A 111237-nucleotide genomic window follows, 5' to 3' on the forward strand; every position below is an offset into this window, starting at 1 on the left:
CGGCGAGCATGTTGCGATCTTCCTGCAGCGCGTTCTTGAGCTGAATGATCGCACCGGCGAGATCCTGCTGCCCAAAGCGCTGCAGTCCATCTTCATAGTAACGGCTGGCGGCAGCCGGATCGGCCTGCGCCGACGCGCTCGAGAGCAGGTAGACAAACCCAAGGGCGAAGCTGCGGACAAGCGGACGGAGAGCGCGTTTCATGGCGGACTGAACCTGTTCTGGCGAGCTGAAAGTGTAGCCAGGAGCGCGCAAGCGACTTGTGAAATACGTCATTATCAACACGAACAACACCAATGACATAAAGACCTTCGCAAGCTCATTGCTGTCCGGCGGTGGTGAGCTGCGCCTGCCATCCCGTAGAATCAAAGCCCGCTCACCGTTTCCTTTTTTCCTTGCTGATGGATGCTCACAGTCCCGTCCCGCTTCTGAGGGAGATCATCCTTTTCCTCGCGCTCGCAGGGCTGCTCATCCCCCTGCTCGCACGCCTGCGCATCAATCCGGTGCTCGGCTTTCTGGCCTTCGGCACGCTGATTGGCCCCTACGGGCTGGCCTCGTTTGCAGCGCAGTGGCCGTGGCTGTCGTGGCTGACTTTCGCCCGCCCTGAGGACGTGGAGTTTCTCGCCGAACTGGGCGTGATCTTCCTCATGTTCATGATCGGGCTGGACATGTCGATGCAGCGCCTGTGGTCCATGCGCCGTCTGGTATTCGGTCTGGGCGGCTTGCAGGTGGTGCTGACGGCAGCGGCGATCGGCCTGCTGGCGGCACGCTTTGGCAACGGCGTCGAAGCCTCCGTCATCCTCGGCGTGGTGCTGGCCTTCTCATCGACGGCGATCATCATGCAGCTGCTGATCCAGCGCCGCGAACTCGGCACGCCATTGGGGCAGTCGGCGTTTGCAATCCTGTTGTGCCAGGACCTGGCCGTGGTGCCCTTGCTGGTGCTGATCAGCATCCTCGGTTCAAGCACCGCCGAGGGCAGCTTTGCCTTCCTGCTGGCGAGCGCGACGCTCAAGGGCGTGCTCACCGTGGTCGCGCTCTACCTCATCGGCCGGCGTGTGGTGCGCCCGCTGTTCCACCAGATCGCCGCCGACCGCCAAGCCGACACCTTCACCGCGCTCACCCTGCTCACCACCCTGGGCGTGGCCGCGCTGACCTACTCGGCCGGCCTGTCGATGGCGCTGGGCGCGCTGCTGGCCGGTCTCATCATTGCGGAAACCGAATTTCGCCATGAAGTCGAGATCACCATCGAGCCTTTCAAGGGCCTGCTCATGGGGCTGTTCTTCCTGTCCGTGGGCATGGGCATCGATCTGCGCGCGCTGCTCGCGCAGCCGGTGTGGATTCCGCTCTCGGTCGTCGGCCTGTTTGCGCTCAAGGGGCTGATCGTCACCGTGCTGCTGCGCGTGTTCGGTCTGTCCTGGGGGCGGGCGACCGAAGGCGGCCTGCTGCTGGGCCAGGGCGGCGAATTCGCCTTCATCGTGATCGGCCTGGCGCTCAGCTTCGAGCTCATCGCACGCCCGGTCGGGCAGTTCATGCTCATCGTGGTCGGCGTGTCCATGCTGATAGCACCGCTTGTGGCCCGCCTGGGCCAGGGGCTGGGCGACGCCATCGATCGCCGCATGCCGCCAACCCGGCTACCGGAGGACGTGGCACTGGGTGCGCTCGACGGCCACGTCATCATCGCCGGCTACGGCCGGGTGGGGCAGATGGTGGGCCAGATGCTGGCCGAACAAGGGGTGCGCTTTGTCGCCATCGAGCATGACGCCAAGACCGTGGCGCTGCACCGCAAGGCCGGTGTAGCCTTGATTTTCGGCGACGCCAGCCGCCCCGAGCTGCTGCGCAAGCTGCACATCGAGCGCGCCCGCGCCGTGGTGTTGACGATGGATCACACCGCCGCGGCCACGCATGCGGTACAAGGTATCCGCCGTATCGAACCACGCATGTACATCATCGCGCGCTCGCGGGACGAGAAGCATGCCTTGTTGCTGCGCGAAGCCGGGGCGTCCATCGTCGTGCCGGAAACGCTTGAATCGAGCCTGAAGCTGGCCGGCTCGGTGCTGGAGACCCTCGGCGTACCACCCGACGCGACCGCACGCCTGCTCGAACAGGAGCGCGAGCGCCGCATCATGGCCTTGCGCGATTAGACATCCCGCAGCGATCAACCCAGCCCCCCTCATGGACGATACCTTGAGCACGCGCCCTCCCCGCATCGCCCTCATCACCACCGGCGGCACGATCGCCGGCAGCGCGAACTCGGCCACCGAGCTCAGCAACTACAGCGCTGGCCGGCTGGCCGCCGCAGACCTGCTGGGCGCGGTGCCGCAGCTCGCCGCTCTGGCCGACATTCGCAGCGAACAGCTGTTCAGCCTGGACAGCAAGGACATCGGCCCCGCGCACTGGCTCATCCTGTTGCGCCGCGTGCAGGCCCTGGTGGACGACGACGGGGTGGACGGCGTGGTCATCACCCATGGCACCGACACCCTGGAAGAAACCGCCTACTTCCTCCACATCACCCTCACCACCGCCAAACCGGTGGTAATGACCGCCGCCATGCGACCGGCCAGCGCGCTGTCGGCGGACGGCCCGCTCAACCTGTACCAGGCCGTACAGCTCGCCAGCAGGCCCGCCGCTGGCCGTGCCGGCGTGCTCGCCGTGCTTGGCGACCGTATTCTTCCCGCCACCCAGCTCAGCAAACGCCACCCATCGGCGGTCGACGCCTTCAGCTCCAGCGCCACCCTCACCATCGACGCCAGCGACATCCAGCTGCACGCGCTCGCGCCCTACCGCTATAGCCGCATCCACCTGGCCGCCAGCGTGCACAGCCTGCCGCCGGTGGAATTGCTGACCGTGGGCGCAGGCAGCTCCACCGCGCTGGTGTCGGCCGTGGTGCGCGCGCTCGCGCGCGCCAGCCTGCTCACGGGCGCAGCCGGGCTCGTGCTCGGCCTGCCCGGCAATGCCAGCCTGCCGGCAAGCTGGGAAGCCGCCATCGAGGCCGATCTGCCGCCTTCGGTGCCGCTGGTGCTGGCCAGCCGCTGCGGTGCGGGCGTTCGCCCGGTACATGGCGAGCGCGCCAACAACTGGCTGCAATCCACCACCCTCGACCCGCTCAAGGCACGGGTGCGCCTGATCGCAGGCCTGGGCGCGGGACTGCGCGGTGTGCGCCTGAAGCGCTGGTTCGAGCGCGGCTGAAGCCGCGAGCTGTGCAGGTCGTGCAAGCCTACAGCCCGGGGTCGCTGCCGCCGCCAGCCAGGGCCATCTCCACCATCGGCCGCGACAGATGCGGTGCAAAACCCTCGATGAAGGCGTACACATAGGCGCGCAACCACGACCGCTTGCGCAGGCCGATACGCGTCGTGCTCGACTCGAACAGATGTGAGGCATCCACCATGCCCAGCCGCCGATCCTCGGCCGGATCGTAGGCCATGCGCGCGAGGATGCCGATGCCCAGGTCCATCTCCACGTACTTCTTGATCACGTCCGAGTCGATCGCCGAGAGCACGACATTGGGTTTCAGCCCACGACCGAGAAAGGCCTTGTTGATCAAGCCGCGGCCGGTGAACGCGTCGTCATAGGTGATGAGCGGATAGCGCGCGATCGCCTCCAGGGTGAGCGGTGATGCGCGCAGGATGGGGTGGCGCGGAGTGGCGACCACGCAGCGATTCCACTGGTAGCAGGGCAGCATCAGGAGCTCGTCGTAATCGGCGATGGCCTCGGTGGCAATGGCGATGTCAGCCGTGCCATCGAGCACCATCTCGCACACCTGGCGCGGATTGCCCTGGTGCAGTGACAGCCTGACCTGGGGATAGCGCCGCATGAAGTCGCGTATCACCTGCGGCAGCACATAGCGCGCCTGGGTGTGGGTGGTCGCGATCGACAGTTCGCCAACGCTCTCGTTGGCGAACTCGTCACCCACTTGCTGCAGGTTGTCGACATCGCGCAGCACGCGCTCGGCAATGCTCAGCACCGCGCGCCCGGGCTCGGTCACGGCGACCAGGCGCTTGCCATGGCGCTCGAAGATCTCGATCCCGAGCTCGGTTTCAAGCTGGCGGATCTGCTTCGACACACCCGGCTGTGAGGTGAACAAGGCTAGCGCTGCTTCAGAGACATTCAATCCGCAGCGGGCAACTTCATGGATATAGCGCAACTGCTGAAGGTTCATGCTCAATTCCATATAACAACAAGTTATTAAGCTCTAACCATAAACGACTTCTTGCGCCTAAACGAGCTATTTATGATGCGCCGCACTACTCAGGAACATTGCAAATGGACTTCGCCTACATCATCGCCGGATTTTTCGTTGGCGCCATCGTCGGTCTGACCGGCGTGGGGGGCGGCTCCTTGATGACGCCGCTGCTGGTGCTGATGTTCGGCATCCACCCGTCAGTGGCGGTCGGCACCGACCTGCTCTACGCCGCGATCACCAAGGCAGGCGGCACGCTCGCGCACGGACTGAAGGGCTCGGTGGACTGGAAGATCACGCGCTTGCTCGCCACCGGCAGCCTGCCCGCGGCGGTCATCACCCTGGTGCTGGTGGGTCGTTACGCGCCTGGCGGGATAGACGGCGCTGCCAGCCTGATCAAGGTCGCGCTCGGTGTCGCGCTCGTCCTCACTGCAGTGGCGCTGATCTTTCGCAAGCGCATCCAGGCCTTTGCCCTCGCCCGCTTCGGCGGCCAGCCCGACCCGGTGCGCACCGCCCGCCTCACCATCATCACTGGTGCGGTACTCGGCGTGCTGGTGTCGATTTCCTCGGTGGGTGCAGGCGCCCTGGGTGTCACCGCCCTGTTCTTCCTCTACCCGGCGATGCCGGCGCTGCGCATCGTGGGCTCGGATATCGCCCATGCCGTACCGCTCACCGCGGTTGCCGGCATCGGTCACTGGATGCTCGGCAGCATCGACTGGTTCTTGCTCGGCAGCCTGCTCGTTGGCTCGCTGCCCGGGATCTGGCTTGGCAGCCACATCTCGGCCAAGGTCTCCGATCGCGTCCTGCGCCCCATCCTGGCGACGATGCTGATGCTGGTCGGCGCCAAGCTGATATCGCACTGAAAACACGGGCCCACATCCGAGGCACCGGAGCGCTCCTCACGAAGCGCTCGCTACTGACCGAATACAAAACAGAGAGAACCCACATGTACCAATACGACGACTACGACCAGCATCTGCTCGACGAACGTGTTGCACAGTTCCGCGACCAGATGGGGCGCTTCCTCGCCGGGGAGCTCTCGGAGGATGAGTTCCGTCCGCTGCGCCTGCAGAACGGCGTCTACATCCAGCGTCACGCGCCGATGTTCCGCATCTCCGTGCCCTACGGCCATCTCGCCAGCCGCCAGCTGCGCAAACTCGCCGAGCTGGCGCGCAACCATGACCGCGGCTACGCCCACTTCACCACCCGCACCAATGTCCAGTTCAACTGGCCGGCGCTGGAGGCCATTCCCGAGATGCTCGCCGAATTGGCCAGCGTGCAGATGCATGCCAACCAGACCTCGGGCAACTGCATCCGCAACATCACCGCCGACCCCTTCGCCGGCGTGGCGGTCGACGAGGTGGCCGATCCGCGGCCTTTCGCCGAGATCCTGCGCCAGTGGGCGACCTACAACCCCGAGTTCGCCTTTCTGCCGCGCAAGTTCAAGATCGCCTTCAACAGTGCCGCTGAAGACCGCGTCGTGCTGCGGGTGTACGACATCGGCCTCAGCCTGGTGCGCAACGACGCCGGCGAACTGGGCTTTCGTGTGCTCGTCGGCGGTGGTCTGGGCCGCACGCCCATCCTGGCCGAAGAGATCGCGGCCTTCGTGCCCTGGCAGCACCTGATCAGCTACTGCGAGGCCATCCTGCGCGTCTACAACCGCTGGGGCCGGCGTGACAACGCATGGAAGGCGCGCATCAAGATCCTGGTCAAGGCCCTCGGCGTCGACGCCTTCCGGCGCGAGGTCGAGGACGAATGGGCGCTCGCCAAGGACGGCCCGAGCACCATCACCGAGGCTGAGTTCGCCCGCGTCGCCGCGCACTTCAGCCCGCCCGCCTACGACAAGCTGCCCGCGCATGATGCGGAATTTGACGCCCTGCTCGCCACCAACAAGGCCTTCGCCAACTGGGTGAAGCGCAACGTGCGTACGCATCGCCAGCCCGGCTACGCCTCGGTGATCCTGTCGCTGAAGAAGACCGGCACCGCGCCGGGCGACGTCAGCGCCACGCAGATGGACCACATCGCCGCACTGGCCGACCGCTTCAGCTTTGGCGAGGCGCGCATGCTGCACGAGCAGAACGTGGCCCTCGCCGACGTGCGTCGCCAGGACTTGTTCGCACTCTGGCAGGAGGCGCGCACGGCCGGGCTGGCGACGCCCAACATCGGCCTGCTGACCGACATCATCTGCTGCCCCGGCGGCGACTTCTGCAGCCTCGCCAACGCGCGCTCGATCCCGGTGGCCGACGCCCTCCAGCACCGCTTTGACGATCTCGACTACCAGCACGACATCGGTGAGCTCGACCTCAACATCTCCGGCTGCATGAACTCCTGCGGTCACCACCACGTCGGCCACATCGGCATCCTCGGCGTCGATAAGAACAACGAGGAGTGGTACCAGATCTCGATCGGCGGCACCCAGGGCAATGGCACCACCCTGGGCAAGGTGATCGGCCCCTCGTTCGCGCTCAATGAAGTGGTGGGCGTGGTCGAGCAGCTGCTCGAGACCTATGTAGACCTGCGCCATGAAGACGAGCGCTTCATCGACACCGTACAACGCCTCGGCATCGCCCCCTTCAAGGAGCGCGTGTATGCCGAGCGCCAGCCGCAAAGGAAACCCGCCCATGTCTGAGCAGCTCATCAAGAACGGCCGCGTCGTCACCGACCCGCGCCTTATCGTCACCCTCGCCGAGGGCGAGGCCCCCACCGACATTGCAGTCCCTGCCGGCCCCGTGCTGGTGCCGCTCGCCGTATGGCAGGCGCGGCGCGAGGAGTTGCTGGCGCGCGCGCGCAGCGGCGAACTCGGCGTGTGGCTGGCTGCGGGTGAGGACGTCGCCGCGCTCGCCGACGATGTCTCACTGTTGAGCGTGATCGGCCTGCAGTTCCCGAAATTCACCGATGGCCGCAGCTACTCGGCCGCCACCCTGCTGCGCACGCGCTACGCCTACCGCGGCGAGCTGCGTGCCATCGGCGAGGTGTTGCGCGACCAGTTCAATTACATGACGCGCTGCGGCTTCGACGCCCTGCAGCCACGCGCCGGGCGCTACAGCGACGCACAGCTCGAGGCTGCGCTCACCAGCATCGCCGACTTCACCCAACCCTATCAGCACTCGGTGAAAGACCCGCTCCCGCTCTTTCGCCGCGTCAGTCGTGAAAACAGCCAGGAGGTACAGGCATGAACGCGAGCATCTCCATCCTTCGTCCTGGCAGCAACAACCCGGCCACTCACCCCGAGCTCACCGACACCCTGCGCGCCAGCGTCGCCGCCAAGGCCAGCGCGGCCCTCGCCGTGCTGCGCGCAGCGCTTGAGGAATTCGGCAGCGCGGGCGAGCTCACCTTCGCCAACAGCTTCGGCGCCGAGGACATGGTGCTGACCGATCTGATCCTGTCACAGGCGCTGCCGATCGAGATCTTCTCGCTCGATACCGGTCGCCTCCCGGCCGAGACCTACAGCCTGATGGGCAAGGTCGAGCAGCGCTATGACGCGAAGCTGAAGGTCTTCTTTCCCGACGCCACGGCGGTCGAGACCCTGGTGCGCAGCCACGGCATCAACGCCTTCTACGACTCGGTCGAGCTGCGCAAGGCCTGCTGCGGTGTGCGCAAGATGGAGCCGCTGCGCCGTGCTCTGGCCGGCAAGAAGGCCTGGGTCACCGGCCTGCGTGCCGCGCAGTCGGTGACGCGCAGCGCGCTGCCGCTGCGCGAAATGGACCTCGCCAACGGCCTGGCAAAGCTCAATCCGCTCTCGGACTGGAGCGAGACCGAAGTGTGGGCCTACATCCGCATCAACGAAGTGCCCTACAACGCGCTCCATGACCAGTTCTACCCCAGCATCGGCTGCGCCCCGTGCACCCGTGCCGTCGCACTCGGCGAGGACGTGCGCGCCGGGCGCTGGTGGTGGGAAGACCCCGCCTCCAAGGAGTGCGGCCTTCACGTCAAGGCGAGCTGAAGCATGAACACCAGACACTCCGTGCAGCGCGTGCACAGCGCTGATGTGGGCGCACTGCGCCACCTGCAGCATCGCCTGCTTGCGCTCCGGGCCGGTCTGAAGGCCGCGCTGCGTGCCTTCCGCAAGCACTCGACCAAGCATCCGCAACGGTAAACCCATCATGTCGACCCTGATCAAACAGACCTTGTCCCACCTTGACTGGCTGGAAGCTGAAGCCATCCACATCCTGCGCGAAGTCGCCGGCCAGTGCGCCAACCCTGTGCTGCTGTTCTCTGGTGGCAAGGATTCGCTGTGCCTGCTGCGCCTGGCTGAGAAGGCTTTCCGCCCCGGCCGCTTCCCCTTCCCGCTGCTGCACATCGACACCGGCCACAACTACAAGGAAGTGACTGACTTCCGCGACCAGCGTGCAGCCGAGCTCGGCGAGCGCCTGATCGTGCGCTCGCTGGAAGATTCGATGGCGCGCGGCACCGTGGTGCTGAAGCATGCGGGTGAGTCGCGCAACAAGCATCAGTCGGTGACGCTGCTCGAGGCGATCGAGGAGTTCGGTTTCGACGCCTGCATCGGCGGCGCCCGCCGCGACGAAGAGAAGGCACGCGCGAAGGAGCGCATCATGAGCTTCCGCGATGAGTTCGGCCAGTGGGACCCGAAGAACCAGCGCCCCGAGCTGTGGAACCTGTATAACGCGCGCCGCCACCAGGGCGAGAACATCCGCGCCTTCCCGATCAGCAACTGGACCGAGCTCGACGTGTGGCAGTACATCGCCCGCGAGCAGCTGGAGTTGCCGTCGATCTACTTCGCCCACACCCGCCCGGTGGTGCGCAGGAACGGCTTGCTGCAGCCGGTCACCGAGCTCACGCCGGCAAAGGATGGCGATGTGGTCGAGGACGTGCAGGTGCGTTTTCGCACCGTCGGTGATATCAGCTGCACCGCGCCGGTGGAGTCCGACGCCGACACCGTGGAGAAGATCCTTGCCGAGACCGCAACGACGACCATCACCGAGCGCGGCGCAACGCGGATGGACGACCAGACCTCGGAAGCCTCGATGGAGCAGCGCAAGAAGGAAGGGTACTTCTGAGAGCTGTTTTTGGCTGTTTGTGCTCGACGGTTCGGCGGCGGGACGCATGCAGGGTGTTCCTTCCGGGGCTGTTGAAAGCGGCAGGCTGGAAGTCACCGGCTCCAGGAGGGATGCGTACGGGGCATTCCTTCCGAGGCTGCGGAACTCGCCCTTCGGGCTCAGACAGTCCTCGCCTCTTCACGAATGCCCCGCACGCATCCTGGAACCTTGGTCAAGACACTGAGAAAAAACAGGACCTGGCCTGGCCGGAAGAACGAACTCGGCGAGCCGGGGATGTGTCGGGTGTTCCTGAAGAAGGCGAGGACTGTCTGAGCCGAGCGCAGCGATGGCGAGTTCCGCAGCCTTCCGAAGGAACACCCGGCGCATCGCAGGCACGAAGCACATCAAACAATCAGCAAGCGAATTTGAAGAAAGTCTGAAGGAATAAAAACCATGTCCGCCCTCGAACACCTCCCCGAAATCGACAATGGCCTGCTGCGCTTCCTGACCTGCGGCAGCGTAGACGACGGCAAAAGCACCTTGATTGGCCGCCTGCTCTTCGACAGCAAGACCATCCTTGCCGACACCCTCAACGCCATGGAAAAAACCTCGGCCCGGCGCGGCATGGCGGAGGTCGACCTGTCGCTGCTCACCGACGGCCTGCAGGCCGAGCGCGAACAAGGCATCACCATCGACGTCGCCTACCGCTACTTCACCACCGGCCGGCGCAAGTACATCATCGCCGACGCCCCCGGCCACGAGCAGTACACCCGCAACATGGTCACCGCGGCCTCCACCGCCAACCTCGCCATCATCCTCGTCGACGCGCGCAAGGGCATCCTCACCCAGACCCGCCGCCACTCCTACCTCGCCAGCCTGGTCGGCATTCCCCACCTTCTGGTCGCAGTCAACAAGATGGACCTGGTCGGCTATGACCAGGCGGTGTTCGAGCGCATCAAGGCCGAATACCTCACCTTCGCCACCCAGCTTGGCATCAAGGACGTGCGCTTCATCCCCATCTCCGCATTGGCCGGCGACATGATCGTCGACCGCGGCGAGCACCTGCCCTGGTACGAGGGCCCGACCCTGCTCGACATCCTCGAGAACGCCCCCGCCGCCCACACCGAGCAGGCCGAAGACTTCCGCTTTCCGGTGCAATACGTCTGCCGCCCGCAGGACTCGGCCAACCCCGAGTTGCACGACTACCGCGGTTTCATGGGGCGGGTGGAGTCGGGCGCAATCGCCGTCGGCGACGCCATCACCGTACTGCCCTCAGGTGCGCGCAGCCGCATCAAGAAAATCGAACTGGGCAGCCAGTCGCTGCCGCGCGCCATCCACGAGCAGTCGGTGACCCTGCTGCTGGAAGACGAAATCGACATCTCGCGCGGCGACCTCATCGTCAAGTCGGCCGAAGCGCCCGTGCCCGTCAAGCACATCGACGCCACCCTGTGCTGGCTGTCCGAGACCCCCTTGAGCCCGGCGCGCACCTACCTGGTCCGCCACACCACCCGTGAGGTCAAGGCCAAGCTCGCGAAGATCGACTACCGCCTCGACGTAAACACGCTGGAGCGGGAAGCTGCCGATGGCCTGGCCATGAACGACATCGCCCGCGTCACGCTGAAGCTCGCACAACCGATCGTCGCCGACTCGTATCGTAGCAATCGCGCTACCGGCGCCTTCATCATCATTGACGAGAGCAGCAACAACACCGTGGGCGCGGGCATGATCGCCTGAGTTCCCGCCGCGGGCGAGACAGCGCGATCGAGAACTACATCACGCGGGCAGCAAAGGCGCCCATCAGGGACCTTTACTACTGCTTACAATTGTCGGATGATGCGAAACGCAACTATGTTTTTGTCATTTTTAGCGCCACTGACCGCCGCTCACCGACAGCCCTGACAACAGGCCAGGAGGTCGATGAAGCGCAAGGTCACGGCCTCAAGCCTGAAGGAAGGGAACAATGTACAAGCGAATGATCGTGGTCGCCCTTGCGGCCACCCTGCTGTCCGGATGTGCAGCCACCCAGGTCGCCATCAGCAAGCGCGATCTGGACGTGCAGACCAAGATGTCGGATACGGTGTTTCTCGACCCGGTAGGCGCGGACAAGAAAACCATCTTCGTCCAGATCCGCAACACCTCCGACAAGCCTGAACTCTCGGTCCACGATGAAATCGTCGCTGCGCTGGGGGCCAAGGGTTATCAGGTGCTGCAAGACCCGGACGCCGCGCATTACATCCTGCAGGCCAACATCCTTCAGGTCGGCAAGGCCGCGCCGAGCGCCATCGAGGCCGCCATGCAGCAGGGCTACGGTGTATCCGCGGTCGGCGGACTCGTCCTCGGTTCTGGTGTTGCCTATGCCACAGGCAGCGGCGGACGTGGAATTGCAGCCGCAGGCCTGATCGGCGCCATCGCCGAAACCGTCGCCGGAGCGGCGGTGAAAGACGTCTATTTTTCCATGATCACCGACCTGCAACTCAAGGAACGCATGCGCGGCAAGGGCAAGGCCAGCGTCAGCAGCAGACACAACCTGCGCCAGGGCAACAGTGGCAGCACCCAGGTTGCGTACGACGAAGAGTCCGAATACAAGTCCTATCAGACGCGTATCGGCTCCACCGCCAACAAGGTCAACCTCGAGTTTGAAGAGGCGCTCCCGGAACTGAAGAAAGGCCTCATCACCTCGATTTCCGGCCTGTTCTGACCCGCTGCGCGCGTACCAGCGCGCGCTTTGCCATTTGCAGCGGCGCTGCCGATAATGTCGGTCGCGCCGCTCTTACGTCCACGCCATGTCAGTCCGCACCCCCTCCCCCAAGGATTCTGTCCCTCGCACCCGCGTCGACAAATGGTTGTGGGCAGCGCGTTTCTTCAAACATCGCAGCGCCGCCACCGAGGCGATAGACGGCGGCAAGGTCAAGCTCAACGGCCTTGCGACCAAACCTTCACGCGAGATCAAACCTGGTGACCGCGTCGACATCACCATTGGCGAAGACACGCGCACGGTGATGGTATGCGCCATCGCCGACAAGCGGGGCACAGCGACCGTGGCGCAAACACTCTACGAAGAGACCGCGGAGAGCATGGAGGCACGCGAGCGCGCCCGTGAGTTGCGCAAGTTTGCCGCCACCCCGGGCGCTGATCTGCATGGCCGCCCCACCAAGCGCGACCGCCGCCGCATCGACCGCTTCGGCGGGTTCTGAGCACTACCGTGCCTGCGCAAAGCGGGCCAGATCCAGACCCTTGCGTGGGCGCGGGCAAGGGCTCAAGGGTCATGTCACGGCTTGCGTGCTGACGCTGCGCAGGGCGAGGATTGCGCTGTACGGCTCGGGCAATACGCAGACGCGGCGAACTTGCGGCCTTGTTGGGCACTCCGACTCACAGGTGCCGCTGCCATTTGCCAGCACACCGTCGCGGAGGGCTTCACATGTGGGCTCCCAAACCGGCCATGATGCAGAAGTTGATCAGCCTGCTGGTGCTGAGCCTGGCGCTGTCTTTCGGGGTGCTCGGCGCAGCCCCGCCAGGCCGTGATGGGGTGCTTGTGCTGCATGTGGACGGCGTGATCGGGCCGGCAACCGCCGACTACCTGCACAAGGGTCTGCTCCGCGCCGCCGAGCGCGGCGCGCAACTGGTGGTTATCGAGATCGACACCCCGGGCGGGCTCGACAGCTCGATGCGAGCCATCATCAAGGACATCCTCGCTTCGCCCGTACCCGTTGCCACCTTCGTCGCGCCCGCGGGCGCACGCGCCGCCAGCGCCGGCACCTACATTCTTTACGCCAGCCACATCGCGGCGATGGCCCCGGCGACCAACCTTGGCGCGGCCACGCCGGTGGCGATCGGTATTGGCGGCGCGCAACCCGGCACGGACATACCTCGCGAGGACGACAATCGACAAGCCTCCCCGTCCGGGCAAGGCAGCGCGCCTGGCGAAGAGCCCGCTGCGGACGCGACAGAGCGCGCCAGGGCGCAGGGCGCCGGGCCCACCGACGCGATGACGGCAAAGTCCATCTCCGACGCCACCGCCTACATCCGCAGCCTGGCCCAGTTACGCGGCCGCGACGTGGACTTTGCCGAACGCGCCGTGCGCGAGGCCGCCAGCCTGTCGGCCGAAGAGGCGCTGGCCCAGGGGGTGATCGATCTCACCGCGCTCGATGTCGCCGATCTGGTGCTCAAGCTCGATGGCCGCGAAGTCCCCGTGCTCGACGGCCGACGCACACTGGCCACCGCCGATCTGAGCATCGAGCGCCTGGAGCCGGACTGGCGCAACCGCGTGCTTGCCGCAGTCGCCAACCCACAGTTGGCCCTGATCCTGATGATGATCGGCATCTACGGCCTGTTCTTCGAATTCACCTCGCCCGGCTTCGGGGTGCCCGGCGTAGCAGGCGCCATCGCGCTGCTGGTCGCGCTCTACGCCTTCCAGCTCCTGCCGGTGAACTGGGCCGGTGTGCTGCTGGTGGCGGTCGGCGCCGCGCTCATGCTGGCCGAGGCCTTCCTGCCCAGCTTCGGCGTGCTCGGCGTCGGTGGCATCGTCGCCTTCGTCGTCGGCGGCCTGTTCCTGATGAACACCGACGCCCCCGGCTTCGGCGTGCCGCCGGCGCTGATCATCGGCTTTGCCCTTGCCAGCGCAGTCATTCTCCTCGGCATCGGCAAACTCGCGCTGCGCAGCCTGCGCCGCCCGGTGGTGAGCGGACGCGAGGGCTTGATCGGCGCGCATGGCACCGTCACTCAGGCCAGCGCGGATGGCCACTGGTGGATAAGCGTGCACGGCGAAACCTGGCGCGCCCGCAGTCCAGCGCCGCTCAGCCCCGGAGCGCGCGTACAGGTCGAGCATATCGACGGTCTCGTGCTCGAGGTTTCACCCTCGGTTTCCATCACCAAAACAGGGAGTACATCGTGATGATCGATCTTCAATTCGGGCTCGCACCACTGATCCTGCTGCTGCTCTTCCTTGTCGCCGCCTCGATCAAGATCCTGCGCGAATACGAGCGTGGCGTCATTTTCCTGCTCGGTCGCTTCTGGCGCGTCAAGGGCCCTGGCCTGGTGATCGTGATTCCGGGCATCCAGCAAATGGTGAAGGTGGACCTGCGCGTGGTGACCATGGACGTGCCTGCGCAAGACGTGATCTCGCGCGACAACGTCTCGGTGAAGGTCAATGCGATCGTGTTCTTCCGCGTCCTCGATCCGGAAAAAGCCATCATCCAGGTGGAAAACTTCCTCGTCGCCACCAGCCAGCTCGCACAGACCACCTTGCGCGCGGTGCTGGGCAAACACGAACTCGACGAGATGCTGTCCGAGCGCGAGCGCCTCAACCTGGACGTGCAGAACATCCTCGACGCGCAGACCGACTCCTGGGGCATCAAGGTCACCAACGTCGAGATCAAGCACATCGACCTCAATGAAAACATGGTGCGTGCGATTGCCCGCCAGGCCGAGGCCGAGCGCGAGCGTCGCGCCAAGGTGATTCACGCCGAGGGCGAAAAGCAGGCGGCCCAGGCCTTGCTGGAGGCGGCACAGACGCTCGCGCTCGAGCCGGCTGCCATGCAACTGCGCTATCTGCAGACGCTGACCCAGGTCGCCGGCGACAAAAGCTCGACCCTGGTGTTTCCGGTGCCGGTGGACATCCTCGGTCAACTCATGGGGCAAGCCCGCAGCGCGCAGGCGCTGACAGCCCCGGTGGCGTCCCCGGCAGCGCCCTCAGCACAGCCTCCAGCGCAAGCCTGAACACTGTCGGACGCGGTTCAATCCGGGTCGCGCGCGCAGTGCACCGCCAGCCACACCGTGCCGACGGCCGTTGCCTCCACCCGATGGGGGCAGCCGGCGGGCAGTTCGACCCAGTCACCCGGCTCCAGCGCGAGGCGGGCGCCATCGGCAAAACCGAGTTCGGCGCTGCCCTGCAGCAGCACCACCCATTCGTCTTCCGGCTGTTCGTACCAGAAGCCGGGCGGGCTGGCCTGGCCGTGCGAAACGATGCGCTCGACGCGGCAAGCGCCGCCTGCAAACAGGAGCTCAAAGTGCTCTTCCAGGCCGGCAGGTGGGAGCGGCGAAAAAAGATTGCCGCGGCGCAGCGCCTTTGCGCCCGCAGGGTGCGGCGGTGAGGGCTCTTGCTCGGCCATTTCAGTCCAGCACCAAGGCCAGCGCCAGCGGCAGGAACACGACCGCCGCCAGATTGCCGATCAACACCATCGACGCCACCTTGCCCGGCTCCTGCTGATAGCGTTCGGCAAACATGAAGTTGAGCACCGCGGGCGGCAGCGCGCCGAACACCAGTAGCAGCGCCTGCTCGCGCGCCGGCAGCTCGATCAGCTGCAGCACCGCCCACGCCAGCGCCAAGCCTATCAGTGGGCGCGCGAGGGCACCAAACACGCCGATGCCGACCGCGCTGATGCGGGAGTCCGCCAGACGCACACCGAGACCGAACAACATCAACGGAATCGATATTTCGCCGAGCATGCGGATCGCGATCAAGAGCGGCGGCCACACCTCGAAGTGGCTCAGGCTCACGCTCAGCCCCAGGAAGGTGGCCAGCACCGACGGCACCTTCCATACCGTGAGCAGGCGCACGCGATGGTCAAGCAACCAGGCGCCGAAGGAAAAATGCACCAGGTTGGACACCATGAACATCACCACCATCGGCGCCAGCGCCGTCTCGCCAAAAGTCAGCACCGCCAACGGCAGACCGAGGTTGCCGCAGTTGTTGAACATGATGGGTGGCACCAGCGTCTTCGGCTGCATGCCGAGCGCACGCGCCAGCGCCCACGCCACCAGCCCCGAACCGAGCACAATCAGGCTCACCGCCACCACCAGCGGCAGGAAGGCGCTGATGTCGAACGCCTTGTTCGCCAGCGCGGCAAACACCAGCGCCGGCACGAACACGTCCATGTTGAGCTTGTTGGCCTGCGACAGGTCGGGCTTCATGCGCCGGCCAACGAGGTAGCCAAGCGCAGTGATCGCGAACAGCGGGAAGAGGATTTCGACGATTCGGATCAGCATCGGAGTCGATCAGGAGAGGGGATGCGCCTGGAAATGACGCCGCCCCGTTGGCGCACTGGGTACGCCGTCGGGGCGGAACGGGTGAAGCCTGGGGAGCGCGTCGCTCAGAGCACGTAGCGCGCCAGATCCTCGCGCTGCGCCAGCATGTCCAGCCGACCATCGACATAGGCGGCATCGACATGCACGTTCGCGACTGCGGCCTTGCCGGCCTCGAAGGACACTTCTTCGAGCAGCTTTTCCATCACTGTGTACAGGCGGCGTGCGCCGATGTTCTCGGTCTTCTCATTGACCTGGAAGGCGATCTCGGCCAGGCGCCGCACCCCCTCGGGGGTGAACTCGACCTTGACGCCGTCAGTGGCCAGCAAGGCCTCGTACTGGCGGGTGAGGCAGGCGTCGGTGCTGGTGAGGATGCGTTCGAAGTCCTCCACCGACAGCGACTCGAGCTCGACCCGGATCGGGAAGCGGCCCTGCAGCTCAGGGATCAGGTCGCTGGGTTTGGCCAGATGGAAGGCGCCACTGGCGATGAACAGGATGTGATCGGTCTTGATCATGCCGTACTTGGTCGACACCGTCGTGCCTTCGACCAAGGGCAGCAGGTCGCGCTGCACGCCCTGGCGCGACACATCAGCGCCTTGCATGTCACTGCGCGCGGCGATCTTGTCTATTTCATCCAGGAACACGATGCCGTTCTGCTCCACCGCACGCACCGCCTCGAGCTTCACTTCCTCGTCATTGATCATGCGCGCGGCTTCTTCGTCGGCGAGCAGCTTGAGGGCTTCACGGATCTGCAGCTTGCGCTGCTTCTTCTTGCCACCACCCATGTTCTGGAACATGCCCTGAATCTGCTGGGTCAGCTCCTCCATGCCTGGCGGCGCGAAGATCTCGGCCTGCATCGACGGTGTCGCCACTTCGATGTCGATCTGCTTGTCGTCGAGTTCGCCCTCACGCAGCTTCTTGCGAAATTTCTGCCGCGTGGCCGAGTCCGGCGCCGGCTGCTGCTCGACATCGAGGCCGACAGCGCGCGCCGGCGGCAACAAGGCATCGAGTACGCGGTCCTCGGCGGCGTCAAGCGCACGGTCGCGCACCGACTTCATCGCCCGGTCGCGCCCATCCTTGATCGCGATCTCCATCAGGTCGCGAATGATGGTCTCGACATCACGACCGACGTAGCCGACTTCGGTGAACTTGGTCGCCTCGATCTTGATGAAGGGCGCATGAGCCAGGCGTGCAAGGCGGCGGGCAATCTCGGTCTTGCCCACGCCGGTGGGGCCTATCATCAGGATGTTCTTGGGCGTGATCTCGCTGCGCAGCGGCTCCTCGACCTGCGCCCGCCGCCAGCGGTTGCGCAAGGCGATGGCAACGGCCTTCTTGGCCTTGTCCTGGCCGACGATGTACTTGTCGAGTTCGGAGACGATCTCCGGCGGGGTCATCTGGGTCATGCGTTCGCTCTCAATCCAGCACTTCGATGGTGTGATGGTGATTGGTGTAAATGCACAGGTCGGCGGCGATGCCAAGTGCCTTGGACACCACCTCTTTCGGCTCGAGTTCGGTGTTTTCGATCAGCGCGCGTGCCGCCGACTGCGCGAAGGCGCCGCCACTGCCGATGGCGACGATGCCCTGCTCGGGCTCGAGCACATCACCGTTACCGGTAATCACCAGCGAGTGCTCGCGGTCGGCGACCGCCAGCATCGCCTCGAGCCGGCGCAGCATGCGGTCGGTGCGCCAATCCTTGGCCAGCTCGACTGCGCTGCGCAGCAGATTGCCCTGGTACTTGTCGAGCTTGGCCTCGAAACGCTCGAACAGGGTGAAGGCGTCGGCCGTGCCACCGGCAAAACCGGCGAGGATGTTGCCGTTGTAGAGCGTGCGCACCTTGCGCGCCGAAGCCTTGATGACGATGTTGCCCAGCGTGACCTGACCATCCCCGCCCAGGGCGATGCGATTGCCACGCCGCACGGACAGGATGGTGGTGCCGCGGTATTGTTCCATGATGATTCCTCGTCGGCTCGGAGCCGGCGCTGGTGGGTTGTTCAGTGACGCAGGGTGACGTGCGCAACCTGATCTACGCTCATGACGCGCAACAAGGCGGCCACCATGGCGTTGACGTTGAAAAGGGTCACGAGTTTACCCTGAGCCTTGATAGTGGCGAGAATGTTGAACAGCAAGCCCGCGCAGACAAAGTCGATGCGACGGAGCTGGGCGCAGTCCACTTTCATGTCCTGGGTTTCAGCCGCATGGCTGGCGAGGCGCTTGAGTCCCTCGTTCGATGCACCACACAGCTCGCCGCTCAACTGGAAGCCCCCGCCGCTCACTGCGCTCGCCGGCGCCTGTGCGGCCTCTGGCTTTGGCAGTGCAATCCCTCTCCACGAGGGTGGCGACTCCTCGAAGGTGATCGCGTAATCCACAGCCAGGTTTTCGAAACGGGCCTGGTCGCCGGTGAACTGGAGCAATTCGAGCAGCAGCAGCCAGGTGTCTCGCCCTTCAGCCTGCCCTACCTGCGCGCGCCGTGCGAGTTCCTCGACAAAGAGGTCGACGCTAGCCAGACTGACCGTGATGCGCTCCGCAGCCAGTTCATTGAGCAGGCTCAGCAACAAGGCGCAGCCGGCGTCAGCCACACTGCGCAGGCGGCCGACATCGATGCGCACTGCGCCGCTGCGGCGTGCCAGCGCGGAGATCTGGCGCAACTGGGTTTCAGCCTGGGCGGCGAGACTGCCGGACAGATTGACGGTGGGCGCACGATCGCCCGCGGGGCGACTCGCCGCTGCGGAAAGATCCACCCACGATGGCGGCGAGCGCTCGAAGCGCGTCGCGTAGTCAAGCACACGGGATTCAAAGCGCTGACGCTGCCCGGTGAGGCGATAGAGGTCGAGCAACATCATCCACAAGCCTTCACCGGATGTCGCCTCCGCGTCGTCCAAGGTCGCGGCGAGCACTTTCTCGGCCTCGCCAACATTGCCATTGGCATAGAGCACGGCCGCTTCCTCGAACACCGCGCCGATGCCCGACACTGCCTCCCGCACCTCGACCTCGCCCGCCGCTGTCGCCAGGCCTCGCCCTGCATCGCTGCTGCTGAAGTCGAGCTCGGAGAGTTCCGTCGGCGGCGGGAGCAGCGCACCTTCACCCACTTCAGCAGACGGACCATGCTGTACCGATTTGACGCTGCCTGGTGATTTGCGACCGAAAAAGGAAAGTGCCACGCTGTGCGTTGTCCCAAGGTTTCGACAGGGGCTGGAAAGCCCGTCCACAAGGATAGCATTTCCCGCAATGTGCCTGCGAACACTGGCAATGGCGGGGATTACCTTTTGTAAATATCTGCATCAACACTTGTCAGTGGACGGCGGCATGGGCTCGGATAGAATGCTGCGATGCAACCGAAATCAGCTGCAATATTGCCCCCCGCGCAGACCGCACCGCCTGGGTCATCTTCATCCATTCTGGCGCTCCGGGTCTACTACGAAGACACCGATGCGGCGGGCGTGGTCTATTACGCCAACTACCTGCGCTTTTGCGAGCGCGCACGCACCGAGTGGCTGCGCGAACTCGGTATCGGACAGCAGGCCTTGATGGCATCGGACGGCATCGCCTTCGTGGTGCGCTCGGTCAAGGCCGACTATCTGCGTGCAGCCCGGCTGGACGATGCGCTCGAAGTCATCACCCGCATCTCCGCCCTGCGCGGTGCCAGCCTGCTGTTCGAGCAGGATGTCCAGCGCGAAGGGCAACTTCTCTTCAGCGCACAAGTCCTAGTCGCCTGCATAGACCAGCGCCGACAAAAACCGACCCCCATCCCGACCCAGCTGTACTCACTCTTTGAAAGCCTCGCATGACCGTCACTCACGACCTTTCCATCCTCAGCCTGATCAGCCAGGCCAGCGTACTCGTCCAACTGGTGATGGCGCTGCTTGCCACCTTGTCGCTGATGTCCTGGTACTGGATCTTTCGCAAGTGGTTCCAGCTGCGCGCGGCGCGCACTCAGACCGACGTCTTCGAGCGCGACTTCTGGAGCGGGGGCGACCTCAACACCTTGTATGAAGCCGCCAACCGTCACGAAACCGGCGGCATGGAACGTATCTTCGAATCCGGCTACCGTGAATACACCAAGCTGCGTGCCAAGAACCATGATCACAGTGCGATCCTCGATGGCTCGCGCCGTGCAATGCGCGCCACCTTCCAGCGCGAGGGCGACGATCTTGAAGCCCACCTCGCCTTTCTCGCCTCGGTGGGCTCAGTGTCGCCCTACATCGGCCTGCTCGGCACTGTGTGGGGCATCATGAACTCCTTCCGCGGGCTGTCCAACGTGGGCTCAGCGACCCTGGCACAGGTCGCCCCCGGCATCGCCGAAGCCCTGGTCGCCACTGCCATCGGCCTGTTTGCAGCCATCCCGGCCGTCGTCGCCTACAACCGCTTCGCCCACGACATCGACCGCATCAGCATCCGCTTCGAGAGCTTCATGGAAGAGTTCTCCAACATCTTGCAGCGCAACCTGCGCTGACGGACACGGAGTCCAGCAATGCGCCAACGCCGCCTCATGAACCAGATCAACGTCGTGCCCTATATCGACGTGATGCTGGTGTTACTGGTGATCTTCATGGTCACCGCGCCAATGATCCAGCACGGCACCATCAACGTTCCCTCCGCCGGCCCGGGCACACCGCCGCCGCAGGCCGACGCGATCACCATCGAAGTGAAAGCCGACGGCGCACTGGCACTGCGTTCCAGCAACAGCCCCTCACGCCCGATCCGCAAGGACCAGCTTGAGCTCAGCCTCAAGGAGGCGCTGACGAAGGGCCCGGAGCAGCCCTTCCTCGTCGACGCCGACAGCAAGCTCGACTACCAGAAGGTCATCGACGTCCTGGAGACCGCACGCAGCGCGGGAGTACGCAAGATCAGCCTCGTCACCCAAAGCAGCGCCGCACGTAAATGAGGGACCGCGCAGCATCGCCCCGGAAGCCGCTACCGGGTAAATGGCAATCACTCGGGCTGACCGTCGCGGTCCACCTGGGCTTATTCCTGTTCCTTTTTTTCGGTGTCCGCTGGCAGAGCCCGCCGCCTGCGGGGATTGAGGTCGCGCTCACCAGCGCACCGCTCACGTCCTCCGCTCCAGCCCCCAGACCCGAGCCCAAGCCTGAACCCAAACCCGAACCAAAGCCCGAACCAAAGCCCGAGCCCAAGCCCGAGCCCAAGCCGACCCCGAAGCCCGAGCCAGAACCCCCCAAGCCTGCACCCACGCCCAAGCCCACACCGGTTCCAAAACCCGAGATCGCGACCAAGGCCCCGGAGAAAAAACCCGAACCGCCCAAACCGGCCCCCAAGCCCGAGCCCAAGGTTGAACCCAAGCCCGCTCCAAAGCCCGAGCCCAAGCCAGTCCCGAAGCCCGAACCCAAACCCGAACCCAAACCGGAGCCCAAGCCACAGCCGAAGCCCGAGCCCAAGCCACAGCCGAAGCCCGAGCCCCAACCGAAGCCCGAACCGCAGGCCAGGCCGGTGCAGGACGATTACATGAAGAAGCTCCTGGCGCAGGAAGCACAGGCGGCGCAAGACGCGCGTCTGGAGGGCATGCTGCGTCAGGACGCCGCCCGTGCCGGCGCCCAGGGCGACATGGACAAGTACAAGCTTGCGATCGCGACCAAGGTGCGAGGCAATCTGCTGCGCCCGCCAGGGCTGAGCGGAAACCCGGAAGCCACTTTCGAGGTGGATCAACTGCCCTCGGGCGAGGTGCTCAATCTCCGGCTCAAACGTTCATCAGGGGTCGCGGCACTGGACGAAGCCATCGAGCGCGCCATCCGGCGCTCAAGCCCCTTACCCCTGCCGCCCAACCCCAGTCTTTTTCAGCGCACTCTGGAATTCAAGTTCCGTCCGCTGACCGAAGACTGATCATGGCTTATCTGCTTAATTAATCTATATAATCCTCGGTTGGAGTGCCCTCTATGACCCGAATTCTTATCGCTTTCCGCCTCCTGCTGGCCATTGCGCTGGCAGGCTTCGCCCATGGCGCCCTCGCCCAGCTCTCGATCGAGATCACGGGCGCGGGCGCTTCGCGCTTCCCGGTGATCATCCCGATCTTCGAAAATGAAGGCCAGCTGCCCAACAGCGTCACCGACGTCGTGCGCGCCGACCTCGACCGCAGCGGGCTGTTCAGCCTCGTCGATCTCGGCCCCCTTGCGCTGCCCGAGGCGGTACTCCCCGACCTGCCGGCAATGCGCGGGCGCGGCGCAGATGCGGTACTCACCGGCAGCGTGCTGCCACAGGGCAATGGACGCTACGAAGTTCGCTTTCGCCTCTTCGACACCCAGACACAGCTCGAACTCGGCGCCATGGCGCTGCCGATGATGGCCGCGCAGAATCGCATGATCGGCCATCGCATCGCCGACTTCGTGTACGAAAAACTCACCGGCCAGCCCGGTTACTTCTCCACCCGCATCGCCTACGTGATCAAGAGCGGCCCCAACTTCGAGCTGCAAGTGGCCGACGCCGACGGCATGAATGCCGCAGCGGCGCTGCGTTCGCGCGAACCGATCATCTCGCCCACCTGGTCGCCTGACGGCCAGCGCCTGGCCTACGTGTCGTTCGAGCAGAAAAAGCCCATCATCTACGTGCATACGCTCGCCACCGGCCAGCGTCGCATCGTCGCCAACTTCAAGGGCTCCAACTCCGCCCCGGCATGGTCGCCCGACGGCAGCCAGCTCGCCGTGGTGCTGACCAAGGACGGCCAGTCACAGCTTTACGTGCTCAATGCCGACGGCTCCGGCGTACGCCGCCTGGCCAGCTCGGCGGGCATCGACACCGAGCCCTACTGGGGCAACGACAGCAACATCTATTTCACTTCCGATCGCGGCGGCAGCCCGCAGATCTATCGTATTTCCGCTGGCGGTGGCAGTGCCCAGCGGGTGACCTTCGACGGCAACTACAACGTGACTCCGCGCCTTTCGGCGGACGGCACCTTGCTCGCCTTCATCACCCGCAATGCAGGCCGCTTTCAGGTGGCGGTGCAGGACCTCGCCACTCGCCAGACAACGATCCTCACCGATTCGGCACGCGACGAATCCCCCAGCTTCGCCCCCAACGGCCGCATGATCCTCTACGCCACCGAAAGCGGTGGACGGGGCGTGCTGTCGGCGGTGTCGTCTGATGGGCGGATCAAGCAACGCCTGACGGTGCAGGCCGCCGATGTACGCGAACCCGCCTGGGGTCCGCAGCCACGGTGATAATAAAGCTGTAAATAAATCTGTAACCACTGCTGTCTTAAAACGAAAGAATCAGGAGCATCACTCATGAAGAAACTTGTACTCCCCGCCTTGTTGTCGCTGGTCCTCGCTGCGTGCTCAAGCACCGGCACCGACACAGCATCCCAGGTCGAAGACCGCTCCGCAGGCGCCGGTGTGACCACCGTGACCGCCGGCGGCACCTCCGGCTCGGGCATCGCCGCGCTGACCGATCCGAACAACATCCTGTCCAAGCGCAGCGTGTTCTTCGACTTCGACAGCTACATCATCAAATCCGAAGCCAAGCCGCTGGTCGAAGCCCACGCCCGCTTCCTGGTGCAGAACCCGCAGATGAAGATGCTCATCCAGGGCAACACCGACGAGCGCGGCAGCCGCGAATACAACCTGGCGCTGGGTCAGAAGCGTGCCGACGTGGTCAAGCAGGCGCTGCTGCTGCTGGGCGCCAAGGAAGCGCAGATCGAATCCGTCAGCCTGGGCGAAGAAAAGCCGCGTTGCGACGACGCCTCTGAAGCCTGCTACGCCGAGAACCGTCGTGGCGACATGCTGTACTCGGGCGAATTCTGAGATGAAGCGCCTGCTGCCGCTGGCGGCGATTCTCATCTTGTCATCGGCCGGACCCGCGCAAGCGGGTCTGTTCGATGATGCCGAGGCCCGTCGTCAGATCACCAACATCCGCCAGGACCTCGAAGGTCGGCTCGAAACCACCAGCCGTGGCCAACTCGAGCTCGCCAATCAAAACGAACAGCTGCGTGCCGAAGTGGCCCGCCTGCGCGGCCAGATCGAGCTGCTGGTCAATGAGGTGGAAACGCTCAAACAGCGGCAGCGGGACTTCTACGTCGACCTCGACACCCGCCTGCGCCAGATGGAATCCGGCGCGCCGCCAGCTGCGGCTGGCGCCAGCGCTGATCCCGCTGCAGAGTCAGCGGAGTACGAAGCGGCACTCAACCTGCTCAAGGACGGCAAGCATCGTGAAGCGCTCACCGCCTTCGATGCCTTTCTGGCGCGCTTCCCCGCAGGCAACTTCAGCGCCGGCGCCCATTTCTGGGCCGGCAATGCCGCGCTCCAAGCCAAGGACATCAACGCCGCCACCAAGCACTTCGAGACCGTGCTCAACAAGTGGCCCAACGAGAACGTCGCCCCTGACGCCATGCTCGGCCTCGCCAACAGCCAGCAGTCCATCGGTGACGCCGCAACCTCGCGCCGCACCCTGCAAGCGCTGACCGAACGCTATCCGCAGAGCAACGCCGCGCAGGTCGCCAAGCAGCGCCTCGGCAAGCGTTGAGACGGAGGTGGTGAGCATCGACACTCCGGTGGCTGAGACGGCGACCGTCAAGCTGCGCATCACCGAGATCTTCGCCTCGGTGCAGGGCGAATCGACGCGTGTGGGTTTGCCCACCGTGTTCGTGCGCCTCACCGGCTGCCCGCTGCGCTGCAGCTGGTGCGACACCGCCTACGCCTTCACCGGTGGCGAATCACGCACGCTGGACGCCGTGCTGCAGGACATCGCCAGCCACGGCCTCAAGCACGTCTGCGTCACCGGCGGCGAACCTCTGTCGCAGAAGGCCTCACTGGCGCTGATGAGCGCGCTGTGCGACGCCGGCTACTCGGTATCGCTCGAAACCAGTGGCGCGCTCGACATCAGCGCGGTTGATGCGCGGGTGGCTCGCATCGTCGACCTGAAAGCGCCCGGCTCGGGCGAGCTTGAACGCAACCTCCCCGCCAATATTCCCCTGCTGCGCGCTCAGGACGAAGTGAAAATGGTCCTCGCCGACGAGGCCGACTACGACTGGGCCAAGGCGCAGATTCTCGAACACGATCTCGCCGCGCGCTGCACCGTCTTGCTGTCGCCGGTGGCGGGTGATCTTGATCCCGCGCAGCTCGCGGAGTGGATCGTGCGTGACCGCCTGCCGGTCCGCTTCCAGCTGCAGCTGCACAAGGTGCTGTGGAACGACGCGCGCGGCCGCTGAAACAGCGCCTGCGCCTGAGCGGTTTCACGCCTCACCTGGAATGACTAACCGATGACCCCAGCCAAACGTGCCGTCGTCCTGCTCTCGGGCGGCCTCGACTCCGCCACCTGTCTCGCCATCGCACGTGAGATGGGCTTCGAAACCTACGCGCTCTCCATCGCCTACGGGCAGCGTCATGCCGCCGAGCTCACCGCCTCCTTGCGCGTGGCGCAGGCCTTGGGTGCGCGCGAGCATCGCCTGGCCCGCGTCAATCTGGGCGAGTTTGGTGGCTCGGCACTGACTGACGCGGCCATTGCCGTACCGGAAAACGAGGGCAACACCGGCATTCCGGTCACTTACGTGCCGGCCCGCAATACGGTGATGCTCTCCATTGCGCTGGCCTGGGCTGAGGTTCTGGGCGCCAACGACATCTTCGTCGGCGTCAATGCGGTGGACTATTCAGGCTATCCGGACTGCCGTCCCGAGTTCATCCAGGCCTTCGAGACCATGGCCAATCTGGCGACCAAGGTGGGGGTCGAGGGCGCGCGCCTGCGCATCCACGCGCCGCTGATCAAGCTCAGCAAGGGCGAGATCATTCGCCGCGGCATCGAACTCGGCGTCGACTACGGCCTCACCGTCACCTGCTACCAGGCCGATGACGCCGGTCGTGCCTGCGGCTGCTGCGAAGCCTGTCGCCTGCGCGTAGCGGGCTTTACCGCGGCGGCTGTGCCTGACCCCACGCCCTACGTGCAGCGCAGCGTCTGACGCGCCCCCGCAGCCTGCGAGCACGGCTGGTGCAGTCCCCATGACTCAACCCCGCCGGTCTTTTGCCCTAGAATGGCCGACCCCCTGGACGCTGAACGCATCATGGAAGAAACCCTCGTCTCCGCCTCCACCATCGCCTGGCTTGCGTTTGCAGTCGGCGCGGTGTTTGGACTCGTCGCCAATCGCACCAGCTTCTGCACCATGGGTGCAGTGTCCGACATCGTCGCCATGGGCGACTGGAACCGCATGCGCATGTGGGCGATGGCCATTGCGGTGGCCATTCTGGGCACAAGCGCGCTTCAACTGCTCGGGCTGCTTGAGGTCTCCAAATCGATCTACACCAGCAGCAAGCTGCTGTGGCTGTCGCACCTCGTTGGCGGGCTCAGCTTCGGCATCGGCATGACGCTCGCGTCCGGTTGCGGCAGCAAGACCCTGATCCGCATCGGCGGTGGCAACCTCAAGTCGCTGGTGGTGTTCGCCTTCCTCGGCATCAGCGCCTACATGACGCTGCGCGGCCTGTTTGCGGTCTGGCGCGTGCGCTTCCTCGACAGCGTTGCGACCGACCTGCCCCACAGCCAGGACCTTCCCGCCTTCCTCACGGCCAGCGGCCTCCCGCCCAGCACCGCGCTCATGCTGGGCGCCGCCATCATCGGTGGTGGCCTGCTGCTGTGGGTACTCTTGAAGCGCGACGCATGGCGAGCCGACGTGCTGCTTGGCGGAGCCCTCATCGGTGCCACGGTCGCCGCCGCCTGGTATGTATCGGGTCATGTCGGCTACGTGGCCGAGCATCCCGAAACCCTTGAGGAAGCCTTCATCGCCACCAACAGCGGGCGGGCTGAGTCACTCACCTTCGTCGCACCTTTCGCGTACACACTGGAGTTGCTCATGCTGTGGAGCGACACGAGCCGCATCGTCACCTTCGGCATCGCCAGCGCCTTGGGCGTGATCGCAGGCGCCGCAGTCCATGCCGTGCTCTCGCGGAGCTTTCGCATCGAAGGCTTTCGCGACTCAGGCGATCTCGTTCGCCATATGGCGGGCGGCATCCTGATGGGTTTCGGCGGTGTCACCGCACTCGGCTGCTCGATCGGCCAGGGCATTACCGGCTTGTCCACGCTGGCCCTCGGATCGATCATCACCACAGCGGCCATCATCGTCGGCGCCGCGCTCACGCTGAAGCTTCAGTTCTGGCTGATGATGCGCGAAGCCTGAGACGGACCAGGCTGGAGCAAGCACGCGGACTGACCTCAGCCGAATTTATCCTGCCGAATTTATCCTGTCGAATTTATCCTTGACGTGCGTGCCCACATCTCCTAGAATTTGCCCTCGCTTTTGGGTCGTTAGCTCAGCTGGTAGAGCAGCGGACTTTTAATCCGTTGGTCGCAGGTTCGAATCCCGCACGGCCTACCAAAATCAAGAAAATGCCTCAGCTTCGGCTGAGGCATTTTCTTTTTGCGCATGCGTCACGACGGACTGATGATCAGTATCGAAGTACGCTCACCACGCCTGCAATCCACGCCGCGCTCATGAGTTCCGGCGGGCGGCACTGTCGACGTCACATTGGACAGGCACGCGCTGCAGAAGGTATGATGCCGAGTTCTGAAGATTGGCAAAAACAGCTTTCGCCCGGCTCAACCGGGTCTGAGACGTCATGCCGATGATCGTTTTGCCTGCCCCTGGCCTGGATGACGCCGTGGCGCCAGTGAAATGATTTCACCTTCGCCGAAACAACTTGCCGTGTCGTCCAGCGTCCCTTTTGCAGGCACGCCCGGTTTTGTCCGAGACACCCTCCTGTGGCGCCATGGCGCTGCAGGCTGACGCGATCCTTTGCGCTTTGCAGGCGTCTTGGACCGCAACGACGCAGCGCGCCCAAGGTGCATCCAACGCGCCGCACACGCCCGTGCCCTGGTGCCCGGACGTGCAATCTTTCCAATTTCCGCGCGGTCTGCGAGCTTATCGCCGACCGGGCCGGGTAGCTTGCTGCGCCCAAGGCGCAGCGACCCGACCTGATGCTCGCCCAGGCGGATGCGTACAAAACGCTGCCGCACCCCACGGGCCTGCGCTGGCACAATGACAAGGAGCCTGAACATGGCCAAAGAAGAACTCATCGAAATGCATGGATCGGTTACCGAGGTCCTGCCCGACGGCCGTTATCGCGTCACGCTTGATAACGGTCACAACCTCATCGCCTACTCCGGCGGCAAGATGCGCAAGCACCACATCCGCATCATCGCCGGTGACAACGTCTCACTCGAGATGTCACCTTACGACCTGAGCAAGGGCCGCATCACCTTCCGCCACCTGCCCGGCCGCCCCGCTGGCTCGCCGCCGCCACCGCGCCGGCGCTGAACCCTGCCGCGCCTGCATCATTGCACGCGGGCACCGCAGCTGAGCACCCGAATCCCCGCAGGCCATGTGGCCGTGCGGGGATTTTTCATTGTGCGCAACAGTGGCCTTCTGCCGACACCTCAGTCACGCTTGCAGCGCGCCCCCTTGCAGCACACCCCATTGCGCGTCTTCACTTCGCGCCCATTTTTGTCACAATGGGCCTGTCGAAAGACTTCATCACACTGAGCTCCGCCCGGAATGTCGCTGCCAAGCCAGGCTCTACCGCGCGACACACCGTGCCCACGATCGCGACCAACAGCGAAACCCAACGGAGAAAGACATGAGCGCACCTGACAGCAAAACCTCCACCGCCGAATTTGACAGCCTGCTACCGGGCACAGGAATGGATCGCCGCGGCTTTGTGACCACCCTCGCCGCCGCGGGCTTCGCCCTTGCGGTCCAACCCGTACACGCCAGCACCGTCATCACCACCGACGGCACCGGACTCGAGCTTGGCAATGCCACGGTGAGCGTGGGAGGCGACGTGCTACCGGTGTACTTCGCCCGCCCGGCGAAGGGCGACAAGTTACCCATCGTGCTGGTGGTGCAGGAGATCTTCGGTGTCCATGAGCACATCCGCGATGTCTGCCGGCGGCTGGCCAAACAGGGCTATCTGGCGATCGCGCCCGAGCTGTTCTTCCGCCAGGGCGACCCGACCAAGCTCGAAAACGTGGCCGACATCCTGACCGCCATCGTCTCGAAGGTAACGGACGCGCAAGTGATGACTGACCTCGACGCCTGTGTGGACTGGGCCGCGACGCGTGGCGGCGATGCTGCGCGCCTGGCCATCACCGGCTTTTGCTGGGGTGGGCGCATCACCTGGCTGTATGCGGCGCACCGACCGGAGCTGAAGGCCGGAGTCGCCTGGTACGGCCGCCTCGACGGTGCCCCTTCCGAACAGCAGCCCACGCAGCCGCTCGACATCGCCGCCGAGCTCACTGCGCCCGTGCTTGGCCTTTACGGCGGACAGGACCAGGGCATTCCGCTCGACGACGTCGAGGCCATGCGTGAGGCCTTGAAAGCGGCCAACAAGCCGAGCCAGATCATCGTCTACCCCGACGCCCCACACGCCTTCCACGCTGACTATCGTCCGAGCTTCCGCAAGGACGCCGCCGAAGATGGCTGGAAGCGTCTGCTGGAATGGTTCTCCACCCACGTCTGAGCAAGCGCGCAAGCGGTGATCGCACAGTCGGCGCTGGCTGGGGTCGCGCCGTGGTCCGCCGCGGCGCGCGCCACACCGGCGCCAGCCACCCAGCCGAAGGCGAGGCCACACAGGGCCGCGAACACCGCGGACAAGAACCTCCACCATCCCGTCCTCTTCATGCGCGCCTCCGTCCCTGCCCTGACTCTCGAGGTGCGAGCTTGGACGCGCGCCAGCGCTCAGCGTTCCGGGAGCGGAGCAGCCGGCGGCACCGCAGCCCCGCCCGGCGCATGCAATTCCTGTAATAAACGTGCCGCGACCAGACCATTGACGATGCCGAACACCACCGCCGCCAGCGCAAACACCGGCAGCAGATAGAACACACCGTCATGCGGCACCAGCCACAACCGCGCCACCACCAACTGGGCGCCGATGTGGGCGAAGGCGGCCAGGATGCTGTGACTGACGGGCCCGAACCAGCGCCGCGGCAAATGCATCGCCAGGCCCAGCACCAACAGGCTGGCGAGCGCGCCAGACAGGCTCAGGAAGAAACCGGGCGCCAGGAACTGCCCCAGCAACAGGCTGGCGGCCAACACTCGCAACAAGGCCACCCACACCGCTTCACGCCAGCCCCAACGCGCCAGCACGATCAAGGTGACGATATTTGCCAGCCCCGGCTTCAAGCCCGGCAGAGGGAGGGGAATCGCCGCCTCGGCAACCGTGAGCACGATCGCCGCCGCCGCGTGACGCGCGATGCGGCGGTCCTTGGCGGTGGGAACCAGCTCAATAGTTGAGCGAGTCATAATCCGCCCCGCGCCCGCTCAGGCTCAGGCTGACCTGATTGGGCGCGCAGATGGCAACCGCACCGGCCTGGGTCAGCCAGCCCTGGCGTACGCAATACTGGCGCGGCCCAGGGTCGGTCGCCACGCGCGCGCGCCCGGGCTGGATCTCGATGCGCGTCATGCCCAGCGGTCCGCGCACATCAAACTCCTGAGGCAGCGCCAGATCCAGCTCCGCGACAAGCTTGCCGCCGGCGCGCACAAGCGCGGTCTCGGGCCGGCCACCTTGCCACAGGCTGACGAACGCATGAACACATAGCGCGAGGCCGGCAAGCGCCACCAGCACGTCACCCGGCCGTATCAGGGCACGCCAGGCGGCGAGCGGAAAGCTCACTGCGTCTGCTCAGGCGCTGCCACATGCGCCAGCGCCGCTTCGCGGTCGGCAGCGCGCCGCGCCGCCGAGCGGTGGCGAACGATGACGCTGACCTGATCACGGAAACGCCCGGCCAGCCACTCCGCCAGATACACGGAACGGTGCTGGCCACCGGTACAGCCGATGGCCACGGTAAGATAGCTGCGATTGTCGCGCACGTAGGCGGGCAGCCAGTTGGCGATGAACTTGCGGATATCTTCGGCCATGCGCGTCACCTCGGGGGTCTTGCGCAAGAACTCGATCACCGGTTCGTCACGCCCCGTCAGCGACCGCAAGCGCGGATCGTAGTAGGGGTTGGGCAGACAGCGCACATCAAACACCAGGTCAGCGTCGAGCGGGATTCCGTACTTGAAGCCAAAGGACTGGAACATCAGGGTCAAGCCCGCGCTCGCTTCGACCTGAATGAAATCCTTCACCCAGGTTCGCAGCGTGTTCGGATGCAGATCACTGGTGTCGATGCGATGCCCCAGTTCGGCGATGCCGGCCAGAGCCTCGCGCTCGCGCTGGATCGCCTCCTCGAGCGACACGCCGGCCGAGGCCAGTGGATGTCGGCGACGCGTTTCCGAGAAGCGCGCAATCAAGGCATCGTCACGCGCATCGAGAAAGATGACACGCAGGTCACGCGCCATGTCACGCAGCAGGTTCACCTGACTGGGCAGGGCCGCAATGCTGGCGCCCGACCTCATGTCCACCGCCACCGCCACCCGCATCCAGCCCGCGCCACGCAGGTGAGTCACCAACTGCGGCAACAGGGCGGCTGGCAGGTTATCGACCACGTAATAGCCGGAATCCTCCAGCACGTTGAGTGCGATGCTCTTGCCCGAGCCAGACAGGCCGCTGATAAGTACGATCTGCATCATTCCCCTGCAATGAAAAGCGGCACGCACTCAAGCGCGTACCGGTTGAACGCTGGCCGATATCAAGCCATTCCTAAGCGCGTCGTTTGCGACCTTGTGCGCGTTCGACCCACCAGGCGGCGTTTTCTATCCCCAAGGGGCGCGGATCGAAGTCCGGCTGCAGCCGCCCCTTCGCCTGCTGGGCTTCGTAGTCCCGCAGTGCCAGCAGCGCGGGTCTGCGCAGTGCCAGAACGGCGAAGATGTTCAGCCAGGCCATGACGCCGACACCAATATCGCCCAGTCCCCAGGCCAGATCGCTGGTCCGTATGCAGCCATAGAGCGCGGAGCCGATCAAGGCGATGCGCAAGCCGAACATGAGACCATCGGCGCGGATATTACGCGTCAGGTAGGCGAGGTTGGTCTCGGCGATGTAGTAATAGGCCAGCACCGTGGTGAAGGCGAAGAAAAACAGCGCCACGGCGACGAACATGGCGCCAAAGCCCGGCAGCACCGACTCCATCGCCGCCTGAGTGAAGCCGGTGCCTGCCGAAATATTCGCCAGCCCGGTGAACACCGGCGCACCGTCGGCGCCGGTGACGTTGTAGGTGCCGGCGATGAGGATCATCAAGGCCGTCGCGGTGCACACGAACAGGGTGTCGATATACACCGAGAAGGCCTGCACCAGACCTTGCGCGGCCGGATGGCTGACCTCGGCTGCGGCCGCGGCATGCGGACCGGTGCCCTGCCCGGCCTCGTTGGAATACACCCCGCGCTTCACCCCCCACTGGATGGCCAGCCCCATCATCGCGCCAAAGCCGGCCTCGGCACCAAACGCGGACGAAACGATGAGCACGATCACGCCCGGCAGCTGCTCGATATTGAGCACCACCACCACAGCGGCCGCCAGCATGTAGCCCAGCGCCATGAAGGGCACGACGATCTGCGTCACCTGCGCGATGCGGCGTACCCCACCGAAGATGATCAGGCCCAGCAGGATGACGATGATCGTGCCACTGACCGCGGGCGCAATATGAAAAGCGTTCTCCATCGCCGCAGCGATACTGTTCGTTTGCACGCCCGGCAGCAGCACACCGCAGGCGACCAGGGTTGCCAGCGCAAAAACCAGCGCATAGCGGCGCCAGCCCAGGCCCTTCTCTATGTAATAGGCCGGCCCGCCACGATAGAGGCCGTGATGCTCGGTCTTGTAGATCTGGCCCAGCGTGGACTCGACGTAGGCGGTGGCCGCGCCCAGAAAGGCCACCATCCACATCCAGAACACCGCCCCCGGACCGCCGAAGCCGATCGCCGTCGCCACGCCGGCGATGTTGCCGGTGCCCACACGACCGGAAAGCGCGATCGTCAGCGCCTGAAAGGATGACACCCCCGCGGCCGAGCTTTTGCCGCGGAACATCTGCCCCAGCATCCCACCCATATGCCTGAGCTGCATGAAGCGGGTGCGGATGGAAAAGTACAGGCCTACGGCCAGGCACAGATAAACCAGCGCCGGGCTCCACACCCAGCCGTTGACCCAATCCACTGCTGCTTGCATGCGCGTGCGCTCGAAACCCTGGAAAGCAGGATTGTATCCGCTTGTTGCGGGCCGATCGAAAAGCGGGCTTGTTATGCCAGGCCCGAAGCCCGGTTCAGCAGATATCGAGCCAGCGCTCGGCGCGTCGCGCCACACCCGCACGCTCGAGCTCAGTCACCAGCCAGCTGGCGAGGGCGTTCGGCTCCATGCCCAGAAAGCGCCGGTTGGCTTCACGATAGAGCGGGGTTTCATCGAGGTAGCGCGGCAACTCGTCGAGCGCCAGGCGACGCACCTCGAGCAGCTTGAACGTGACGCAGGCGCGAATGGCGTTGCGGGCCATGCGCGCACCGTCGGCCTCGAAGGCGCGCAAGCGCGCGAAAGCCCGTTCGAGCGCATCGTCAAATTCGGCAAACGGTGCACCGTGACCGGGAATGACCGCGTCCACCGCCAGCCGACCGATGGCTTCGAGCGTGCGCCTGGCCTCGCCTATGCCATCGCCGGTGCCGAGCACGTCGGCAAAGAGGATGCCGAAACCGTCACGCCACAGCGCATCGCCCGAGATCAGGATGCGGCGCTCGGTGTTGTAGTAGGTCAGTGCGTCCATGTCGTGACCGGGCGCGGCAATCGCCTGCCATTCGAGCTCACCGGCGACGAAACGGTCCCCGGGCGCGAGCGTGGCATCGACCGCGAAACGCTCACCCGCCTGGGCGGCGGTGGACAGCAACAGGGCAGCCTCGTCCCAGTCCGTCACCGCGCGCTCCATGCCGGCCGGGACCGTGATGCTGCAGCCAAACGCACGCTGCACGCTGGCGTTGCCGCCGATGTGGTCGGAATGGGAATGGGTATTGATGAGGCGACCAAGCTGACGACCGTCGAGCGCGGCACGCAGCAGCGCCACGGTCTGCGCCGCGTGCGAGACGTAGCCCGAATCGACGAGCACGGCCTCGGCACCATCGAACAGCAGCACATTGTTGGCCGACAGCCAGCCACGCTCCAACACCTGCACGCTGTCGGGCAGGCGCAGCCGGGCATTCAATTGCCACACCCCCCGTCACCTCCGCCCAGGGCTGGGCGCTTGGGCGGCATGCTTGCAGGCTGATCCTTGGCCGGCATGGTCACGCCCTGTTCGTCGGCCGCGGTCGGCACCGGGGACGATGGCTCCGCCGTCACGGCGTGGATCTCGTCGGTGCTGCGGCCACAACCCAGGCACACGCCCGCCTCCCAGTCGATCATGCACACGCCGACGCACAGTGCATCGGCGCTCACGCACGCACCTCGAAGGCCTGGCCGGACTCACCCAGGAACTCGCGGCGCTCGCTGACAGCGGCGAGAATGGCCTGACGGTCGCCATCCGTGGTCGTGCTCCAGCGCGTGATCTCCGCGATCGTGCGCTGGCAGCCTTCACACCAGCCGGTGTCCGCACTCATGTGGCAAATGTTGATACAGGGCGAAGGAATGCTCATGGTGACAGTCTCTGCGGGTTGCGGAGAGCGCGACCATGCGCGCCCTCTCCATCGGTAGATGGCCCGATTATGGACGAATCGGCGCCGACTTCATTGCTGCGCAGGCGTCGTGGCCCTCTGTGCGCGCTTGGCCAGCACGGCCCGTGCCACCCGCGACGCCGGGTCGCGCCCCAATTCGGCGCTGATCCAGGCTGCCACATCGACCAGCGCATCGAGCTCGACGCCGGTGGCCATGCCCAGCCCATCGAGCATCCAGACCAGGTCTTCGGTGGCAAGGTTCCCGGAGGCACCGGCGGCATAGGGACAGCCGCCCAGCCCGCCGACCGCAGCGTCGAACACCGCCACCCCCATCTGCAGCGAGGCGAAGACGTTGGCCACCGCCATGCCATAGGTGTCGTGATAATGGCCGGCGACTCTGGCGACTGGCACACGCTTCATCACCGCCTCGAGCATGCGACTGATGCTGGCCGGATTACCAACGCCTATCGTGTCGCCCAGCGAAACCTCGTAGCAGCCCATCTCGAGCAGCGTCGCCGCGACCTCGGCCACCTTCTGCGGTGCGACCGCGCCCTCGTAGGGACAGCCGACCACGCACGAGACGTAGCCGCGCACCTTGACCCCGGCCGCCTGCGCCGCTTCGGTGAGCGGACGAAAGCGCTCGAGCGACTCCGCGATCGAGCAGTTGATGTTCTTCTGGCTGAAGGACTCGGAGGCGGCGCCGAACACCGCCACCTCGGTCGCACCCGCCGCCAGTGCGGCTTCGAAACCCTTCAGGTTGGGCGTGAGCACCGGATAGGCCACGCCGGCAGCCGCTTGTGCCAGCACGCGGCTCAACACCTCGCTGTTGTCGCCCATCTGCGGCACCCACTTCGGCGACACGAAGGAGGTGGTCTCGATCGCCTTCAGGCCGGCACCCTCGAGGCGACGCACGAGCTCGACCTTGGTGTCGGTCGGCACCAACCGCTTCTCATTCTGCAGCCCGTCGCGCGGCCCCATCTCGACGATACGCACGGATGCAGGCAGGCTCATTGACGTCATGGATAGGACTTCCCTAGCAAATGGAGAGCGCGACTGCGGGCCGGCATCGACCTCTGCAGCCGCGCTCAAGGATTACCCAAAGCACCTGAAAACCTCAGGCCGTTCACACCTCATCAAGACCGAGTTCTTCCTTCATCTTCTTGCGGATGAGGAATTTCTGGATCTTGCCCGTCACCGTCATCGGAAAACTATCGACGAAACGAATGTGGCGCGGAATCTTGTAGTGCGCGATCTGACCCTGGCAGAACGCGCGCACGTCCGCCTCATTGAGCGCGCCTTCCTCGCGCAGGATGATCCAGGCGCACAGCTCTTCGCCGTACTTTTCGTCCGGGATGCCGATCACCTGCACGTCCAGCACCTTGGGGTGCGAATAGAGGAATTCCTCGATTTCGCGTGGATAGATGTTCTCTCCACCGCGGATCACCATGTCCTTGATGCGGCCGACGATGGTGCAGAAACCCTCCTCGTCGATCACGGCGAGGTCGCCGGTATGCATCCAGCGTCCGCCATCGATCGCTTCCTTCGTCCGTGCCTCGTCACCCCAGTAGCCGAGCATCACCGAATAGCCGCGGGTGCACAGCTCGCCGGTCTGGCCACGCGGCAGGATACGGCCTTCGGTGTCGACGATCTTCACTTCCAGATGAGGCTGGATGCGACCGACGGTGGACACGCGGCGGTCGATGGGGTCATCAGTGCCACTCTGGAAGCTGACCGGCGAAGTCTCGGTCATGCCGTAGGCGATCGTCACTTCGGCCATGTTCATCGTGTCGATGACACGCTTCATGACCTCGATCGGGCATGGGCTGCCGGCCATGATGCCGGTGCGCAGGCTGGCGAGGTCGAATTCAGCGAAGCGCGGGTGATCGAGCGCGGCGATGAACATGGTCGGCACCCCATACAGCGCGGTGCACTTCTCCTCAGCCACGGCTTCCAGCACCGCCAGCGGCTCGAAGGCTTCTGAGGGATACACCATGGTGGCGCCGTGGGTCAGGCAACCCAGGTTGCCCATCACCATGCCGAAGCAGTGGTACAGCGGCACCGGAATGCAGAGGCGGTCGCCGGGCACGAGCTTGATCGCTTCGGCGACGAAGTAGCCGTTGTTGAGAATGTTGTGGTGCGACAGTGTCGCGCCCTTGGGGTGGCCGGTGGTGCCGGAGGTGAACTGGATGTTGATCGGATCGTCGAACTGCAGCCGCGTCGACAGCAGCGCCAGCGCAGTGAGCTCATCACGCGTCGGCGCGACGCACAGATCGTCGAAATTGAGCATGCCTGGCGAAGCCTCGCTGCCCATGCGGATCACGAACTCCAGCGTCGGCAGCGCATGGCTGCGCAGCAGACCGGGTTCGCAATGGCTCAGCTCCGGCGCCAGTTCGGCAAGCATTTCCAGGTAGTTGCTGCTCTTGAAGGCCGGCGACAGGATCAGCGCGCGGCACCCCACCTTGTTGAGCGCGTATTCGAGCTCGGAGCGACGGTAAGCCGGGTTGATGTTCACCAGCGTCAGCCCGGCCTTGGCGGTGGCAAACTGGGTCAGCGCCCATTCGGCGTTGTTCTGCGACCAGATGCCGACGCGATCACCAGGCGCAAGACCCAGTCGCATCAAGCCGCAGGCCAGCGCATCAACGCGCTGGCGTAATTCGGCGTAGCTCAGGCGCAGCCCCTGGTGACGCACCACCAGAGCCTCACGCCCGGCATGACGCGCGCAGGCCTCATCAAAAAAGCGGCCTATGGTCAGGCCAATCAAGGCCTTGTCAGAGGCCCCGTGCACATAGCTCGGCATGCTGCTCATCGTGTGCGTCTCCTCTCCACGCGGGGCTGCGCCGATTGGCGTGACCGGCTTGCAGCCCTCATCCATCCTTTCTGAAGCTGCGCCCAGCTCAGGCTGCGGCGCCGGTTTCAGCCTCGAACTCGACCAGCTCGGCGCCATCACCGACCTGATCTCCCACCGCATAGCAGAACGCCTTGAGCCTGCCTGCGGCGGGCGCAGTGATGGTGTGTTCCATCTTCATCGCCTCCAGGATCAGCAGCGCCGCACCCTTCTCCACGCGCACACCGACGGTAGCAACCAGGGCGATGACCTTGCCCGGCATCGGCGCCAGCAGGCCGCCTTCTGCACCGCCGCCCGCACCGCTGTGGTGCAGCGGGTCGACGGCAGCGAGCTGCCAGGCGCGACCACGGGCAAAGACATGACGGCGACCGGCCGCGGCAATCACACTGGCGTCCATGCGCGTGCCGTCGAGTTCGACCCGCAGCAGGCCGCGCGCGTTGAGCTCGCCGCGTGCCTCGACGCTGCGCCCGTCCATGCTCAGCCGATAAGCGCCAGGCAGATACGCGACCTCGACCACGTGCTCGCTTTCGCCATGGCGGAACAACAGGCTGCGACGCGCGGTGGCGTTCATGCGCCAGCCGTCGCGCGCATGCCAGGGTGAGCGCGCATCGCTGCCACCCGCCGCACGCTTGTCGGCGAGCGCCGTCTCGCGCAGCACTTCGGCGAGCGCGGCGATGTGCAGGACTTCATCGGGCACGCCGACATCGTCAGGGAAGAGGTAGGCTTTTTCGCGCTCGATCAGGCCGGTGTCGAGATCCGCGCTGGAAAAGGCCGGACACGCTGCCAGACGCGAGAGGAAATCGATGTTGTTCGACACCCCCACCACGCGGTAATCCGCCAGCGCCTGCAACAGGCGCGCCAGAGCGCGCTCGCGGTTGATGTCCCACACGATGAGCTTGGCGATCATGGGGTCGTAGTGCGGACTGATCTCGTCGCCCTCCTCGACCCCGGTGTCGACGCGCACATGCAGGTTCTCCACCGGCGGCGCGAGGTGAATCAGTTTTCCAGTGGAAGGCAGGAAGCCCTTGGCCGGGTCTTCAGCGTAGATGCGTGCTTCCAGCGCGTGGCCGCGGATCTGCAATTGCTCCTGCGCCAGCGGCAGCTTGTCGCCCGCGGCGACGCGCAGTTGCCATTCGACCAGATCGAGGCCGGTGATCATTTCGGTCACCGGGTGCTCGACCTGCAAGCGGGTGTTCATCTCCATGAAGTAGAAGGAGCCATCCTGATTGGCGATGAACTCCACCGTACCCGCACCGACGTAACCCACCGCCTGCGCCGCGTCCACCGCCGCCTTGCCCATGGCCGCGCGGCGCTCGGGGGTCATGCCGGGAGCCGGCGCTTCTTCCAGCACTTTCTGGTGGCGGCGCTGCACCGAGCAGTCGCGCTCGAACAGGTACACCACCTTGCCATGGGTGTCGCCGAACACCTGGATCTCGATGTGACGGGGCTTGGTGATGTACTTCTCGACCAGCACGTGATCGTTGCCAAAGCTGGAGCTCGCCTCGCGCTTGCAGGAAGCGAGCAGGTCGATGAAATCCGCCGACTTCTCGACCAGGCGCATGCCCTTGCCGCCGCCACCGGCTGCGGCCTTGATCAGCACCGGGTAGCCGATCGCATCGGCCTGCTGGTGCAGAAAGCTCGGCTCCTGATTGTCGCCGTGATAGCCGGGGGTGAGCGGCACGCCGGCCGCCTCCATCAGCTTCTTGGCCTCGGACTTCGAGCCCATGGCACGGATCGCTGCCACCGGCGGGCCGATGAAGACGATGCCTGCGCGCGCGCAGGCGTGGCAGAAATCCTCGTTCTCGGACAGAAAGCCGTAGCCAGGATGGATCGCCTGCGCGCCGGTCTGTTTGGCTGCGGCGATGATCCTGTCGATGACGAGATAGCTCTCGCGCGCCGCCGCGGGGCCGATCAGCACCGCCTCGTCGGCGAGGCGTACATGGCGGGCGCCGGCGTCGGCCTCGGAATACACCGCCACGGTCCTGATGCCCATGCGACGGGCAGTCTTGATCACGCGGCAGGCGATTTCACCGCGATTGGCAATGAGAATTTTTTCAAACATGGTCACTCTCCGCGGTGAAATCGCCTGAGCATGCTGCGCATGCCACGCGATGTGACTTCGTCGCTGCGGCGCGAGGCGCCTGGTCACCGCGATTGGCAATGAGGATCTTTTCAAACATGAAGCGTCTCCGCGGAATTCAGTTATCGACCCATGCTGCCGGGCGCTTGGAGAGGAAGGCGTCCAGGCCTTCCCTGGCTTCGGGCGTGACACGCAGGCTGGCGATGCGGCGGGCAGTGTCTTCCACCACGGCGTCGCTCAGCGGGCGATTGGCCACGGCACGGATGAGCTCCTTGGCCGCGGACTGGGACTTCGGGCCGCCTAGCAGCAAGGCGTCGACGACTTCCTTCACCTTGGCATCGAGCGCGTCGCTGGCCACCGCCTCGTGTGCCAGCCCGAGTTCGGCCGCGCGCCTGGCATCGATGCGCTCGGCGGTCTGGAAATAACGATAGGCCTGGCGTTCGCCGATGGCGCGAATGACGTAAGGGCTGATCGCCGACGGGATGATGCCGAACTTGACTTCGGAGGTCGCGAACAGCGCGCGCTCACCGGCGATGCAGATGTCGCAGGCTGAAGCCAGGCCCATGCCGCCACCCAGGGCCGCGCCGTGCACACGGGCGATGGTGGGCTTGCTCATCTCGGCCAGGGTGCGCAGCATACCGGCGAGTTTCATCGCGTCGGCAAAATTCTCGGCCTCGCCCGCCTCACCGGCGGCTTTCATCCAGTTGAGGTCGGCACCGGCGGAAAAGCTCTTGCCGCGCCCGGCCAGCACCACCACGCGCACGCTGGCGTCGGCATCGAGCGCGCGGCAGGCCGCGCTGAGGTCGGCGATCAGCTGCGCATTGAAGGCGTTATGCACCTCGGGACGATTCATCCACAGCGTCGCCACGCCGCCATCGCGCAGCACTTCCACGGTTTCATAGCTCATGTCCTGTCCTCCTCCGATCACATGCGGAACACGCCGAACTTGGTCGGCTGGATGGCGGCGTTCAATGCCGCGGACAGGCTCAGGCCGAGAATGCGGCGCGTCTGCGCCGGATCGACCACGCCGTCGTCCCACATGCGCGCGGTGGCGTAATAGGGATGACCCTGGAGTTCGTAGCGGTCGCGGATCGGCGCCTTGAAGGCCTCCTCCTCTTCCGCGCTCCAGCTCCCCCCCCTGGATTCGATGCCGTCACGACGAACGGTGGACAGCACGCTCGCGGCCTGTTCGCCGCCCATCACGCTGATGCGCGAGTTGGGCCACATCCACAGGAAGCGCGGCGAGTAGGCGCGGCCGCACATGCCATAGTTGCCGGCGCCGAAGGAACCACCGATGAGGGTGGTGATCTTGGGCACCTGCACGGTGGCGACCGCGGTCACCATCTTGGCGCCGTCCTTGGCAATGCCGGCGTTCTCGTACTTGCGCCCGACCATGAAACCGGTGATGTTCTGCAGGAAGAGCAGCGGAATGCCGCGCTGGCCACACAGCTCGATGAAGTGCGCGCCCTTCTGCGCCGACTCGCCGAACAGGATGCCGTTGTTGGCAACGATGCCCACCGGGTAGCCGTAGAGCTGGGCGAAGCCGCACACCAGGGTGGCGCCGTAGCGCGCCTTGAACTCGTCGAAGCGCGAACCGTCGACCACGCGCGCGATCACTTCGCGCACATCGAAGGGTTTGCGTGTGTCTGAGGGGATGATGCCGTAGATCTCTTCCGGGTCGTAGGCCGGCTCTTCACCCTGGCCCAACGCGAGCGCGATCGGCTTGGTGTGGTTGAGGTTGGCGACGATGCGGCGTGCGATGTAGAGCGCGTGGGCGTCATTCTCTGCCAGATGATCGGCCACGCCCGACAGGCGCGTATGCACGTCGCCACCGCCCAGGTCCTCGGCAGTGACCACCTCACCGGTGGCCGCCTTCACCAGCGGCGGGCCACCGAGGAAGATCGTGCCCTGGTTCTTGACGATCACCGTCTCGTCCGACATCGCCGGCACATAGGCGCCGCCCGCGGTGCACGAACCCATCACCACCGCGACCTGCGGGATGCCCTTGGCGGACATGTTGGCCTGGTTGTAGAAGATGCGGCCGAAGTGGTCACGGTCGGGGAAGACCTCCTCCTGCTTGGGCAGGAAGGCGCCACCCGAATCGACCAGATAGATGCAGGGCAGGTTGTTCTGCTCGGCGATCTCCTGCGCACGCAGGTGCTTCTTGACCGTCATCGGGTAGTAGGTGCCGCCCTTCACCGTGGCGTCGTTGGCCACGATCATGCACTCGACACCCTGCACCCGGCCGATGCCGGTGATGATGCCGGCTGCGGGCGCGTCATCGTCGTACATGCCATAGGCCGCCATCTGCCCCACTTCGAGAAAAGCGGTGCCGGGATCGAGCAGGTGGCCGACGCGGTCGCGCGGCAGCAGCTTGCCGCGCGCGCTGTGCTTGGCGCGTGCCTCCTCGCCACCGCCCAGGCTGATCTGAGCTGCCTTGGCGCGCAGGTCATCGACCAGGCCGCGCATGGTCGCGGCGTTGGACTGGAAGTCCTCGCTACGGGTGTTGATGCTGGATTTGATCACGCTCATGTCGGGGCGCTCCGCTTAACGGGTTTCGCTGAACAGCTCGCGGCCGACCAGCATGCGACGAATCTCGCTGGTGCCGGCGCCGATCTCGTACAACTTGGCGTCACGCCACAAACGGCCAGCTGCATAGTCATTGGTATAGCCCACGCCGCCCAGGGTCTGGATGGCTTCACCCGCCATCCAGGTGGCCTTTTCGGCTGTGTAGAGGATGACGCCGGCCGCGTCCTTGCGCAGCGAGCGCGCATGATCGGCACGATCGCAAGCCTGGCCCACGGCGTAGGCATAGGCACGGCAGGCCGACCAGGTGGAGTAGAGGTCGGCGACCTTGCCCTGCATGAGCTGGAATTCGCCGATCGGGGTGTCGAACTGCTTGCGCTCGTGCAGATAGGGCACGACCACATCCATGCACGCGGCCATGATGCCCAGCGGGCCGCCCGACAGCACAGCACGCTCGTAGTCCAGGCCCGACATCAGCACCTGCACGCCGCGGCCGATGTTGGCTTCACCGCCGAGCACGTTCTCGACCGGCACTTCGACGTCGTCGAAGTAGAGCGGGAAGGTGTTGGAGCCGCGCATGCCCAGCTTGTCCAGATGGGGGCCGTGGGAAAAGCCCTTCATGCCCTTCTCGATGATGAAGGCGGTGATGCCCTTGGCGCCGGCGTTGATGTCGGTCTTGGCATACACCACCAGAGTGTCGGCGTCGCCGCCGTTGGTGATCCACATCTTGGCGCCGTTGAGCACGAAGTGCCCACCCTTGCGGTCGGCACGCAGCTTCATCGACACCACGTCAGAGCCGGCATTGGGTTCCGACATTGCCAGCGCGCCGACCTGATCGCCCGAGATCAACCCGGGCAGATACTTCTGCTTCTGCGCCTCGGTGCCGTTGCGACGGATCTGGTTGATGCACAGATTGGAGTGCGCGCCGTAGGACAGACCCACCGAAGCAGAGGCGCGCGAGATCTCTTCCATCGCCACGATGTGGGCGAGGTAGCCCATGTCGGTGCCGCCGTACTCCTCACCCACCGTCATCCCGTGCACGCCAAGATCGCCAAGCTTCTTCCACAGGTCCGCGGGGAATTCGTTGCTGCGGTCGATCTCCGCCGCGCGCGGCGCGATCTCCGCGGCACAGAAGGCCTGCAGCGTGTCGCGCAGGGCGTCGATGGTCTCGCCGAGGTTGAAGTTCAGGCTGGGCACGTTCATGGGTGTCTCCTTCTTGAGGTTGTGCTGGCGCAGAGGGCTCGCAACGCAGATCCATTATGGACGGCGCATGCCCGACGATGAATGCAGATTAAGCGTAGAGCGTGATCGGTGCGTGCCATCAGGGTTGCAATTCGTGCCACGCGGACTAGGATTGCGGCACATGAAAATCCTCGCCCCCTCTGCCGCCGAACTCAGCCGTGGCCGCGCCGCCACGCCGATCGCCTTCATCCGCGCGATCGTCCTTGGCTACCGCCTGCGCGGGATGGATCCGGCGAGCGCGCTGGCGCAGGCGCAGATCCCGCCAGCGCTGCTGGACGATCCGCAAGCGTGCGTGACCGCGGCGCAGATGGAGTTGTTGTCGGGCCTGGCGATGCAGGCACTCGACGACGAGGCGCTGGGCTGGTTCTCTCGCCGCCTGCCGTGGGGCAGCTACGGCATGCTGTGCCGGGCCTCGCTCAGCGCACCGACGCTGGAGGTCGCGCTCAAGCGCTGGTGTCGCCACCACCGCCTGCTCACCGAGGACATCGTGTTCGAGCTCGTCCCGCCGCGTCTTCAACAGCGCGCCAGCGCCACGATTCGCGTCATCGAACACCGCGCACTGGGCGAGCTGCGCGAGTTCTGCCTGGTCAGCACCCTGCGCTACCTGCTGGGCTACGCCTGCTGGCTGGTCGATTCGCGCATCGCGCTCACCGAGGCCGCCTTCCCCTTCCCTGCGCCGGCGCACGCCGAGGCCTACGCCTACCTGTTCGCCGGCCCGGCGCGCTTTTCCGCCCAGGCAGCGGCGATCAGCTTCGACGCGCGCTACCTGGCGCTGCCGGTGCGCCGCGACGAGAAGGCGCTGCAGACCATGTTGCAGCACGCGCTGCCACTCACCGTATTGCAATACCGCCGCGACCGCCTGCTCGTGCACAGCGTCAGCCAGCTCCTCGCCGCTGACCCTGCCGCCGCTCACACCGCAGACGACATCGCCGCCCAACTCAACACCTCGGTACGCACGCTGCACCGGCAGTTGAAGGAGGAAGGTGTATCGCTGCAGCGCTTGAAGAACGAGGTGCGACGTGAGCGGGCAGTCGGGCTGCTACTGCAGACCGACAAGCCGGTGAAACAGGTGGCCGCAGCAGTCGGCTTTGACAGTGAGAAGAGCTTTGCGCGGGCGTTTCGGGAATGGACAGGGATGGCGCCAAGTGCTCTCAGGGCGGGCAAGCCCGAGCCGCCCGCACACCAACTGACGCCTGGACTCAGGCCGTGACCGGCGTGACCGTCACCTTCGAAGTGATCGAATGGGCGATGAAGCAGTTGCGGTGAGCGCTGGCGTGAAGTTTATCCAGCGCCTCGGCGTCAGGCTGATTGTCACCAGAGAAGCTCACCTGCGGTGACAAATCAATGCGGGTGACCGCCATGCGGCCTTCGGCGTTCTTTTCGAGATGGGCGACCGGATTGTCGACATAGCGCTCGACGCGAAGACCCTTGACTTCGGCAACGGCGAGAAACGTCAGCATGTGGCAGCTTGCGAGCGCAGTCAGCAACATCTGTTCGGGATCGGCCGCGTCGGGGTCACCCTTGTAGTCCACAGCCGAGGACAGCTTCACCGTCTGCCCACCGTTGAGTGTCGCCGCATGATTACGTGAAAAGGTGTCGGCTTCGGTCGGATGCGCCGCGCGCTGCCATTCGATCCTGCTGAGGTGCTGGGACATGAGAGCTCCTTGCTGATGTTGAACCGGCGCGCCGAAGATGGCGGCGCGCCATGGGAGAAGCGTCCTATCTTAGGCGCAAAGCGGCAGTGGGCAAAACGCCTCATGCGCGAGCGCATTCGCCCAAGCTCAGGCACGCGTTCAACACCGCGGGCTCAGCCAGATACAAGCGCCGCGCCTGGCCCTGCGAGGCCATCCGACGCTTACTTCACAGCACCTGCCGCAGAGGGCACCACGGGCTCCAGCAACTGCACCTCGATACGCCCGGAGCGCATGTGCAGATCACGCTGCGGGAAGGGAATCTCGATGCCGGCCTTGCGCAGTTCGGTCTCCAACGCCCACAGGTAGGTGGCGGTGACGCGCCCGGGCGAGCGCAGGCCAACGATCCCGACCCAGACAACCAGCTGGAAGTCGAGGCTGCTTTGGCCCAGCGACACCAGCCACACTTCGGCGCTGCGAGTGCCCCCCTCGACCGTGAACTCGACGCTGCGGGCCGCAGCCAGGCCGGCCTCGCGCACCCTGTCCTTGTCGCTGCCGTAGGCGACGCCAAAGGGGATATGCATGCGGCGGTACTGCTCACCATAGGTCCAGTTCACCACACGGCCGTTGATGAACTCGGAGTTGGGCACGATGACGTCGACGGCATCGTTGGTGGTGATGCGGGTGTAGCGCATGTTGATCTCGGACACGCGCCCCATCACCCCCGACTGCAGGTCGACGAAATCACCGATCTTGAGTGTCTTCTCGAGCAGGATGACCAAGCCCGAAATCAGATTGCTGAAGATGCTCTGCATGCCGAAGCCGATACCGACGCCAATCGCGCCGCCCATCAAGGCCAGGCTGCCGAGGTCGAAGCCGATGAAGTTCAGACCGATGATCGAGCCCAGGATCCAGATCAGGTAGCGCACGATGCGCCCGAGCGCGTATACGCCGGGCTCGCTCATCGATTTTCCGGCGCGGCTGCGGGAGATGTGCTGGATGCCGCGCTCGACGGCGAGCGCGCCCCACCAGGACAGGAGCAGCAAGACAACGAGGGCGACGATGCGCTCCGGCGTCACCTCGGTCTGACCGATGGTGAACCAACTCTGCGTGAGGAAGGCCCTGATTACCCCCCAGTAGCGATCGAGCGTTTCCATGCCTGAAGCTCAGTCGCCCACGGCACCAGCGGTACGCGACTTCCGATCATGCCCTTGGGGTAGAGCTGCGACTTGCGCCCCCGCATTGCCTTCGAGCTCGGAAATCCGCTGATTTGCGCTGCGGGCTTCGCGCGTCGCGCGCATGCGCGCGGGCAGCATCAGCGCGGTGCCGAGCAGCAGGCCGAGGACGAGGGCGCCGAGCAGGGCCCAGGCGAGCGCGATGTCGAGGGTCCACACGACGAAGGTGAGCGACACCGGGTGGATGTTCTGCAGACCGAATACCACCGCCAGCACGGCAAGAATCGCAAGAAGTACGTTACGCATGTTGATTGTCTCCGTATCGTCATTTTTTGGCCCACTCGCCCGCCAAAGACCGGCAGACCTCTCGCCGCCACGATCGCGTCCTTGCGCAACGACGGCCAGGCGCGGCGCGCGCATCACACATTTACGCAGAAGCTCACATGCCACGAGATGAGCGGCAACAAACTTTACACTTCGACGTCTGAAAGGGGGTAGTGGGTCGAGCCCGGGAAATACTCGCCCACACAGGATGCGCGTACCCAGGGGCGTCCGCCGCATGAGAACAATCACCGCAGGGGAAGCGTTCGCGTCAGGACTCGCCGCGGCACACGCACGGTGCAGATGCCTGACAGCATTCAGAGCGCGTGCTCAGCCTTCAGATGGCCTGAAGGCCCTGGCTACGCTCAGGTGCGCAGCACGCCGGGCTCACGTTGCCCCGGCGCGGTGGGTGCTTCCGCTTGACTTGGGCGCGCGCCGGCATTGGCGCCGACCTGAGCCATGGCTTCGTACGACGCCAGTGCGCGTTGCGCGGAATAGCTGTTGCGCACGTCGCCGTTGGCAGCTGCGGCGCGCGCCTGCTCGATCGCACGCGCCTCCACCGTACCCTTGTCAGCGCTGGGCGTCGCTTGCGCGACAGATTCACCACGCGCACTTGCACTCAGGGTGACGACTGCACTGGGCTGCGTGCTCGCGCTGATGGTCGACTCAGGGGCTGTCGGGCCAGCCGCGGGCGCAGCCTGCGCCTCTTGCTGTGCGGCCTGGGACTGGCGCACGTCTGCTGGTCGCGTGAGCTCGCGAGCGACGGGGTTCATTCCAAGGGAAATTGCATCCATGACACAGGCCTCACTGACTGTTGCTGCAATCATTCGGGCGCATTTCGCCGGACCTTCATCAGCTACAGGAGAGCTTGTTCAAGCTCGTGCGGCTGATGATCGCACACCGGCCGACCTGCCGTCCGAGAACACCATCACGGCGGGCCAGATGTGCTTGCTGCCGGCACGCCCGTCGAGGACGATGCCGGCAGCCCCGCTGCGCAAGGAGCACCTGCGGGAAGCTCGGTATCAACCCGCCAGCGCGCGTCCGATCACCAGTTTCTGGATGTCGCTGGCACCTTCGTAGATCTGGCACACGCGCACATCACGATAGATGCGCTCGACCGGGAAGTCGGTGACATAGCCGTAGCCGCCATGCACCTGGATGGCGTCCGAGCACACACGCTCGGCCATTTCCGAGGCGAACAGCTTGGCCATCGAGGCTTCCTTCAGACAGGGGCGACCGGCATCCTTCAGGCTGGCGGCGTGCCATACGAGCTGACGCGCAGCTTCGAGCTGGGTCGCCATGTCGGCGAGGCGGAAGTTGACCGCCTGGTGCTCGAAGATCGGCTTGCCGAAGCTCTCGCGCTCCAGTGCGTACTTGACCGCGGCCTCCAGCGCGGCACGCGCCATGCCCAGGCACTGCGCGGCGATGCCGATACGACCGGCTTCGAGATTGGCGAGCGCGATCTTGTAGCCCTGGCCTTCGTCGCCGATCATCGAGTCGGCCGGGATGCGGCAGTTCTCGAGCAGGATCTGCGTGGTGTCGGAGGCCTTCTGCCCCATCTTCTCTTCAATGCGGCCAACCTGGTAGCCGGGCGCATCCGCCGGCACCAGGAAGCAGCTGATGCCCTTCTTGCCCGCCGCCTTGTCGGTGACCGCAAACACGATCGCCATGTCGGCGTGCTTGCCCGAGGTGATGAACTGCTTCACCCCGTTGAGCACCCACTCGTCGCCCTCGCGCACCGCCGAGGTCCGGATGGCGGCAGCGTCCGAACCCACGTGCGGCTCGGTGAGGCAGAAGCAGCCGAGCTTTTCACCACGCGCCAGGGGCTTGAGCCAGGCTTCCTTTTGCGCGTCATTGCCGAAGCGGTTGAGGATGCCGCAGGGCAGCGAGTTCTGCACGCTGACGATGGTCGAGGTGGCACCGTCACCGGCGGCGATCTCTTCCAGCGTCAGCACCAGGCTCATGTAGTCCATGCCGGCGCCGTCCCATTCCTCGGGCACCACCATGCCGAGCGCGCCGAGCGCGGCGAGTTCATTGAGCGCTTCGCGCGGGAAAGTGTGGTTGCGGTCCCATTCGGCAGCAAAGGGGGCCAGGCGCTCCTGCGCGAAAGCGCGCATCGAGTCGCGAATGAGTTCCTGCTCGTCAGTCAGAATCATGTGTTTACCTTTAGCGAAGCGACTCGCGCCGCTTCAATATTCATCAATTGGGAACACCACACGGCTGGCGGCGTCAGGGAGCATGGCGCCTGACAGCGCTGCCCGCGTCCCTTGGACCCGGTGCAGCGTCATCCGGCTCCGCACGATCAGCCGCCGCAGCCCACCGCGGCTTCGACCTCGATCGCCATTGCGGTTGCCTCGCCACCACCGATGCACAGGCTGGCCACACCACGCTTCAGACCACGCTTGCGCAGCGCGCCGATCAGCGTCACCAGGATGCGCGCGCCCGAAGCGCCGATCGGATGGCCCAACGCGCAGGCGCCACCATTGACGTTAACCTTGTCGTGCGGCAACTTCATCTCGTGCATCGCCGCCATGGTGACGACCGCGAACGCCTCGTTGATCTCCCACAGATCGACCTCATCCGTGCTCCAGCCGGCCTTGGCCAGCACCTTCTGCATGGCACCCACCGGGGCGGTGGTAAACAGCGCCGGCTCTTGTGCGTGGTTGGCGTGGCCGACGATGGTGGCAAGCGGCTTGAGGCCGAGCTTTTCGGCTGTCGATTTGCGCATCAGCACCAGCGCTGCCGCGCCGTCCGAGATCGAGCTGGAGTTCGCCGGCGTCACCGTGCCGTCCTTCTTGAAGGCCGGCTTCAGGCTGCCGATCTTCTCGATCTGGGCCTTGAGCGGCTGCTCATCGTGGTCGATGACAACATCGCCCTTGCGCCCCGACACGGTCACCGGCACCACTTCCCAGGCGAAGTCACCGCCCTTGATCGCCGCCTGCGCGCGCGTGGTCGAGGCAACGGCGAACTCATCCTGCGCCTCGCGCGTGAAGTTGAAGCTGGTCGCGCAATCCTCGGCAAAAGTGCCCATCAGGCGGCCCTTGCTCTCCTTGGAATAGCTGTCCTCAAGCCCGTCGAGGAACATGTGATCCATCATCTGGCCATGGCCCAGGCGGTAGCCGCCGCGCGCCTTGGGCAGCAGATAGGGCGCATTGGACATCGACTCCATGCCGCCCGCGACCACGACCTCGCTGCTGCCGGCCAGGATCAGGTCATGCGCCAGCATCGCGGCTTTCATGCCGGAACCGCACACCTTGCTCACCGTGCTGCAGGCCACCGACAGCGGCAGGCCGGCGCCGATCGCAGCCTGGCGAGCGGGCGCCTGGCCCAGTCCGGCGGGTAGCACGCAGCCCATCATGACCTCCTGCACCTGCTCGGGCTGGAGACCGGCGCGCTCGACCGCGGCCTTGATGGCGATGGCGCCCAGCTGCGGCGCGGACACGCTGGACAGATCACCCTGGAAGCCACCCAGCGGGGTGCGGGCGACGGAAACGATGACGACGGGATCGGACATGCAGTTCTCCTGTTGAATCCATTCTTTCAGATTGTGCTCAGCCTTCGAGCGCTTCGAGGGCCGCGGCATAGCGCGGCAAGAGATCTTCACTGCGGCTGAGATTCAGCCCCAGGTCGCGGATGACGCCGTCCTTCAGACCATAGATCCAGCCGTGCACGGTGAGGCACTGCCCGCGCTGCCAGGCGTCCTGCACGACAATCGTCTGCGCCACATTGGCGACCTGCTCGATGACGTTGAGCTCGCACAAACGGTCGTGGCGCAGCTCGAGCGGCAAAGCGTCGACCTTACTGACATGGCGCAGATGCACGTCCTGCACGTGGCGCAACCACAGATCGACCAGACCGACGCGATCGCGGTCGAGCGCAGCCTTGACGCCGCCACAGCCGTAATGCCCCACCACCATGATGTGCTTCACCTTCAACACGTCCACCGCATACTGGATCACCGAGAGGCAGTTCAGGTCGGTATGCACCACCACATTGGCGATGTTGCGATGGACAAAGACCTCGCCCGGCAGCAGGCCAACGATCTGGTTGGCGGGGACGCGCGAATCGGAGCAGCCGATCCAGAGATACTCGGGGTTCTGCAACTGCGCCAGCTTGCCGAAGAAACCGCCGTCGATCTGCTGCATCTGCCGCGACCAGGCTTGGTTGTAGTCAAACAGATGGAACAGGTTCTCGTTACACACCGCACCCTCGCACCACTGCGACAGGTCCAGTGTGAGGAAGATCGTGCCCTCGATCGGTGTCGGGTAGTAGGCCGGCGCCTCGGTAAAGCCCAGCTCGCGGTAAAGCTTCACCGCAATCCGCATCATCGGCAGGGTGTCGAGCAGGATGCGCCGATAACCCAGCGCCTGCGCCGCCTTGATGGCTTGCAAGGCGAGCTGCCGTCCCAGACCGCGGCCACGCGCATCGGGGTCGACGTAGAGGCGCTTCATCTCGCAGACACCTTCGGAGAAGCGGCGGATCCCCACACAGCCTGCGGGCCGGCCATCGATCTCGGCGAAGAACAGGCGCCCATCGGCTTCGCCGTAGGCCCCTGGCAGATTCGCCAGTTCGTCGGCAAAACCCTGAAAGCTCAGGTCCACCCCCAGCCATGCGGCATAGTTGCGAAAGAATTGGCGCACGTGCTCCAACTCGGTGGTGTCAGATGCGCTCAGAGCGCGCAGACTCATACTCATCCCCTTGCCTCCTCACCGTTGGAACAATCAGCGCTGGCACGCCCTGGCACGCACTTGATCAGGCTGTGCGCTCCTTCTTGCCGTGCATGACCATGATGGTTTGCTGCATGATGGCGCACAAGGTCGATCGCTCGTCGCGGATCGCGAACACCTCGGCGCGGGTGATGATGAGCGTGCGGCCTGGCTTGATCACTTCACCGCGCGCGACCAGGTGCTGGCCGTCGGCGGGCGCGACCAGGTTCAACTTGTACTCCACCGTCAGCACGCTGGCATCGGCCGCGGTCAGTGTGTTGGCGGCATAGCCGGCAGCCGAGTCGGCGATCATGCCGACCACACCGCCATGAATATAACCGTGCTGCTGGGTGATCTCCGGCTTGAGAGGCAGGTGGATCTCGGTGAAACCGGGTTCGACCACCATGAGGCGGGCACCGATCAGCTCCATGGCGTGCTGCAGCGCAAAGCTGGCATGCACGCGCGCGGCGTATTCAGGGTCACGGGGCTGGAACTGCGCCATATCAATTCGCATCGCTTTCATCTCAGTGGTGGATATTCTCTCTGTTTTACGTTAACGTCAACGTAAAGTTGGTGGTACAACAAGGCCAGCGTCACGCCCCTCAGTCGACACCGGCCCGGTCGATGCGTCGCACCAGCTCCGCCCTGGCCGCTGCTGCGCCCTCGGCGTTATGTCCGAGCAAGGCATGACACTGCTGCTCGAGCATGTCGATCTCGAGCAGCACGGCTTCGATGTCCAGACGCTGTTGTTCCATCGCAGCACGCCGGGCAGCAAGCACGCTGAGAAAGCGCTCGAGCTGCGGCGCAGTGTTACGAACCCCGCCGTACATGTCGAGCAGCTCACCAACTTCGGCAAGAGAAAGCCCCAGGCGTTTGCCGCGCAAAGTGAGCTTGAGCCGGGTGCGATCGGCCTTGGTGTACACCCGGGCTCGACCGGAACGAGCCGGGGTGAGCAGGCCCTGATCCTCGTAGAAGCGGATCGCGCGCGGGGTGATGTCGAACTCGCGCGCAAGCTCGGTAATGGTGTAGGTTTGTTCTTCGCCCATGGTCTTCCGTGATTGCCAATGACGCTGCGCAGCACCCAGCAGCGTCAGCAAGATATTGTTTTATAAAATATAAATATGTATATGTCGGCAAAAGTTAAGCAGATTTCAGGCACCTGAGCAACCTCAGGCCTGCGCAGCCGGCAAGCTACCCGAGCGAGACCCGCCCATGTCCGATCTACACTACCCCTTTCCCGAACTCCCCACCGCAGCCACAAGCCTGGAAGTCGCCCCCGGCGTGCACTGGGTGCGCATGGCCCTGCCCTTTGCCCTCGACCACATCAACCTGTGGCTGCTCGATGACGGCGATGAGCGCGTCATCGTCGACGCCGGTTACGGCAGCGACGCGACGCGCTCAGCATGGTCAGGCCTGCTCGATGCTGACCCCCGGCCCATAAGCCGCGTCGTCGTCACCCACCACCACCCCGACCACCTTGGATTGGCGACCTGGCTGGCTGCGCGCAACAAGGCCAGCCTGCACATGGCACTGGGCGAATATCTCGCCGGCCATGCCATGTGGCACCAGTTGCCCGGCTATTGCGTGCCGGACATGGTCGAGCAGTTCCGCACCCATGGTCTTGACGAGCCGCGCGCGACGGCACTCGCCGAGCGCGGCAACGCCTACCGCCGCGGCATTCCCGAGATGCCGTCACGCTTCGAGCGCCTGCGTCAGGGCAGTGAACTGTCGATCAACGGCAAGATCTGGCGCGTCCTCATCGGCTACGGCCACTCTCCCGAGCACGCCAGTCTGTATTGCGCCGAACTGGGTGTGCTCATCTCGGGCGACATGTTGCTGCCGCGCATCTCGACCAATGTCAGCGTTTATGCTGCAACGCCACATGACGACGCCCTGGGCTATTTTCTTGACTCGATTCGGGAACTCTGCAACATGCCCGATGACACGCTCGTGCTACCATCTCACGGCAAACCTTTCAAGGGTATCAGAGCAAGAGTGGCTCAACTGGTCGAGCATCACCGCGAGCGTTGCGACGCACTGCTCTCCGAGTGCAGCGCAGCAAAAACCGCCGGAGAACTGCTCTCGAGCATGTTTCCACGCGAACTCGATACCCATCAGGTCATGTTCGCCATGGGGGAGGCAATTGCTCACCTCAACCACCTGGAGAAGCGCGGCGCGCTTCTGCGGGAGGTCGGTGCGGATGGTCTGGTCCGCTTTATGGCAAGAAATCAACGATAGACCCTGCCTGGTCACCAACATGGAGTTAAAACAACATGGCTGCACCCTCAAAAGAGACCCCGCATCCCGAACTGCCTGACCCGCAGGAGGTCGCCAAGACCTACGCTGAGGTCGCACAGCGTGCTTCGCACCTGATCAGCGATCACATCCAGCGCCAGCTCAAGAAAGGGGTCGCCACCCCCGCGGACGAACTCGGCATCGCCCAGGCCTTCATGGACATGATGGCCAAGCTCTTGTCGAACCCCTACAAGCTGGCCCAGTCGCAGATGAATCTGGTGTGGGACTACTTCTCGCTGTGGCAGCATTCGATGATGCGCTTCGCAGGCGTCAACGGCTTGCCGGTCGCTGCTCCCGAAAAGTCCGACAAGCGCTTCAAGGATGAGGAATGGGAGGAGCACTTCCTGTTCGACTTCATCAAGCAGTCCTATCTGATCACCGCGCGCCATATCCATGACACCGTGTCCAGTGTCGATGGCCTCGACGATCAGACCCAGAAGAAAGTCAACTTCTACACCCGCCAGTACGTCGACGCGCTGTCGCCGTCGAACTTTGCCATCACCAACCCGGAAGTGTTCCGTGAGACGCTCAAGAGCAATGGTCAGAACCTGTTGAAGGGCCTGAACAACCTGCTGCGCGACGTCGAGGACGGCGGCGGCAACCTGCGTGTGAAGATGACCGACACCACCGCCTTCGAGCTGGGCAAGAACGTCGCCACCACGCCGGGCAAGGTCGTGTTCCAGACCGACATGATGCAGCTGCTGCAGTACAGCCCGAGCACCGACACGGTCCTGAAGAAGCCGCTGCTGATCGTTCCGCCCTGGATCAACAAGTTCTACATCCTCGACCTGCGCGAGAAGAACTCCTACATCAAGTGGTGTGTTGACCAAGGCCACACCGTGTTCGTGATCTCCTGGGTGAACCCGGACGAGCGCCAGGCGGAGAAGACCTTCGAGTCCTACGTGCTGGAAGGAACAATCGCCGCACTCGAGGCGATCGAGAAGCAGACCGGCGAGAAGTCGGTCAACGCCGTGGGCTATTGCCTCGGTGGCACGCTGCTGGCCACGACGCTGGCCTATCTTGCCGGCAAGAAGCAGTCGAGTCGTATTGCAGCGGCGACCTTCTTCACCACGATGACGGACTTCGCCGATCCGGGCGAACTGGGCGTGTTCATCGACGAGATCCAGGTCTCCAGCCTCGAAAAGAAGATGTTCGAGCGCGGCTACCTGGAAGGTTCGGAAATGGCTGGCACCTTCAACATGCTGCGCGCCAACGACCTGATCTGGTCCTTCGTGGTCAACAACTACCTGCTGGGCAAGGACCCGTTCCCCTTTGACCTGCTGTACTGGAACTCGGACTCCACCCGCATGCCGGCCAAGATGCACAGCTTCTATCTGCGCAAGCTGTACATGGAAAATCGTCTGGTGGAGCCGGGTGGCGTCGTCATCGACGGCGTGGCCATCGACCTCGGCAAGATCAAGACGCCGTCCTACTTCATCTCCACGATCGAAGACCACATCGCGCCCTGGAAGAGCACCTATGCGGGCGCTCGCAACTTCGGCGGTCCGGTACGTTTCGTGCTGGGCGGGTCGGGCCACATCGCCGGTATCGTCAATCCGCCGGCAGCCAACAAATATGGCTACTGGATCAACTCCGCCGCCAAGCTGCCGGGCAGCACGGACGACTGGTTTGCCGGCGCTCAGCAGCACCAGGGCTCATGGTGGACCGACTGGCAGGCCTGGCTGACCACCATTGATGGCGAGCAGACCGAGCCGCGTGATCCGGCGAAGGGCAAACTGAAGGCGATTGAGGACGCGCCGGGCTCCTTCGTCAAGAGCCGCGCCGACGCCAAGGAACTGGCCGCCTGATTGCGCTGATTCGACTCGAACGGGGAGCGGAAGCTCCCCGTTTTCATTTGTGCGCCCAGCTGCCACCCAAGCTCTCGAACATGCCCTGAAATGCGCCCCCGGCTCGTCCTCGACACCAACACCGTTCTCGCCCTGTGGATGTTCCACGACCCACGCTTGTGCATCTTGCGCGACTGGATCGAGGCCGGCGCGTGCACGCTGAGCACACGCGCAGACGCACTCCACGAGCTGCAGCTCGTGCTCGCCTATCGGCAATTTGCGCTCGACACGCTCACCCAGCAAAGGGTGTTGCAGGACTATCGGGCCCGCGTCGAGATTTCAGCGGCCGACGTGGTCCCGGACACGCGGGCGCTGCCCGTGTGTCGAGATGCGGATGACCAGAAATTTCTCGAGATCGCTTTTGATACCGGCGCGTCGTCGCTGCTCACCCGCGACAAGGCGCTGCTTCGGCTCGGCCGCCACCGCCTGCTACGCGAGCGTTTTGCCATCCTGTCGCCTGAACACTTCATCAACCAGCTGCCGACGCTCTGAGCTCAACCAGGCCGCGACGCAGGCTGGCGAGATAGCGCAAGCCGGCAATCACGCGGCTGCCGTACCACGACGCCATCTCGCCGTCGATCAGCGTAGCCGGGCGCGCGGCCAGCGTCGCCACCTCATCTAGGTGTCTGCTGTGAAAGCGGTAGGGCTCGGTCGATAACAGCACGCGCTCCACCTTGGGCAACCACGGTGCATCCCAGCCAAAAGCGGGATAGCGCGCAGCACCGACATCACCGCCCTCCACCGCAGGCAGGGTCTCCCAGCCCACCTCCGCGAGCATCGCCGAAATATAGGTGTCACTGGCGATCGTCATCCACGGCTCGCGCCAGATCAGGTACAGCACGCGTTCGAGTGGCAGGCTGGAGCGCGCGCATGCGGCGTCGGCGAGCGCGGCATTGAGCTCGGCTTCGAACTGCGCGGCGCGCGCCTCGCAACCGAAGATGCCACCAAGAAGACGATACAACGCAAGATTGTCGCGCGGCGTGTTCGGATGCGTGACGATGATGTGCGGGATGATCGCGGCCAGCTCATCAACCGTCTCGCGGCGGTTTTCGTCCATGTTGACGATGAGGTGCGTGGGTTCCAGGGCACGCACGCGCTCGAGCTTCACATCCTTGGTGCCGCCCACCTTTTCCACCGTGCGCAGTTGCGCGCGCGGATGAATGCAGAAACCCGTGCGTCCCACCACCTGATCACCCAGCCCAAGCTCAAACAGCAATTCGGTGAGGGATGGCACCAGGGACACGATGCGCGCCGCGGGCCCGGCAGGCGAGTGAGCGACCCCGCTCGCGTCGAGCAGCGCGGAGAAGGGGCTTGAAGGGGGGCTGAAAGCAGCGGGCTCGACCGGATTCATGTCTGTCTCTGTCAGGAATGTGACGGCGGGAAGGTATCGCCTTGGCGACTCTGCGTCCAGCACGCGCGGGCAAGCCAGCGACGCTCGGGCGTAGCCGTATTGCGGACTACCCCAAGCTGACAGAACCCCACAATCTGTGCAATCCTCGCGTGGTCGTTCTGTCGGAAGCCTCGTCGGCACGGGCCCACTGCCCTGCCTCCGCAGGACACAGGACGCATCCAAACAGCTACTTTCCGAGGATGAACAGATGAAGAAACTCACCGCGCTGGCCGCTGCTGTGGCAATTTTCGGCACTCTGGCCGCCACCCCTGCTCAGGCCCAGCAAAAGTTCGTCACCATCGGCACCGGCGGCGTCACCGGCGTCTACTATGCCGCGGGCGGTGCGATCTGCCGCCTCATGAACAAGGACCGCGCCCAGCACGGCATCCGTTGCTCGGTCGAGAGCACCGGCGGCTCGGTATACAACGTCAATACCATCAAGGCCGGCGAGCTCGACTTCGGCGTGTCGCAATCCGACATCCAGTACAACGCCCTGAAGGGCGAGGTCCAGTTCAAGGACGGCGGCGCCTTCCCGGAGTTGCGCTCCGTTTTCTCCCTGCACGGCGAGCCGCTCACCGTGGTATCGCGCAAGGAAGCCAACATCACGAAGATGGAAGACTTCAAGGGCAAGCGCTTCAACGTCGGCAACCCCGGCTCGGGCCAGCGTGCCACGCTTGAAGTGCTGCTGCCGGCGATGGGCATGAGCACCGCTGACTTCTCGCTGGCCTCCGAACTGAAGCCCGATGAACATGGCGCAGCGCTGTGCGACAACAAGATCGATGGTTTCGCCTTCGTCGTCGGTCACCCCGCCGCCAACATCCAGGACCCGACCACCACCTGCGGCGCCAAGCTGGTTTCGATCACCGGTCCGGGCGTCGACAAGCTCCTGGCCGAATACCCCTATTTCGCCCCGGCCACCATCCCGGGCGGCATGTATGCGAACAACCCCGAGCCGACCAAGACCTTCGGCGTGGTTGCCAGCATCGTGTCCTCGACCAAGGTGCCGGCAGAGAGCGTGTACACCCTGGTGAAGGCGGTATTCGAGAACTTTGACGACTTCAAAAAGCTGCACCCGGCCTTCGCCAACCTCGAGCCAAAGGACATGATCAAGAACGGCATGTCGGCGCCCCTGCACGACGGCGCGGTGAAGTACTACAAGGAAAAGGGCTGGATGTAACTCCGTCGCGCGCCATCCGCCAAACGGGCGGCGCTCAAATTTTGCGAAACGGCGGCGGGCCACCAGCCCTTCGCCGTTTTTCGTGTTCGACCCTGAATATCTGCAATATCTGCAAGAGAGGTGGCGCATGGCGAGCCCGGGAAAAGAGAAAGGCAGTATCGAGCTGACTGATGAGCAGCTGAAACAAATCGTCGCCGAGGCCGACACCGGCGGACGCAAGCCGACCGGCTTCACCGCGCAGCTCTTGCTGATGGTGGCCCTCGCCTGGTCGCTGTTCCAGCTCTGGATCGCGTCGCCCCTGCCGTTCTCGCTCGGCATCTTCGTCCTCAACGACACCGAGTCACGTGCCATTCACCTCGCCTTCGCGGTATTCATGGCGTTTGCCGCCTACCCGGCGTTCAAGCGTTCGCCGCGGGCCTACGTTCCGGCCATGGACTGGTTGCTCGCCATGGCTGGCGCCTTTTGCGCCGCCTACCTGTTCCTGTTCTACCGCGAGTTGGCCGACCGGCCCGGACTGCCAACGACCACCGACCTCGCCGTAGCCGTCGTCGGCATGGCTCTGCTGCTGGAAGCCGCACGTCGCGCGCTGGGCTTGCCGATGGTGATCCTGGCCGTCGTCTTCCTCATCTACATCTTCTTCGGTCAGTACATGCCTGATGTGATCGCCCACCGCGGCGCATCGCTGGCCAAGGGCATGAGCCACATGTGGCTGACCACCGAAGGCGTGTTCGGCGTTGCAGTTGGGGTGTCGACCAGCTTCATCTTCCTGTTCGTGCTCTTCGGCGCCCTGCTGGAGACCGCAGGTGCCGGCAACTACTTCATCAAGTCGGCGATCGCGCTGCTCGGCCACATGCGGGGTGGTCCGGCCAAGGCAGCCGTTGTCGCCTCCGCCAGCACCGGCCTGATTTCGGGCTCGTCGATCGCCAACGTGGTGACGACCGGCACCTTCACCATTCCGCTGATGAAGAGCGTCGGCTACCGTGCCGACAAGGCCGCCGCGGTCGAGGTCGCCTCCTCGGTCAATGGCCAGCTCATGCCCCCGGTGATGGGAGCCGCCGCCTTCCTCATGGTGGAATACGTCGGCATCACCTACATCCAGGTCATGAAGCACGCCATCGTGCCGGCGCTGATTTCCTACATCGCCCTGTTCTACATCGTGCACCTCGAAGCCCTGAAGATGAACCTGCAGGGCCTGCCGCGGCGCGAGCCCCTGCCCTGGCAGCGCGTCACCATCACCACCACGATGACCGTGTCCGGCCTCGTCATCCTGTCGGCCATCATCTATTGGGGCCTGGGCTGGATAAAGGGACTGGCGGGTGACGCAGCCTTCCTCATCGTCGGCCTGATGATGCTCGCAGCCTACGTCCTGATCGTCCGCAACGGGGCACGCTACCCCGAGTTGCACATGGACAAGCCCGACGAAAAGATGGAGTTCCTGCCCGAGATCGGCCCCACGCTGAAGTCCGGCCTGCACTTCCTGCTGCCGGTTGCGGCCCTGATCTGGAACCTGATGGTCGAGCAGCTCTCGCCGGCGCTATCGGCGTTCTGGGCGACCCTTTTCCTGATCTTCATCCTCGTCACCCAGCGTCCGCTGTTCGCATTCTTCCGTGGCACGGGCCAATTCGGCGACGCCGTCCGGGAAGGCTTCCAGGACCTCTTCAGCGGCCTGGTGACCGGCGCCCGCAACATGATCGGCATCGGCATCGCCACCGCGACGGCGGGCATCATCGTCGGCACGGTGACGCTCACTGGCATCGGCCTGGCGATGACCGAACTGGTCGAGGTGTTGTCAGGCGGCAACCTGATGATCATGCTCATCCTGGTGGCGGTGATCTGTCTGATCCTGGGCATGGGTCTGCCCACCACGGCGAACTACATCGTGGTGTCGACGCTGATGGCACCGGTGATCGTCGACCTCGGCGCGCAGGGCGGGCTACTGGTGCCGCTGATCGCGGTGCACATGTTCGTGTTCTATTTCGGCCTGATGGCTGACGTCACACCCCCGGTGGGTCTGGCGTCCTACGCCGCAGCGGGCATCGCCAAGAGCGACCCGATCAAGACCGGCCTCACCGCCTTCGGCTACAGCGGGCGGACCGCCATCCTGCCCTTCATGTTCATCTTCAACACCCAGCTGCTGCTGATCGGCATCACCGACATCTTCCATCTGGTGCTGACCGTCGTCACCGCCACCATCGCCACCATGATGTTTGCCGCAGCAACACAGGGGTTCTTCATCACCAGGAACCGTCTCCACGAAGGCCTGATCCTGCTGCTGGTGACCTTCACCCTGTTCCGCCCCGGCTTCTGGATGGATATGGTGTACCCGGCCTACGAGGAGGTCGCGCCCACCGAACTTGGCCGTCTGGTCGAAGAAGCGCCGCCCAACGGCAACCTGCGCGTGTGGGTCGAAGGCATCACCCTGGAAGGGGACGAGATGTCCAAGGGGGTCTTGCTGCCGCTGGGCGAGCCCGCTGCGAGCGCAAACGAACGCCTGAAAAAGATGGGCCTGACGGTGATGGCCTTCGGTGAGGACGTGCAGATCGCTGCGGTGCGTTTCGGCAGCCAGGCCGAAAAGCTGGGGCTGGAGCAAGGCTTCACGATCAAGACCATCGAGCTGCCCTCGGGCGAACGCCCGGCAAAGGAGTGGATGTACCTTCCCGCCTTCCTCCTCCTCGGGCTGGTGTGGTTCATGCAAAAAGGGCGCGCACGCAGGCAGGCGACGGCGTAAACGTCGCGCTGAGCAGTGCCCACAAAAAAACCGCCGGCCTGTCAGGGGCACGGCGGTTTTCTGCATGCATGCGCTGCCCTGCTTACGGGCGTAACGCGGGCGCAACGCGCGCTAAACCAGGGACGGCCCCGCCACGATCGCGGCAGCATCCTTTTCGGTGATGCGCACCGACGCGCTCACGATCACGTGGGCAATCAGCCAGTCACGCAGACGCTGTGCGCCATCCCCCTCGATGCCGAGAAAATGACAGCCCGTCTGCGCCGCATCGGCGAGATAACTGACCGTCTCCGCACGGCCGCGGATTTCATCAGGCAACCCTTCGCGCTGGAGCACGAAATCAAAGACCTCAGCATTCGCGCGCGGTGTCAGCGACGGATACGAGAAGCCCTCGGCCGAGAGGTCATTGAGCGCGATGCGTTGCCCGTCCAGCACCAGCCAGAAACAGGGCTCGCCCCGCCGCCGGGCAACAAAACGCTGCTTGCTTCGACGCTCGCCGGCAACATCATCGACGGGCGGCAGCGCGGTGCCAGACCTTTCCACGCTCATTTCCCGCCGCGCTCCTTGCGCACACGCTCGATGAGCTGATCCACCACCTTCAGCGCCGCCTCGTGGCTGCCGGCCATCGACGCCGAGGTGAGAAAGCGCCCGTCAACCGCGACCGTGGGCACGCCCTGGATGCGCATCGCGCGTGCAAGCTGGTCGGCACGCTGCAACATCGAATTGACCCCGAAGGACGTGTAGGCCGCCATGAACTTCGCACTGTCGCCGACCTTGCCCTCGATCCACTCACGCACCTGCTCTTCGGTAAACAGCTGTCGCTTCTGCTCCTGGACGGCGATGAAGGCCTGGGAGTGCACCGCCGCCAGTTCGCCAGACACCTCGGCGGCGTAGAACAGGCGGGCAAGCGCGGAGAGCTGCGGGTTGTCCCAGATCGCCGGCACCTGACGGAAACTGACGTCTGCCGCCTGCTTCTTACGCCAGGCCTCGACCAAGGGATCAAAATCACGGCAGTGCGGGCAGCCGTAGTGGAAAAACTCCAGGATCTCGATCCTGGACGGGTCGTCGGTCTTTTGCGCCGGGTTGAGGACCACGAAGGGATCCTTCGCCCACGCAATATTGGCAAACGGCAAGGCTGCAGAAATCGCAGCGAACTGTTTCAGGGCATCACGACGGTTCATGCAGGACTCCAGTATCGATATACCGTTCTCAGACGCTGGCAACACCGAGGCGTTCCCGGTCCGGCGGCGAAGTATTGAGTGGGACGGCAAAGCACCTGAACATCACCGCCACTAGGGACTGCTGCGGCTCACCGAGGCGTTGAAACCTGCCTCAGCCAGACGGGCGCGGGTCGGATTCATGTCTTCCGGTCTGGAGAATGGTCCGATGCGTACACGGTGCACGACCCGACCGTCTGCCAACTGCACGCGCTGCGCACTGGCTTCCATGCCCGCCAGCGCCAGGCGGGCTCGCAGATTGTCGGCCTCGCCCGGGTTCTCGAACGCGCCCACCTGCAGATACAGGCGCTCGACGGGTTTGACGGTCGCATCCTGCACCGGTGCCGGCGCCTGCTGCACTGGCGGCGGCACGACAGGGGGCAGCGTAGTTGGTGGTTTGGCCTGCACGTCGGCAGCAGAGGGCACATTGTCACCTTGCGGCAGGATCTTGTAGAACTCGAAATCCTGCCTCACCACCGGACTATCGCCCGGCTTGCCGGGCAAGGCTGCCGGCGCCTGCTGCTCGGCGCTGGGCGTGCGCGGCGGCGTCACCGGCGTGGACTGAAAGGGATTGGCGCGGGTGAAATACCAGGCCGCACCTGCGGCGATCAGCGCACCGAACACGAGTCCGATGAAAATGCCGATCAGCGTGCTGCCGCCATTGCGCGCAGGAGCACGCGCCGGCTTGCGCGCGGGTTTGCGATCACGACTCACTTGGGTCTCCGTGCCTTACATGGACTGCGGTGCAGACACGCCGAGCAGCTCAAGGCCGCTGGCGAGCACCTGCTGCACCGCCCTGGCCAGAGCGAGACGGGCAAGCTTGAGGGCCTCGTCTTCGACCAGCATGCGTTCGGCGTTGTACCAGCTGTGGAATTCGGCCGCCAGGTCCTTCAGGTAGAAGGCTATCTGGTGCGGCGCATGATCGGCGGCGGCATTCTGGATCAGCTCAGGGAAACTGCCCAGACGGGCGCAGAGGGCGAGCTCACGCTCGTTGTTGAGCAGCGCAAGCTCGGCCGCTAGCAACTCGGCCACTTCGCCGCCCCACTGGTTCAGCACCGAGCACACGCGGGCGTGGGCGTACTGGACGTAGTACACCGGGTTCTCGTTGCTCTGGCTCTTGGCCAGATCGAGATCGAAATCAAGATGCTGATCGGACTTGCGCAACACGTAGAAAAACCGGCAAGCGTCATTGCCGACTTCCTTGCGCAACTCGCGCAGGGTGACGAACTCACCCGAGCGCGTGGACATCGAGGTCTTCTGCCCATTGCGGTAGAGCACTGCGAACTGGACCAGCGCCACTTCAAGCTTCGAAGGCGCCAGCCCTAGCGCCGCCACCGCACCCTTCACGCGCGGGATGTAGCCATGATGGTCAGCGCCCCAGACGTCAATGATGCGATCGAAGCCGCGCTCGTACTTATTCAGGTGATAGGCGATGTCCGACGCGAAATAGGTATACAAGCCGTTGTCGCGCTGCACGACACGATCCTTCTCGTCACCGAAGGCGGTGGAGCGGAACCACTTCGCGCCGTCCTGCACGTAGATATGGCCCTGCCGCTCGAGTTGGGCCACCGCGCGCTCGACCAGACCGGTGTCGAACAGGCTCTGCTCCGAGAACCACTTGTCGAAACGCACGCCGAATTCGCCCAGGTCATCGCGTCCGTCGCCCAGTTGTTCATTGAGCGCGAAGCCATGCACCCAGCCATATTCGTCGCCGAGCAGACGCTTGGCGTTGGCGATGAGGGCGTCGAGGTGTTGCTCACGCATGTCCTTGGCTTCGTCATCCTTGCGCTCGGCCGGCGGCAGACCGGGTGTGCCGGCGAGCAATTGCTCGACCGTCACCCTGGCGAAGCGGTCCTGATGCGCATCACGCAGGTCGCGCCCCATCTCGGTGACGTAGTCGCCCTGATAGGCATTCGGCGGAAAGGTAATCTCGATACCGAAGCAGGCGAGATAACGCAGCCAGGTCGACAGCGCCAGAATGTCCATCTGCCGGCCGGCGTCATTGACGTAGTACTCGCGCGACACCTCATGGCCGGCAAAGGCCAGCAGGTCCGACAGCGAGGCCCCATAGGCGGCGCCGCGGCCGTGACCCACATGCAGGGGGCCGGTCGGGTTGGCGGAGACGAATTCCACCAGCACCTTGATGTTCTTCCTGTCGCCGCGCCCGAAGTCTGCGCCCTTGCTCAGCACTTCGCCGACCACCGCCGTCTTGGCCTCAGCCGCGAGGGTGAAGTTGATGAAGCCCGCTCCGGCGACCTCGGCCTTTTCGATCAACTTCGAGGGCGGCAGCTCGGCCAGCAACAGGGCGGCGAGCTCACGCGGATTGCGCTTGAGCGGCTTGGCCAGCTGCAACGCAAGATTGGTGGCGAAGTCGCCGTGGTTCGCCTGCTTCGGGCGCTCCAGCAAGATGGTGATCTCGAGCTGGTCCGGCGCCACGCTCTTCAGCGCGGTCTTGAGCAAATCGTTCAACAGGACTTTAGGGTCGGCGCTCATGGCTTCGGCAGCAAACTAAACGCCGGATTATAGCGGATCGTGCCCTTCCCCTCCGCCCCGCTTGTGAGTGTGCACTGCGGCGCCGCGCGCGCCACCTTCATTGAGCGCAACTTCCACGCCCTCCGGCTTTCGGGCTAAAGTCCGGCCTTTCCAGCTGCCTGGCCTCGCATCGTGCGTCTCTTCCGCCTCACCAAGATCGTTACCGTTGGCCTGCGCTTCGGCCTCGACCGCATGGTTCTCGACGCCGACAGCAGCGGCCGACTGGCGCGCATCTGGCAGATCCTGTTCTTTTGGCGCACTTTCCCCGAGCCGCGTGCGGTGCGGCTGCGCAAGGCACTCGAATCACTCGGACCGATCTTCGTCAAGTTCGGCCAGATGCTGTCGACCCGGCGCGACCTGCTGCCGCCCGACCTCGCCGACGAGCTCGCGCTGCTGCAGGACCGCGTCCCGCCCTTCCCCACCGCACAGGCACTGGACCTGCTCGAAGGTTTTTATGGCAAACCGATCGACGAGGTTTTCCGTGACTTTGAACGCACGCCGGTAGCCTCGGCCTCGGTCGCACAAGTGCATCTGGCGCGCCTGCCCGACGGCACCGAAGTTGCGGTCAAGGTGCTGCGCCCGGGCATCGATCGCGTCATCGAGCACGACCTGGCCCTGCTTGAAGCGGCGGCGATGCTGCTGGAGAAGATCTGGCCAGAAGGGCGCCGCCTGAAGCCGCGTGAAGTTGTCGCTGAATTCAACAAATACCTGCACGACGAACTCGATCTGATGCGCGAGGCCGCGAACTGCTCGCAATTGCGGCGCAACTTCAAGGACTCCGCGCTGCTGATCGTGCCCGAAGTGTATTGGGACTGGTGCGGCAGTCGCGTCATGGTCATGGAGCGCATGCACGGCGTGCCCATCTCGCAGACCCCGGCACTGCTCGCCCAGGGCAACGACCTCAAGGCGCTCTCACGCGAAGGGGTGGAGATCTTCTTCACCCAGGTGTTCCGCGACGGCTTCTTCCATGCCGACATGCACCCCGGCAATATTTTCGTGCACCGCGACGGACGCTACATCGCGCTCGACTTCGGCATCATGGGCACGCTCAACGAGGTGGACAAGAGCTACCTGGCGCAGAACTTTCTTGCCTTCTTCCAGCGCGACTACAAGCGCGTGGCGATGGCCCACATCGAGGCCGGCTGGGTGCCGGCAAAGACGCGCGTCGATGAGTTCGAGGCTGCGATCCGCACCGTGTGCGAACCCATCTTCGACAAACCGCTGAAGGACATCTCGTTCGGCAAGACGCTGCTGCGCCTGTTCCAGACCGCGCGCCGCTTCGAGATGGAAGTGCAGCCACAGCTGGTGCTGCTGCAGAAAACCCTGCTCAACATCGAAGGCCTGGGGCGCCAGCTCGACCCTGAACTCGACCTGTGGACGACGGCAAAACCTTTTCTCGAGCGCTGGATGGACGAGCGCATGGGCTGGCGCGCGCTCGTGCATGGGGTGAAGGCGGAAGCGCCAGCGTGGGCAAGCACCTTGCCGCAGCTGCCGCGCCTGGTCCATAACGCCCTCGCCGACGCGGGCAAACAGCGCACCCTGCACCAACAGCGGCTGGACAAGCTGGCCGCTGGTCAGCGCCTGCAGGGGCGCATGCTGGCCCTCATCGGCGTCATGGCTGCAGCGCTGCTGGGGCTGGAGCTCTACCGCCTGTTCGGCTGAACGTTTGGCAGCGCGCTGGCCTCCAAGCAGCGACAGGCGTGACCAGCCCCGCGCCAACGCGCAAACGGAGGTGTGCGATGACGATTTCCGCTGCTGCCGGCAATGCCCCCCGGGTTCACATCCTCGGCGCCGCCTGCGCCCTGGGCGCGCCGCATGCGGGCTCCGCGCACGCCCCGTCCGCCCTGCGCAGCGCACAGCTGATGCGCAGCCTCATCGCCGCCGGCGTCGACGCGCAGTGGGTCGACACCCTGCATCCCGTGGCCGACACGAATGATGCGTTCGACATGCGCACCCGCCTCGAACTCAATGGCGCCTTTGCTCGCACCCTGGCCAAGGCGGTGGCGGCCCTGCCAGCGGGCGTCTTGCCATTCGTGCTCGGCGGCGATCACGCGATCGCAAGCGGAACCTGGCGCGGCGTCGGGCGTCGGCTGGGGCACGCGCCCGGCCTGATCTGGATCGACGCCCACCTCGACAGCCACACCGCGCTCACCACCCACTCGGGCAACATCCACGGCATGCCCCTTGCCGCACTGTTGGGCGAGGGCGACCCCGCCCTGGCCGCCATTGCCGGGCCGACCCTGGACCCGCAACGCACCTGCGTCATCGGTGCACGCGCCTGGGAGGCAGAAGAGCACGCGCTGCTGCAGCGTCTCGGGGTGCGCGTGTTCGCCATGGATGAGGTGCGTGCGCGCGGCCTGGCGGCGGTGTTCTGCGACGCGCTGGACATCGTGCGCGCCGGCGCTCCGGGCTTCGGCCTCAGCCTCGATCTGGACGCGATCGAGCCCTCGACGCTGCCTGCCGTCACCTGCCCGGAGGTCGGTGGCATCGATCCAGCGGCATTGGTGGCGGCTTTGCGTCACCTGCGCGCCTGTGAAGACTTTGTCGCGCTCGAGCTCGTCGAGTACCGTCCCGACCTCGACCCCGAGGGCGACAGCGCGCACTGGATTGCCGCGTTCGCCGCCGCCGCCCTCGGCCCTCGACCCGAGCGTTGTAAAAGTGCAATGAAGCGCGCGCCATCCCTTTGCCAGCATTGAGCCTGGTGCGCCACTTCAGCGCAGCGTATTGCTAAACTCGCGCCTGCTTCCGCCAACCTCGCGCGCCTGGCTGCGCTTTAACGAAGGGCCTCATGATGCTGCTCTGGCTTGTCGTCGCCTACCTTGTCGTTTCCATCGGCGTCGGCCTGTACGCGGCGACCCGCGTGCACAACACGCGTGACTACATCACCGCAGGACGCAACCTGCCGATGATCGTGGTGCTGGCGATGGTGTTCGCCACCTGGTTCGGCGCCGAAACGGTGCTCGGCACTTCCGCCACCTTCCTCGAAGAAGGCTTCCGCGGCCTCATCTCCGATCCGCTGGGCGCGTCGGCGTGTCTGGTGCTGTTCGGCCTTGTTTTCGCCCGCCCGCTGTATCGCATGAACCTGCTCACGCTGGGCGATTACTTCCGCGTGCGCTACAACCGCACGACCGAACTGGTGCTGTCGATCTGCATCGTGCTGTCCTATCTGGGCTGGGTCGCAGCGCAGGTCACCGCGCTCGGCCTGGTGTTCAATGTGCTTTCCAACGACCTCGTGTCGATGAACCAGGGCATGCTGATCGGCGCCGCAGTGGTGCTCGTGTACACCTTGTTTGGCGGCATGTGGTCGGTGGCAATGACCACCTTCATGCAGATGATCGTGATCGTCATCGGCCTGATCTGGGTGACCTGGATCGCGGGCGACATGGCGGGCGGCTTCGAGACCGTGATCTCACAGGCGGCGGCCGAGGGCAAGCTCGCCTTCCTGCCCACACTGGACCTGATCGACATCATCGCCTGGATCGCCGCCTTCTCCACCATGGCGCTGGGCTCCATTCCGCAGCAGGACGTGTTTCAGCGCGTCAACTCGTCGAAAAACGAAACCATCGCGGTATGGGGCACGACCCTGGGCGGCATGAGCTACTTCTTCTTTGCCGCGGTGCCGCTGTTTCTCGCCTATACCGCCAACATCATCGACCCGGACATGGTCGCGCGCCTGATGGAGCAGGACTCCCAGCTCATCCTGCCCACGCTGATCCTGCAGTACATGCCTTTCTACGCGCAGGTGATCTTCTTCGGCGCCCTGCTGTCGGTGATCATGAGTACCGCCTCGGGCACCTTGCTGGCCCCGTCGGTGACGTTTTCCGAGAACGTGTTGCGCGGCTTCATCCCGGGCATGAGCGACCGCAGCCTGTTGCTCAGCACCCGCATCACCGTGGTCGTCTTTACCGTGCTTGTGACCTGGTACGCCACCAGCTCCGGCTCATCCATCCACGAAATGGTCGAGAACGCCTACCGCATCACCCTCGCCGGCGCCTTCGTGCCGCTGGCGGCAGGCCTGTTCTGGAAGCGCGCCAACAACCTGGGCGCGGCCCTGGCCATCGTGTGCGGCCTGGCGACCTGGATCCTGCTCGAGCTCTTCATCCCTGAAGGCGACATCGAACCCCAGCTCTACGGCCTGGCGGCGAGTGCGCTCGGCATGCTGGTGGGCGGGCTCGCCGGCAAGTCAGAACACCATCGCCCCCGCGCTGGTCACCATCACGCCGCCGCAGCCACCCATCACCACACGCGCTGAGCGCAGCACGGCAGGCAGTTCGGAAGCGCCCCCCACGCAAGGGCTTTGACGCGGGTCAAAGCACCTTTGCGGCCGGGGCACTATGGTTGCGGGGCTTTTTTGCCCAGGCTACACACCCCATGAATGCTTCCCAGATCGAGCTTGTGTGCCCGGCCGGCAGCCTGCCGGCCCTGAAGACCGCGATCGACCACGGCGCCGACTGTGTCTATCTCGGCTTCAAGGACGCCACCAACGCACGCAACTTCAGCGGACTGAATTTCGATCCGCCGCAGATGCGCGAAGGCATCGCCTACGCCCATGCGCGCGGCAAGAAGGTGCTGCTGGCTCTCAACACCTACCCGCAGACGGGGAACTGGGCAAGCTGGATTCAGGCCATCGACCGCGCCGCCGAGTTCGGCCTCGACGCCCTCATTCTGGCCGACCCCGGCTTGATGGCCTACGCAACGAAGACCCACCCGCAGCTGCGCCTGCACCTGTCGGTACAGGGCTCGGCCACCAGCTACGAGGCCATCAACTACTATCGCGAACGCTTCGGCATCCAGCGCGCCGTGCTGCCGCGCGTGCTGTCGATGGCGCAGGTCGAGAGCGTGATCGCCAACACCTCGGTCGAGATCGAGGTGTTCGGTTTTGGCGGCCTGTGCGTCATGGTCGAGGGCCGCTGCGCGCTCTCGGCCTACGCCACCGGAGAGTCGCCCAACTGCAACGGCGCCTGCTCACCCGGCAAGTTCGTGCGCTGGGAAGACACGCCGCGCGGCATGGAGACGCGCCTCAACGGCATCCTCATCGACCGCTTTGCGGAAGGCGAGCGCGCCGGCTATCCGACCCTGTGCAAGGGCCGCTTCGAGGTCAATGACGAGACCTACTACGCGCTCGAAGAACCCACCAGTCTAAACACGCTGGAGCTGCTGCCCGAGCTGGCGCGCATCGGCATTCGCGCAATCAAGATCGAAGGCCGCCAACGCAGCCCGGCTTACGTCGCCCAGGTCACCAAGGTGTGGCGTGCGGCGCTGGACAAGCTCAAGAGCGGCGGCGCCGACGCCTTCAGCGTGCTGCCGTCGTGGATGGCCGAGCTCAACAAGGTTTCCGAGGGCCAGAGCCACACCCTGGGCGCCTACTATCGGCCGTGGAAATGAGCGCAGCGTCCGCCCTGCGCGCCCAACAGCAATGAGAATGATTCGATGAAACTCGCCCTCGGCCCCCTGCTCTACTACTGGCCGCGCCAGAGCGTGCTGGATTTCTACGCCGGCATCGCCGAAAGCAGCGTCAACAGCGTCTACCTGGGCGAGACCGTCTGCTCGCGCCGCCACGAACTGCGCCTGGAGGACTGGCTTGAAGTGGGCGCGGTGCTCGCCGCCGCCGGCAAGGAGGTGGTGATGAGCAGCCAGGGCCTGATCGAATCCGAATCCGACCTCAAGGTGCTGCGCCGCATCGTGCGCCAGGCAGCGACAGGGCAACCGGGCTTTCGGGTCGAAGCCAACGACATGGGTGCCGTGCGCCTGCTGGGCGCAGCCGGAATCACGAACTGGGTCGCCGGTCCGACGCTGAACATCTTCAACCCCGCCACCTTGCAGTTGATGATGGACGCCGGCGCCACACGCTGGGCGGTTGCGCCCGAAATGTCCGGCGCTGCACTCGCCGAAGTGCGCGCTGCGCTCGCAGCGCCGATCGAAACCGAGGTCTTCGCCTACGGCCGCCTGCCACTGGCGCACTCGGCGCGCTGCTTTACCGCCCGCCACTTCAACCTGCAAAAGGACAGCTGCGAGTTCCGCTGTCTGTCGATCATGGACGGCATCGCCCTGAGCACGCGCGAAGGCGAGCCTTTCCTCACCCTCAACGGCGTGCAGACCCAGTCTGCGCGCGTACACAACCTGCTCGGCGATCTGCCCACCGTCATGCCGCATGCCGAAGTGCTGCGCATCAGCCCGCAGGGCTCCCACACGCCCGCCATCATCGAGCTCTTCCGCAAGGTCGTGGACGGCGACCTGAGCCCCTCGGCCGCACTCGACGCCAGCCGCGAGCTGATGGTGGAGGCGCCCTGCAACGGCTTCTGGCACGGCCGCGCCGGCGTCGAGCAGTACATCGCCGCCTGAACCCGCGCGCGCCACTCCTCCCCTTCGCCGAACCCTCAGGAATCCACCATGCCGGCACTCCCCCCTTTGCCCTCCCTGCCGCGCCCCCCGATGCTGGCTGAGCTCCTGCCCGGTAGCCTGCGTCAGCGCATGACTGAACAGCTTTCGGGTCTGCGCATTCCCGCCTTCACCGTACCCGCGCCGGTCGCGAAGCTGGTTTCACGCTTGCCCCAGCAGCCGCCCACACGCTTGTTGACCCTGGCGCTGAACCTCGCCCTCGATCGCATCCTGCCGCGCGACACGCTGGCGCCGCTCAGCGGCCGCCACCTGCAGATGCGGGTGCTCGACGCCGGCCTGACACTGGACTTCAGCCTTGCCGAAAAGGGCTTTCACCGCTTCACATCGGACCAGCCCCAAAAACCCGATCTCGTCATCTCTGCCACCACGCGCGACTTCATCGCCCTGGCGCTGCGCGAAGAGGACCCCGACACGCTGTTCTTCAGCCGCCGGCTGCGCATGGAAGGCGACACCGACCTCGGCTTGCTGGTGAAGAACACCCTGGATGCGGTTGACTGGGACGCCTTGAAGACCCGGCTGAGCGGCCGCCGCAGCTGAGCGCGAGCGGCGCCGGCGACGGGAGCGAGCGGCGCCGGCGCGCGCAGCACTGGCGAGCTCGCACCGACGCCCGGGCGCGGCATCTGCGTTAAGCTTGTTGCCCCGCTTCAACGGCGCGCTGTCGCCCGACGCATCATGTCTTCCGCTTCCCCTGGCGCGGCCGTTTCCGAATTCGATCTGATCCGGCGCCATTTCACCCGCAGCACGACACACACCGAGCTCGCCATCGGCGACGATGCCGCCCTCGTCCGCGCACGGCCGGGGATGCAGCTGGCGGTGTCGACCGACATGCTGGTGTGCGGCACCCACTTTCTCGCCGACACCGACCCCGAAGATCTGGGCTGGAAGACGCTGGCGGTGAATGTCTCCGACCTTGCCGCGATGGGCGCCGAGCCGCGCTGGGCTTTTCTCGCCCTGGCCCTGCCCGCGGTCGATGAGGCCTGGATCGAGGCCTTCGCCCGCGGCCTGTTTGCCTGCGCCGACGCCTTTGGGGTGGACCTCGCCGGTGGGGACACCACGCGCGGGCCGCTCAACCTTGCCCTCACCATCATCGGTGAAGTGCCACAGGGCGAGGCGATCACGCGCGCCGGCGCCCGCACCGGCGAGGATCTGTGGGTATCCGGCCAGCCCGGGCGGGCTGCGCTCGGACTGGCGGCGCTGCGCGCCGAGCTCAGCCTGAACGCCGCCGCCCGGCATGAATGTCTCGCGGCACTGCAACGGCCACAGCCACGCAGCGCGCTCGGGCAGGCCTTGCGTGGGCTGGCCAGCGCAATGCTCGACGTCTCCGATGGCCTGCTCGGTGATCTGGCTCACATTCTCGAGCGCTCCCACGTCGGCGCAGTCCTTGACGCGCCCAGCCTGCCGCTGGCCGCGCTGCTCGCCACCGGAGCCCCGCCAGGCAGCGCACGACACTGCCTGCTGAGTGGCGGCGACGATTACGAGCTGCTATTCACCGCAGCACCCGGTGCGCGGGCGACGCTGGGCGCGCTCGGCGCACGGCTCGGTGTGGCGCTACACCGCATCGGCTTCATCACCGCCCAGGCCGGCGAGATCATGCTGCATGAGGCAGATGGCCAGCGCGTGAGCCTGGCGGCAGCGGGCTACGATCATTTCGCGCGCAAGCCTGCACCCAGCTGAGCACCACCCCGCCTTCCGCCACCGACCACCACACCGGATCGACCCCATGCGCCCGACGCCACGCCTGCTGCTGAGCCATCCTGCCCATTTCCTGTCACTTGGCTTCGGCGCCGGGCTCTCGCCCTGGGCGCCCGGCACCGCGGGCACACTGCTGGCGTGGGCACTGTATCCGCTGCTGCGCACACCGCTGTCGGAGTTCGTCTTCTTCGCCATGCTCGTCAGTTTCTTCCTCGCCGGCGTGCTCGCCACCGAGCGCACCGGCCAGGCCCTGGGCGTAGCCGACCACGGCGCCATCGTGTGGGACGAGATCATCGCCACCTGGCTGGTACTGGCCTTCACCCCGCCAAGCTTGCTGTGGCAGGCCGTCGCCGTCGCCCTCTTCCGCCTCTTCGACATCGTCAAGCCGCCCCCGGTGAGCTGGGCGGATCGCCGCTTCAAGGGCGGCTTCGGCGTGATGTTCGACGACATCGTCGCCGCAGGCTACGCCCTGCTCGCGCTGGCAATCTTCGTCAATGTTTTTGGCATATGATGGAAGCCGCATGGAGATGGCAATGGACGCAGAACTGAACGCACTTTCGCGCGCTGTCGGCGAAGCGCTGACAGCGCGCGGCTGGATGCTGGTCACCGCCGAATCCTGCACCGGAGGGTGGGTTGCCGAGGCCGTCACCGCCATCAGCGGCAGTTCGGCGTGGTTCGACCGCGGCTTCGTCACCTACTCGAACTCCGCCAAGGTCGACATGCTCGGCGTGTCCCCCGCGACCCTCGCCACCGCGGGCGCCGTCAGCGAGGCCACCGTTGCCGAGATGGCACAAGGCGCGCTCGAACACAGCACCGCGCAGCTCGCGGTTGCGGTATCGGGCGTCGCCGGCCCCGGCGGCGGCACCCTCGCCAAGCCTGTGGGCATGGTGTGCCTGGCCTGGGCCCGGCGCGGCCAGCCCATCCGCGTACGCACGCTGCAACTCCCCGGCGACCGGGCTGCAGTGCGGCGCCAGAGCGTCATCCATGCGCTGCGCGGGCTCATCGAGCTCGCAAGCACAGCGCCTGCCTGAAACTCCTCTTACTCCTCTTCGTTTCGATTGCTGTATTTATATTCAGCTCTTAAACTGTCAGCGCCCGCTTCACGAAAACATCACAGCAAGCTCTGTGCCATAATTCGACAATCATTCAGGAACGACTTTCATGGACGACAACAAGGCCAAGGCGCTCGCTGCCGCGCTCTCGCAGATCGAAAAACAGTTCGGCAAGGGGTCGGTCATGCGCATGGGCGACGGCAACGTCGAACGCGACATCCAGACCGTGTCCACCGGCTCGCTCGGGCTGGACATCGCCCTGGGTCTGGGCGGCCTGCCGCGCGGCCGGGTGGTCGAGATCTACGGCCCGGAATCGTCCGGCAAGACCACGCTGACGCTGCAGATCATCGCCGAGATGCAGAAGATCGGTGGCACCGCCGCCTTCATCGACGCCGAGCACGCGCTCGACGTCGGCTACGCGGAGAAGCTCGGCGTCAATATCGACAACCTGCTCATCTCGCAGCCCGACACGGGCGAACAAGCGCTTGAAATCACCGACATGCTGGTACGCTCGGGTGGTGTCGATGTGGTGGTGATCGACTCGGTCGCGGCGCTGACGCCAAAGGCGGAAATCGAGGGCGAGATGGGTGACCAGTTGCCCGGTCTGCAGGCACGTCTGATGTCACAGGCCTTGCGCAAGCTCACCGCCAACATCAAGCGCACCAATACTCTGGTGATCTTCATCAACCAGATCCGCATGAAGATCGGCGTCATGTTCGGCAGCCCGGAGACCACGACCGGCGGCAATGCCCTGAAATTCTACTCGTCGGTACGCATGGACATTCGCCGCACCGGCACCATCAAGCGGGGCGACGAAGTGGTCGGCTCGGAAACCCGGGTCAAGGTCGTCAAGAACAAGGTGGCGCCACCCTTCAAGGAAGCGCATTTCGACATCCTCTACGGCGAAGGCATCTCGCGTGAGGGCGAGATCATTGACCTCGGCGTTGCCCACAAGATCGTCGACAAGTCGGGCGCATGGTATGCCTACAGTGGCGACAAGATCGGCCAGGGCAAGGACAATTCGCGCGAGTTCCTGCGCAACAATCCAGCGCTTGCACGTGAGATCGAGAACAAGGTTCGGGTCACCGTTGGTCTGCCCGAAATGGCCCCCGGCGCAGCCGCGCCCGCCACAGCCTCCGCGACTGAAGCCTGAGGTCAGACAGGTGGGCGGCAATGGCTGAAACAACGCTGCGCGAACGCGCACTCCGCCACCTGGCACGCCGCGATCACTCACGTGCCGAGTTGGCGCGCAAGCTTGCAGCCCACGGCAGTGCTGACGAGATCGAGGCCGTGATCGCACGCATGGGTGAACTCGGCCTGCAATCCGATACGCGTTACGCCGAAGCCTTCGTGCGTGTCAAGGCGACGCGCTTCGGGGCCGCCCGCCTGCGCAATGAACTCAGCCGTCGCGGCGTCGAGCGCGAATTGATCGATGAGGCCATCGCTGGCGAATGCAGCACCCCCGAGATCGAACGCGCACGCACGGTGTTGCACAGCCGTTTTCCCGCGCCTCCCACCGACGCCCGCGAATGGGCGCGGCAGGCCCGTTTTCTACAAACCCGCGGTTTTGCGTCCGACCTGATCCGCAAGCTGCTTAAAGAGCCTTACGATGAGTCTGCTTAAGGTCGCCGGCCTGCAAAAGCGCTACAAGGCGCGCACCGTGGTGCACGATGTCGACTTTGAGGTCGGCTCGGGCGAGGTCGTCGGTCTGCTGGGCCCAAACGGTGCGGGCAAGACCACCTGTTTTTACATGATCGTCGGCCTCGTCAGCGCCGATGGCGGCCAGATCAGCCTGGACGGCAAGGACCTCACCCACTTGCCGATTCACGCCCGCGCACGCCTGGGGCTGTCCTACCTGCCGCAGGAAATGAGCGTGTTTCGCAAGCTCACCGTGGCGCAGAACATCCGTGCGGTGCTTGAACTTCAGGGCCTGGAAACGCGTGCGGTCGATGAGCGCCTGGAGGAGTTGATGGCGGAACTCGGCATCAGCCACCTGCGCGACAACACTGCAATTTCGCTCTCTGGCGGCGAACGTCGGCGCTGCGAGATTGCACGCGCACTGGCCACCAGTCCGCGCCTGATCCTGCTTGACGAGCCCTTTGCCGGCGTCGACCCGATTGCAGTGCTCGACATCCAGAAGATCATCCGCTTTCTCAAGGAACGTGGCATCGGCGTCCTGATCACCGACCACAACGTGCGCGAGACCCTGGGCATCTGCGACCGCGCCTACATCCTCAGCGAGGGCCGTGTGCTTGCCAGCGGCCATCCAGCCGAGATCATCGCCAACGACAGAGTCCGCGAGGTCTATCTCGGGGAGCATTTCCGCCTCTAGGTCCAGGATGAAGCCCAGTCTCCAGCTCAAGCTCTCGCAGCACCTCACCCTGACCCCGCAGTTGCAACAGTCAATCAAGCTGCTGCAACTGTCTACGCTGGAGTTGAATCAGGAGATCGAACGTTTTCTGCTCGACAACCCGATGCTGGAGCGCGACGAACAAGATGACTTCGTGGCGCAACCCGGCCTCGCCACCAGTGCGTCCCCAGCCGAGCGCGAACGCGAGCAGGCACAGGAGCGTGCGACCAGCGACGAAGACGAGGTCCGACAAGGCAGCGAGCGTGACGAGGAGGGCATCGACTGGTCCAATGTCGGCACCGGAGCATCTGCGAAGCGTGACGATGACGACGACGACTTCCAGGAGTTTCAGGCCGCCGAACTGTCCTTGCGCGAGCATCTCGACCAGCAGGTTGCGCTCTCGCCACTGAACGATCGCGACCGCGCCCTGGTGCGCTTCATCATCGAGGCCATCGACGACGACGGCTACCTGTACCAGCCGCTGGAAGAGTTGCTTGAGCTGTTGCCACCCGAGTTCGCGATCGATCTCGATGAGCTCTCGATTGCCTTGCACCACGTGCAGAGCCTTGACCCCGCAGGCGTCGGCGCACGCACGCCACAGGAATGCCTTTCGCTGCAGCTGCGCGCAAGACCGGAAAGCTCGATCCAGATGCTGGCCCTTGAAATCGTCGACCAACACCTGGATTTGCTCGCCGAACGCAACTTCGTCCGCCTGAAAAAGCTCACCGGCTGCAACGACGAGGACCTGCGCGCCACCCACACCCTGATCTGCAGCCTCGACCCCCACCCGGGCTCACGCCACGCAGCATCGGACACGCGCTACGTGCTGCCCGATGTCATCGTGCGCAAGACGCGTGGCCTCTGGACCGTGAACCTCAACCAGGAGGCCATGCCCAGGCTGCGGGTAAATAGTCTGTACGCCAGTCTGCTGCAGCAGAATCGAGGCCAGACAGGCGGTCTCAGTGGTCAACTGCAGGAGGCACGCTGGCTGATCAAGAACGTGCAGCAGCGCTTTGACACCATTTTGCGCGTGTCGCAGGCCATTGTTGACCAGCAGAGGCAGTTCTTCGATCATGGGGACGTGGCAATGCGGCCGCTCACCCTGCGCGAGATTGCGGATCAGCTCGAACTGCACGAATCGACGGTGTCTCGCGTCACCACACAGAAGTACATGGCCACCCCACGCGGGGTGTTCGAACTCAAGTATTTCTTCGGCAGTCACGTTTCCACCGATACTGGCGGAGCGGCTTCTTCCACGGCGATTCGCGCGCTGATTCGCCAGCTGGTCGAGGCTGAGGACGGGAAAAAACCCCTTTCCGACGCAAAGATTGCAGAAGTTTTGGGCCAGCAGGGTATCGTGGTCGCACGTCGCACGATCGCGAAGTACCGCGAATCACTGAATATCCCGCCGGTCAGTCTGCGCAAATCGATCTGACAACAACAGGAGTTACCATGAATCTCAACATCACCGGGCGCCACGTCGAAGTCACCCCGGCCATTCGTGACTACTTGAGCTCGAAACTCGACCGCGTCATTCGCCACTTCGACAATGTCACCAGCGTCACGGTGACGCTCTCGGTTGAAAAGCTCAAGCAAAAGGTCGATGTCACGCTGCACGTGCGCGGCAAGGACATCTTCGTCGAGAGCGAGGACGCCGACCTGTATGCCGCGATTGACGCGATGACCGACAAGCTCGACCGCCAGGTGCAGAAGTACAAGCAGAAGCTGACCGACCACAACCACGAATCAGTGAAGCACCAGGCTCCGCCGGAGGTCTGATCGCCTGCTTGCGGTTTTATATCCGGGGTGTGGGTATAATGCGCGCGTTTTTAAGACGCGGCTTCAACGCATCCCGGTCCGTCCCTCCGCCCAGCGTGGCGCCAGCGGTAGCGGCGTTGCGCAAGCTCTACTGCGAATGAGCCTGATACCTCAACTCCTGCCACTTACCAACGTGGTGGTCGATCTCGATGCCAGCAGCAAGAAGCGCGTTTTCGAACAGGCCGGCCTGCTGTTCGAGAACAATCAGGGCATCGCCCGCAGCTTGGTGTTCGACAGCCTGTTCGCCCGCGAACGTCTCGGCTCCACTGGCCTCGGCCAGGGAATCGCCATCCCGCACGGTCGCATCAAGGGCCTCAAGGACGCAGCGGGCGCCTTTCTGCGCCTGGCGACACCGGTGCAGTTCGATGCGCCCGACGGACGACCGGTCAACCTCCTGTTCGTGCTCCTCGTTCCCGAGCAAGCCAACGAAACCCATCTTCAGCTCCTCTCCGAACTGGCGCAGATGTTCAGCGATCGCACTTTCCGCGAAGAGTTGCTGCACGCCCCGGACGCCGCACATATCCACCAGATGTTCATGAACTGGGGTAGTGATGCGACAAACCAGCGTCGCGCGGCTGTTTGAGACCGAACGCGGGCATCTTGAGCTCACCCATGTCAGCGGTCGACTGGATGCGACGCTGTCGGTTGCTGAAGAGCGCATCTGGCCTGCCGACCTCATCGGCCACCTGAACCTGATTCACCCCACCCGCTTGCAGATCATCGGCGCTGCAGAGCTGGCCTGGGCTCAGCGCCAGTCGACCGACAAGGTCACCCACCACCTCAATGAAATCCTCTCCTGCCAGCCCCCGGCGATCATTCTTGCCGACGGCTGTGCAGTGTCGAACGTCATCCGCGCAGCCTGCGAAGCCTACGATGTTGCGCTGTTCACCACGCCACAGGCGGCAGCGGGCGTCATCGATCAGTTGCGCCTCTACCTGTCGCGGGAGCTGGCCGAAAAAGCCTCGCTGCACGGCGTGTTCATGGACGTGCTGGGTGTCGGCGTACTGATCACCGGTGACTCCGGCGCAGGAAAATCAGAGCTTGCGCTCGAACTCATCTCGCGCGGCCACGGCCTGGTCGCGGACGATATCGTCGAATTCTCGCGCATCGCGCCCACCGTGCTCGAAGGCCGCTGCCCCCCCATGCTGCAGGACTTCATCGAAGTCCGCGGCCTTGGCATCCTCAACATCCGCACCATCTTTGGTGAGACCGCCTGCCGCAGGAAGATGCGCCTGCGCCTGGTCTGCCACCTCGAGCGCCGCCAGCCCGGCGCCGGCGACCCCAGTCGCCTGCCATTGCAGCAGGAAGTGAAGGACATTCTCGGCGTCAACATTGCTCGCGTCGTGCTGCCAGTGGCGGCAGGCCGCAACCTCGCGGTGCTGCTCGAGGCCGCCGTGCGCTCGACCATCCTGCAATTGCGTGGGGTGGATGCGATGCAGGAATTCATCAAGCGCCAGATGCAGGCGATGGACAGCCAGTCCGACGAGGGCACGGGCTGAGCACTACAGCCGCCCCGGGCGGGGCTGGCGCAGCGCGCACAAAGGCGCTATTGCGGCAGCGCCGCATCGGCTGCTACCCTCGTCGACTTTGTTGCTTCGGCACGAGCCCCTACGCGAGCCCTCATGAACGCCCCCACGGATTATCTCGAGCGCATCCTGAATGCCCAGGTGTATGACGTTGCGGTCGAAACCCCACTCGACCTCGCCACCAATCTGTCTGCACGCATGCACAACCGCATCTACTTCAAGCGCGAGGACATGCAGCCGGTGTTCAGCTTCAAGATCCGCGGCGCGTACAACAAGATGGCCAAGCTCTCCCCGCAGGCGCTGAAGCGCGGCGTCATCTGTGCCTCGGCCGGCAACCATGCACAGGGGGTCGCCTTGTCAGCGGCGAAGCTGGGCGTGCGCGCGGTGATCGTGATGCCCAGCACCACCCCGCAGATCAAGATCGACGCGGTGAAGGCGCGTGGTGGCGAGGTCGTGCTCGTGGGCGAGTCCTACTCGGACGCCTACGCCCACGCGCTCGAACTGGAAAAGACCGAAAAGCTCACCTTCGTCCATCCTTTTGACGACCCGGACGTCATCGCCGGCCAGGGCACGGTGGGAATGGAGATCCTGCGCGCCCATCCGCAGCCCATCCATGCCGTGTTCTGCTGCGTGGGCGGAGGCGGACTGATCGCCGGCGTCGCGGCCTACATCAAGCGCTTGCGCCCGGAAACGAAGATCATCGGCGTGGAAGCCGTCGGCGCCGACGCGATGACACAATCGCTCGCTGCCGGCGAACGCATCACGCTCGAGCAGGTCGGCCTGTTCGCCGACGGCGCGGCGGTCAAGCAGGTGGGCGAAGAGAACTTCCGCCTGTGCCAGCAGTACGTGGACGAGATGATCCTCGTCGATAACGACGCCATCTGCGCCGCGATCAAGGACGTGTTCGAGGACACGCGCTCCATCCTCGAGCCGGCGGGTGCGCTCGCGATTGCCGGCGCCAAGGAATACGTCAGACGCCACAAGCTGCGCGACAAGAGCCTGGTGGCCGTTGCATCGGGCGCGAACATGAACTTCGACCGCCTGCGCTTCGTGGCCGAGCGCGCCGAACTCGGCGAACAGCGCGAGGCCTTGCTGGCAGTGACGATTCCCGAGAAGCCCGGCTCATTCCGCAAGTTCATCAATGTGCTGGGCAAGCGCAGCATCACCGAGTTCAACTATCGCTACGCCGACGCCGAGCGCGCCCACATCTTTGTCGGCGTCAGCGTGCACAATCGCAGCGAGGCCGGTCGCCTGGTGGAAATGCTCGAACGCCACGACCTGCCGGCGCTCGACCTCACCGACAATGAGCTGGCCAAGATGCACATCCGCTACATGGTCGGCGGCCGCTCACCGCAGGCTGAAAACGAAGTCATTTACCGCTTCGTGTTCCCCGAGCGCCCGGGCGCGCTGGCGAATTTTCTCTCCAAGCTGCATTCGGACTGGAACATCTCGCTCTTCCACTATCGCAATCACGGCTCGGATTATGGACGCGTGCTGGTCGGCATGCAGGTTCCCGCCGACGACGCAGCGGCGTTCGCGGACTTTCTCGAACGCGTCGGCTATCAGTACGCAGCCGAGACCGACAACCCGGCCTACCGCCTGTTCCTTGCCGCCTGAGCGACAAAAGCTCAGGCACGGGCGCGGCGAAGACCCTCAGCGCTGCACCCGCGCCGCGCCCGCCTCGGTGACGATCCACTGCATGGGCCGGTCATGCGATTGCGGCCAGGTGCTGGGCACACGGCCAAGCTCGAAGCCCACCCCGATCGCGACCGTATCCAGCTGCGCCAGCGTGCGGTCAAAATAGCCACCGCCGTAGCCCAGGCGATAGCCCGCCGCATCGAAGGCATTCAAGGGCACCAGCACCACTTCGGGCACCACCTCCGCTGCGGCGGCCGGGTGTGGGATGCCGTGGCGGTCGAGCACCATTGCCGCACCGGGCACCCAAGGCCGAAAGTGCATGGCGGCGTCCTTCTCCAGCACGACCGGCAGGGCCGCGATGCGGTCTTCGTCCTGCGCCAGCCAGGCCTGTATCCACGCGCGCAGATCGGGCTCTGCACGGTAGGGCCAGCAAAATCCGATCGAGCGTGGCGCCAGCTCTTCGATCACCTTGTCGAGATGCGCCACCAACTGGCGCTCGAGAGCCTGTCGCTGCGCTGCGCTCAAGCACTCGCGTGCCTCGAGCGCCTTGCGGCGCAATCGGTTGCGGCATTGCACAATGTCATCTGCGGGGTCAGAAACTGGCTTCATCACTGTGGTATGTTAGCTGCGATTGGGGAGAATGAAGAGCATGCATAAAGGCGCAAGGGCCGCGCTGTTCACGGTCGGGATGCTGATCGCGACAGCGGGTTTGGGGCAAGCCGCCCCGGATTCTGGCGACGACCGCATCGTCGCCGCTCGCGAGGCTGTGCGCAAGGGGGACCGCAACACGCTGGAGCGCCTCGCGCTCGAGCCCAGCAGCCACCCACTCGATCCCTACGTGCGCTACTGGCGCCTGATCAACGTCCTGGCACGCCCCGAAACGCCTCCTGCACCCATGCTCGAAGCTTTCCTCGAACAGGAGGCCGGCAGCATGCTGGCCGAGCGTGTGCGTGTGGATTGGCTGCGGCGCATGGCCACGGACGGCGACTGGGCGTCCTTCCTCGCCCTCTTCCCCGGCCTGCTCAACCCCGACCGCGAAATGCGGTGCACCGCGTGGACCGCGCAGCTGATGAGCGGCAATCGCGACGTACTCGATGCGGTGGCCGCTGAATGGAGTGCTCTCGATGACGCCCCGGCAGCGTGTGACACTGCGCTGCAGGCCGCTTACGCATCCGCACGAGTGCACGAGGACGACGTCTGGCGCCGCGCGCGCCGTCAGGTCGATACGCGCAAGCCCGATAACGCGCGCCTGACCTGGAGCTGGCTCCCGGCAGACAGCGCACCCCCTGCCGCCCAGGTTGAACAGGCGCTGAAATCCTCGGCGGCATGGCTTGACCGCCTGCCGCCCAACTTCGCCGTGACCCGCGCCGGCCGCGAACTCGTGCTCGCCGCCCTGACCCGCGTGGCACGCGCTGACCCGCGCGCCGCTTACACGCGCCTGCTCAGCGTGCAGGATCGCCTAGGCGCCGAAGAGCGCAGCCACATCCATGCGGTCATCGCGATGCATGCCGCCATCGAGCAGCTCCCGGAAGCCCTCGATCTTTACCGCGCTGCCAGCGCGGCTGAGCTGAGCCCGCTGCAGCGCGCCTGGCGCGTGCGTGCAGCGCTGCGCGCGCCGGACTGGAACGCGGTTCGCAGCGCCATCGAAGCCATGCCCGAAGCCGAACGCGAGTTGCCGGAATGGACCTACTGGCTCGGCCGTGCGCATGCTGCCGGCGACCGCCACGAGGTAGCCGCAAGCCTGTTTGCCCGCATCGCTGGCGAACCTCATTTTTACGGCATCCTGGCAGGCGAAGAGCTTGGTCAGCCGTTTGCGCCCCCCGCCAGCAATGGCCTGCTGCCCACCGCCAAGCTCGCCGAGGCCGAAACCGACCCTGGCCTGGTGCGCGCGCTGGCGCTGTACCGGCTCGACATGCGTACCGAAGCGGTGCGCGAGTGGATCTGGGCACTGCGCGAGCGCGACGAACAGTTTCGCCTGGCCGCGGCCCACCTCGCCCTGCGCAACGAAATCTACGACCGTGCCATCAACACGGCCGAGCTCGCCAACTCGCGCACGAATTTCGCGCTGCGCTTCCTCACTCCCTACCGTGACCTGATCGAGCCCCAGGTACGCAGCCAGGGGCTGGACCTGGGCTGGGTGTACGGCGTGATGCGCCAGGAAAGCCGCTTCGTCATCCCCGCCCGCTCCAGCGCTGGCGCCCAGGGCCTGATGCAGGTGATGCCGGCCACCGGCAAGTGGGTGGCGGGCAAGATCGGGCTGAAAGGCTACCATCAAGGCCTGCTCTCCAATCTCGACACCAATGTGCTGCTCGGTACCAGCTACATGCGCCTCATCCTCGACGGGCTAGACGACCATCCGGTGCTGGCCAGCGCCGGCTACAACGCCGGCCCGGGCCGCGCGCGGCGCTGGCGGGACGACAAGGCACTCGAAGGCGCGATCTATGCCGAGACCATTCCTTTTGACGAAACTCGTGATTACGTCAAGAAGGTCATGACCAATGCCATCATCTATGCTGCGCTGCTCGAAGCTCAACCCCAGTCATTGAAATCGAGATTGGGCATGATCAGCCCGCGCCCGCCCGGCGAATGAAATCCGACAGCACACAGCTCACATCCCGATCAATCAACAACAGCGAGTCTTGATCATGCAACTCAAACGCGTCGTTCTCGTTGGCGGCACCGGTTTCGTAGGTCGTGCCATCGCTAACCGCCTGGGCGAAGCCGGGGTGAACGTCATCGTCCCCACCCGTCACCGCAGCCGCGCCGGCCACATCCTGCTCCTGCCCACGGTCGAGGTCGTGGACGCCGACGTACATGACCCGGCCACGCTCGAGCGTCTGTTCGCCGGCGCCGATGCGGTGCTCAGCCTGGTCGGCGTGCTGCACTCGCGCAGCGGCGAGCCCTACGGCCCCGGCTTCGCCCGTGCCCACGTCGAGCTACCGAAGAAGATCGTTGCCGCCTGTCGTCAGGCCGGGGTCAAGCGCCTGGTGCACATCAGCGCGCTGGGTGCCAGCGCCGACGGCCCCTCCGAATACCAGCGCTCCAAAGCCGCCGGCGAAGCGGCGATCCGCAGCACCGGCGCCGACCTGGACTGGGTCATCCTGCGCCCCTCGGTCATCTTCGGTCGCGACGACCGCTTTCTCAACATGTTCGCCCGCCTCGCCGCCGTCTTCCCTGTGCTCCCGCTGGCGGGGGCCGACGCGCGCTTCCAGCCGGTGTATGTCGAGGACCTTGCCGAAGTGGTGTGGCGCAGCCTGATCACGGCCGACGCCGCCGGGCAGAGCTTCGACGTCGCCGGACCGAGCGTCTATACCTTGCGCCAGCTCGTCGAGTACGTCTCGGCCCTGATCGGCAAGCCGCGGCGGGTGATCGGACTGCCGGAAAGCCTGGGCATGATCCAGGCCCGCCTGCTCGAGCTCGCACCCCAGCCCCTGATGAGTCGCGACAACCTGCGCTCGATGCGCGTGGACAACATCACCGCGGGCGAACCCCTACCCTTCGGCCTCCGGCCCACCGCGCTCGAAGCCGTGGTGCCGAGCTGGCTGGGCCAGGACACCGTGCGCGCAAGCTACTACCCCCTTCGTCGCTACGCGCGCCGCTAACGCCTCACCACCCCGGAGTCAGGCATGAAAATCATCATCGGCAACAAGAATTACTCGTCCTGGTCCCTGCGCGCCTGGCTTGCCGCACGCGAAGGCGGCTTCAATTTCGGTGAAATCGATATCCCGCTCTTCCGGCCAGATAGCCGCGAACGCATTCTGTCGCACTCGCCCTCGGGCAAGGTGCCCTGTCTCAACGATAACGGCGTGCTGGTGTGGGACTCACTCGCGATCGGTGAGTACCTGGCGGAGAAGCAGCCCGCCCTGCTGCCGGCCGATCCGGTCGCGCGCGCCACCGCACGTGCGGTCAGCGCGGAAATGCACGCCGGCTTTCGTGACCTGCGCACCCACATGCCGATGAACATCCGCAAGGATTACCGCGGCTTCGGTCGCAGCCCCGATGTGGATGAGGACATCGCACGCATCATCGCGATCTGGAATGATTGCCGTGCGCGCTTCGGCGCGGGCGGCCCCTACCTGTTCGGTCACTTCACCCTGGCTGACGCCGCCTTCGCGCCGGTGTGCTTTCGCTGCAAGACCTACGGGCTGGAAGTGAATGGCGCGGCAGGCGACTACCTCGCCACCATGCTCGCCAACAAGCACATGCAGGAATGGGAAGCCGCGGCAAGGGCGGAGACCGAGTCCATCGCAGAAGAGGACCTGTACGGCTGATGCAGTGCTATGTAGTGGGCGGCGCAGTGCGCGACGCCCTGCTCGGGCTGCCGGTCAAGGACCGCGACTGGGTCGTGGTCGGCAGCACCGCCGCCGACATGCTGGCACAGGGCTTTCGCGCCGTGGGCAAGGACTTCCCGGTGTTCCTGCATCCACATACGCAGGAGGAGTACGCGCTCGCGCGTACCGAACGAAAATCCGGCCCGGGCTATACCGGCTTCGCCTGCTACGCCGCACCCGAGGTCACCCTTGAAGACGACCTGCTGCGCCGCGACCTGACGATCAATGCCATCGCTCGCGACGAGGACGGTCGCCTGATCGACCCCCACGGCGGCGTGGCGGACATCGCAGCCCGCGTCTTTCGTCATGTATCACCCGCGTTCGCCGAAGACCCGCTGCGCATCCTGCGCGTGGCGCGCTTTGCCGCCCGCTTCACCGACTTCAGCATCGCACCTGAAACCCTCGCGCTGATGCGGGGCATGGTGGCGGCGGGCGAAGTGGATCACCTGGTGGCCGAGCGCGTGTGGCAGGAGCTCGCCCGCGGCCTGATGGAGGCCCAGCCCTCACGCATGATCCGTGTGCTGCGCGACTGTGGTGCGCTCGCCCAGCTCCTGCCTGAGCTCGAGCGCCTCTTCGGCGTGCCCCAGCCCGCCCTCCATCACCCCGAGATCGACACCGGCGAGCACGTCCTCATGGTGATCGACCATGCTGCCGCCACCGCGCAACCACTGTCCGTGCGCTGGGCCTGCCTGCTCCACGATCTCGGCAAGGGCGATACGCCGGCCGACATCCTGCCCCACCACTACGGCCATGAGCTCGCCAGCGCGCGCCGGGCGCGCGAAGTGTCGATGCGACTGAAAGCACCGACCGAATGTCGCGAGCTGGCCGAAATGGTGGCGCGCGAACACGGTGTACTCGGCAAGGCCGCAGAGTTGCGCCCCGAAACCATGGTGAAGGTGATGGAGCGCTGTGATGCCTTGCGCCGCCCGCAGCGCTTCGTGCTGGCCCTGGATGCCACTGCCTGCGACTACCATGGCCGCGGCGGCGCCTCCAGGCCCGCCTGGGGGCCTTACCAGCTGTGGCTGAGGGCGCTGGACGCGCTGCGCAGCGTCGATGCAGGGGCGATCGCACTCGCCTGCACCGACAAGGCACAAATCCCGCAGGCAGTCCACGCTGCGCGCGTGGCCGCGGTGCGTGCACTCGGGCTGCGTGCAGCAGACACGGACGCTGTCCGCGAGAATGCACCCGGGCCGTGACGCACTTGACTGCGCGCCCGCTCACAAGGCGCGCAGAATGAGCCATGCCAGCAAGGACAGCAACAGGGTCGAGGCAAAAGGGAGGTGGTATTCTTGGCCGCGAAAGCGAAATGCGAGATCACCGGGCAGCCGCCCAAGACGCAGGCGCCTGGGCGTACGTGGCCGCAGCAGGCCACTCACCAGCACAAGCACGCTCAGCACCAGCAGCCATTTCAGCATCGCACCCCCCGGCAACAAGAATCAGACCTGCGACCGCTGCGCGCAGCACGCACGACGGCCGCCACCGAACCAACGGAACCCTGAACCCATCATGCAACTCCCCCCGCACTGGCGATTCGCCGCGCACAATCCGGGCGCCCCGTCCGATCACCACCGTCTGTCCGCCAGGATACGGGAGATGTCGCAATGAACACCCACCGCTTCGGCGAACTCGAAGTCCTGTGCCACTCACCTTCCGGACGCGCGCGTCCGACACCGCTGCTATTCGTGCATGGCGCCTATGTGTCCGCGTGGTGCTGGGAAGAGCATTTCCTGCCCTGGTTCGCGGCACGCGGATGGACTTCGTATGCGGTGTCGCTGTCCGGTCACGGCCGCAGCCGGCAGCGTGAGCATCTGGACTCCTACTCGATCGACAACTACGTCCGCGACCTTGACGAAGTGATCGCCAAGCTGCCGGCGGCCCCCGTCCTGATCGGTCACTCGATGGGCGGTCTGGTGGTGCAGAAATACCTCGAGCAATACAACGTACCGGCAACGGTGCTGATGTCGTCCGTGCCACCGCAGGGTTTGATGGGTTCGGCCTATGGGCTGATGCTCAAGAAGCCCATGCTCCTGTCCGACCTCAACCGCATCATGATGAGCGAGGACGTCGATATCAGCAGCTTGCGTGAAGCACTGTTCCACCAGCCGGTCAGCGAATCCGATCTGAGGCGCTATTACCGCCTGAGCCAGCCCGAGTCGCACCGCGCGATCTGGGACATGACCCTGTTCAACCTGCCCCAGCCCGGCCGCATGTACCAGCCGCCGATGCTGATCCTGGGCGCCGAACACGACATGCTGATCCCGCCCGATCAGGTACACATGACGGCGATGACCTACGGCGGCGAGGCGGAGATCTTCCCTGACATGGGCCACGGCATGATGCTGGAGCGCGACTGGGAGCAGGTCGCCGAGCGCATCGCGGGCTGGCTGGAAGAACAGGGACTGTGAACCCGGGGCGCCAAGGGCACAGCGCTACAAGGTGTGCACGCGGTCGCCGCGCATGAAGCCGAGCAGGGGCTGGTCGATGCCGCGGCTGAGGGCCAGCACCTTGAACAGCTCGCCCATCTCCTGCGGCGCAGTCAGGCGCTGCACGGCACGCGCGGCGCGAATGTAATCGGCTTTCTCGGGTGGACCTCGGCGCGCCAGGCATTCGAGCACCCCGCAATTGAACAGAAACTGCGCCTGCGTGGTATAGCCCCCAACGTCGAACCCCGCGGCAAAGGCCGCCTCGGCGACCGCGCTGAAGTCGACAAAGGCGGTGATGTCATTGAGGCCCGGCCACAGGAAGGGGTCGCCATGGGCACGGTGGCGGTAGTAGCACAGCAGCGTGCCGCTGGAGCGTGAGGGCAGGTAATACTCGGCGCGCGGATAGCCATAATCGATCAGCAACAAGGCGCCGGTTTCGATGCGTTCGGCCCAGGCCGATACCCAGGCCGCGCCGGCGAGGTTGAGCTCGGTGACGTACTCGCCTTCACGCGGCACGGGCAAATCCAGCGCCTGCGCCGCGTCCCGCACCGCGCCCGTCGCCGGTACATCGGCCCAGCACAGACGGCGCGCGCCGTCGCCATCAGGCGCGAGGCTCACCCCGCGCTCGAACAGGCCGTCCGCGCGCGAAGCGAGCAGGTGAACAGGCATCACGTCGAGCACCTCGTTGGCCACCACCACGCCACTGAAGCGCTGCGGCAGTTCATCGAGCCAGCGCACGCGCGGCGCCAGATGTGCGGCCTTCTGCGCCAGGGTGTCGAACTGGCGTGCGCGCAGCTCACCGGACAGCTCGAGGATGCCGTAGTGCGTGGGCAGGCAGTCGCGTGCTTCGAGCTCGAGCAACAAGTCCGCTGCCAGCAGGCCCGTCCCGGCGCCGACCTCGATCACCTGCGGCGCACTTGCCCGCATGAGTTGCTCGATCTGGGCAGCCAGGGCCTGACCAAACAAGGGGGTGAGCTCGGGCGCGGTGATGAAATCGCCTCCAGGGCCGAACTTTCGCGCGCCGCCGCTGTAATAGCCGAGGCCAGGCGCATACAACACGCGCTCCATGTAACGCGAAAAGGGAATCCAGCCGTCGCCGGCATCAATGTCAGCCGCCACGAGTTCAAGCAGGCGAACACTCTGGTCGAGCGCATCGACGGAAGGCTGAGAAAATAGTGACAAGGTCTAACCCGAGTGTTAGGACGAGTCAGGCATTGTACCGTCGCATCGAAGGTCGGACTGGCACATCGCCCATGGGCGATAGGATAAGATTCACCTGTCCGTCGAAATCATGACATGGGACTCAAATGTCTAGCACCTACCCTCCGCTGGAGAACAATCCGGCCATCGGCTTGCTGCAACAATTTAAGCAACTCTCAGTGCCGCTCTGGGCCCGCAGTCTTGCACTCTGCCTCGGCGTCGCGACCTTTGTCGCGGGGCTGTGGCTTCTCTGGATGGGGAGCGTCAATTGCGGCGACCGCGGCAACTGCGGCAACGTCCTTGACACCGGGGTACGAATTGTGACGACAAGCTTCGTCCCGGTGATTGTGCTTGTCTATCTCGTATTTGCACAGACCGGCGTTTCCGCGCTAACTCGCAAGAGCCGGGAGTTGCTTGCCACTACGATCCCGGAAGCCCTCAGGACAACACATCAAGCCGGTGACCTAAGCGCCCTGACCGACGAGATCGCTCACAGCGACGTCGAACTGACCCACCATCGCGGCGCACCGACGGCGCATTACCGCCTTACCTTGAGCCGCGGGGTGGGGACAGGAATGGCCACAGCGCACATCCGCTTTCAAGTCGACTTCAACGTCACCAAGATGAATGTGGTTGTGTTCATACCGTGCATCGACCCTCCTCCGGCAGAGCCCGGCGGATCCTGGCTCGCCCGCCATTTTCCGGTAACCTGCGAGGGTGCCCGCCATGAAGGCTATGAGGTCGACCAATCGATGAGCTACGTCACTACGCAAGCCGTCCCTTTGCTGAAGATCTGTCTTCGCCACAGGCTAGCGAACGACTTTCTGTGGGACCCTGCCGCCAAGCTGTATTTCGCCCAGGACCTGCGCTACTTCCTCTTCTCCCTTGCTGAGGAAGGCTGGAACAGATTTTCCACCACACAGGCATGATTCTACCTGTTGTCATTCTGGGTGCTGGCCCTGCCGGCATGTCCTGCGCGTTGTGGCTGCAGAACATGGGGCTGACCCCGATCCTCGTCGAGTGCGCTCAAAGGCCTGGCGGCCTGCAAAATTTCCAGTTTCTCAAAAACACCTCGGTTCTGGGCCAGCAGAACATGACTGGCCCAGCGCTTGCGCGCCGTTTTGTCGGCCACCTCGCCACACTGGGCGTCCGTATCTTCACTACATCGCAGGTGAAGCGGATCCAGCGCGCAACGAACGGCACGCTAACCGTCGCAATTTTATCCCCGACAGGCACCACCGAATTTGCCTGCTCTGCCGTGGTGCTCGCCACCGGCACGCGCTATCGGGGAGGCGAAGTGCTGGCCGATATGCCGGGGTTCGACTCGATCCCCTCGGATTCGCTGATCTCCGGCCCTCACTGTTTTGCGCAACTCGACGCAGTCGCTGGTCGCCACGTTTTCATTGTCGGCGCCGGAGACAATGCCTACGAAAACGCGCTGATGCTGCTCGCAAGAGGCGCCAGGGTCAGCCTGCTCGCCCGCTCCAGCCCGAGCGCCCAGAGCGGATTCACCAACGCCGTGGCCACGCACCCGGCCTTCAGCCTGTTCGCGCAGACCCAGATCCGGCGAGCTCGCGTCGAGCCTCCGCTGATCCACCTGATCCTGAGCACCCCAGCACAAGAGGTGTCACTCGTCGTCGAGCGCATTCACATTTTGGCGGGCTACAGTCCGAACACAGCCGAGATCACCGACCTACTCGCCGCCGGACTCGGACACCCCCCCACGCTCGACGAGCGTGGCTACATCATTGCCGACGCATCGGGCCGCACCGGCATTGCAGGCATCTACGTGGCCGGCGACGTGTGCACCCCGGAGTTTCCCAGTGTCGTCAACGCGCTTTCCGCAGGTGCCCGTGTCGCTCGGACGATCGAACTCGATCAACGCCGGCTGGGGCTACTCCCGACATAACGATTGACTCGTGCCCCAAAGTTTTCAACAACACCTCGTCGGCTATAGCCATGCAGATTTCGCATCTTCCCCAGCTCACTTCACCCCTCGCCAGAGGCACATCCAACACTTTCCTGCGCCTGAAGAAGAAACTCGAGCGCAGCGTGGGCGAGGCCATCGGCGACTACAACATGATCGGCGACGGCGACACGGTGTTGGTCTGCGTCTCCGGCGGCAAGGACTCCTACACCCTGCTGTCCTGCCTGCTCGCCTTGCGCGAGCGCGCACCGGTCGACTTTCGCATCGTGGCGATGAACCTCGACCAGAAGCAGCCCGGCTTCCCGGACCACATCCTGCCGGCCTATTTCGAATCGATTGGGGTCGAATATCGCATCATCACCGAAGACACCTACTCCATCGTCAAGGACAAGATTCCCGCCGGCAAGACCACCTGCTCGCTGTGTTCGCGGCTACGACGCGGCATCATCTACCGCGCGGCAACGGAGATCGGCGCCAGCCGCATTGCCCTCGGTCACCACCGTGACGACATGCTCGAAACGCTGTTCCTGAACATGTTCTTCGGCGGCAAGATCAAGGCCATGCCCCCGAAACTGGTCAGCGACGACGGCAAACATGTCGTCATCCGCCCCCTCGCCTACTGCACCGAGGCCGACATCACCCGCTTTGCGTGCACGATGGCGTTCCCCATCATTCCCTGCAACCTCTGTGGCTCGCAGGAAAACGCCCAGCGTAAGCTCATCAAGGGGATGCTGCAGAATTGGGCGCGCGATTTTCCCGGTCGCATCGAGTCGCTCGCCACCGCGCTGAAGAACGTCGTGCCCTCGCATCTGGCTGACCCGCGCCTGTTCGACTTCGTCAGCCTGACGCAGCAAACAGTGGTCGAAGAAGGCGACACCGCCTTCGATCCGCTCGAACTCCCCCAGCCCAGCGCCCGGACTGTGCAGTTCCTGTCTTCGGCAAATAACGATCGATAGTGGCGGGAAGCGGGGAAGGGCTTGCACTACACCCCACATTTCAACATCATGGGTCCTTCACTCCTTGCATTCAGCCCTCGTTAAAGCCCATGTCCGAACGCAAGAACCTCTGCGTGCTGGTTGCGAATGCAACCGCTGGCGAGAACTTTGTCGCACGCCTTGGCAACACGGAGGCCGCGCACGCAGCCGAACGCTGCCTGAACCGCATCGAACGCGCGATCGCGGCGCATGACGGACACCTGTTGCTGCAGCAAGGGTTTTCGATCGTGGCCTGTTTCGATCGCTGTGATGCGGGCGTACTGGCAGCGAACGACATGCTCGATCGCATCCGCAGCCTGCCGAACCTGAGCGGACTGCGCCAGCCCGTCCATATCGGGCTGCATTACGGCATCGTCGATAAGGACGCGCGCAGCGGGGAAGGCATAAGCGTCGCACGCCGCGTGGCGGCTCACGCTCAAGCTGAACAGGCACTGGCCACTGGCACGGTGATCATGCTGCTGACCCCAGGCGCACGCCATGCGGCGGGTGCCCAAGCACTGCATGACACGGCCGTGAGCGAGTTCGACTGGCCCATCTTCGCCATCGGTCAACGCGTAGGTATGGTGACCTCGATTCCACCCACCTCGCACCTGTCACAGCGCCTGCGCCTGCGCCACCAGGAAGACAATCTTTTTGTTGAGGAGCAGCGCCCGGTGTTGCTGCTCGGACGCGAACTCGGCAATGACATCGTGATCATGGATGCACGCGCTTCGCGACAGCACGCGCGCATTGAGCGCCGACGCGAGGGCTTCACCCTGATCGACCAGAGCACCAATGGCACTTTTGTTTCGGTCGACGGCAATGAGGAATGTCGCATTCATCGCGACAAACTGGTATTGCGCGGTCCCGGCCGAATCGGTTGCGGTTTCTCGGCGGGCGAGGTCGAGCGCGACCTGGTGTTCTTCGACATCGTCTGACATCGCCAGCTGAGGGACCACCCGCCGCTGCGGGCGGACGAGTGGCCTCAGCGCGCGCCGTTCAGCCCTTGCTGCACTCGGCAATGAAGGCCTTGCGCTTCGCACCCGTGAGCGACTGCTCGGCTGCGGCCTGGCTGCAGGCCTGCTTCCTGTCGCCGCTTGTGGCGGGCGCGGTGGCCGTTGCCGGCATGGCCTCACCCGGAACAGGGCTCAGGTCAGGCTTCACAGCCGCAGCCTGGACTGCGGGTTGGGTGGCTGCGCCCGAACTCGCCGCCGGCTGCGCGACCGGCTCGGCCGGCACCGCGGCCTGCGTCGTCGCGCCCGCATCGTGCTTGCCTTTGAGGCAGGTACTCATGAACGCCTTGCGCGCGTCCCCTTTCAGGCTCTGTGCCTTCGCATCTGCGTTGCAGCGCTTCATGCGTTCATGCTGGGGATTGGCCAGCGCTTCGGTTGGCGTCAGCGAAACGAGGGCCAGGCTGGCAGCCAGGACAGACAGAATGTTCTTCATTGTGAACTCTCCAGGAAAGTGCGCGGAAGCGCAGCACCAATTTTGCTCATGTCATATTTTCATGTCAAACAGGTTTTACATGAACCCTCCAGCACCCTCCCATGCTCATGAGCTGGTTCGCCCCGATGTGGCCTGACAGCGACCTCGCCCTGCTCGGAGCCCTGACGCTCTCCGCCTTTCTGGCCGCCACCCTGCTCCCCGGGGGGTCCGAAGTGGCGCTTGCCGGCCTCCTCGCCCTGCGCCCGGATCTGAGCCTGCCAGCATTGACGCTGGCGACCCTGGGCAATACCGCGGGTGGCATGAGCAGCTACGCGCTGGGTCGCCTGCTGCCGCGCAAGGAAGCCTCACCCCGGCTCGAGCTCGTACGTCGCCACGGCAGCCCCATCCTGCTACTGTCGTGGGTGCCGCTGCTCGGCGACGCCCTGTGCGTTGCCGCAGGCGTTCTGCGCCTGAGCGGCTTGAGCTGCCTGGTCTGGATGGCGTTGGGCAAGGGCTTGCGCTACGGTGTGATCGCCAGCTTGCTGCAATAGGCGCTACGCTGTGGGCCTGCCTCAAGCTCAGGCGCCTGCGCAGCGGCGACAGTGAAGCACGCGCAACACCGCCTGCCTGCACGCGGGGAATCTTGTCCGCAATCCTCCGCCCCCCCTGCTGCGCAAGCCACCAGACCTAAGCCCTTCCCACTGTAAGGTCTTGATTTTTGCTGCATGGTGCACTGCGGTTCGCTAAAATGACGCGTTCTCCAGCAGCAGCCAACCTGGTACTCCGATGTCCCAACGTCTTCGTGAAATTCCGTACAACTACACGTCGTTCTCCGATCGAGAGATCGTCATGCGCCTGCTCGGCAGCGAGGCTTGGGCGGTACTCGATGAACTGCGCGGCGAACGCGTCACCGGCCGCTCGGCACGCATGCTGTATGAGGTGCTGGGCGACATCTGGGTGGTGCGCCGCAACCCCTATCTCGAAGACGACCTGCTCGACAGCCGGGAACGGCGTGAGGCCTTGATCGGTGCGCTGAACCATCGCCTCAACGAAATCGACAAGCGCCGCCAGGGCAACGACCTCGTCACCTTGCTGGTGGCGCGGACCCAGGAAGCGATCTCCAACTTCGAAGCCTGGTTCCACGCCACCGCGCGCCGGCGTAAATCGGTGCTGAAAGCCCTGACGCGCCACACCCGCCGCGGCAACATCCGCTTTGACGGCCACGCGCGCGTAAGCCACGTCACCGACGCCACCGACTGGCGCGTCGAATACCCCTTCGTCGTACTCTATCCGGACACCGAGGAGGAGATGGCCCCGCTGGTGCGCGAGTGCATCACGCTTGGCCTGACCATCATTCCGCGCGGAGGCGGCACCGGCTATACGGGCGGCGCCATTCCGCTCGACGCCAGCTCGGTCGTCATCAACACCGAGAAGCTCATCGACATCGGCGCGGTCGAGGACATCAGCCTGCCTGATGTCGACGGCGAGCCGATGCGCTCACCCTACGCCACCATCCGCACCAGCGCAGGCGTGGTCACCGAACGCGTGGCCGAAGCGGCAAGTCTCGCAGGCCGGGTGTTCGCGGTTGACCCCACCTCGGCGAGCGCGTCCTGCGTTGGTGGCAACATCGCCATGAACGCCGGCGGCAAGAAGGCCGTGCTGTGGGGCACTGCGCTCGACAACCTGGCGTGGTGGAAGATGGTCACGCCGGACGGCAACTGGCTGGAAGTCGATCGCCTCGACCACAACTTCGGCAAGATCCACGAGCAGCACACCGCGCGCTTCCGCCTGCGTCGATTCGATGGCATCAGCTACAGGCTGCTGGGCGAGGAATTCCTCTCCCTGCCGGGCGCGCAATGCCGCAAGGTCGGGCTTGGCAAGGACGTGACCGACAAGTTCCTGGGCGGCATCCCGGGCGTGCAGAAGGAAGGCACGGACGGCCTGATCGTGGCCGCACGCTGGGTGCTGCACAAGATGCCGCCGGTGACCCGCACGGTGTGCCTGGAGTTCTTCGGCCAGGTGCGCGAAGCCGTACCCGCCATTGTCGAGATCACCGACTACTTCAAGCCCGGCGGCGCCGGCGAGGGCGCAGGCGTGCTGCTCGCCGGCCTCGAACACCTCGACGAGCGTTACGTCAAGGCGGTGGGCTATGCCACCAAGGCAAAGCGCCACGGCCGGCCAAAAATGGTGCTGATCGGCGACATCGTCGGCTTTGACGAGAACGCCGTGATGGCGGCCGCCTCGGAAGTCGTGCGCATGACCAACAGCCGCGGCGCCGAAGGCTTCATCGCCGTCAGCCCGGAACAGCGCAAGCGCTTCTGGCTCGAGCGCAGCCGCACCGCCGCCATTTCGCGGCACACCAATGCGTTCAAGATCAACGAGGACGTGGTCATCCCCCTGCCACGCATGGGGGAATACTGCGACGGCATCGAGCGCATCAACATCGAGCTCTCGCTGCAGAACAAGATCGAACTCTGCGACCGCCTCACCGAATTCCTGCACGGTGACCTGCCGCTGGACGTCAAGGACGAGATCGTCGACCGCGACACCCTGATCGCCGATCATCGCGCCCAGGCCCTGGAGCAGGTCGCCGGCGTGCGCCGACGCTGGCAGTGGCTGCTCGACCACCTCGACCTGGCGCTCGCCGCAGCCGAGACGCAGTTCGCCGACTACGGCATCCGCGCCGAGGCCTTGAGCAACCGCACCGACGAGCCCACCCTCTTTCATCGCCTGCAGGATTATTCGATCCGGGTTTCATGGAAGGAGGAGCTGCGCCCACTGCTCGAGCAGACCTTCGACGGCGCGCTGTTTGCGCGCATCCTGGCGCAGATCGGCGAGGTCCACCGCGCCGTGCTGCGCGGCCGTGTCTTTGTCGCGCTGCACATGCATGCCGGCGACGGCAATGTGCACACCAATCTGCCGGTGAATTCCGACCATTACGAGATGCTGCAGACCGCGAACCGCACCGTGGATCGCATCATGGCGCTTGCGCGCAGCCTGGATGGGGTGATTTCCGGCGAACATGGCATCGGCATCACCAAGCTCGACTATCTCACCGACGATGAAATGGCCGAATTCTGGGCCTACAAGCACACGGTCGATCCGGAAGGCCGCTTCAACCGTGGCAAGCTCATGCGTGGCGGCAACCTCGACAACGCCTACACTCCCAGCTTCAACCTGATGGGACACGAGTCCATCATCATGGAACAGACCGCTGTCGGCGAGATCGCCCACGACATCAAGGACTGCCTGCGTTGCGGCAAATGCAAGCCGGTGTGCTCCACCCATGTCCCGCGCGCCAACCTGCTGTACAGCCCGCGCGACAAGATTCTCAGCACCTCGCTGCTGATCGAGGCCTTCCTCTACGAAGAGCAGACTCGGCGTGGCGTGTCGCTGGCGCACTGGGCCGAGTTCGAGGACGTCGCCGACCACTGCACGGTCTGCCACAAGTGCGAAAAGCCCTGTCCGGTCGATATCGATTTCGGCGACGTGTCGATCAAGATGCGCAACCTGCTGCGCAAGGAAGGCAAGAAGTCCTTCAACCCGGGCAAGGCCGCAGCGATGGCCTTCCTCACCATCAAGGATCCAACCACGATCAAGGCGATGCGGATGGGCATGATGGGTTTCGGCTACAAGGCACAGCGCTGGGCGCACAGCACCGCCAAGAAGCTCGGCCTCATCCAGTCCCAGGTCAAGGCGCCACCCACCACCCTGGGCAAGGCCACGGTGAAGGCACAGGTGATTCACTTCATCAACAAGCCGATGCCAGGCAACCTGCCCAAGAAGACCAGCCGCGCGCTGCTCGACATCGAAGACGACAAGGTCATCCCGGTGATCCGCGACCCGAAAAAGGCCAATGGCGACTCGGACGCGGTGTTCTATTTCCCGGGCTGTGGCTCGGAGCGTCTGTTCAGCCAGGTCGGTCTCGCCACTCAGGCCATGCTCTACCACGTCGGCGCACACACGGTGTTGCCGCCGGGCTATCTGTGCTGCGGCTACCCGCAGAGCGCAGCGGGCGAGGATGACAAGGGACAACGCATCACCACCGACAATCGCGTGCTGTTCCACCGCGTCTCCAACACGCTCAACTATCTCGACATCAAGACCGTGATCGTGTCCTGCGGCACCTGCATGGATCAGCTGCAGAAATACGAATTCGAGAAGATCTTCCCGGGCTGCCGCCTGCTCGACATCCATGAATACCTGATGGAAAAAGGCGTCAAGCTCGAAGGCGTGAACGGGGTGAAGTACATGTATCACCAGCCCTGCCACGACCCGATGAAGCTGCACTCGGGGGTCAAGGTCGCTACTGAGCTGATGGGGACGCGCGTCGATTTGTCCGAGCGCTGCTGCGGCGAGTCAGGCACGCTCGCAGTCGCGCGTCCGGACATCTCAACCCAGGTGCGCTTCCGCAAGCAGCAGGAGATCGAAAAGGGTGCGGCCATACTGCGCGCCGATGACCCCGCCGCGAAGATCAAGATGCTGACCTCCTGCCCCAGCTGCCTGCAGGGCATGCATCGCTATGCCAACGACGCCGGCGGCATCGAGCCCGACTACATCGTGGTCGAACTTGCAAAGCACCTGCTGGGCGAGAACTGGCTGCCGGACTACGTCGCCAAGGCTAACAGCGGCGGCATCGAGCGGGTCTTGCTGTAAGCAGCTGAAGACCTGACGCGACCGGGGCCGGAGAGCTTGCGCTCCTCCGGCCCCTGTTCATTGCGCACCGCTTGCATGTCGGACTCAGTCCTCGGCCGGCTCGCGGGGATGAGTGCGGTACCAGAGCTCGTGCAGCGCGTCGCTCGCACCCATGCGCAGACGATATTCGACAAACCGACTCACCGCGGTATCGCCCGGGTTGACCTCGACGGTGGGCAGCCCTTGGCGCGCCGCCCACATCACTGGTCCGGCGATATACGGAAAAACGCTGCTCGTACCAATGGAGACGATGAGGTCAAGCCCGCTCTCCAGCACGTGCTCGAGGCGCGCAACAGCGCCCGCTGGCAGCGCTTCGCCAAAGAGGACGATATCCGGACGCAGGGTGCCGCCACAGCGCGGGCATTCGGGCGGAATCTGCAGTCCGGCATAATCCGGCACCTGACGCGCCTGCATGCAATCAGTGCAGCGCAAGCGGTGGACGTTGCCGTGAATCTCGATGAGTTGGCGTGAGCCGGCCTCCGCATGCAGGCCATCTACGTTCTGCGTCAACACGCACACCAGGTCCTTTTCGCGCTCGAACGCCGCAATCAGGCGATGCGCCGCATTGGGGCGTGCGCCACGGCAATTGCCTTCGATTTCGGCGATGTACTTCCACGAAATATCCGGCCGTCGCGCCATCATCTCACCCGACAAGGCCTCCTCTATGGTCAGCCCTTCGGCGGTCAGACGCTCGTGATAGAGGCCGCCGATGCCACGATAGGTCGGCAAGCCGGAATCGGCCGAAACACCAGCTCCGGTTATGAAAAGAACGCGCTGCGCCTGCGCCAGAAGCCGTGCGACGCGATCGACGGTATCGGCCTGCATCATGCCCGCGGTCGCTCAGCGCCGGCCGGGTTGTGCGGCCGGGGTGGTGAGCCGGATATAGCGCTGGCGGTCCTCATCGAAGCGGTCGAGCACGGCTGCACGTTCGCGCATCTTGGCTGCGATCACACCGCGCTGTGCGACGATCTCGCCGTCCAGGCTGTGGATGTTCTCCTCGAGAACCGGCGAGACATTACCCTCCCCGGCCTGGGCTGCCTCTTCGATCAGCACGCGCTGACGCTCGATGAGTTCGCCCTCGCGTTGACGCAGGACCTGAATCGCTCGATCGAGCGCGCCGATCTCACGATCTCGCCGCGCATCGAGCTGCGGCAGGCTGCGATAGGTTTCCAGCAAGGCCTCGTCCATGCGTTGCTGCTTGAGCTGCAGCGCCGCCTCGACGCGGCGCTCATTCACCTCGGCATCACGCGCTGCAATCTCCTCGGGGGTGAGCGGTGCCGGCACAACGCGGCGCACGGTTCCTGAGGGGCTGACTTCGCGATAAGCCCGTCCATAACAGGCCTCGGGCAGAATATCGCCGCACACCGGCTGGCCACCGACGTCGCAGCAATAGATCATGCGCGCAGCAGGCGACTGCGCCAGCGCGGCAGCCGGCGTCAAGGATACCCCCATGAGCGCGAGTGTTACGCTGACAAGCTCAGCGCGACGAGATGCCATATTGCGTCCTGTAGTTCTGCACCGCGCCCAGGTTTGCCGCGAGCTCGGGACTGTCCGCGAGATAGGCGACGAGGTCATCGAGTGTTGCCACCGCGATCACCGGAATGTCGTAATTCTCGCGCACTTCCTGTACCGCTGAAAGCGCCCCCTTGCCACGCTCCATGCGGTCCAGCGCAATGACCACGCCTGCCGGCGTCGCGCCTGCAGCGCGGATGATCTCCACCGACTCGCGCACCGAGGTCCCCGCAGAGATGACATCGTCGAGAATCAACACCCGCCCCTTGAGCGCCGCGCCGATCAAGCTGCCGCCTTCACCATGGTCTTTCGCCTCCTTGCGATTGAAGGCGAAGGGCAGATCGACGCCGGCTTCGGCGAGCCGGATCGCCGTTCCTGCCACCAGCGGAATGCCCTTGTAGGCTGGGCCAAACAACATGTCACATGCCAGGCCCGAATCACGGATGGCACGCGCGTAATAACCACATAGCTCACGAAACGAGGCGCCGTCATCGAACAGACCGGCGTTGAAGAAATAAGGCGAGTTGCGACCTGCCTTGGTCACAAACGCACCAAAACGAAGTACGCCCTTACGACAGGCTAAGGCGATGAAATCCCGGCTAAAATCCACAATCATCCGGCTGCACTGCAGCATTCCAGGAAACCGCCAATGTTACGCATCATCTCCCTCAACCTCAACGGTATCCGCTCGGCAGTCAGCAAAGGCTTTCTCGATTGGCTGGCACAACAAGATGCCGACCTCATCTGCCTGCAGGAACTGAAAGCCCGGAGCGCCGACCTCAGCCCGGCAATGCGCAGCCCCACAGGGCTGCAGGGCTGGTTCCATCACGCCGAAAAGAAGGGCTACAGCGGCGTGGGGATCTACAGCCGACACGCCCCGGACCGTGTCATCGAAGGCCTGGGCATCGCCGATATCGACGCCGAAGGCCGCTTCCTGCAGCTTGATTTCGGCAAGCTGTCGGTGGTTTCGCTCTACCTGCCCTCGGGATCCAGTTCGGAAGAGCGCCTGCAGATCAAGTTCAGCTTCATGGAGCGCTTCCTGCCACACATGGCGGCCTTGTCTGCAAGCGGTCAGGAGATCGTGGTGTGCGGCGACTGGAACATTGCCCACCGTGAGCTTGACCTGAAAAACTGGAAGTCCAACCAGAAGAACTCCGGCTTCCTGCCCGCCGAGCGCGCCTGGCTCAGCCGCCTGTTCGACGAGCAGGGCTGGGTCGACGTCTACCGCCGCCTTCATCCGGAGGCCACGGACGCTTGCTACACCTGGTGGTCGAACCGCGGCCAGGCGTGGGCAAAGAACGTCGGCTGGCGACTGGATTACCAGATCGCCACGCCGGCGCTGGCGGCAAGCGCGCGCACGGCCGAGGTCTACAAGACACAGCGCTTCTCTGACCACGCGCCGCTGACGGTGGATTACGACTGGTCGCTCTAAGCGACTCGGCGTCCGCCTACACCGCTTTCAGCACCTGCTTACGCATCATTCATTGCGGCTGGACGCCCTGGGGGTTAACCTTGAGCAACAGGATCGTGCATAACTTCTTGAACCACTGACAGGAGAATCACCATGGCAACGACCCAGAACCCCTCCAAGGACAAGCTCGTCAACGACCTCAAGTCCCTGATGTCGGACGCCGAGGAGCTGCTCAAGCTCACCGCCGAACAGCAGGGCGGCAAGCTGGATGACCTGCGCGCCCGCATCGGTGATCGCGTCGCAATCGCCAGGGAGCGCCTCGCCGACGCCGAGGCTGCGATCGTCGACACCGGCAGGAAGGCCGTTCGTGTCACCGATGACTACGTGCACGAGAACCCCTGGCAGTCGGTGGGGGTCGCCGCCGGCGTCGCCTTCCTGCTCGGCCTGCTGGTCAGCCGTCGCTGATTCGATGAGCTCCGCGCCCAGACCACGTCTCGCCGAAAGCCTGCACGGCATCGTCGATGCCGGACTGCAGACGGTGCAGACGCGGCTGGAACTGCTCGCGATCGAGCTCCAGGAGGAAAAGCTCCGCCTCGCCGGCCTCGCGCTCAACGCGGTGCTGGCGGGGCTGCTGCTCGGTTTCGGGCTGATGTTCCTGCTGGTGTTCCTGACCGTGCTGTTCTGGGAAGAGCACCGCCTGCTCGCGCTCGGCATTTCCACCGCCATCTGCCTGATCGGCGGGCTGCTCGCTGCGAGCAAGGCAGCACACGCATTTCGCAGTGGCACAAAGCTTTTTTCTGCCAGCCTCGCCGAGCTCACACGCGACCGTGCGGCGCTGCGCGAGCCGGACTGAAGGCGGCGGCACCCGCGATGAATCCCCACCAGATCGATCTCGCGCTGCGCAAGCAAAAGCTGCAGATGCAGATCGCCACTCAGCGTGCCGACATGACGCGACGCCTCGCCGGCATCGATGGCGCGCTCGATCGCGTCGATTCGCTGCGCGAACACCTCGCATGGGCAAAGGACAAGATCCCGCTGCTGTCGGCTGCACTCATCGTGGTGCTGCTTGCAAAGCCCAAGCTCACGCTCAGACTTGCCAGGCGCGCCTGGGTGAGCTGGTTGCTGGCGCGCCAACTGCGCGGCGGGCGGTTTGCGGCGCTGCTGCCCGGCGCCATCCCGCTGCTGCGCGGGCTGCTCGCACTGATCAGGCGCCGGATCGAGCCTTCGGCAGAATCAGGTTCAACAGGACCGCGACCACGGCGCACAGGCTGACACCCTGCAAGGTCAGTCCGTCGAAGTTGAGCGCCAGACCGCCGATACCCATCACCAGCACCGAAGACACGATCACCAGATTGCGCGGCTGTTCAAGATCGACACGCGCCTTGATCAGGGTATTGAGTCCGATGCTCGCCACCGAACCGAACATCAGCATCATGATGCCGCCCATCACCGGCACCGGCACGGTCGCCAGCAACGCGTTGAACTTGCCAAAGAAGGCCAGAACAATCGCCAGCCCTGCCGCCCAGGTCATGATCGCCGGATTGTAGTTCCTGGTCAGCGTCACCGCCCCCGTCACCTCGGAGTAGGTCGTGATCGGCGGGCCGCCTATCATTCCGGCGAAAAGCACCCCCAGCCCATCACCCAGCAAGGTGCGGTGCAGGCCGGGTTTCTCGGTGTAGTCCTTGCCGGTCACGCCGCCAATGGCAAGGACGTCGCCGACATGCTCGATCGCGGGCGCAAGCGCGACCGGCAACATGAACAGCACCGCCGCCCATTCGAAGCGAGGGGTGACGAAGGCCGGCATGGAGAACCAGGGGGCGGCCGCCAGGGGCGCGAAATCCACCAGACCAAGCAGGACCGCCACCATGTAACCTGCGAGCACACCGCTCAGGATGGGCACCAGGCTGAGAAAGCCGCGCGCGAAGATCGCCACCACTACCGTCACGCTGAACGCAACACCGGCCACCGCGAGCGCGGTGGCATAAGGCACGAGCTCGATACGGCCATCACCGCTGCGCCCCATCGCCATATTGACGCCGACCGCGGCGAGCGACAGGCCGATGATCATGATGATGGGCCCCACCACCACCGGCGGCATGTAGCGATGGACAATCTCTGCTCCGTGCTTCCACACCAGCCCGGCAAAGAGGAAATACACCAGGGACACGCAGGCCAGCGCACCCGTCGTCGCCGCCACGCCCCAGTTCTGCATGCTGAAGATGATAGGCGCGATGAAGGCGAAGCTGGAGCCGAGAAAGATCGGCACCTGGCGCCCGGTGACGAGCTGGAACAGCAGCGTACCCACGCCCGCGCCGAGCAGGGCGAGGCTGGGATCGAGGCCGGTCAGCAGCGGCACCAGCACCAGGGCGCCGAAGGCGACAAACAGAATCTGGGCACCGGAAATGGCCTGCCGCCACATGGGCTCGACAGACTCGATGGGAATTTCACGCATCTTGATTCTCCGCCCCTTGGCGCCGGTCACGACCGGCGAGGCATTGTCGTTATTTCAGGAAAGTTGCCGCAGCTCAGTTGTGGCGGGTACCGAAGATCTTGTCGCCCGCATCACCGAGGCCCGGAATGATGTAACCGTTCTCATCTAGATGGCTGTCGATGCTGGCGGTGAAGATGTCGACGTCCGGATGGCGTGCGTTCATCAATGCAATGCCTTCCGGCGCAGCCACCAGCACCAGCGCACGCACCTGGGCACAGCCATTGCGCTTGAGCATATCGACGGTGGCCACCATCGACCCTCCGGTCGCCAGCATCGGGTCGATGATCAGCGCCATGCGTTCATTGAGCTGACCGACGAACTTCTCGAAATAGGGTGCAGGCTGCAGGGTCGCCTCATTGCGTGCGATTCCCACCACGCTGACCTTTGCACTCGGCATCATGTCCAGCACCCCATCGAGCATGCCCACCCCGGCGCGCAGAATCGGCACCACGGTAACCTTCTTGCCCTTGATCTGCTCGATCTGCACTGGCCCTGCCCAGCCCTCGATCTGCACTGACTCCAGCACAAAGTCCTTGCATGCCTCGTAGGCAAGCAGGCGCGCAAGCTCGGCGGTAAGCTCGCGGAATTTCTTGGTGCTGATGTTGGCCTCACGCATCAGGCCGATCTTGTGGCGCACGAGCGGGTGGCGAATTTCGTGGATGGGCATGGAGAGTTCCGGGCAAGGGGACGGAGACGAAGCTGGCCTCTTTTTACCGTGCTGCCGATCGGCACACAAGCGCATAAACCACAGCAAGGCGATTCGACCGCGCTTGCGCCGTCGCCGGAGCGTCGCCGTCGTGGGTTCGGCGTTAAAATGGGCGGTCCGAATACGTCCTGGGCGCACGCCCGCAGTTCACCGACATGACCCTCAACCTGGAAGAAATAGAACGCGCGCGCGACGAGGCCGACTGCCTGGCCGACGACGCCACCGTGGAAGCCGCGCTCGACCGCATGGCCGAAGCCATCACCGCGCGCCTCGCCGACCGCAATCCGCTCGTCTATGCGGTAATGAACGGGGCACTCATCTTCGCCGGACGCATCCTGCCCCGCCTGCCCTTTCCACTCGAACTCGCCTACCTGCACGCCACGCGCTACGGCAACGCCTTGCAAGGCACGCTACTCGACTGGCGCGTACGCCCGACACAGGATCTACGCGGGCGCACCGTCCTCGTGCTCGACGACATCCTCGATGAAGGCCATACCCTGAAAGCCATCATCGAGCACCTGCAGGCCGAGGGCGCGAGCGAGGTGCTGTCAGCCGTCCTGGTACACAAGTTGCACACGCGCAAGGCCACACCCGACATGCGCGCCGATTTCAGCGGGCTGGACATCGCCGATCGCTTCCTGTTTGGATGCGGCATGGACTATAAGGGTTACTGGCGCAATGCACCCGGTATCTACGCCGTCAAAGGTTTGTAAGTCCAGGGTCTGCAAGTCAAGAACCCGCCCCGCCCACCCCCGAGCTACCAGGGAGACCGCACATGCTCTACACCTTCAAATCCGCCGTCAGTGCCGACGTCCTGATGCTCGACGAACCCGCAAGGAAGCTCATCAGCCTCATCGGCAAGGACGCGGCTGACATCAAGGGCATCGTCACCGTGGCGCAACTGCCTGAAGCCATCCTTCAACTGCGCACGGCGATCGAAGAGGATCGCGCGCGCCAGGCAGAAAACCCGCCCAGCGAGGCCGAAGAAATTGCCGACAAGGAAGCCGGCCGCAGCGGCATGGCAGCGCCGGTCGGACTGGCGCAGCGCGCCTGGCCGTTGCTGAACATGCTGGAAACCGCCCACAAGGAAGAAGTCCCGGTCACCTGGGGGGTGTGAGGCCCGGCCCCCTCACGTGCCTGATCGGTATCGACCAGCGCCGGCCATCGACAGGAAATCTCCAACCCTCGGGAGCCCATCATGAACGACGCCCTTCACCTCGTCTGCCCCCACTGCGACGCCGTCAATCGCCTGCCCGCCAGCCGCGTCACTGAAGCGCCCACCTGTGGCAAATGCAAACAAGCCCTGTTCAGCGCCCAGGTGCTCGAGCTGACCACCGCCAATTTCGACCGCCACATCACCCGCAACGACATCCCTGTGCTGGTCGACTTCTGGGCACCGTGGTGTGCCCCCTGCCGCGGCATGGCACCCGCGTTTGCCGAGGCCGCCGGCCTGCTGGAACCCCGGCTCAGGCTGGCAAAGCTCGACACCGAAGCCGAACAGTCGATCGCAGCACGCTTCGGCATTCGCAGCATTCCCACCCTGGCCGTGTTCCGCGCGGGTCAGGAAGTGGCCCGTCAGGCGGGAGCGATGGGCAGCGCCGACATCGTGCGCTGGGCGCGCGCGCACTGCTGAGCACACCGGCCTCACCGCTCACCGCGACGACGCCCCTCTGCGGCCCGTTCGACCTGTGCGCCTTGCACCATCACAGGGGTCGTGACCTAGGTCGCACACAGCGGTGTGCAGCCGCGCGCCGGGGGCTGTCCTGGGGCGTATCTTGGCCACACTTGCGGCGGCGTCAGCGCCCTGAAGCCGGAGCCTAATGCCGGGCAGTCCATCAAAGTTAGCGTTTGTGTGATCGACAACACGAATGACCCCATGGCGAACAAGCACACTTCAAGTAACATCAATTACGCCCAACAAGCTCACCGCACAGCACCGCCACGCAGCCCAGACATCAGCGCCGCCGACATTTCGCATCTGATCGTGTCTGATCGACGCACTTGCGGCCTGCGCGCTGCGTCCTCTGCCAGGAATCAAACGCAATGAAAATGGTCGATGAGCTCCAGCTCACAGTGAAAGAAGTGCTGGATTTCGAGCACGCGGAGATTCTCCGCCGCAAGGCATTCCTGGAGTTTGATGAAGCCGACGCGGTGCGTCTGCGCCAGATTCACGCCACCCTGCAAAAGCACTCCGACGATTTCGCACAAGCGCTCTGCGCCCACCTGACGGCATTCGAGGAGACCCGCTGCCTGGTCGGCGGCGCGGACATCCTCAAGCGGATGCAGGACTCGCAGTCGAAGTATTTCCGCGAGATTTCCGAGGCTCGTTACGATCACGACTACTTCAGGCGCCGCCAGCAAGTCGGCTTCCATCATCAACACATCGGGCTGTCCCCCGAGTGGTATCTGGGCATCTACGGCAAGTACCTCAGCGTCCTGCTACCAAGAATACGCGATCACTTCGGCGCGGACATCGACGGCTTCTGCGCCACCATGCTCGCCTTTTTCAAGGCAATCCTGCTGGACATGAGCCTGACGATCGGGGCCTACGTGCAGACCCGCGACCAGACCATTCACGGCCTCAGGAACTACGCCGAGCTGGTGTTCGACAGCATGAACGACAGCATCATCGTGCTGTCTCCCGAGCTCCGCATTGAATCCTGCAATCGTTGCTGCGCAGAATTGCTGGGCGAGGACTCACATGCCCTGCTCGGGCGCCCGCTCGCCGCCGTGCTGCACGCCGACGGGCTCGAAGAGGCCATCCATGCGGTGCTGCATGGCGCGCCCGCGCTGGACAATCAGATTTTCACCTTGCGGCTGGTGCACGACGACTGCCGGCACAAAGCCCGCATCACGCTCAAGCGCGTGTGCCTGGGCGACGAACTCGGCCGGGCCCTGCTGGTGCTTGACCGCATCAACGAGGAAGAGTCGGCGCGGCTTGAAGCCGAGGAAAAACTCGCCAGCAGCGAGGCTTTGCTACGCCAGGCTCAGGCCGCGGCCAGAATCGGCAGCTGGCGCATCGAGCCGGGCGGCCTGGATCCGGAGGCTCTTGAGTGGTCGGCAGAAACCTACCGTCTGTTCGGTGTGCCGCCAGGCACCAGAATGACCTACCCCGACTTTCTCGACCGCATTTACCCTGAGGACCGCGAGCGCGTTGCCGCCGCCTTTGAGGACGCGCTGCGCGGACAGGCTTATCAGGTCGAGCACCGCGTCGAGCTCGAGGGTGAGATACGCTGGCTCGAAGAGCGCGCAGAACTCCGGCGCGACGCGGATGGCAGCGTGCTGTGGGTGGTCGGCACGGTACAAGACATCAGTGAGCGCAAGCGCGCCGAGCGCCACATCGAGAAGCTGGCGTTCTACGACACCCTGACCGCACTGCCCAACCGCACTCACTTCCAGGATCAGCTCAAGCGCCGACTCGCGCGCGCCCGCAGCAAGGGGCATGCGCTGGCGCTGTTGTTCATTGACCTCGATCGCTTCAAGGACATCAACGACACCCAGGGCCATCTGGCGGGCGACAAGGTGCTCGCCGAGATCGCGGACCGCTTCCGCAGTTCGCTACGTCAGGGGGAACTGCTCGCTCGTCTCGGCGGCGACGAATTCGTCGTCATTGCTGACGAAGTCGATCGTCAGGGCGCCAACGCCATCGCACTGCGCTTGCTCGGCACCCTGCAGACACCCTTCAGCGTGCGCGGGGCGAGCTTTCAACTTCGCGCCAGCATCGGCATTGCCGTCTATCCGGACGACGCCCACAGCGTGCAGAACCTGCTCAAATCCGCCGACATTGCGATGTACAGGGCCAAGGGCAGCGGTGGCGGACACTGCTTGTACAGTGCTGAAATGGGCGAGCAGCTCAGCCACAAGCTGGATGTGGTGCAGCGCTTCAGCCAGGCGCTGCGCAACAACCGGCTGCAGCTCCACTACCAACCCAAGCTCAACCTGAGCGACAGCCGGTTGACCGGCGTCGAAGCGCTGTTGCGCTGGCATGACCCGCAATGGGGCTGGGTGCCACCGACCGAATTCCTCCCCATCATCGAGGAGCGCGGCATGATGACCGAGCTTGGCGAGTGGGTGCTGAGCGAGGCCTGTCGACAGCTGCAGACGTGGAAAGAAGCTGGTCTGGCCCTGCCGCCGCGCATCGCAATCAACGTCGCCGCCCCCCAGATTGACGAGAAAGATTTCGCCGCACGCACGCTGGCCATCATCGAGGAGGCCGGACAGAGCCCGACACGCTTCGAGCTCGAGCTCACCGAGTCGAGCATGATGCGCGACCCACAGTGCGCCATGGAGGTCACCCAGGCACTGGTGGACGCGGGTTTTACGTTCGCGATCGACGACTTTGGCACAGGCTATTCTTCACTGGCCTATCTGCAGCGCTTCCCGGTGCACACCTTGAAGATCGACCGTTCTTTCGTGAGTGGGCTTCTTGCCGATGGCAGCAACGAGGGCATCGTGCGCACCATCATCGCCATGGCGCAAAGCCTGGGTCTGACCTCGCTCGCAGAAGGCGTGGAGGACGAACAGCAGGCCAGGTGTCTGGCCGCGCTCGGCTGCGTGGAGGCACAGGGCTACCATTTTGGCCGCCCCATGCCGGGGGACGAACTCGGCAGGAGATGGTTGGCTTCGCCGAGGCAAGACTGACGAACACACCTGCCGCACACGCCCGAACGTAGCCAGGACGAAAGCGGCAGGCGCACAAGAGTACGCGCTGGATCAGCGCGCAGACGGGAAGACGGGAGTTGGTGCGAGGGCGCGCAGCACCGCTCAACCCAGCAGGGCCACGGACTTGATCTGTGCCCACATGTGCTTGCCCGCCGCGACACCAAGCTGGTCGCGGGAGAGGCGAGTGATGCGCGCCAGCAAGGGTGTGCCTGCGAGGTCAAGGCGCACCAGCACATGGGCTGGAGTGTCAGCGTCAGCCACCGCGATGACGGTGACCGGCAGCAGATTGATGATGGTGCTGCCGTCGAGGCGCTCGAGCGCAAGACTGACATCGCGCGCATGAACGCGAAAACGCAGGCGACGCCCGATCGGCTCCGGGCGTAGGGCAACGCGCACGCTGCCGCCCTGGAACTCGAGCCGGGTCAGGTGATAGCGCTTGTCATGCGCGGCGACCACCGCGTCGACGACCGCGCACGCGTCGTCGGTGAAGGCAGTCGGCAGGTCGAGCCGCGCCAGCGTCTCCGCCAGCCCCCCCTGGGCAATGGCGGCGCCGCGGTCGAGGAGCACGACGTGGTCGGCCAGCCGTGCCACTTCGTCCGGTGAATGGCTGACATACAGCACCGGGATGTCGAGCTCGTCATGCAGGCGCTCGAGGTAGGGCAGGATCTCGTTCTTGCGCTTCAGATCCAGCGCCGCCAGCGGCTCGTCCAGCAGCAGCAGGCGCGGGCTGGTGAGCAGGGCACGCACCACGCCCACGCGCTGGCGCTCGCCGCCGGACAGGCGACCGGGCATGCGCTCGAGCAGATGACCGATGCCGAGCAGCTCCACCGCCTGCTCCCACGACACCTTGTTCGCCCCGGCGCGGCGCATGCCGTATTCCAGGTTGCGTCGCACCGACAGGTGCGCAAACAGGCTGGCCTCCTGAAAGACGTAGCCCAGCGCGCGCTTGTGGGTGGGCACGAAAACGCCCGCGGCGCTGTCCTGCCAGAGCTCGCCGTTGATCTCGATACGCCCCACCGAGGCCGCTTCCAGGCCGGCGATGCAGCGCAGCAAGGTGGTCTTGCCCGAGCCGGAATGACCGAACAGCGCGCTGACGCCATGCCCGGGCAGCTTCAGGTCCACATCGAGCGCAAAACCCGGATAGGCGAGGCGAACGCAGGCGTGGATGCCACCCGCAGGTGCTGCATTGGCGGGACCAGTGGGGCTGGACACAATGTGCGGTTCGACAGCATTCATCACGGCTCCCCCTGTCCTCAACCCAGCCCCGGCTTGAAGCGCCGGCTGGAATAAAGCGCAAGCAACACGAAAAAGGAGAACACCAGCATACCGCCCGCCAGCCAGTGCGCCTGGGCGTACTCCATCGATTCGACGTGGTCGAAGATCTGCACCGACACCGTGCGTGTCTTGCCCGGGATATTGCCGCCCAGCATCAGCACCACACCGAACTCGCCCACGGTATGGGCAAATCCAAGAATGGACGCGGTGATGAAGCCGGATCTGGACAGCGGCAGCACCACCGTGAAAAAAGTGTCCCACGGGCCAGCGCGCAGCGTCGCCGCGACTTCCAGCGGGCGATCACCGATGGCTTCAAACGCGTTCTGCAGTGGCTGGACGACGAAAGGCATGGAATAGAACACCGAACCGATGAGCAGCCCGGCAAAGGTGAACGGCAGCGTCCCCAGGCCCATCGCGGTGGTGAGCTTGCCAATGACACCATGCGGCCCCATCGTCACCAGCAGGTAAAAACCCAGCACGGTCGGCGGCAACACCAGCGGCAGCGCCACCACCGCGCCGACCGGCCCTTTCAGGCGCGACCGCGTGCGCGCCAGCCACCACGCGATCGGCGTGCCGATCAGCAGCAAGAGCACGGTGGTCAGCGCCGCGAGTTCCAGCGACAGCCGGATCGCGGCGAGGTCAACGGCGGAGAGCGTCATTCTGGGTGCGGGCGCTCAGAGGTCGTAGCCGTAGGACTTGATCACGGCCGCAGCCTTCGGCCCCTTCAAGTAGTCGACCAGCGCGGCCGCGGCGGGGTTGTCCTTGCCCTTGTTCAGGATGACGGCGTCCTGGCGGATCGGCTCGTACATATCCTCGGGCACGATCCACGCCGAGCCGCCGCTGATCTGCCCGTCCTTGAACACCTGCGACAGCGCGACAAAGCCCAGCTCGGCGTTGCCGGTGGCGACGAATTGATAGGCCTGGGTGATGTTGGTGCCTTCGACCAGCTTGGGCTTCACGGCCTCGCTCAGGCCCAGCCTGGCCAGCACCTGAGTGGCGGCCAGCCCGTAAGGCGCGGTCTTCGGGTTGCCGATGGAGAGGTGATTGAATTCATTCCTTCTCAACACTTCGCCCTGCGCGTCCACGTAGCCCGCGCTGGCCGACCACAGCACCAGCTTGCCAATGGCGTAGGTGAAGCGCGAGCCGGCGAGGATCTCGCCTTCGGTTTCCAGGCGCGCCGGCGTGCTGTCATCCGCGGCGAGAAAGACCTCGAAGGGCGCGCCGTGCTTGATCTGGGTGTAGAGACCACCGGTCGGACCAAAGGCGGCGATCACCTTGTGCCCACTGGCCTTCTCGAACGCGGCCGCGATCTCATTGATCGGCGCGGTGAAGTTGGCAGCAACCGCAATGTGGA

The 111237-nt window shown here is 64.8% G+C and carries 113 protein-coding genes and 1 tRNA gene (2 of these 114 running past the window's edge); 68 read left to right on the plus strand and 46 right to left on the minus strand.

What is annotated here, in order from left to right:
• Window positions 1-202, minus strand: partial view of an XrtA/PEP-CTERM system TPR-repeat protein PrsT gene (gene prsT / locus M622_RS21035; protein ID WP_021247509.1) — the start only. Its footprint begins 2603 nt before the window's first position; 202 of the gene's 2805 nt are visible here — the first part of the coding sequence; the start codon lies at window positions 200-202; the stop codon falls past the left edge of the window.
• 197 nt (window positions 203-399) lie between these two features.
• Between prsT and M622_RS21040 the strand changes: the two genes are divergently transcribed.
• Both M622_RS21040 and M622_RS21045 read left to right on the plus strand, forming a co-directional pair.
• Window positions 400-2139: a cation:proton antiporter domain-containing protein gene (locus M622_RS21040; protein ID WP_021247510.1), complete on the plus strand. Its 1740-nt coding sequence runs from the start codon at window positions 400-402 to the stop codon at window positions 2137-2139.
• 43 nt (window positions 2140-2182) lie between these two features.
• Entirely contained in the window at window positions 2183-3184 is a 1002-nt protein-coding gene (locus M622_RS21045; protein ID WP_245543018.1) for an asparaginase, read from the plus strand.
• A gap of 28 nt (window positions 3185-3212) precedes the next feature.
• Here the strand turns inward: M622_RS21045 and M622_RS21050 are convergent, their stop codons facing one another.
• Complete coding sequence (locus M622_RS21050; protein WP_021247512.1) at window positions 3213-4154, minus strand: CysB family HTH-type transcriptional regulator; 942 nt, start codon at window positions 4152-4154, stop codon at window positions 3213-3215.
• 104 nt (window positions 4155-4258) lie between these two features.
• On the opposite strand from M622_RS21050, the gene M622_RS21055 reads away from it, so the two are divergent.
• The 11 genes from M622_RS21055 (at window position 4259) to M622_RS21100 (ending at window position 14887) form a co-directional block, all read left to right on the plus strand.
• The gene (locus M622_RS21055; protein ID WP_021247513.1) at window positions 4259-5038 is read left to right on the plus strand and encodes a sulfite exporter TauE/SafE family protein; all 780 of its coding nucleotides are present in this window, start codon (window positions 4259-4261) and stop codon (window positions 5036-5038) included.
• A gap of 83 nt (window positions 5039-5121) precedes the next feature.
• The gene (locus tag M622_RS21060) at window positions 5122-6804 is read left to right on the plus strand and encodes a nitrite/sulfite reductase (protein ID WP_021247514.1); all 1683 of its coding nucleotides are present in this window, start codon (window positions 5122-5124) and stop codon (window positions 6802-6804) included.
• A complete protein-coding gene (locus M622_RS21065) occupies window positions 6797-7351 on the plus strand; it encodes a DUF934 domain-containing protein (RefSeq protein ID WP_021247515.1) in 555 nt (184 codons plus the stop codon). The genes M622_RS21060 and M622_RS21065 overlap by 8 nt, the downstream gene beginning before the upstream one ends.
• A complete protein-coding gene (locus M622_RS21070) occupies window positions 7348-8118 on the plus strand; it encodes a phosphoadenylyl-sulfate reductase (protein ID WP_021247516.1) in 771 nt (256 codons plus the stop codon). Before M622_RS21065 ends, M622_RS21070 begins: the two co-directional genes overlap by 4 nt.
• Before the next feature lie 3 nt (window positions 8119-8121).
• Window positions 8122-8271 (plus strand): hypothetical protein, encoded by a 150-nt coding sequence (locus tag M622_RS40270; RefSeq protein WP_021247517.1) that lies wholly within the window; start codon window positions 8122-8124, stop codon window positions 8269-8271.
• Window positions 8272-8278: 7 nt separating this feature from the next.
• Window positions 8279-9193 (plus strand): sulfate adenylyltransferase subunit CysD, encoded by a 915-nt coding sequence (gene cysD, locus M622_RS21075; RefSeq protein ID WP_021247518.1) that lies wholly within the window; start codon window positions 8279-8281, stop codon window positions 9191-9193.
• A gap of 432 nt (window positions 9194-9625) precedes the next feature.
• The gene (cysN, locus tag M622_RS21080; protein WP_021247519.1) at window positions 9626-10906 is read left to right on the plus strand and encodes a sulfate adenylyltransferase subunit CysN; all 1281 of its coding nucleotides are present in this window, start codon (window positions 9626-9628) and stop codon (window positions 10904-10906) included.
• 226 nt (window positions 10907-11132) lie between these two features.
• Complete coding sequence (locus M622_RS21085) at window positions 11133-11870, plus strand: complement resistance protein TraT (protein WP_021247520.1); 738 nt, start codon at window positions 11133-11135, stop codon at window positions 11868-11870.
• Window positions 11871-11955: 85 nt separating this feature from the next.
• Entirely contained in the window at window positions 11956-12366 is a 411-nt protein-coding gene (locus M622_RS21090; RefSeq protein ID WP_031345996.1) for an RNA-binding S4 domain-containing protein, read from the plus strand.
• Between the two features lie 224 nt (window positions 12367-12590).
• Window positions 12591-14063: an NfeD family protein gene (locus M622_RS21095; protein ID WP_040830173.1), complete on the plus strand. Its 1473-nt coding sequence runs from the start codon at window positions 12591-12593 to the stop codon at window positions 14061-14063.
• The gene (locus M622_RS21100; RefSeq protein WP_021247523.1) at window positions 14063-14887 is read left to right on the plus strand and encodes a slipin family protein; all 825 of its coding nucleotides are present in this window, start codon (window positions 14063-14065) and stop codon (window positions 14885-14887) included. Before M622_RS21095 ends, M622_RS21100 begins: the two co-directional genes overlap by 1 nt.
• A gap of 17 nt (window positions 14888-14904) precedes the next feature.
• Here M622_RS21100 and M622_RS21105 read toward each other — a convergent pair whose 3' ends face one another.
• The 5 genes from M622_RS21105 to M622_RS21125 form a co-directional block, all read right to left on the minus strand.
• Window positions 14905-15279: a cupin domain-containing protein gene (locus M622_RS21105; RefSeq protein ID WP_021247524.1), complete on the minus strand. Its 375-nt coding sequence runs from the start codon at window positions 15277-15279 to the stop codon at window positions 14905-14907.
• 1 nt (window position 15280) lies between these two features.
• Window positions 15281-16156 (minus strand): AEC family transporter, encoded by an 876-nt coding sequence (locus M622_RS21110; protein WP_021247525.1) that lies wholly within the window; start codon window positions 16154-16156, stop codon window positions 15281-15283.
• Window positions 16157-16260: 104 nt separating this feature from the next.
• Entirely contained in the window at window positions 16261-17595 is a 1335-nt protein-coding gene (hslU, locus tag M622_RS21115; protein ID WP_021247526.1) for an ATP-dependent protease ATPase subunit HslU, read from the minus strand.
• Window positions 17596-17605: 10 nt separating this feature from the next.
• Window positions 17606-18142 carry an ATP-dependent protease subunit HslV gene (gene hslV / locus M622_RS21120; RefSeq protein ID WP_021247527.1) on the minus strand — a complete coding sequence of 179 codons (537 nt, stop codon included), beginning with the start codon at window positions 18140-18142 and terminating at the stop codon, window positions 17606-17608.
• Between the two features lie 41 nt (window positions 18143-18183).
• Entirely contained in the window at window positions 18184-19350 is a 1167-nt protein-coding gene (locus tag M622_RS21125; RefSeq protein ID WP_031345999.1) for an STAS domain-containing protein, read from the minus strand.
• Window positions 19351-19518: 168 nt separating this feature from the next.
• Between M622_RS21125 and ybgC the strand changes: the two genes are divergently transcribed.
• The 13 genes from ybgC to M622_RS21185 all read left to right on the plus strand — a co-directional run bounded on the left by ybgC (window position 19519) and on the right by M622_RS21185 (window position 29631).
• Complete coding sequence (ybgC, locus tag M622_RS21130) at window positions 19519-19977, plus strand: tol-pal system-associated acyl-CoA thioesterase (protein WP_031346000.1); 459 nt, start codon at window positions 19519-19521, stop codon at window positions 19975-19977.
• Window positions 19974-20642: a protein TolQ gene (gene tolQ, locus M622_RS21135; protein ID WP_021247530.1), complete on the plus strand. Its 669-nt coding sequence runs from the start codon at window positions 19974-19976 to the stop codon at window positions 20640-20642. The genes ybgC and tolQ overlap by 4 nt, the downstream gene beginning before the upstream one ends.
• 18 nt (window positions 20643-20660) lie before the next feature.
• Complete coding sequence (locus tag M622_RS21140; protein WP_021247531.1) at window positions 20661-21074, plus strand: ExbD/TolR family protein; 414 nt, start codon at window positions 20661-20663, stop codon at window positions 21072-21074.
• On the plus strand, window positions 21071-22024 hold the full coding sequence (locus tag M622_RS0119685) for an energy transducer TonB (RefSeq protein WP_031346001.1): 954 nt from the start codon (window positions 21071-21073) through the stop codon (window positions 22022-22024). The genes M622_RS21140 and M622_RS0119685 overlap by 4 nt, the downstream gene beginning before the upstream one ends.
• A 53-nt stretch (window positions 22025-22077) precedes the next feature.
• Entirely contained in the window at window positions 22078-23355 is a 1278-nt protein-coding gene (gene tolB / locus M622_RS21145; RefSeq protein ID WP_021247534.1) for a Tol-Pal system beta propeller repeat protein TolB, read from the plus strand.
• Window positions 23356-23421: 66 nt separating this feature from the next.
• Complete coding sequence (gene pal / locus M622_RS21150; RefSeq protein ID WP_021247535.1) at window positions 23422-23937, plus strand: peptidoglycan-associated lipoprotein Pal; 516 nt, start codon at window positions 23422-23424, stop codon at window positions 23935-23937.
• 1 nt (window position 23938) lies between these two features.
• A complete protein-coding gene (ybgF, locus tag M622_RS21155) occupies window positions 23939-24655 on the plus strand; it encodes a tol-pal system protein YbgF (RefSeq protein ID WP_021247536.1) in 717 nt (238 codons plus the stop codon).
• Window positions 24656-24671: 16 nt separating this feature from the next.
• Entirely contained in the window at window positions 24672-25340 is a 669-nt protein-coding gene (queE, locus tag M622_RS21160; RefSeq protein ID WP_031346002.1) for a 7-carboxy-7-deazaguanine synthase QueE, read from the plus strand.
• A gap of 51 nt (window positions 25341-25391) precedes the next feature.
• A complete protein-coding gene (gene queC, locus M622_RS21165; protein ID WP_021247538.1) occupies window positions 25392-26084 on the plus strand; it encodes a 7-cyano-7-deazaguanine synthase QueC in 693 nt (230 codons plus the stop codon).
• Between the two features lie 102 nt (window positions 26085-26186).
• Window positions 26187-27293 carry a YeeE/YedE family protein gene (locus M622_RS21170; RefSeq protein ID WP_031346003.1) on the plus strand — a complete coding sequence of 369 codons (1107 nt, stop codon included), beginning with the start codon at window positions 26187-26189 and terminating at the stop codon, window positions 27291-27293.
• Window positions 27294-27415: 122 nt separating this feature from the next.
• Window positions 27416-27491 (plus strand) — tRNA-Lys (locus tag M622_RS21175).
• Between the two features lie 678 nt (window positions 27492-28169).
• A complete protein-coding gene (gene infA / locus M622_RS21180) occupies window positions 28170-28430 on the plus strand; it encodes a translation initiation factor IF-1 (RefSeq protein ID WP_021247540.1) in 261 nt (86 codons plus the stop codon).
• A 319-nt stretch (window positions 28431-28749) separates the two neighbouring features.
• Complete coding sequence (locus M622_RS21185) at window positions 28750-29631, plus strand: dienelactone hydrolase family protein (RefSeq protein ID WP_021247541.1); 882 nt, start codon at window positions 28750-28752, stop codon at window positions 29629-29631.
• 218 nt (window positions 29632-29849) lie between these two features.
• Here the strand turns inward: M622_RS21185 and M622_RS21190 are convergent, their stop codons facing one another.
• From M622_RS21190 to M622_RS21245, 13 genes are all read right to left on the minus strand, one after another.
• Complete coding sequence (locus M622_RS21190; RefSeq protein ID WP_021247542.1) at window positions 29850-30413, minus strand: Gx transporter family protein; 564 nt, start codon at window positions 30411-30413, stop codon at window positions 29850-29852.
• Complete coding sequence (locus M622_RS21195) at window positions 30394-30783, minus strand: NusG domain II-containing protein (protein WP_021247543.1); 390 nt, start codon at window positions 30781-30783, stop codon at window positions 30394-30396. Before M622_RS21195 ends, M622_RS21190 begins: the two co-directional genes overlap by 20 nt.
• Entirely contained in the window at window positions 30780-31679 is a 900-nt protein-coding gene (gene rapZ / locus M622_RS21200) for an RNase adapter RapZ (protein WP_031346004.1), read from the minus strand. The genes M622_RS21195 and rapZ overlap by 4 nt, the downstream gene beginning before the upstream one ends.
• 73 nt (window positions 31680-31752) lie before the next feature.
• A complete protein-coding gene (locus M622_RS21205) occupies window positions 31753-33207 on the minus strand; it encodes an alanine/glycine:cation symporter family protein (RefSeq protein ID WP_031346005.1) in 1455 nt (484 codons plus the stop codon).
• A 94-nt stretch (window positions 33208-33301) separates the two neighbouring features.
• A complete protein-coding gene (locus tag M622_RS21210) occupies window positions 33302-34222 on the minus strand; it encodes an MBL fold metallo-hydrolase (RefSeq protein WP_021247546.1) in 921 nt (306 codons plus the stop codon).
• On the minus strand, window positions 34219-34452 hold the full coding sequence (locus tag M622_RS21215) for a DUF1289 domain-containing protein (RefSeq protein ID WP_021247547.1): 234 nt from the start codon (window positions 34450-34452) through the stop codon (window positions 34219-34221). Before M622_RS21215 ends, M622_RS21210 begins: the two co-directional genes overlap by 4 nt.
• Window positions 34449-34649 carry a DUF1289 domain-containing protein gene (locus tag M622_RS39530; protein ID WP_031346006.1) on the minus strand — a complete coding sequence of 67 codons (201 nt, stop codon included), beginning with the start codon at window positions 34647-34649 and terminating at the stop codon, window positions 34449-34451. Before M622_RS39530 ends, M622_RS21215 begins: the two co-directional genes overlap by 4 nt.
• A 90-nt stretch (window positions 34650-34739) precedes the next feature.
• Window positions 34740-35687 carry a hydroxymethylglutaryl-CoA lyase gene (locus tag M622_RS21220; protein WP_031346007.1) on the minus strand — a complete coding sequence of 316 codons (948 nt, stop codon included), beginning with the start codon at window positions 35685-35687 and terminating at the stop codon, window positions 34740-34742.
• Window positions 35688-35790: 103 nt separating this feature from the next.
• Window positions 35791-37473: an AMP-binding protein gene (locus M622_RS21225; protein WP_031346008.1), complete on the minus strand. Its 1683-nt coding sequence runs from the start codon at window positions 37471-37473 to the stop codon at window positions 35791-35793.
• Window positions 37474-37561: 88 nt separating this feature from the next.
• Window positions 37562-39574: an acetyl/propionyl/methylcrotonyl-CoA carboxylase subunit alpha gene (locus tag M622_RS21230; protein ID WP_021247551.1), complete on the minus strand. Its 2013-nt coding sequence runs from the start codon at window positions 39572-39574 to the stop codon at window positions 37562-37564.
• Between the two features lie 136 nt (window positions 39575-39710).
• Window positions 39711-40499 carry an enoyl-CoA hydratase/isomerase family protein gene (locus M622_RS21235; RefSeq protein WP_021247552.1) on the minus strand — a complete coding sequence of 263 codons (789 nt, stop codon included), beginning with the start codon at window positions 40497-40499 and terminating at the stop codon, window positions 39711-39713.
• Window positions 40500-40516: 17 nt separating this feature from the next.
• On the minus strand, window positions 40517-42124 hold the full coding sequence (locus M622_RS21240; RefSeq protein WP_021247553.1) for a carboxyl transferase domain-containing protein: 1608 nt from the start codon (window positions 42122-42124) through the stop codon (window positions 40517-40519).
• A gap of 15 nt (window positions 42125-42139) precedes the next feature.
• The gene (locus M622_RS21245; RefSeq protein WP_021247554.1) at window positions 42140-43321 is read right to left on the minus strand and encodes an isovaleryl-CoA dehydrogenase; all 1182 of its coding nucleotides are present in this window, start codon (window positions 43319-43321) and stop codon (window positions 42140-42142) included.
• Window positions 43322-43481: 160 nt separating this feature from the next.
• On the opposite strand from M622_RS21245, the gene M622_RS21250 reads away from it, so the two are divergent.
• Complete coding sequence (locus M622_RS21250; protein WP_021247555.1) at window positions 43482-44570, plus strand: AraC family transcriptional regulator; 1089 nt, start codon at window positions 43482-43484, stop codon at window positions 44568-44570.
• Here M622_RS21250 and M622_RS21255 read toward each other — a convergent pair.
• The 9 genes from M622_RS21255 to M622_RS21295 form a co-directional block, all read right to left on the minus strand.
• Window positions 44560-45015: an OsmC family protein gene (locus M622_RS21255; RefSeq protein WP_021247556.1), complete on the minus strand. Its 456-nt coding sequence runs from the start codon at window positions 45013-45015 to the stop codon at window positions 44560-44562. The genes M622_RS21250 and M622_RS21255 overlap by 11 nt on opposite strands.
• Before the next feature lie 200 nt (window positions 45016-45215).
• Complete coding sequence (locus M622_RS21260) at window positions 45216-46148, minus strand: mechanosensitive ion channel family protein (protein ID WP_021247557.1); 933 nt, start codon at window positions 46146-46148, stop codon at window positions 45216-45218.
• A 9-nt stretch (window positions 46149-46157) separates the two neighbouring features.
• Window positions 46158-46472, minus strand: a complete 315-nt coding sequence (locus M622_RS40080) for a lipopolysaccharide assembly protein LapA domain-containing protein (RefSeq protein WP_021247558.1) — start codon at window positions 46470-46472, stop codon at window positions 46158-46160.
• 380 nt (window positions 46473-46852) lie between these two features.
• Window positions 46853-47281, minus strand: a complete 429-nt coding sequence (locus M622_RS21270; protein WP_031346010.1) for a hypothetical protein — start codon at window positions 47279-47281, stop codon at window positions 46853-46855.
• 228 nt (window positions 47282-47509) lie between these two features.
• On the minus strand, window positions 47510-48643 hold the full coding sequence (locus M622_RS21275) for an acyl-CoA dehydrogenase (RefSeq protein WP_021247560.1): 1134 nt from the start codon (window positions 48641-48643) through the stop codon (window positions 47510-47512).
• Window positions 48644-48789: 146 nt separating this feature from the next.
• Window positions 48790-50001 carry an acetyl-CoA C-acetyltransferase gene (locus M622_RS21280; protein WP_031346011.1) on the minus strand — a complete coding sequence of 404 codons (1212 nt, stop codon included), beginning with the start codon at window positions 49999-50001 and terminating at the stop codon, window positions 48790-48792.
• A 37-nt stretch (window positions 50002-50038) separates the two neighbouring features.
• Complete coding sequence (can, locus tag M622_RS21285; protein WP_031346012.1) at window positions 50039-51181, minus strand: carbonate dehydratase; 1143 nt, start codon at window positions 51179-51181, stop codon at window positions 50039-50041.
• 58 nt (window positions 51182-51239) lie between these two features.
• Window positions 51240-51707: a PaaI family thioesterase gene (locus M622_RS21290; protein WP_031346013.1), complete on the minus strand. Its 468-nt coding sequence runs from the start codon at window positions 51705-51707 to the stop codon at window positions 51240-51242.
• Between the two features lie 88 nt (window positions 51708-51795).
• Window positions 51796-52239 (minus strand): MerR family transcriptional regulator, encoded by a 444-nt coding sequence (locus M622_RS21295; RefSeq protein WP_021247564.1) that lies wholly within the window; start codon window positions 52237-52239, stop codon window positions 51796-51798.
• A 166-nt stretch (window positions 52240-52405) separates the two neighbouring features.
• Here M622_RS21295 and M622_RS21300 point away from each other — a divergent pair, with 166 nt between their 5' ends.
• From M622_RS21300 to M622_RS21310, 3 genes are all read left to right on the plus strand, one after another.
• Window positions 52406-53431, plus strand: coding sequence for an MBL fold metallo-hydrolase (locus M622_RS21300; protein ID WP_021247565.1), 1026 nt, complete (start codon window positions 52406-52408; stop codon window positions 53429-53431).
• Window positions 53432-53466: 35 nt separating this feature from the next.
• Window positions 53467-55296: a class I poly(R)-hydroxyalkanoic acid synthase gene (gene phaC / locus M622_RS21305; RefSeq protein WP_021247566.1), complete on the plus strand. Its 1830-nt coding sequence runs from the start codon at window positions 53467-53469 to the stop codon at window positions 55294-55296.
• Window positions 55297-55386: 90 nt separating this feature from the next.
• The gene (locus tag M622_RS21310) at window positions 55387-55827 is read left to right on the plus strand and encodes a putative toxin-antitoxin system toxin component, PIN family (RefSeq protein ID WP_021247567.1); all 441 of its coding nucleotides are present in this window, start codon (window positions 55387-55389) and stop codon (window positions 55825-55827) included.
• Here the strand turns inward: M622_RS21310 and M622_RS21315 are convergent.
• Complete coding sequence (locus M622_RS21315; protein WP_021247568.1) at window positions 55805-56686, minus strand: helical backbone metal receptor; 882 nt, start codon at window positions 56684-56686, stop codon at window positions 55805-55807. The genes M622_RS21310 and M622_RS21315 overlap by 23 nt on opposite strands.
• 247 nt (window positions 56687-56933) lie before the next feature.
• Here M622_RS21315 and M622_RS21320 point away from each other — a divergent pair, with 247 nt between their 5' ends.
• Window positions 56934-57902, plus strand: a complete 969-nt coding sequence (locus tag M622_RS21320; RefSeq protein ID WP_021247569.1) for a TAXI family TRAP transporter solute-binding subunit — start codon at window positions 56934-56936, stop codon at window positions 57900-57902.
• Between the two features lie 127 nt (window positions 57903-58029).
• Entirely contained in the window at window positions 58030-60630 is a 2601-nt protein-coding gene (locus M622_RS21325) for a TRAP transporter permease (RefSeq protein WP_021247570.1), read from the plus strand.
• A gap of 111 nt (window positions 60631-60741) precedes the next feature.
• Here M622_RS21325 and M622_RS21330 read toward each other — a convergent pair whose 3' ends face one another.
• The 4 genes from M622_RS21330 to argS form a co-directional block, all read right to left on the minus strand.
• Window positions 60742-61176 carry a hypothetical protein gene (locus tag M622_RS21330; RefSeq protein WP_021247571.1) on the minus strand — a complete coding sequence of 145 codons (435 nt, stop codon included), beginning with the start codon at window positions 61174-61176 and terminating at the stop codon, window positions 60742-60744.
• Window positions 61173-61808: a thiol:disulfide interchange protein DsbA/DsbL gene (locus M622_RS21335; RefSeq protein ID WP_021247572.1), complete on the minus strand. Its 636-nt coding sequence runs from the start codon at window positions 61806-61808 to the stop codon at window positions 61173-61175. The genes M622_RS21330 and M622_RS21335 overlap by 4 nt, the downstream gene beginning before the upstream one ends.
• A 111-nt stretch (window positions 61809-61919) precedes the next feature.
• Window positions 61920-62558, minus strand: coding sequence for an SPOR domain-containing protein (locus M622_RS21340; protein WP_021247573.1), 639 nt, complete (start codon window positions 62556-62558; stop codon window positions 61920-61922).
• Window positions 62559-62573: 15 nt separating this feature from the next.
• Window positions 62574-64337: an arginine--tRNA ligase gene (gene argS, locus M622_RS21345; protein ID WP_031346014.1), complete on the minus strand. Its 1764-nt coding sequence runs from the start codon at window positions 64335-64337 to the stop codon at window positions 62574-62576.
• Window positions 64338-64508: 171 nt separating this feature from the next.
• Between argS and ubiB the strand changes: the two genes are divergently transcribed.
• The 17 genes from ubiB to ilvA all read left to right on the plus strand — a co-directional run bounded on the left by ubiB (window position 64509) and on the right by ilvA (window position 80830).
• Window positions 64509-66038: a ubiquinone biosynthesis regulatory protein kinase UbiB gene (ubiB, locus tag M622_RS21350; RefSeq protein ID WP_021247575.1), complete on the plus strand. Its 1530-nt coding sequence runs from the start codon at window positions 64509-64511 to the stop codon at window positions 66036-66038.
• Window positions 66039-66115: 77 nt separating this feature from the next.
• Window positions 66116-67072 carry an arginase gene (locus tag M622_RS21355; RefSeq protein ID WP_021247576.1) on the plus strand — a complete coding sequence of 319 codons (957 nt, stop codon included), beginning with the start codon at window positions 66116-66118 and terminating at the stop codon, window positions 67070-67072.
• A gap of 95 nt (window positions 67073-67167) precedes the next feature.
• On the plus strand, window positions 67168-68628 hold the full coding sequence (locus M622_RS21360) for a high affinity choline transporter 1 (protein ID WP_031346016.1): 1461 nt from the start codon (window positions 67168-67170) through the stop codon (window positions 68626-68628).
• A gap of 119 nt (window positions 68629-68747) precedes the next feature.
• Window positions 68748-69761 carry a ubiquinone anaerobic biosynthesis protein UbiU gene (gene ubiU, locus M622_RS21365; RefSeq protein ID WP_021247578.1) on the plus strand — a complete coding sequence of 338 codons (1014 nt, stop codon included), beginning with the start codon at window positions 68748-68750 and terminating at the stop codon, window positions 69759-69761.
• 45 nt (window positions 69762-69806) lie between these two features.
• Complete coding sequence (locus M622_RS21370; RefSeq protein WP_021247579.1) at window positions 69807-70718, plus strand: U32 family peptidase; 912 nt, start codon at window positions 69807-69809, stop codon at window positions 70716-70718.
• A gap of 48 nt (window positions 70719-70766) precedes the next feature.
• Window positions 70767-71312 carry a ubiquinone anaerobic biosynthesis accessory factor UbiT gene (ubiT, locus tag M622_RS21375; RefSeq protein ID WP_021247580.1) on the plus strand — a complete coding sequence of 182 codons (546 nt, stop codon included), beginning with the start codon at window positions 70767-70769 and terminating at the stop codon, window positions 71310-71312.
• Between the two features lie 135 nt (window positions 71313-71447).
• Complete coding sequence (thiL, locus tag M622_RS21380) at window positions 71448-72449, plus strand: thiamine-phosphate kinase (protein ID WP_021247581.1); 1002 nt, start codon at window positions 71448-71450, stop codon at window positions 72447-72449.
• 46 nt (window positions 72450-72495) lie between these two features.
• On the plus strand, window positions 72496-72978 hold the full coding sequence (locus M622_RS21385; RefSeq protein ID WP_021247582.1) for a phosphatidylglycerophosphatase A family protein: 483 nt from the start codon (window positions 72496-72498) through the stop codon (window positions 72976-72978).
• A 22-nt stretch (window positions 72979-73000) separates the two neighbouring features.
• Window positions 73001-73498, plus strand: a complete 498-nt coding sequence (locus M622_RS21390) for a CinA family protein (protein ID WP_031346018.1) — start codon at window positions 73001-73003, stop codon at window positions 73496-73498.
• 130 nt (window positions 73499-73628) lie between these two features.
• A complete protein-coding gene (recA, locus tag M622_RS21395; RefSeq protein WP_021247584.1) occupies window positions 73629-74672 on the plus strand; it encodes a recombinase RecA in 1044 nt (347 codons plus the stop codon).
• Between the two features lie 20 nt (window positions 74673-74692).
• Entirely contained in the window at window positions 74693-75142 is a 450-nt protein-coding gene (gene recX / locus M622_RS21400; protein ID WP_021247585.1) for a recombination regulator RecX, read from the plus strand.
• Entirely contained in the window at window positions 75129-75851 is a 723-nt protein-coding gene (lptB, locus tag M622_RS21405; RefSeq protein WP_021247586.1) for an LPS export ABC transporter ATP-binding protein, read from the plus strand. Before recX ends, lptB begins: the two co-directional genes overlap by 14 nt.
• 7 nt (window positions 75852-75858) lie before the next feature.
• Complete coding sequence (locus tag M622_RS21410; RefSeq protein ID WP_021247587.1) at window positions 75859-77304, plus strand: RNA polymerase factor sigma-54; 1446 nt, start codon at window positions 75859-75861, stop codon at window positions 77302-77304.
• A 17-nt stretch (window positions 77305-77321) separates the two neighbouring features.
• Entirely contained in the window at window positions 77322-77648 is a 327-nt protein-coding gene (gene hpf / locus M622_RS21415; protein WP_021247588.1) for a ribosome hibernation-promoting factor, HPF/YfiA family, read from the plus strand.
• 136 nt (window positions 77649-77784) lie between these two features.
• Complete coding sequence (gene ptsN / locus M622_RS21420; protein WP_031346019.1) at window positions 77785-78270, plus strand: PTS IIA-like nitrogen regulatory protein PtsN; 486 nt, start codon at window positions 77785-77787, stop codon at window positions 78268-78270.
• The gene (gene hprK, locus M622_RS21425; protein ID WP_021247590.1) at window positions 78239-79186 is read left to right on the plus strand and encodes an HPr(Ser) kinase/phosphatase; all 948 of its coding nucleotides are present in this window, start codon (window positions 78239-78241) and stop codon (window positions 79184-79186) included. Before ptsN ends, hprK begins: the two co-directional genes overlap by 32 nt.
• A gap of 123 nt (window positions 79187-79309) precedes the next feature.
• Window positions 79310-80830, plus strand: a complete 1521-nt coding sequence (gene ilvA / locus M622_RS21430) for a threonine ammonia-lyase, biosynthetic (protein WP_021247591.1) — start codon at window positions 79310-79312, stop codon at window positions 80828-80830.
• A 36-nt stretch (window positions 80831-80866) separates the two neighbouring features.
• Here the strand turns inward: ilvA and M622_RS21435 are convergent, their stop codons facing one another.
• Window positions 80867-81460: a 5-formyltetrahydrofolate cyclo-ligase gene (locus tag M622_RS21435; protein ID WP_031346020.1), complete on the minus strand. Its 594-nt coding sequence runs from the start codon at window positions 81458-81460 to the stop codon at window positions 80867-80869.
• A 40-nt stretch (window positions 81461-81500) separates the two neighbouring features.
• On the opposite strand from M622_RS21435, the gene M622_RS21440 reads away from it, so the two are divergent.
• From M622_RS21440 to M622_RS21455, 4 genes are read left to right on the plus strand one after another with little or no spacing between them, the layout of a single operon-like run.
• Window positions 81501-83441, plus strand: coding sequence for a lytic transglycosylase domain-containing protein (locus M622_RS21440; RefSeq protein WP_021247593.1), 1941 nt, complete (start codon window positions 81501-81503; stop codon window positions 83439-83441).
• A gap of 55 nt (window positions 83442-83496) precedes the next feature.
• Entirely contained in the window at window positions 83497-84453 is a 957-nt protein-coding gene (locus M622_RS21445; RefSeq protein ID WP_031346021.1) for a complex I NDUFA9 subunit family protein, read from the plus strand.
• A 24-nt stretch (window positions 84454-84477) separates the two neighbouring features.
• Entirely contained in the window at window positions 84478-85122 is a 645-nt protein-coding gene (locus M622_RS21450; protein WP_021247595.1) for a glutathione S-transferase family protein, read from the plus strand.
• Window positions 85122-86378, plus strand: coding sequence for a multifunctional CCA addition/repair protein (locus M622_RS21455; protein WP_021247596.1), 1257 nt, complete (start codon window positions 85122-85124; stop codon window positions 86376-86378). The genes M622_RS21450 and M622_RS21455 overlap by 1 nt, the downstream gene beginning before the upstream one ends.
• A gap of 21 nt (window positions 86379-86399) precedes the next feature.
• Here M622_RS21455 and M622_RS21460 read toward each other — a convergent pair whose 3' ends face one another.
• Window positions 86400-86597, minus strand: a complete 198-nt coding sequence (locus M622_RS21460; RefSeq protein ID WP_021247597.1) for a DUF2905 family protein — start codon at window positions 86595-86597, stop codon at window positions 86400-86402.
• 186 nt (window positions 86598-86783) lie between these two features.
• Here M622_RS21460 and M622_RS21465 point away from each other — a divergent pair, with 186 nt between their 5' ends.
• A complete protein-coding gene (locus tag M622_RS21465) occupies window positions 86784-87587 on the plus strand; it encodes an alpha/beta hydrolase (protein WP_021247598.1) in 804 nt (267 codons plus the stop codon).
• Window positions 87588-87611: 24 nt separating this feature from the next.
• Here M622_RS21465 and M622_RS21470 read toward each other — a convergent pair whose 3' ends face one another.
• Window positions 87612-88787, minus strand: coding sequence for a class I SAM-dependent methyltransferase (locus M622_RS21470; RefSeq protein ID WP_031346023.1), 1176 nt, complete (start codon window positions 88785-88787; stop codon window positions 87612-87614).
• Window positions 88788-88912: 125 nt separating this feature from the next.
• Here M622_RS21470 and M622_RS21475 point away from each other — a divergent pair, with 125 nt between their 5' ends.
• The 4 genes from M622_RS21475 to M622_RS21490 all read left to right on the plus strand — a co-directional run bounded on the left by M622_RS21475 (window position 88913) and on the right by M622_RS21490 (window position 92644).
• A complete protein-coding gene (locus tag M622_RS21475; protein WP_021247600.1) occupies window positions 88913-89734 on the plus strand; it encodes a hypothetical protein in 822 nt (273 codons plus the stop codon).
• Complete coding sequence (locus M622_RS21480) at window positions 89731-90714, plus strand: NAD(P)/FAD-dependent oxidoreductase (protein ID WP_021247601.1); 984 nt, start codon at window positions 89731-89733, stop codon at window positions 90712-90714. The genes M622_RS21475 and M622_RS21480 overlap by 4 nt, the downstream gene beginning before the upstream one ends.
• A 50-nt stretch (window positions 90715-90764) precedes the next feature.
• The gene (ttcA, locus tag M622_RS21485; RefSeq protein ID WP_021247602.1) at window positions 90765-91688 is read left to right on the plus strand and encodes a tRNA 2-thiocytidine(32) synthetase TtcA; all 924 of its coding nucleotides are present in this window, start codon (window positions 90765-90767) and stop codon (window positions 91686-91688) included.
• Between the two features lie 89 nt (window positions 91689-91777).
• Window positions 91778-92644 (plus strand): FHA domain-containing protein, encoded by an 867-nt coding sequence (locus M622_RS21490; protein ID WP_021247603.1) that lies wholly within the window; start codon window positions 91778-91780, stop codon window positions 92642-92644.
• A gap of 61 nt (window positions 92645-92705) precedes the next feature.
• On the opposite strand, the gene M622_RS21495 is transcribed toward M622_RS21490, so the two are convergent.
• A complete protein-coding gene (locus M622_RS21495) occupies window positions 92706-93152 on the minus strand; it encodes a PsiF family protein (protein ID WP_021247604.1) in 447 nt (148 codons plus the stop codon).
• A gap of 107 nt (window positions 93153-93259) precedes the next feature.
• Between M622_RS21495 and M622_RS21500 the strand changes: the two genes are divergently transcribed.
• Window positions 93260-93682 (plus strand): YqaA family protein, encoded by a 423-nt coding sequence (locus tag M622_RS21500; protein ID WP_370696022.1) that lies wholly within the window; start codon window positions 93260-93262, stop codon window positions 93680-93682.
• 235 nt (window positions 93683-93917) lie between these two features.
• A complete protein-coding gene (locus M622_RS21505; protein ID WP_031346030.1) occupies window positions 93918-97787 on the plus strand; it encodes a DUF3683 domain-containing protein in 3870 nt (1289 codons plus the stop codon).
• 84 nt (window positions 97788-97871) lie between these two features.
• On the opposite strand, the gene M622_RS21510 is transcribed toward M622_RS21505, so the two are convergent.
• Genes M622_RS21510 through pyrE form a run of 3 tightly spaced genes read right to left on the minus strand, consistent with a single transcriptional unit; the run spans window position 97872 to window position 99948 of the window.
• Entirely contained in the window at window positions 97872-98654 is a 783-nt protein-coding gene (locus M622_RS21510; protein ID WP_021247607.1) for an NAD-dependent deacylase, read from the minus strand.
• Between the two features lie 12 nt (window positions 98655-98666).
• Window positions 98667-99323: a hypothetical protein gene (locus tag M622_RS21515; RefSeq protein ID WP_031346033.1), complete on the minus strand. Its 657-nt coding sequence runs from the start codon at window positions 99321-99323 to the stop codon at window positions 98667-98669.
• On the minus strand, window positions 99304-99948 hold the full coding sequence (pyrE, locus tag M622_RS21520; RefSeq protein ID WP_031346035.1) for an orotate phosphoribosyltransferase: 645 nt from the start codon (window positions 99946-99948) through the stop codon (window positions 99304-99306). Before pyrE ends, M622_RS21515 begins: the two co-directional genes overlap by 20 nt.
• Window positions 99949-99987: 39 nt before the next feature.
• On the opposite strand from pyrE, the gene M622_RS21525 reads away from it, so the two are divergent.
• The 4 genes from M622_RS21525 (at window position 99988) to M622_RS21540 (ending at window position 102021) form a co-directional block, all read left to right on the plus strand.
• Window positions 99988-100770, plus strand: a complete 783-nt coding sequence (locus M622_RS21525; protein ID WP_021247610.1) for an exodeoxyribonuclease III — start codon at window positions 99988-99990, stop codon at window positions 100768-100770.
• Window positions 100771-100902: 132 nt separating this feature from the next.
• A complete protein-coding gene (locus tag M622_RS21530; RefSeq protein ID WP_021247611.1) occupies window positions 100903-101214 on the plus strand; it encodes an ElaB/YgaM/YqjD family protein in 312 nt (103 codons plus the stop codon).
• Window positions 101215-101218: 4 nt separating this feature from the next.
• A complete protein-coding gene (locus M622_RS21535; protein WP_021247612.1) occupies window positions 101219-101602 on the plus strand; it encodes a phage holin family protein in 384 nt (127 codons plus the stop codon).
• A 17-nt stretch (window positions 101603-101619) separates the two neighbouring features.
• Entirely contained in the window at window positions 101620-102021 is a 402-nt protein-coding gene (locus M622_RS21540; protein WP_021247613.1) for a YqjK-like family protein, read from the plus strand.
• On the opposite strand, the gene M622_RS21545 is transcribed toward M622_RS21540, so the two are convergent.
• Window positions 101954-103201 carry a uracil-xanthine permease family protein gene (locus tag M622_RS21545; RefSeq protein WP_021247614.1) on the minus strand — a complete coding sequence of 416 codons (1248 nt, stop codon included), beginning with the start codon at window positions 103199-103201 and terminating at the stop codon, window positions 101954-101956. The genes M622_RS21540 and M622_RS21545 overlap by 68 nt on opposite strands.
• A 73-nt stretch (window positions 103202-103274) precedes the next feature.
• Window positions 103275-103907 (minus strand): uracil phosphoribosyltransferase, encoded by a 633-nt coding sequence (gene upp / locus M622_RS21550; protein WP_021247615.1) that lies wholly within the window; start codon window positions 103905-103907, stop codon window positions 103275-103277.
• Between the two features lie 194 nt (window positions 103908-104101).
• Between upp and M622_RS21555 the strand changes: the two genes are divergently transcribed.
• The 4 genes from M622_RS21555 (at window position 104102) to M622_RS21570 (ending at window position 108587) form a co-directional block, all read left to right on the plus strand.
• Window positions 104102-104659, plus strand: coding sequence for a hypoxanthine-guanine phosphoribosyltransferase (locus M622_RS21555; RefSeq protein WP_021247616.1), 558 nt, complete (start codon window positions 104102-104104; stop codon window positions 104657-104659).
• A 62-nt stretch (window positions 104660-104721) separates the two neighbouring features.
• A complete protein-coding gene (locus M622_RS21560; protein ID WP_021247617.1) occupies window positions 104722-105063 on the plus strand; it encodes a DUF1840 domain-containing protein in 342 nt (113 codons plus the stop codon).
• 81 nt (window positions 105064-105144) lie between these two features.
• The gene (gene trxC / locus M622_RS21565) at window positions 105145-105579 is read left to right on the plus strand and encodes a thioredoxin TrxC (RefSeq protein ID WP_021247618.1); all 435 of its coding nucleotides are present in this window, start codon (window positions 105145-105147) and stop codon (window positions 105577-105579) included.
• A gap of 410 nt (window positions 105580-105989) precedes the next feature.
• Window positions 105990-108587: an EAL domain-containing protein gene (locus tag M622_RS21570; protein ID WP_021247619.1), complete on the plus strand. Its 2598-nt coding sequence runs from the start codon at window positions 105990-105992 to the stop codon at window positions 108585-108587.
• A gap of 123 nt (window positions 108588-108710) precedes the next feature.
• Here the strand turns inward: M622_RS21570 and modC are convergent, their stop codons facing one another.
• The 3 genes in view from modC to modA are tightly spaced (at most 17 nt apart) and all read right to left on the minus strand, a layout consistent with a single transcriptional unit that may run on beyond the window.
• Window positions 108711-109844, minus strand: a complete 1134-nt coding sequence (modC, locus tag M622_RS21575) for a molybdenum ABC transporter ATP-binding protein (RefSeq protein ID WP_021247620.1) — start codon at window positions 109842-109844, stop codon at window positions 108711-108713.
• A gap of 17 nt (window positions 109845-109861) precedes the next feature.
• Window positions 109862-110542, minus strand: a complete 681-nt coding sequence (gene modB, locus M622_RS21580) for a molybdate ABC transporter permease subunit (protein WP_021247621.1) — start codon at window positions 110540-110542, stop codon at window positions 109862-109864.
• Window positions 110543-110557: 15 nt separating this feature from the next.
• Window positions 110558-111237, minus strand: partial view of a molybdate ABC transporter substrate-binding protein gene (modA, locus tag M622_RS21585; RefSeq protein ID WP_021247622.1) — the 3' portion only. It continues 76 nt past the right edge of the window; 680 of the gene's 756 nt are visible here — the last part of the coding sequence; its start codon lies off the right edge, out of view; it ends in the stop codon at window positions 110558-110560.

It is taken from the genome of Thauera terpenica 58Eu (genome assembly GCF_000443165.1).
Lineage (GTDB): Bacteria > Pseudomonadota > Gammaproteobacteria > Burkholderiales > Rhodocyclaceae > Thauera > Thauera terpenica.

What these genes read in the sequence shown, in the direction of transcription:
- M622_RS21170 (WP_031346003.1), top strand. Translation starts at nt 26,187, where the DNA reads ATGGAAGAAACCCTCGTCTCCGCCTCCACCATCGCCTGGCTTGCGTTT.
- M622_RS21435 (WP_031346020.1), bottom strand. Translation starts at nt 81,460, where the DNA reads ATGAAGCCAGTTTCTGACCCCGCAGATGACATTGTGCAATGCCGCAAC.
- M622_RS21560 (WP_021247617.1), top strand. Translation starts at nt 104,722, where the DNA reads ATGCTCTACACCTTCAAATCCGCCGTCAGTGCCGACGTCCTGATGCTC.
- M622_RS21055 (WP_021247513.1), top strand. Translation starts at nt 4,259, where the DNA reads ATGGACTTCGCCTACATCATCGCCGGATTTTTCGTTGGCGCCATCGTC.
- M622_RS21090 (WP_031345996.1), top strand. Translation starts at nt 11,956, where the DNA reads ATGTCAGTCCGCACCCCCTCCCCCAAGGATTCTGTCCCTCGCACCCGC.
- M622_RS21330 (WP_021247571.1), bottom strand. Translation starts at nt 61,176, where the DNA reads ATGAGCGTGGAAAGGTCTGGCACCGCGCTGCCGCCCGTCGATGATGTT.
- M622_RS21070 (WP_021247516.1), top strand. Translation starts at nt 7,348, where the DNA reads ATGAACGCGAGCATCTCCATCCTTCGTCCTGGCAGCAACAACCCGGCC.
- M622_RS21295 (WP_021247564.1), bottom strand. Translation starts at nt 52,239, where the DNA reads ATGGGCGAAGAACAAACCTACACCATTACCGAGCTTGCGCGCGAGTTC.
- M622_RS21275 (WP_021247560.1), bottom strand. Translation starts at nt 48,643, where the DNA reads ATGATTCTGACTGACGAGCAGGAACTCATTCGCGACTCGATGCGCGCT.
- M622_RS21320 (WP_021247569.1), top strand. Translation starts at nt 56,934, where the DNA reads ATGAAGAAACTCACCGCGCTGGCCGCTGCTGTGGCAATTTTCGGCACT.
- M622_RS21220 (WP_031346007.1), bottom strand. Translation starts at nt 35,687, where the DNA reads ATGACGTCAATGAGCCTGCCTGCATCCGTGCGTATCGTCGAGATGGGG.
- hpf (WP_021247588.1), top strand. Translation starts at nt 77,322, where the DNA reads ATGAATCTCAACATCACCGGGCGCCACGTCGAAGTCACCCCGGCCATT.
- M622_RS39530 (WP_031346006.1), bottom strand. Translation starts at nt 34,649, where the DNA reads ATGAGCATTCCTTCGCCCTGTATCAACATTTGCCACATGAGTGCGGAC.
- modB (WP_021247621.1), bottom strand. Translation starts at nt 110,542, where the DNA reads ATGACGCTCTCCGCCGTTGACCTCGCCGCGATCCGGCTGTCGCTGGAA.
- M622_RS21460 (WP_021247597.1), bottom strand. Translation starts at nt 86,597, where the DNA reads ATGCTGAAATGGCTGCTGGTGCTGAGCGTGCTTGTGCTGGTGAGTGGC.
- rapZ (WP_031346004.1), bottom strand. Translation starts at nt 31,679, where the DNA reads ATGCAGATCGTACTTATCAGCGGCCTGTCTGGCTCGGGCAAGAGCATC.
- infA (WP_021247540.1), top strand. Translation starts at nt 28,170, where the DNA reads ATGGCCAAAGAAGAACTCATCGAAATGCATGGATCGGTTACCGAGGTC.
- M622_RS21085 (WP_021247520.1), top strand. Translation starts at nt 11,133, where the DNA reads ATGTACAAGCGAATGATCGTGGTCGCCCTTGCGGCCACCCTGCTGTCC.
- M622_RS21240 (WP_021247553.1), bottom strand. Translation starts at nt 42,124, where the DNA reads ATGAGCGTGATCAAATCCAGCATCAACACCCGTAGCGAGGACTTCCAG.
- M622_RS21490 (WP_021247603.1), top strand. Translation starts at nt 91,778, where the DNA reads ATGTCCGAACGCAAGAACCTCTGCGTGCTGGTTGCGAATGCAACCGCT.
- ubiU (WP_021247578.1), top strand. Translation starts at nt 68,748, where the DNA reads ATGAATGCTTCCCAGATCGAGCTTGTGTGCCCGGCCGGCAGCCTGCCG.
- M622_RS21570 (WP_021247619.1), top strand. Translation starts at nt 105,990, where the DNA reads ATGAAAATGGTCGATGAGCTCCAGCTCACAGTGAAAGAAGTGCTGGAT.
- M622_RS40080 (WP_021247558.1), bottom strand. Translation starts at nt 46,472, where the DNA reads ATGCGTAACGTACTTCTTGCGATTCTTGCCGTGCTGGCGGTGGTATTC.
- M622_RS21310 (WP_021247567.1), top strand. Translation starts at nt 55,387, where the DNA reads ATGCGCCCCCGGCTCGTCCTCGACACCAACACCGTTCTCGCCCTGTGG.
- M622_RS21510 (WP_021247607.1), bottom strand. Translation starts at nt 98,654, where the DNA reads ATGATGCAGGCCGATACCGTCGATCGCGTCGCACGGCTTCTGGCGCAG.
- recX (WP_021247585.1), top strand. Translation starts at nt 74,693, where the DNA reads ATGGCTGAAACAACGCTGCGCGAACGCGCACTCCGCCACCTGGCACGC.
- M622_RS21385 (WP_021247582.1), top strand. Translation starts at nt 72,496, where the DNA reads ATGCGCCCGACGCCACGCCTGCTGCTGAGCCATCCTGCCCATTTCCTG.
- M622_RS21270 (WP_031346010.1), bottom strand. Translation starts at nt 47,281, where the DNA reads ATGGATGCAATTTCCCTTGGAATGAACCCCGTCGCTCGCGAGCTCACG.
- M622_RS21110 (WP_021247525.1), bottom strand. Translation starts at nt 16,156, where the DNA reads ATGCTGATCCGAATCGTCGAAATCCTCTTCCCGCTGTTCGCGATCACT.
- M622_RS21140 (WP_021247531.1), top strand. Translation starts at nt 20,661, where the DNA reads ATGCGCCAACGCCGCCTCATGAACCAGATCAACGTCGTGCCCTATATC.
- M622_RS21410 (WP_021247587.1), top strand. Translation starts at nt 75,859, where the DNA reads ATGAAGCCCAGTCTCCAGCTCAAGCTCTCGCAGCACCTCACCCTGACC.
- phaC (WP_021247566.1), top strand. Translation starts at nt 53,467, where the DNA reads ATGGCTGCACCCTCAAAAGAGACCCCGCATCCCGAACTGCCTGACCCG.
- trxC (WP_021247618.1), top strand. Translation starts at nt 105,145, where the DNA reads ATGAACGACGCCCTTCACCTCGTCTGCCCCCACTGCGACGCCGTCAAT.
- M622_RS21060 (WP_021247514.1), top strand. Translation starts at nt 5,122, where the DNA reads ATGTACCAATACGACGACTACGACCAGCATCTGCTCGACGAACGTGTT.
- hslU (WP_021247526.1), bottom strand. Translation starts at nt 17,595, where the DNA reads ATGACCCAGATGACCCCGCCGGAGATCGTCTCCGAACTCGACAAGTAC.
- recA (WP_021247584.1), top strand. Translation starts at nt 73,629, where the DNA reads ATGGACGACAACAAGGCCAAGGCGCTCGCTGCCGCGCTCTCGCAGATC.
- modC (WP_021247620.1), bottom strand. Translation starts at nt 109,844, where the DNA reads ATGAATGCTGTCGAACCGCACATTGTGTCCAGCCCCACTGGTCCCGCC.
- cysD (WP_021247518.1), top strand. Translation starts at nt 8,279, where the DNA reads ATGTCGACCCTGATCAAACAGACCTTGTCCCACCTTGACTGGCTGGAA.
- M622_RS21300 (WP_021247565.1), top strand. Translation starts at nt 52,406, where the DNA reads ATGTCCGATCTACACTACCCCTTTCCCGAACTCCCCACCGCAGCCACA.
- argS (WP_031346014.1), bottom strand. Translation starts at nt 64,337, where the DNA reads ATGAGCGCCGACCCTAAAGTCCTGTTGAACGATTTGCTCAAGACCGCG.
- M622_RS21100 (WP_021247523.1), top strand. Translation starts at nt 14,063, where the DNA reads ATGATCGATCTTCAATTCGGGCTCGCACCACTGATCCTGCTGCTGCTC.
- M622_RS0119685 (WP_031346001.1), top strand. Translation starts at nt 21,071, where the DNA reads ATGAGGGACCGCGCAGCATCGCCCCGGAAGCCGCTACCGGGTAAATGG.
- M622_RS21545 (WP_021247614.1), bottom strand. Translation starts at nt 103,201, where the DNA reads ATGCGTGAAATTCCCATCGAGTCTGTCGAGCCCATGTGGCGGCAGGCC.
- M622_RS21440 (WP_021247593.1), top strand. Translation starts at nt 81,501, where the DNA reads ATGCATAAAGGCGCAAGGGCCGCGCTGTTCACGGTCGGGATGCTGATC.
- M622_RS21225 (WP_031346008.1), bottom strand. Translation starts at nt 37,473, where the DNA reads ATGAGCAGCATGCCGAGCTATGTGCACGGGGCCTCTGACAAGGCCTTG.
- M622_RS21480 (WP_021247601.1), top strand. Translation starts at nt 89,731, where the DNA reads ATGATTCTACCTGTTGTCATTCTGGGTGCTGGCCCTGCCGGCATGTCC.
- M622_RS21185 (WP_021247541.1), top strand. Translation starts at nt 28,750, where the DNA reads ATGAGCGCACCTGACAGCAAAACCTCCACCGCCGAATTTGACAGCCTG.
- M622_RS21475 (WP_021247600.1), top strand. Translation starts at nt 88,913, where the DNA reads ATGTCTAGCACCTACCCTCCGCTGGAGAACAATCCGGCCATCGGCTTG.
- M622_RS21445 (WP_031346021.1), top strand. Translation starts at nt 83,497, where the DNA reads ATGCAACTCAAACGCGTCGTTCTCGTTGGCGGCACCGGTTTCGTAGGT.
- M622_RS21525 (WP_021247610.1), top strand. Translation starts at nt 99,988, where the DNA reads ATGTTACGCATCATCTCCCTCAACCTCAACGGTATCCGCTCGGCAGTC.
- M622_RS21465 (WP_021247598.1), top strand. Translation starts at nt 86,784, where the DNA reads ATGAACACCCACCGCTTCGGCGAACTCGAAGTCCTGTGCCACTCACCT.
- M622_RS21235 (WP_021247552.1), bottom strand. Translation starts at nt 40,499, where the DNA reads ATGAGCTATGAAACCGTGGAAGTGCTGCGCGATGGCGGCGTGGCGACG.
- M622_RS21280 (WP_031346011.1), bottom strand. Translation starts at nt 50,001, where the DNA reads ATGTCCGATCCCGTCGTCATCGTTTCCGTCGCCCGCACCCCGCTGGGT.
- M622_RS21540 (WP_021247613.1), top strand. Translation starts at nt 101,620, where the DNA reads ATGAATCCCCACCAGATCGATCTCGCGCTGCGCAAGCAAAAGCTGCAG.
- ubiT (WP_021247580.1), top strand. Translation starts at nt 70,767, where the DNA reads ATGCCGGCACTCCCCCCTTTGCCCTCCCTGCCGCGCCCCCCGATGCTG.
- M622_RS21370 (WP_021247579.1), top strand. Translation starts at nt 69,807, where the DNA reads ATGAAACTCGCCCTCGGCCCCCTGCTCTACTACTGGCCGCGCCAGAGC.
- tolB (WP_021247534.1), top strand. Translation starts at nt 22,078, where the DNA reads ATGACCCGAATTCTTATCGCTTTCCGCCTCCTGCTGGCCATTGCGCTG.
- M622_RS21095 (WP_040830173.1), top strand. Translation starts at nt 12,591, where the DNA reads ATGTGGGCTCCCAAACCGGCCATGATGCAGAAGTTGATCAGCCTGCTG.
- M622_RS21335 (WP_021247572.1), bottom strand. Translation starts at nt 61,808, where the DNA reads ATGAACCGTCGTGATGCCCTGAAACAGTTCGCTGCGATTTCTGCAGCC.
- M622_RS21555 (WP_021247616.1), top strand. Translation starts at nt 104,102, where the DNA reads ATGACCCTCAACCTGGAAGAAATAGAACGCGCGCGCGACGAGGCCGAC.
- M622_RS21050 (WP_021247512.1), bottom strand. Translation starts at nt 4,154, where the DNA reads ATGAACCTTCAGCAGTTGCGCTATATCCATGAAGTTGCCCGCTGCGGA.
- M622_RS21255 (WP_021247556.1), bottom strand. Translation starts at nt 45,015, where the DNA reads ATGTCCCAGCACCTCAGCAGGATCGAATGGCAGCGCGCGGCGCATCCG.
- M622_RS21450 (WP_021247595.1), top strand. Translation starts at nt 84,478, where the DNA reads ATGAAAATCATCATCGGCAACAAGAATTACTCGTCCTGGTCCCTGCGC.
- M622_RS21065 (WP_021247515.1), top strand. Translation starts at nt 6,797, where the DNA reads ATGTCTGAGCAGCTCATCAAGAACGGCCGCGTCGTCACCGACCCGCGC.
- M622_RS21290 (WP_031346013.1), bottom strand. Translation starts at nt 51,707, where the DNA reads ATGCGAATTGATATGGCGCAGTTCCAGCCCCGTGACCCTGAATACGCC.
- queC (WP_021247538.1), top strand. Translation starts at nt 25,392, where the DNA reads ATGACCCCAGCCAAACGTGCCGTCGTCCTGCTCTCGGGCGGCCTCGAC.
- M622_RS21500 (WP_370696022.1), top strand. Translation starts at nt 93,260, where the DNA reads ATGAGCTGGTTCGCCCCGATGTGGCCTGACAGCGACCTCGCCCTGCTC.
- pal (WP_021247535.1), top strand. Translation starts at nt 23,422, where the DNA reads ATGAAGAAACTTGTACTCCCCGCCTTGTTGTCGCTGGTCCTCGCTGCG.
- cysN (WP_021247519.1), top strand. Translation starts at nt 9,626, where the DNA reads ATGTCCGCCCTCGAACACCTCCCCGAAATCGACAATGGCCTGCTGCGC.
- can (WP_031346012.1), bottom strand. Translation starts at nt 51,181, where the DNA reads ATGAGTATGAGTCTGCGCGCTCTGAGCGCATCTGACACCACCGAGTTG.
- M622_RS21535 (WP_021247612.1), top strand. Translation starts at nt 101,219, where the DNA reads ATGAGCTCCGCGCCCAGACCACGTCTCGCCGAAAGCCTGCACGGCATC.
- tolQ (WP_021247530.1), top strand. Translation starts at nt 19,974, where the DNA reads ATGACCGTCACTCACGACCTTTCCATCCTCAGCCTGATCAGCCAGGCC.
- M622_RS21245 (WP_021247554.1), bottom strand. Translation starts at nt 43,321, where the DNA reads ATGAACGTGCCCAGCCTGAACTTCAACCTCGGCGAGACCATCGACGCC.
- M622_RS21530 (WP_021247611.1), top strand. Translation starts at nt 100,903, where the DNA reads ATGGCAACGACCCAGAACCCCTCCAAGGACAAGCTCGTCAACGACCTC.
- M622_RS21355 (WP_021247576.1), top strand. Translation starts at nt 66,116, where the DNA reads ATGACGATTTCCGCTGCTGCCGGCAATGCCCCCCGGGTTCACATCCTC.
- upp (WP_021247615.1), bottom strand. Translation starts at nt 103,907, where the DNA reads ATGCCCATCCACGAAATTCGCCACCCGCTCGTGCGCCACAAGATCGGC.
- M622_RS21250 (WP_021247555.1), top strand. Translation starts at nt 43,482, where the DNA reads ATGAAAATCCTCGCCCCCTCTGCCGCCGAACTCAGCCGTGGCCGCGCC.
- M622_RS40270 (WP_021247517.1), top strand. Translation starts at nt 8,122, where the DNA reads ATGAACACCAGACACTCCGTGCAGCGCGTGCACAGCGCTGATGTGGGC.
- ttcA (WP_021247602.1), top strand. Translation starts at nt 90,765, where the DNA reads ATGCAGATTTCGCATCTTCCCCAGCTCACTTCACCCCTCGCCAGAGGC.
- M622_RS21505 (WP_031346030.1), top strand. Translation starts at nt 93,918, where the DNA reads ATGTCCCAACGTCTTCGTGAAATTCCGTACAACTACACGTCGTTCTCC.
- M622_RS21495 (WP_021247604.1), bottom strand. Translation starts at nt 93,152, where the DNA reads ATGAAGAACATTCTGTCTGTCCTGGCTGCCAGCCTGGCCCTCGTTTCG.
- M622_RS21230 (WP_021247551.1), bottom strand. Translation starts at nt 39,574, where the DNA reads ATGTTTGAAAAAATTCTCATTGCCAATCGCGGTGAAATCGCCTGCCGC.
- M622_RS21390 (WP_031346018.1), top strand. Translation starts at nt 73,001, where the DNA reads ATGGACGCAGAACTGAACGCACTTTCGCGCGCTGTCGGCGAAGCGCTG.
- thiL (WP_021247581.1), top strand. Translation starts at nt 71,448, where the DNA reads ATGTCTTCCGCTTCCCCTGGCGCGGCCGTTTCCGAATTCGATCTGATC.
- hprK (WP_021247590.1), top strand. Translation starts at nt 78,239, where the DNA reads ATGCGACAAACCAGCGTCGCGCGGCTGTTTGAGACCGAACGCGGGCAT.
- M622_RS21360 (WP_031346016.1), top strand. Translation starts at nt 67,168, where the DNA reads ATGCTGCTCTGGCTTGTCGTCGCCTACCTTGTCGTTTCCATCGGCGTC.
- ybgC (WP_031346000.1), top strand. Translation starts at nt 19,519, where the DNA reads ATGCAACCGAAATCAGCTGCAATATTGCCCCCCGCGCAGACCGCACCG.
- ptsN (WP_031346019.1), top strand. Translation starts at nt 77,785, where the DNA reads ATGAGCCTGATACCTCAACTCCTGCCACTTACCAACGTGGTGGTCGAT.
- M622_RS21325 (WP_021247570.1), top strand. Translation starts at nt 58,030, where the DNA reads ATGGCGAGCCCGGGAAAAGAGAAAGGCAGTATCGAGCTGACTGATGAG.
- lptB (WP_021247586.1), top strand. Translation starts at nt 75,129, where the DNA reads ATGAGTCTGCTTAAGGTCGCCGGCCTGCAAAAGCGCTACAAGGCGCGC.
- M622_RS21040 (WP_021247510.1), top strand. Translation starts at nt 400, where the DNA reads ATGGATGCTCACAGTCCCGTCCCGCTTCTGAGGGAGATCATCCTTTTC.
- M622_RS21205 (WP_031346005.1), bottom strand. Translation starts at nt 33,207, where the DNA reads ATGCAAGCAGCAGTGGATTGGGTCAACGGCTGGGTGTGGAGCCCGGCG.
- ilvA (WP_021247591.1), top strand. Translation starts at nt 79,310, where the DNA reads ATGAACGCCCCCACGGATTATCTCGAGCGCATCCTGAATGCCCAGGTG.
- ybgF (WP_021247536.1), top strand. Translation starts at nt 23,939, where the DNA reads ATGAAGCGCCTGCTGCCGCTGGCGGCGATTCTCATCTTGTCATCGGCC.
- M622_RS21260 (WP_021247557.1), bottom strand. Translation starts at nt 46,148, where the DNA reads ATGGAAACGCTCGATCGCTACTGGGGGGTAATCAGGGCCTTCCTCACG.
- hslV (WP_021247527.1), bottom strand. Translation starts at nt 18,142, where the DNA reads ATGGAACAATACCGCGGCACCACCATCCTGTCCGTGCGGCGTGGCAAT.
- M622_RS21105 (WP_021247524.1), bottom strand. Translation starts at nt 15,279, where the DNA reads ATGGCCGAGCAAGAGCCCTCACCGCCGCACCCTGCGGGCGCAAAGGCG.
- M622_RS21190 (WP_021247542.1), bottom strand. Translation starts at nt 30,413, where the DNA reads ATGACTCGCTCAACTATTGAGCTGGTTCCCACCGCCAAGGACCGCCGC.
- M622_RS21455 (WP_021247596.1), top strand. Translation starts at nt 85,122, where the DNA reads ATGCAGTGCTATGTAGTGGGCGGCGCAGTGCGCGACGCCCTGCTCGGG.
- M622_RS21315 (WP_021247568.1), bottom strand. Translation starts at nt 56,686, where the DNA reads ATGAATCCGGTCGAGCCCGCTGCTTTCAGCCCCCCTTCAAGCCCCTTC.
- M622_RS21515 (WP_031346033.1), bottom strand. Translation starts at nt 99,323, where the DNA reads ATGGCATCTCGTCGCGCTGAGCTTGTCAGCGTAACACTCGCGCTCATG.